Consider the following 112,595-nt stretch of genomic DNA (forward strand, 5'->3'; position numbering starts at 1 on the left):
GCCACTCTACCATAGGACCGCCTGGGGCTCATCTGCCGGAGGTCAGGGAATCGCCTATCGCATGGCAACGTGGGGGCGGGCTTGCCCCCGCGATAGCGTCATTCGCCTTCGCGCCAGAACCTGCGCTCTGCGCGCGCCCCTACCACTGCACCCTGACTCCCCAGGCGTAAACCCAGCGCCCCCGCCAGCGCCGTGTCATGCACCCGCGCCCCATACCGCCGATAACGCTCGATCACCTGCGCATGCGGATGCCCGAAGCCGTTGCTCCTCCCCCGCGAAATCATCACCCCGCGTGGCGCCAGCGCCTTGATGAACGGTTCGGTGGACGACGTGCGGCTGCCGTGGTGCGGCGCCTGCAACCAATCGACACGCGGATCCTCGCTGGCCGCCAGCCAAGCCCGCTCCGCCGCGGCCTCCATGTCGCCGGCCAGCAGCAGGCGCTCGCCATTGGCCACCACCCGCAGCACGCAGGAACGGTCGTTGCTAGACGTGCCTTGTGGCCAATGCCACAGCTCGAAATCGACCCCATCCCAGCGCCAGCGCTCACCACTTTCGCACAGCGCGGCAGGCGCAAGCCCGGCAACCTCCCCGGCCAGCACCCGCGTCACCGGCAGCCCCCGACGCACCGCCGCCGCCCCGCCGGCATGATCGGCGTGACCGTGGCTGACCAGCATCAGATCCAGGCGCTTTACCCCCAACCTGCGCAAGGTCGGCAGCACCACGCTCTCGCCCAGGTCGCTGTCCCCGTGCGCAGGCCCGGCGTCGTACAACAGCGCGTGATGACGGGTACGCAGCAGCACCGCCAGGCCCTGGCCGACATCCAGCTGCCACACCTGCACCTGCCCAAGGGGCACCTGCTCGCGCGGCGCCCACAAGGCCAGCAGCATCACCGCGCCCGGCAAGCGCAACGGCACGCCCCGAGGCAGCAGCAGCAACAGCGCGCCCAGCGCGACCAACAGCCAGGCCCACAGCGGCAACGGTTCGGGCAGCCATGCAGGCCACTGCCCCGCAAGCTGCGCCAGCAGGCGAAACAGCCCATCCAGCGAAAGCCCCGCCAGCCACAGCAGCCCCTCCCCCACCCCGGGCACCGGCAACGTCGCCGTGCCGAGCAAGGCCAGCGGCAACACCGCGAAACTGATCCAGGGCACCGCCAGCAGGTTGGCCAGCGGCGCCGTCAGGCTGACCGGCAGCCCCAGCGCCAGCAGCACCGGCAACAGGCCCACGGCGATTACCCACTGGGCGCGGCTCCAGGCCTGCCAGGGCCGCCAGGCGCCGAGCCGGGCAGAGAAGCACAGCATCAGCACGCCAACCGCGGCAAACGACAGCCAGAAACCCGGCAGCAGGCTGGCCAATGGATTGATCAGCAACACCCCCGACAACGCCAGCAGCAACGGCAAGGCCGCCCCCAGATGCCTGAAACGCAGGCGCCAAAGCAGCACCACCGCCAGCATCAGGCAGGCCCGTTGCACCGGTACGCCGAAGCCGGCCAGCCAGCCGTAGCCCAATGCCGCGGCCATGGCCAGGCCACAAGCCCAGGGCAGCCATGGCCAGCGCGATGGCCAGGCGCCCAGCCGCGCCAGGCCCGCGACCAGGCCGTACACCAGCCCGGCCAACAGCCCGATATGTTGGCCGGAGATCACCAGCAGGTGCACCGTGCCGGTGGCCTGCAGGGTCTGCCAGTCCTCGCGGGCCAGCCCGGCGCCATCGCCCAGCACCAAGGCCGCTAGTGCCGCCTCGCGACCGTGGGCATCCACATTCATCAGCCGCTGGCGCACGGCATCGCGCCAGCCCACCGCTACCTGGCCGACCAGCTCGCCGGCCTTGACCGAGCCGGTGGCGCCGATACCCCGGGCCAATAACAGTGCTTCGCGGTCCGGGCCGTGGGGGTTGAGCAGTCCGTGGGGCTGACGCAGGTTCACCGCCAGGCGCCAGCGCTCACCGGCGCGCAATTCGGGCCCGGCGAACCAGCTCAGTTGCAGGCGCCTGGGCAATTGCACCCGGCGCGACTCAGGATGCTCCAGTTCGAAACGCACGCCGCGCTCCGTGCGGGTCGGCAGCCCCACCACCCGCCCCTCCAACCACAGCGTGCGGCCATCCAGCGCCGGGGCCAGGCGATCATCCAGCGCCTGCTGCGCCCACCAGCACGCCCAGCAACCACCCAGCACGAACCAGCCCAGCGGCCAGGCCCGCGTGCGCAGACAGGCCAAGGCCAGCAACAGCAACGGAATCAGCCACCCGACCGGCGGCAAAACGGGCAAAAAGCGCAGGCTCAACAGCCCGAGCACCAGCGCCAGCATCCCTGTGCGCATGAGATAGAGCTCCAGAAGCGATCACGACCCCTGAGGCTTAGCCGATTGGCGGGGAAACCCTGCTAATCAATTGTCACAAACTCTGAACGAGGCTGCGTTTCAATCAGGGCATACTGACGCCCTTCAACCCTGCCGGGAGCCCACATGCCGCGCCGTCTGTTCAAACGCTACATGCCGGACCCGACCAGCATCCGCGAACATAAATCCTTACGCTTCTTCGGCAAGCTGCTGCACGACCCCAACCTCTGGCACCTGAATCGCCATTCGGTGGCACGGGCCATGGGCGTCGGCCTGTTCGCCGCGCTCATTCCCATCCCCATGCAGATGCTGCTGGCCGCCGCGCTGGCCATTCCCGTGCGCGGCAACCTGCCGATCGCGGTGAGCCTGGTGTGGCTGACCAACCCGCTGACCATGCCGCCAGTGTTCTTCGTCACCTACATGACCGGTGCCTGGCTGCTGCAGGTGCCGCCACGCACGCTGCCCGAGTCGATCACCGTCGACTGGGTCACCGAGCAGTTGGCGACGATCTGGCAACCGTTCCTGCTCGGCTCGGTGGTGTGCGGGGTGGTGCTGGGCGTGCTCGCCTACTTCACCACCATGGGCTACTGGCGCTGGTGGGTGGGCCGGCAGTGGCGCCGGCGCCAGTGTCGCTGCGCCGCCACCCCCACCCAGAGTTCAGGGGGCTCAGGCGCGCATGCCGCGGCCGCTGACCAGCAGGCGCACGCACAGCAGGTAGAGCACCGCGGTGGCCACCAGCATGAAGCTGATCGCCGTGCCAATACTGATATCCGACACCCCTAGGATGCCGTAGCGGAACGAGTTGACCATGTGCAGCACCGGGTTTGCCAGCGACACGGTCTGCCAGAACGGCGGCAGCAGGTTGATCGAGTAGAACACCCCGCCCAGGTAGGTCAGCGGTGTCAGCACGAAGGTCGGGATGATCGAGATATCGTCGAAGTTGCGGGCGAACACCGCGTTGACGAAGCCCAGCAGCGAGAAGATGGTCGCGGTCAGCAGCACCACGATGACCGTCACCCCCAGGTGGTGCACTTGCAGATGGGTGAAGAACAGCGACAGGAAGGTCACGATCACCCCCACCGCCAAGCCGCGCAACACGCCACCCAGCACATAGCCGACAAGGATGGTATGCGGCGACACCGGCGACACCATCAGCTCCTCGATGGAGCGCTGGAACTTGCTGCCGAAGAAGCTCGATACCACGTTGCCATAGGAGTTGGTGATCACCGACATCATGATCAGCCCCGGCACGATGTACTCCATGTAGGTGAAGCCACCCATGTCGCCGATCTGCCGGCCGATCAGGTTACCGAAGATCACGAAGTACAGGACCATGGTGATCGCCGGCGGCAGCAGGGTCTGCGGCCAGATGCGCAGGAAGCGCCGCACTTCGCGGTAGACGATGGTGTTCAGGGCGACCCAGTTGGTGCGCAGTTCCACACTCATACGGCCACCTTCGACAGGTTCTTTTCCACCAGGGACACGAACAGCTCCTCGAGTCGGTTGGTCTTGTTGCGCAGGCTCTGCACCTCGATGTTCTTCAGCGCCAGCTGGCCGAACAGCGCGGTGATGCCGATGTCCTTGTCCACCTGCACCTCCAGCGTGTGCGGGGTGATCAGACGGCACGGGTAACCCTGCAGCTCGGGCGCGGCGGGCAGGTCGTGGCGCAGGTCAAGGACGAAGGTCTCGACATGCAGCTTGCCCAGCAGCTGGCGCATGCTGGTGTTCTCGACGATTGTGCCGTGGTCGATGATGCCGATGTTGCGGCACAGCTGCTCGGCCTCTTCGAGGTAGTGGGTGGTGAGGATGATGGTGATGCCTTTCTGGTTGAGCTCGGTGAGGAAGCTCCACATCGAACGGCGCAGCTCGATGTCCACCCCCGCAGTCGGCTCGTCGAGGATCAGCAGGCGCGGCTCGTGGATCAGCGCCCGGGCGATCATCAGCCGGCGCTTCATGCCGCCGGACAGCGAGCGCGAAGGCACGTCGCGCTTGTCCCACAGGCCCAACTGCGTGAGGTACTGCTCGGCGCGCTCCTTGGCCACCTTGGGCGGGATACCGTAGTAGCCGGCCTGGGTGACGACGATGTCGAAGGTCTTCTCGAACTGGTTGAAGTTGAACTCCTGGGGCACCACGCCCAGGCAGCGCTTGAGCGCCGCGGGCGACCGGTCCAGGTCGTTGCCGAACACGTTGACCGTGCCGCTGGTCTTGTTCACCAGGGTCGAGAGAATGCCGATGGTGGTGGACTTGCCGGCGCCGTTGGGGCCGAGCAAGGCGAAGAAGTCGCCTTCGGCAACATCCAGGTCGATGCCCTTGAGGGCCTGGAAGCCGTTGCCGTAGGTCTTGGTCAGCTGTCGAATGGACAGGGCGGAACTCATGGCGGGTCAGGTACCGATGAAAAAGGTTCGGGACACGCCAGGTAAAGACACTGGCGCAGTGAGTGCGGCCATGGTGCAAGGCCCGGCCGCACAAGTACAGTCACATGTATCGATAGTGACTATCGAAGTGGCGTCACGTCAGGGCGGTCATCACCGCCGCCTGGTAGGCCGGGCGGTGCTTGAGGCGCGCATACCAGGCTTCGAGGTGGCGCATGGCCGGGCGTTCAATCGGCATTTCGAACCAGGCGTAGATGAAGCTGCCCAGGGGGATGTCGCCCATGCCAATCTGCTCGCCCGAGAGGTACGGCTGCTTGGCCAGGGTCTCGTCGGCGATGGCCAGCAACTGGGCGCATTGCTTGTGCGCGGCGTTGATCGCCACCCAGTCGCGCTGGTCCTCGGGGGTGCGCAGCAGGCCCCAGAACAGCGGGCGGAAGGGGCCGGCAAAGGACGAGGTGGTCCAGTCCATCCACTTGTCCGCCAGGGCGCGCTGGCGCGGGTCGTCCAGGTACCAGCCCTGCTCTGCACCGTACTCGGCGCACAGGTAGCGCACGATGGTGTTGGACTCCCACAGCACCAGGTCGCCGTCTTCGAGCATGGGCACCAGGCCGTTGGGGTTCAGGGCCCGGTAGTGCGGTTCGTTGACCACGCCGAAGGCGCCGCCGGCATCGATGGACTCGAAGTCCAGGCCCAGCTCGTGGGCGATCCACAACGCCTTGCGCACATTGCTCGAATTCTTGCGGCCCCAGATCTTCAGCATGGCAACGTCCTTATGAATGCGGGAGGTGGGACAGTCTACTCCAAGCGTTGGGCGGTGCCAGTGAAACCGGGGGCCGCTGCGCGCCCCCACGATCTGTCAGATATTTCCGAACCTGAAACCAAATGCTTCAGCCAGCAAAGCTTGGGAACTATCCTACGCGCTTGCCGGAAGCCGCCGCGTTGTCGGGGAAATACCCCGGGGATACCTTCACCGGGTCGCCACATTTGGTGACCGGGTGTGAGAAACCCGATTCCCACAACGGTAACGCGCCTCCGTCATGGTGGCCGTGTACGGGCAGACCTCGGTCTGGCCGGGTTTACCTTGTGGCCCGGATTTCTCACCCCGTACATGGCTGCCACCTTGATCTCGTGAGAAAGGATGCGGGTGGTGGTGTACTCGTAACCACAAGGAAGCTCTACCATGAAAAAAATCGTCCCAGACCCACCCCGCCTCGCTCCCTTCATCAGCATCCGCCCCACCCTCACCCGCGAAGAAGCCATGTCCGCCGCCGTCGAAGTGGCCACCGCCATTTCCGACGTCCTCGATATCTACTTCAAGACCGAGCCCGGCGAAACCCAGGACCGCCTGTTCACCGCCAGCGACTACCTCGGCCAGCTCGCCTGCGCCCTGCTCGAGCACAAGCCACAGGTGCAGCCATGAGCCGCGGCCATACCGCAGGCCGCACCACCTGCCTGGACCTGTTCAAGATCGAGCCGGGCGTTACCTTCGAGGATGCCTTCAGCGAGCTGTCGGTGCTGCTCGGCTGCATTCGCCACCTGACCTGCGAGGCGGAAATGGAGGGCGACCTGCTGGCCGGCAGCTCGGCGCGCATCCTCAGCGCCATGGCCAAGGCGCTGATCGATGACATGGAGCTGGGGTTGAATAGAAGCAAATGATCCCCGGGGCTGCTTTGCGGCCCCGGGATCCATCAACACCACCGAACTCCCGCTACAGAACCCGGTCAGTCTTCTAAGCAGGCCATCCACCCCGGCGCGTCTAAGCTCTGTGGGTTGGCCTAACGCCCGCTTCCAAGGAGGAAGAATCATGTTGCTGTTGTGGTTGCTGGTCCTGGTGCTTGGCGACGCGTATCTCCTGCATCGGCGCCTGGCGCCCCTGCAGATCCTCGCGGCCATCGCCGCCTATACCCTGCTGATGGGCATCTTCAGCACCGCGCCAGGCTGGCTGCTGACGCTGATCTGGGTGGTGATCGCCGCCAAGGCGGCCTTCTTCGCCCTGCCGGAGCTGCGCCGTAAACTGTTCACCGCGCCGATGTTCAGCTGGTTCCAGCGCACCCTGCCGCCGATGTCGCCCACCGAACGCGAAGCCATCGATGCCGGCACCGTGTGGTGGGACGGCCACCTGTTCAGCGGCCGCCCCGACTGGGACACCCTGCTCGACTACCCCGCGCCCAAGCTCAGCGAGGAAGAACAGGCCTTCATCGACGGCCCCACCGAGCAACTGTGCGCCATGGTCAGCGACTGGCAGATCGGCCAAGACCTCGACCTGCCGCCGCAGGCCTGGGATTTCATCAAGCAGCACGGCTTCTTCGCCCTGATCATCCCCAAGGAATACGGCGGCAAGGGCTTCTCGGCCTACGCCCACTCGCAGGTGGCGATGAAACTGGCCACCCGCAGCGGCGACCTAGCCTCCACCGTGATGGTGCCCAACTCCCTGGGCCCGGCCGAGCTGCTGCTGCACTACGGCACCGAGGCGCAACGCAACCACTACCTGCCGCGCCTGGCCTGCGGCGACGACATCCCCTGCTTCGCCCTCACCGGCCCCCTGGCCGGCTCCGACGCCGGCGCCATGCCCGATACCGGCGTCATCTGCAAAGGCCAGTGGCAAGGCGAGGAAGTCATCGGCCTGCGCCTGAACTGGGAGAAGCGCTACATCACCCTCGGCCCGGTAGCCACCCTGCTGGGCCTGGCCTTCAAGGCCTACGACCCCGAGCACCTGCTGGGTGAGCAGGCCGAGTTGGGCATCAGCCTGGCGTTGATCCCCACCGACCTGCCGGGCGTGGAGATCGGCCAACGCCACCTGCCCCTGGGCGCGGCGTTCATGAACGGGCCCAACAGCGGCAAGGATGTGTTCGTGCCGCTGGACTGCCTGATCGGCGGCCAGGAAATGCTCGGCAAGGGCTGGATGATGCTGATGAACTGCCTGTCGGTGGGCCGCTCCATCTCCCTGCCCGCAGTCGGCACCGGCGCGGCCAAGTACACCAGCCTGGTCACCGGCCAGTACGCCCGCGTGCGCGAACAGTTCAACGTGCCACTGGCCGCCTTCGAGGGCATCCAGGAGTCGCTGGCGCGCATCGGCGGCAACGCCTGGCTGATGGACAGCGCCCGCCTGCTCACCGCCCAGGCCGTGGACCTGGGCGAAAAACCCTCGGTGTTGTCGGCGATCCTCAAGTACCACCTCACCGAGCGCGGCCGCGAATGCATCCAGCACGCCATGGACGTGCACGGCGGCAAGGGCATCATCATGGGCCCGAACAACTACCTGGGCCGCAACTGGCAAGGCGCGCCGATCTTCATCACCGTCGAGGGCGCCAACATTCTCTCGCGCAACCTGATGATCTTTGGCCAGGGCGCCATCCGCTGCCACCCGTTCGTGCTCAGGGAAATGGCCCTGGCCGGGCGCGAGGACCATGACCAGGCGCTGAAAGAGTTCGACGACCTGCTGATGCAGCACATCCTGTTCGCCGCCGGCAACGCCGCCAGCACCCTGGTGCTGGGTTTGGGCCTGGGGCATTTCGAGAAGGTCCCGGGCGACGCCCTGAGCCAGGGCTACTTCCGCGCCCTCAACCGTCAGGCGGCAGCCTTCGCCCTGCTGGCCGACCTGTCGATGATGCTGCTGGGCGGCGCGCTCAAGCGCCGCGAACGCCTGAGCGCCCGGCTGGGCGATGTGCTCAGCTACCTGTACCTGTCCAGCGCCGCGCTCAAGCGCTACCACGACCTGGGCTCGCCCGAGCACCTGCGCCCGTTGTTGCGCTGGGCGCTGGAGGAAAACCTGGGCCAGGCGGAAAAGGCGCTCGCCGCGCTGCTCGACAACTTCCCCAACCGCTTCATCGGCTGCGCCCTGCGCGTGCTGGTGTTCCCATTTGGCCGCAGGCATACCGGGCCAAGCGATGAGCTGGATGCCGAGGTGGCGGCGCTGATCGGCCGGGGCAAAGGCGACCCGGCGCTGGAAGCAGTGCTGGAGGGCTGCTTCAGGCCTCAGGCCGAAGGCGACCCGGTAGCCGCGCTACAGACGGCCTGTGACCTGCTGGACGATGTGGCCCCCTTGCACAAGGCGCTGCATCAGGCGGTCAAGGAAGGCAAGGTGCAGGCGGCAGCCGGGCAATCGGTGATCGACGCCGCCATCGAAGCGGGTGTGCTGCAGGCGGAGGAAGGCCAGCGCCTGCATCGAGCCGAGCAGGCACGCCGGGTGGTGATCGATGTGGATGCGTTCGACAAGGAAGTGCTGTTGCCCGAGGCAGGCAGAGTGCGCTGAGCATTCGCCGAACGCATCGCGAAGTAAGCCCGCTGCCCCCAATACGTGGGAGCGGCGGTGCGCCGATGCGACTTGCCCCGCGATGAGGCCAGCACAGACGGCTACGCTGCCAGCCTATGCAAAACCAGCGTATACTCCGCCCCCCGTTTCAACCACCGAGGAGCGCCGCCATGGCCAACCCCCACCTGGAATACCACCTGCAACTGCTCCACCACCTGCGCACCATCCTGGCCGCGCTGGGTGAAGCCGAACAGGTCCCGGAGGAAAGCCACGCCCTGTTCCTCGAGCGCTTCGACGAACTGCTCACCCTGCTGCCGCAGGACCCGCTGCAAAGCCAGTACCTGGGCCAGGACCTGATCTGCCAGGTGATCCAGCGCTATCCGCAGATCGCCCACCTGGTGCCGCGTGATTTGTTGTGGTTCTTTGGTGGCGATTGCCTGCACTTCATGCCGGATGAAGAGCTGGCCTTGTACCAGGAACTGGAAGAACGTCGTTACCTTGCCGAGCAAAAAGGTGAAACCTTCGAATGGCACCTGGAAAAGCAACGAGCCCAGAGTGCAAACGGAGATACGTCTCACTGACAGGAAAATGCCCATGGCGCCACGTCGCGCGCCATGGGCATCTGGCTTGTTACTGGTTATGTTCTGTTTTTTCTCCTGAGCAGCTGAACGATAATCGCATCGTCAGTACTCTATTCTTACGCAGGACAGCTTGCCATCGACTTGCCCACTCCCTTCCGTCGACTCCAATCTTAGCCCGGCGGCAAGCATACTCCCAGTTGGCCTACCGTGTGCAGAACTGAGGCGTATTGTGTCAGTAGTTGTTGGGCTTTGCGTTGTACGCACCGTGAAGACGAAATTACCTGTACCGGAACAGTAGGGTTCATCGTAAAAAGTGATGAGTACCCCGGACGGCACACCGTCAATTCTAAAATAATAGGCGTCATCATTTTTTAATGATGTACAGGGACTCCCGGCTTTAAGCCCGTAAGTCCAGGAAAATCCTTCGATAGGACTCATCGAGCATTCCTTATCTTTATTTTTATCGGAAATTACGACAACCCCTGAGTCTGAACCCTGACCACTGACGGATTCTTTGTGCGAAAGCTGAGTACATGAGGCAGCTGCCAGCGACAGACTCAATAGTATTGCTAAATTGCGTACGCTATTTTTCATCGCCATCACTCCTGCCCCTGCGACACTGTAGTCTCAGCCAACGGCCCTGCCGGCGAAGTACTGATACGCGTTCCTCCATCGTCGGTCTTCAGCGCGGTCAATTCATCGCCCAGGTAGAAGCGCTGTTCTTCATCCGTGCCCATCAGGATGTTCTGCGGGTTATAGAAGTACGAGACAATCTTTTTGTCATCCTCGCTTACGGACAACAGCTGATTAAGCGCATTGTACTCGAGCGCACGGCCCTGCTCATCGACTACCAGGTTGCCGTTGTTGTCATACTCCAGAACAATTTCTTCCGGGTAGCCGTTCAACGTGCGCACCGCCGGGTCCGTGGGTTTGTTGGTGATGCTGCTCAACTGCGCCGGGTCCTCGTAATCGAAGTGGTAGGTCGCGGTATTCGAGCCACCGACAAAAGTAGTTACTACCTCAGTGATGTTATCCAAGGCATCGAATTCGAACCGTTGCCCGGTAATATAGTTGCCATAAGGGTCTTGTGGCTGGTAGGGATCACTATCAACCCCACGACCGGTGAAGGTGTACTTCTTCAGGCGTTGACGCTCGTCGTACTCATACTTTTCAACCCGCAGGGCTTCCCGCCCCTCGGACAACGTACGCATCTGCAAGGCGTCCACGTCGTCGTAGGTCTGTGCAAGCGTCTGTACCAGCGGCCCTGCCGTAAACTTGCGCTCGGTCTCGCGATCGAACTCGTCGTATTTCAACTCGGTGGCCAGTGACTGGCCAGTCTCTCGGTCATATGTAGTATGCGACTTGAGTTGCCCAAGCTCGTAATAAGTAAAGTCGGTTTCCAGCAACACCTTGCCGGTCTTGTCCTTCAGCGTGGTCTTTTGCAACTGCCCAGTAGGGTAGAACTCGTTAGACTGGATTTGGCCCAGGACATCGGTGTAGCTGAGCAAGCGTCCTCGATGACTATAAACATAGTGCTGGGTTTGTGACTCACCGATTGGTGGCGCATCTTCTTCGCCACTTTCGTGCTGTGTCCAGGTCTCACTTTTGATCTGGCCGGTCTGGTAATACTCACGTTTCAGCTTCTGCCACGGACGCCCATTTTCGCCAGGCATGGTCCAGCCGTTCAGACGTGCATTCTTCTTGTCGTAGTCGTAGACCACTGCAAGCTCGCCAGCAGTGGTACCAGTATGCCTATTGCCAAGGCAACCCCATCACCTTCAGCGATCCGACGGGGCGGGCTTCCCGAGGCATCTCGGAGAAAGGGGAACGTGGCCTAGCTCAGCGGGGAAAAAGGGGCATTGAGCTTACACCCGAACAACAGTGGGCCCTAGCTAACCAACCCAGCCTCGATTGGTTTGGCATTATGATGGAGTCCATAAACCTGGTGTTGTCGTACGTGGTGGCGGCCGCCATGGTCGTTTCGGCAGTCGTCACGTTAGGAGCTACCGCTCCCGTGGCTGCTATGACCGTCGCCAACGCGGCCCTGCAAACGGTTTCGTTTGTCGGCTCAATGGTTTACCAGGCCTCGGGCTATACCAATGAAACGGCGATGCAGGTTACGAAGTGGGCGAACTATGTCGGGACCCCGTTCTCGATCCTCGATATAGCATTGAGCGGCAGAGCGCCCAAAGCGCCCAAAGCCAGGACCTGGGCGGACAATGTACTAGACCGCGATTATATACACCCGATACCTAGAGCAAAGGCGTCAAGCAATTTTAACGACGGATCGAGATCCCCCAACCACATTCGGAAAGGCAGCGCTGGAGACAATTAACGCAAAAAAAAACGCCACTTCAAACGAAGTGGCGTTTTCAATTTGGAGCGGGAAACGAGACTCGAACTCGCGACCCCGACCTTGGCAAGGTCGTGCTCTACCAACTGAGCTATTCCCGCAGGGTGAAGCTTTACCGCATGTGGCGTGAAGCGCCTTGAAGACCTTCACCACCGGCACCGCCGAAACGATGCGTTGAAACTGGAGCGGGAAACGAGACTCGAACTCGCGACCCCGACCTTGGCAAGGTCGTGCTCTACCAACTGAGCTATTCCCGCAATATGGCGTCCCCTAGGGGACTCGAACCCCTGTTACCGCCGTGAAAGGGCGGTGTCCTAGGCCACTAGACGAAGGGGACTAAGCCGACGCTTTTCAGCGTACCAGAACATGAACCTCACGATTCAGCCTGGATTTTCTTTTCCTGCCCTGCCGAAGCAGTGCCGGAGAAACTGGAGCGGGAAACGAGACTCGAACTCGCGACCCCGACCTTGGCAAGGTCGTGCTCTACCAACTGAGCTATTCCCGCAATGTGGCGTCCCCTAGGGGACTCGAACCCCTGTTACCGCCGTGAAAGGGCGGTGTCCTAGGCCACTAGACGAAGGGGACACGCTGCTCGCAATACCTATAAAAGCACTGCTTGCTTTCACTCCCTGCCGCGTTTCGCTGTGTGCTTTACGCTGCAAGTGGCGCGCATTCTATGGATGCCTCGCAAGGCCGTCAACCCCTTTGTAGAAATTTATTTAAATCAATGACTTCCCGTCGTCATAGGCAGTGATGCAGGATGTGTCCGGGGATTGGCGTTGCTTTTCTGACGCCGGCTCGGCAAGCTCGTAGCGATGTGCCAGCATCTGTAGGTTTTGGATTACGGGCCGATACATATAGGCAAGGCTTGAGGGCCTGATCGCGGGGCAAGCCGGCTCCCATGAATCCACCACAGATTCAATGGAGCGCAGGCTGTTCCGCCGGGCTGCACTGTTCGCTTTCGGGCGGACTCACTACACTCTCGATAGATGCAAAACTTCTTCATGAGGCGTTAACGGTGACACCACTTCTGATCACCCTGCTTATCGTTGCAGGTATCGCGCTGCTGATCGTGATCGGCTACCTGAACAATGTGGTCGAAAACGGCAAGCTCGAGCGTGCACGGCTCAAGGTCGAACTGGCCGACCGCCTGCGCCGCTGCGGCGAGATCACCGAGACCTTCCCCGGGCAGTTCATGACGCCCGCGCTGAAGCTGCTGCTGACCCGCCTCGAACTGAACCTCAACCAGCGCCAGCTGGCCCTGGACAAGCACAGTGGCGACCTCAAGGCGCGCATCGCCGAGCTGGAGGGGTTGATCGGCCTGGGTGAGCGCATCCCGGTAAGCAACCCGCCCGCGCCGATCCATACCGAGGTCAAGGCCAAGGACGTGCGCTTTCTGCTCGAGCTGCTGCACAACCAGATCGTGCGCGCCACCCAGGAAGGCTTCCTGGCGACCAACGAAGGCAAGTACTGGGTCAAGGAGATCCGCCATATCCTGGTGCTGCTGCATATCGAGTTCTTCAACAACCTCGGCCAGCAGGCCCTGCAGCAGAACCAGCCGGGCCAGGCGCGCCTGGCCTTCGAGCGTGGCGTGCAGTACCTGCGCAAGCAGCCGGAGCCCAAGCAGTACGAAGAGCAGCTGACCTACATGGAGAAACTGCTGAACCGGGCCAACGCCCAGGTGCTGGACCAGATGGAGCCGGCGGAGAACGACCAGAACGCGCTGACCCAGGGGCTCAAGACCGATGAGGACGAGACCTGGAAGAAGAAGGTGATCTACGACTGACAGTGCTGGCCTTGTCGCGGGGCAAGCCCGCTTTCACGCTGTAACATCCAAGAACAAGGGGCCTTCGCAGGCCCCTTGTTCATTTCAGCAGTCGGTCAACTCGAGGAACACCTCGACCAGGCGCTCCAGCCCCGCCTGGTCGGCCGCGCTGAAGCGCGCCAGCTTCGGGCTGTCCAGGTCGAGCACGCCGATCAGCCTGCCCGCCTTGACCAACGGAATCACCAACTCGCTGTTCGACGCACTGTCGCAGGCGATATGCCCGGGGAAGGCATGCACGTCCTCCACTCGCTGGGTGCTACGGGTGGCCGCCGCGGCGCCGCACACGCCACGGCTGAACGGAATGCGCACGCAGGCCACCTGGCCCTGGAACGGGCCGAGCACCAGCTCTTCGTTGCGGTTGATATAGAAGCCCGCCCAGTTCAAGTCCTCCACCTGGTTGTAGAGAAACGCCGAGAACTGTGCGGCATTGGCGATGAAATCACGCTCGTCGGCGAACAGCGCCTGCACTTGCGCGGCCAGCAGGTCGTAGCCATCGAGGCCTTGGCCACTGGCGTTGAGGTCGATCATTTATTTCTGCTCCAGCAATTGCAGCCCGACCCAGTAGCGGGCGAACTGATAGGCACAACGGCCATTACGGTTGCCGCGGCCAGTGGCCCAGCGCACGGCGAGGATGTCCAGGGCTTCGTCACGCTGCCAGTGCAGCCCGGCCGGGCGCGCCAGCTGGCCGATCCAGTGTTCGACCACGTTGAGGAAATGCTCCTGGCTGAACGGGTAGAACGACAGCCACAGGCCGAAGCGGTCGGACAGGGCGATCTTGTCCTCCACCGCTTCGTTGGGGTGCAGCTCGCCGTCGACCATCTTCCAGTTTTCGTTGTCGCTCTGCTTCTCCGGCACCAGGTGGCGGCGGTTGGAGGTGGCGTACAGCAGCACGTTGTCCGGGGCCTGCTCCAGCGAGCCGTCGAGCACGCTCTTGAGCACCCGGTAGTCGCCCTCCCCGGCCTCGAACGAGAGGTCGTCGCAGAACAGGATGAAGCGCTGCTCGAGCTTGTGCAGTTGCTCGACCACCCGCGGCAGGTCGGCCAGGTGGTCGCGCTCGATCTCGATCAGGCGCAGGCCCTGGCCTGCGTGCTCGGCCAACAGCGCGCGCACCAGCGACGACTTGCCGGTGCCGCGCGAGCCCCACAGCAGGGCGTGGTTGGCGGGCAGGCCGTTGATGAACTGGTGGGTGTTGCGGCCCAGCTGCTCGCGCTGCTGGTCGACGCCGATCAGGTCGGACAGGCGGATATCGAGGCTGACCTCCAGCGGCATCAGGTAGCCGCTGCGGCCATCGCGCTGCCAGCGGGCGGCGAGGGTGCGGGTCCAGTCGATGTCCGGGCGCGGGGCAGGCAGCAGGGGTTCGAGGCGGGCGAGGACTGATTCGGCGCGGTCGATAAAAGCGGTAAGGCGGGCGTCCATGGCGACTCCTATTGATTTCAGTTTTTTGGGGCCGCTGCGCGCGCCATCGCCGGCAAGCCGGCTCCCACAGTGAAGAGTGATCACCTGTGGGAGCCGGCTTGCCGGCGATGGGGCGCGCAGCGGCCCTTAATCGACGACCAACTGAAATGAACAGACAGACCCGCCAGCAGCCAGGGCTGATCGGCTATGCTTGCGCAGCGCACGGAGCAAGTAACCGGCTTGGGACCCATGGATATCAAGTTCACCAATCGCCTGTCATACAAGCAAGCCCGGTTGACAGTCCTGGTCGGCTTCATCCTGGGAACATTGCTCAGTCTCATCCAGATCGGCATCGATTATGCCAGCGAAGACGCGTCCATCAACCGTGAAATTCAGGCGCTGCTGAAGATCAGCCACGACACGGCATCGCGCATCGCCTACAACATCGACACCGAGCTGGCCCAGGAGCTGACCGGCGGGCTATTGAAATCCCCGGCGCTGATCCGGGCGCGATTGATCGACAACAACGACACGGTGCTGGCCGACGTGCAGCGGCCGCGCATGGAAAGCCGCTACCGGCCATTGTCGGACTTCCTGTTCGGCGAGCAGCGGGTGTTCCAGGACCGGCTGTTCCTCGCCCATATGCCCGAGGAATACCTCGGCACCCTGTACCTGGACGTCGACACCTACGCCTTCGGCGGGCGCTTCCTCGACCGCGCCGGGGTCACCCTGGTCAACGGTTTCGCCCGCAGCCTGGTGCTCACCGGCATTCTCCTGGCGCTGTTCTACCTGATGCTGACCAAGCCGCTGGTGACGGTGATCGGCGCGCTCAGCGGCAATGATGCGCGCACACCCCGGCAGAACCGCGTGGACTGCCCCAAGGGCCACGAGAACGACGAGATCGGCGTGCTGGTACGGGTCGCCAACCAGCAGTTCGTCAGCATGGCCACCGAGATCCAGCAGCGGCGCACCGCCGAAAACCGACTGACCCAGTACCTCAACGAGCTGGAAGACATCGTCTCGGCTCGCACCAACGAGCTCAAGGCCAGCAACAGCCGCCTGAGCCTGTCCAACCAGGAGCTGGACGAGGCGCGCCAGCGGGCCCTGGACATGGCCCAGGCCCGCGCCGCCTTCCTGGCCAACATGAGCCACGAGATCCGCACGCCGCTCAACGGCATGCTGGGCATGATCGCCCTGGCACTGGACAGCGGCCTGGCCGCCGAACAGCGCCAGCAGCTGTCGATCGCCCACGACTCGGGCAAGGTGCTGGTGGAGCTGCTCAACGATATCCTCGACCTGTCGAAGTTCGACGCCGGCCAGCTGGAGCTCGAGCGCATCCCGTTCGACCTCGGGGCGATGGTCGAGGACACCGCCAACCTGCTGTCGCAGAATGCCGCGCCCAGTGTCGAGCTGACCTGCCTGATCGCCCCGGACTTTCCCAGCACGGTACTGGGTGACCCGACGCGAGTACGGCAGATCGTCAGCAACCTGCTGTCCAACGCGCTCAAGTTCACCCGCTTCGGGCGTGTCGATGTACGCCTGAGCAGCATCGTCGGCGGCGTGCGCCTGGAAGTCAGCGACACCGGCATCGGCATTCCCGAGGAGGCCCAGGCACGGATCTTCCAGCCGTTTACCCAGGCCGGCGCCGGTATCACCCGCCAATACGGCGGCACCGGGCTGGGCCTGGCCCTGACCCGCAACCTGTGCAAGGCCATGCAGGGACATCTGCATATTCATTCCGAAACCGGCTTCGGCAGCCGTTTCAGCGCCGACCTGCCACTACCGGCGCATACCGAGGCGATCCCGCCAGCGGCAATAAGCGGACGCGTGGTGGCCCTGGGCAACCCCGGCAGCGGCCTGGCCGAGCTGCTGCAAGGGCTGCTGCCGCGTTGGGGGCTGGAATACGTGCGCCATGAAGACGCCAGCGCACTGGCTGGCCTGCCGGTCGACCTGCTGATCACCGACGACCTGGAACACGTGCTCGACCTGCGCCCGGCCATCGCGGCGCCGATCCTGCTGGTGACCGCCTACGGCAACTTCCTGCCTGCCGAGCAGGCCGAGCAACTGCAACCCTTGCAGCAGCTGGCCCGGCCCCTGGCGCGCAATGCCCTGTACCAGACGCTGCGCCGCACCCTGCAAGGGGAGCCCAACGCGCCGCTGCCCCACGAGGTGCCGGCCTCTCGCGAGTTGCGGGCGCGCATCCTGCTGGTGGAGGACAACCCGGTGAACCAACTGGTGGCCAAGGGCATGCTCGGCAAGCTCGGCTGCCAGGTGCAGGTGGCCGCCCACGGCCAGGAGGCCCTCGACTACCTGGAACGGGACAGCTTCGACCTGGTGCTGATGGACTGCAACATGCCAGTGATGGACGGCTACGAGGCCAGCCGGCGCATCCGCCAGAGCAGCCGCTGGCCGGAGCTGCCGATCGTCGCGCTGACCGCCAACGCCATGCCCGAGGAGCGCGAACGCTGCCGCGCCGCGGGCATGAACGACTACCTGGCCAAGCCGTTCCGGCGCGAGGAACTGCTGGCGCTGATCGAGCACTGGGTGCCGGTCAGCGGTTGAGCAGCGGCTCTATCGCCGCTTTCAGCGCCTCGGGCTTGGTGGTCGGGGCAAAGCGGGTGACCTTGCCGCTGCGCGGGTCGACCAGGAACTTGGTGAAGTTCCACTTGATCTTCTGCGTGCCCAGCAGCCCCGGCGCGCGGCGCTTGAGCTCGGCGAACAGCGGGTGGGCGCCGGGGCCGTTGACTTCGATCTTGCGAAACAGCGGGAAGCTCACGCCGAAGTTGAGCTCGCAGAACTGCGCGATCTCCCGGGCGTCGCCCGGCTCCTGCTTGCCGAACTGGTTGCAGGGGAAGCCCAGCACCACCAGGCCCTGGCGCTGATAGTCCTGCCACAGGCGCTCGAGCCCTTTGTACTGCGGGGTGAAACCGCACTGGCTGGCGGTGTTGACCACCAGCAGCGCCTTGCCGGCGAAGTCGCCCAGCACTTTCTGCTCACCGCCAAGGGTGACGCAGGGGATGTCCAGCAGCGCATCGGCCATGTTCGCTCTCCGTCAATCGCGTGGCTTGAAGTCCAGGCATACCGAGTTGATGCAGTAGCGTAGCCCGGTCGGCGGCGGGCCGTCGGGAAATACATGGCCCAGGTGGGCGTCGCACTGGGCGCAGGTGACTTCGGTGCGGATCATGCCGTGGGAGGTGTCGCGGATCTCGATCATCGCGGCCTCTTCGATCGGCTCGTAGAAGCTCGGCCAGCCGCAGCCGGAATCGAACTTGGCGTTGGAGGCGAACAGCGGCAGGTCGCAGCAGATGCAGTGGTAGACGCCGTCGCGGCGCTCGCTGTTGTACTTGCCGCTGAACGGCCGCTCGGTGCCTTTCAGGCGGCACACCTGGTACTGGGCCGGATCGAGCATGGCGCGCCATTCGTCCAGGGTTTTGTCGATCTTTTGCATGGTGGGACCTCGGCAGGCTGAATTTCACCTCGCACCGGCTTTTCCCTGGCGCGGGTGGCACGTATATTAGTTGGCTTCGTGTGCAAGGCAGCCAGTCTGGCACCCGGTTCCCGCCCTTTCAAACCTTTCGAAAGAAGGCGGCGCGTATTCTCACTCGGGATCTCATCATGCAGTTCAGCAAATCGAACAAGCTCGCCAATGTCTGCTACGACATTCGCGGCCCAGTGCTCAAGCACGCCAAACGCCTGGAAGAGGAAGGCCATCGCATCCTCAAGCTGAACATCGGCAACCCGGCGCCGTTTGGTTTCGAGGCGCCGGACGAGATCCTCCAGGACGTCATCCGCAACCTGCCCACCGCCCAAGGCTACAGCGACTCCAAGGGCCTGTTCAGCGCGCGCAAGGCGGTGATGCAGTACTGCCAGCAGAAGGAAATCGAAGGCGTCACCATCGAGGACATCTACCTCGGCAACGGCGTGTCCGAGCTGATCGTCATGTCCATGCAGGCGCTGCTCAACAACGGCGACGAAGTGCTGATCCCGGCGCCCGACTATCCGCTGTGGACCGCCGCGGTGAGCCTGGCCGGCGGCAAGCCGGTACACTACCTGTGCGACGAGCAGGCCGACTGGTTCCCGGACCTTGACGACATCAAGGCCAAGATCACCCCGAACACCAAGGCCTTGGTGATCATCAACCCGAACAACCCGACCGGCGCGGTGTACTCCAAGGAGCTGCTGCTGGGCATGCTGGAGCTGGCGCGCCAGCACAACCTGGTGGTGTTCTCCGACGAGATCTACGACAAGATCCTCTACGACGAGGCCGTGCACATCAGCACCGCGTCGCTGGCACCGGACCTGCTGTGCCTGACCTTCAACGGCCTGTCCAAGTCGTACCGGGTGGCGGGCTTCCGCTCCGGCTGGCTGATCATCTCCGGGCCCAAGCACCACGCCACGAGCTACATCGAAGGCATCGACATGCTGGCCAACATGCGCCTGTGCGCCAACGTGCCGGCCCAGCACGCCATCCAGACCGCCCTGGGCGGCTACCAGAGCATCAACGACCTGGTGTTGCCGCCGGGCCGCCTGCTGGAGCAACGCAACCGCACCTACGAGCTGCTCAACGAAATCCCCGGGGTCAGTTGCGTCAAGCCGATGGGCGCGCTGTACGCCTTCCCACGCATCGATCCGAAGGTCTGCCCGATCCTCAACGACGAGAAATTCGCGCTCGACCTGCTGCTGTCGGAGAAGCTGCTGATCGTCCAGGGCACGGCGTTCAACTGGCCGTGGCCGGACCACTTCCGCGTGGTGACCTTGCCGCGGGTGGATGACCTGGAACAGGCGATCGGGCGGATCGGCAACTTCCTGCGTACCTATTCGCAGTAAGCGATATCGCCATCGCGAGGCAAGTCGCATCGGTACGCCGATGCGATTTGCCTCGCGATGCTTTTGCCTTACATCCTGCAACGCTCTACCCCACAGCCCTCACGGCATCCTCTGCCATACTCCTCGCGTACACAGTTTGAAATAGTCGCCCGGTTGAATAGCAGCGCCCTCCCCCTTATATACCCCGCAGTACGCAACAAACTCATCCGTCAGGAGAACGTAACAACCATGATGCGCATTCTGTTGTTTGTAGCCACCAACCTCGCGGTGGTGCTGGTTGCAAGCATTACCCTGAGCCTGTTCGGCTTCAACGGGTTCATGGCCGCCAACGGGGTTGACCTCAACCTCGGCCAGCTGCTGGTCTTCTGCGCCGTGTTCGGTTTTGCTGGCTCGCTCGTCTCGCTGTTCATCTCCAAGTGGATGGCGAAGATGACCACCGGCACCCAGATCATCACCCAACCCCGCACCCGTCACGAGCAGTGGCTGCTGCAGACCGTCGAGGAGCTGTCCCGCGAGGCCGGCATCAAGATGCCCGAGGTAGGCATCTTCCCGGCCTACGAGGCCAACGCCTTCGCCACCGGCTGGAACCGCAACGATGCGCTGGTGGCGGTGTCCCAGGGCCTGCTGGAGCGCTTCTCGCCCGATGAAGTGCGCGCGGTGCTGGCCCACGAGATCGGCCACGTGGCCAACGGCGACATGGTCACCATGGCGCTGGTGCAGGGCGTGGTGAACACCTTCGTGATGTTCTTCGCCCGCATCATCGGCAACTTCGTCGACCGGGTGATCTTCAAGAACGAAGAAGGCCACGGTATCGCCTACTTCATCGCGACCATCGTCGCCGAGCTGGTGCTGGGCATCCTCGCCAGCATCATCGTCATGTGGTACTCGCGCCGCCGCGAGTTCCGCGCCGACGAGGCCGGCGCCCACCTGGCCGGCACCGGCGCGATGATCGGCGCGCTGCAGCGCCTGCGCTCCGAGCAGGGCCTGCCGGTGCACATGCCCGACACGATGAAGGCCTTCGGCATCAACGGCGGCCTGAAGCATGGCCTGGCCGGACTGCTGATGAGCCACCCGCCGCTGGAAGACCGCATCGACGCCCTGCGCCGTCGCGGCTGATCCAGGCAGCAACAAGAAAGGGCGACTTCGGTCGCCCTTTTTCATTGCCCCACGATGGCTTCAACGCCGAACGCTGTAGACTCGCTCAACCAAACTTTCGACACCAGCTTTGAGAAACTTCGGACTCTCGTCGAGAATCTCCCGCGCCTCGACCTCATCGACCCGCCACCCGGCAAACCCCGCCCGCACCTCGGCGTCCGGCACCGAGAACGGCGGCCCGTCGATCACGGCCTGGTCGTAGTCGAGGGTCACCAGCAGGCCGCGGCAGGCCGCTGGCAACTGCTCGCCCAACAACGCCATGTAACGCTCGCGCATCGGCTCCGGCAAGGCGATCAACGCCGCCCGGTCGTACACCCCCGCGCAATCAGCCAGATCCTCGGCACGCAGGGCGAACACATCGCCGCACCACAGCTCCACCTCGTCGCTGCGCCACACCTCGAAGCCCCCGTGCCGCGTCACCCGCGCCAACAGCCCGTGCTCGGCGAAGAAATCCTCCACCGCCCGCCGCGACAGCTCCACACCCAGCACCCGATACCCTTGCGCGGCCAGCCAGAGCATGTCCAGGCTCTTGCCACACAGCGGTACCAGCACCCGTGCGCCCGGGGCCAGCCCCAACGCCGGCCAGTGCGCCTGCAGGTACGGGTTCACCTGAGCCTGGTGAAAGCCGATCTGGTTGTCCGCCCACCGCTTGTGCCAGAACTCTGGCTCCATGATCCCTCCCGGTTTTTCGATAAAAGACTGTGAAAACTTATATTGGATCTCGATCGAAGGCTGATCGAAGATGGCAGCATCTTACCTGCCAGGACCCCACCATGCTGCCCAGCCTGTTCATTTCCCATGGCTCACCCATGCTCGCCCTGCAACCCGGCGCCAGCGGCCCGGCCCTGGCCGCGCAGGCCCGCGCCCTGCCCCGCCCGAAGGCGATCGTGGTGGTGTCGGCGCACTGGGAAAGCCGCGAACTGCTGGTGATGAGCAACCCACATCCGCAGACCTGGCATGACTTCCATGGTTTTCCACCGGCCCTGTACGCGGTGCACTACCCGGCTCCCGGCGAACCGGCACTGGCGCAGCGGCTGGCCGGGCTGCTCGGCGCCCGCCTGGATGAGCAGCGGCCTTTCGACCACGGAGCCTGGGTACCGCTGTCGCTGATGTATCCGCAGGCGGAGATTCCGGTAGTCCAGGTGTCGCTGCCCAGCCAGGCCGGCCCCGCCCTGCAACTGAAGGTCGGGCAGGCGCTGGCGCAGCTGCGTGAGGAAGGCATCCTGCTGATCGGCTCGGGCAGCATCACCCATAACCTGGGCGAGCTGGACTGGCACGCCGGGCCGGACGCGGTCGAGCCCTGGGCGCTAGCGTTTCGCGACTGGGTGGTGGAGCAGCTGAAGGCGGGAGACGAGGCGGCGCTTGTGGACTATCGGCGCCAGGCGCCGTTTGCAGTGCGCAATCATCCCAGTGACGAGCACCTGCTGCCGCTGTTCTTCGCCATGGGCGCTGGCGAGCGGTTTGGCATCGTTCACCAGGGATTCACGCTGGGGGCGCTGGGGATGGATATCTATCGGTTCGACTGACGCTCCCACGCACATGGTTACATATGCTGGACACAGGCAAAAAAAATCCCCGACCTAGGCCGGGGATTTTTTATTGCAGCGCCAGGATCAGTCCTCGCGGTAGCGGCGCAGCTTCAGCTGCTTGCCGGCTACGCGGGTGTCCTTGAGCTTGGTCAGCAGACGCTCGAGGCCGTCTTCCGGCAGCTCGATCAGGCTGAAGCTGTCACGCACCTGGATACGACCGATGGCATCACGCGCCAGGCCACCCTCGTTGAGGATAGCGCCCAGCAGGTTCTTGGCGGCGATGCCGTCACGGGCACCCAGGGCGGTACGGCAACGCACGCGGCCTTCAGCCAGTGGCATCGGCGCGCGACGCTCGCGGTCACCACGGTCGCTGCGCTCACCACGTTCGGTACGCTCGCCAGTGCTGCGCTCACGCGGAGTGTGGGTCGGCACCAACGGCTGCTCGCGCTCTACCGAAGCCAGGTCCAGCGCCTGGCCATTGGTGGCCTTGCGCAGCAGGGCCGAAGCCAGGGCACGGGCACTGCAACCCAGGTCGGCGGTCAGGCGGTCGAACAGCTCGCCATGGCTGGCCTCGGACTCGGCCACCAGTGGCGCCAGGCTCTTGGTCAGCTTCTTGATGCGTGCGTCCAGCACGGCCTGCGGGTTAGGCAGGCGGGCTTCGGCAACCTTCTGCCCGGTGACACGCTCGATCACCTGCAGCATGCGGCGCTCACGCGGAGTGACCAGCAGCAGCGCACGGCCATCGCGACCGGCACGGCCGGTACGGCCGATACGGTGCACGTAGGACTCCGGATCGTACGGCATGTCGACGTTGAACACGTGGGTGATACGCGGTACGTCCAGACCACGGGCAGCGACGTCGGTGGCGACGACGATGTCCAGGCGGCCATCCTTGAGCGAGTCGATCACGCGTTCACGCTGGTTCTGGGCGATGTCGCCGTTCAGCGCGGCAGCCTTGTAGCCTTTGGCTTCCAGGGCGGCGGCCAGGTCCAGGGTGGCTTGCTTGGTACGCACGAAGGCGATCAGCGCGTCGAACTCTTCCACTTCCAGCAGGCGCAGCACGGCCGGGATCTTCTGGTCGGCGTGGACCATCAGGTGGGCCTGCTCGATCGCGGTCACGGTCTGGGTCTTGCTCTGGATCTTGACGTGCTTCGGCTCGCGCAGGTGGCGCTCGGCGATGGCACGGATCGAGGCCGGCAGGGTGGCGGAGAACAGCACGGTCTGGCGGGTTGCAGGGATGGCGTCGAAGATCACTTCGAGGTCGTCCATGAAGCCCAGCTTGAGCATTTCGTCCGCTTCGTCGAGTACCAGGTACTGAACGGTGGACAGGACTTTCTCGTCGCGGCGCAGGTGGTCGCACAGGCGGCCAGGGGTGGCCACGACGATTTGCGCGCCGTTACGAATGGCACGCAGTTGTGGGCCCATCGGGGCACCACCGTAGACAGCCACCACGTTAACGCCCGGCATCTGCTTGGCGTAGGTTTCGAAAGCGGTGGCTACTTGCAGCGCCAACTCACGGGTTGGCGCCAGGATCAGGGCTTGCGGTTCGCGCTTGCTCACGTCGATCTTGTTGAGGATCGGCAGGGCGAAGGCAGCGGTCTTGCCGGTGCCAGTCTGCGCCTGGCCGATCATGTCGTGACCGGCGAGGATGATCGGGATCGACTGATGCTGAATAGCCGAAGGCTCTTCGTAGCCGGTGGCCAGAACAGCAGCAACGATATTCGGATTGAGATCGAGAGCGGCGAATCCGCCGGTTTCCTGGGTCATGGGTCTGCCTCTAGGTGCATCCGCAAAGACCCATGCTCCAAAACTGCACATGCCTTGAAAGACCAAGCGGTCACCCAGGCAGTTTTGGCGGCGGGGATTTGCGAAAACGATTGAAAAAGGAACATCTTGGGAAGGTCCGACTAGCGGACGCGCAGCCGAAGCTGGGTTCGGAGGATTTGCACCACCTGATTCGAGGTCCGCTAAAAGACCGGCGCGTACTATACCCGAATCCGCCATGAACTGTGAGAAATATTTCTAAGTTCAAGGCTTGGATTGGATCCAGGCTGAATCGTTTCCTCGCAGGCTCGGCGCTGCCCTCATCGATTCAGGTCGCCGGGCGGATGGCCTTGATCAGGTACTCCAGCGAGTACCCCAGCTGCGGCGCCAGGGTTGCGGCCCGCGCCCGCACGGCATCGATATCCAGCGTCTGCTCCAGGTCCGCCGGCACCAGCAGGATGACGTTACCCTCCTTCACCGGCAGTTCCCAGTAATGGCGATGGTACAGCCCGCGCAACAAGGCCGCGCCCAGTGGCTTGCCATCGTCCCCGGCCCACTGGTTGATCACCAGCCACCCCCCTGGGTTGAGCTGCTTCTGGCAGTTTTCCAGGAACCCCCAGGCCAGGTGCCCGACGCCGGGGCCATAGTCGGTATACAGGTCGACGAACAGCAGGTCGGCCTTTTCGGCGCTGGGCAGCAGCTCAAGGGCATCGCCTACCCGCACATACAGCCGAGGATCGTCGTCCAGGCCCATGAACTCCATGGCCAGGCGCGGCACGTCCGGGCGCAGTTCGATGGCCTCGACGTCCTCCAGCGGCAGGAACTTCAGGCAGGCCTGGGTCAGGGTGCCGGCGCCAAGGCCGAGGAACAGCGCGCTTTCCGGCTGTTCGTGGCACAGCGCGCCAACCAGCATGGCGCGGGTGTAGTCGTACTCCAGCCAGCTGGGGTCGGCGGTGAAGGTGCAGCTCTGCTCGATGGCGTCGCCGAACTCGAGGAAGCGATAGTCATCCACCTCGTACACGCTGATGACGCCAAAGGCATCCTCGACCCGTGCCAGCAGCCGCTCTTCCCGCTCCGTCGCCATCCCTACCACCTGCCCGCGCAAAACCGCCATTGTCCGCCAATGCCGGTGGTGCAACAAGCACGCGCGGGCGTACCATGGCTGGCAGGCCTTAACGACACTTATGGATAGAGCTTGCAATGACCCGACAATGGACCCCTGACAGCTGGCGCACCCTGCCGATCCAGCAGCAACCGATCTACCCCGACGCCGCGCACCTGCTGAAGGTGGAGCAGACCCTGGCCAGCTACCCGCCGCTGGTGTTTGCCGGCGAAGCCCGCGAGCTGCGCCGGCAGTTCGCCGAGGTGACCCAGGGCCGGGCGTTCCTGCTGCAGGGTGGCGACTGCGCCGAGAGCTTCGCCGAGTTCTCCGCGGCGAAGATCCGCGACACCTTCAAGGTGCTGCTGCAGATGGCCATTGTCATGACCTTCGCCGCCGGCTGCCCGGTGGTCAAGGTCGGGCGCATGGCCGGGCAGTTCGCCAAGCCACGCTCGGCCAACGACGAAACCATCGGCGACGTCACCCTGCCCGCCTACCGTGGCGACATCGTCAACGGCATCGGCTTCGACGCGAAAAGCCGCATTCCCGACCCCGAGCGCCTGTTGCAGGCCTACCACCAGGCCACCGCCAGCCTCAACCTGCTGCGCGCCTTCGCCCAGGGTGGCTTTGCCGACCTGCACCAGGTGCACAAGTGGAACCTCGATTTCATCGCCAACTCGGCGCTGGCCGACAAGTATCACCAGCTGGCCAACCGCATCGACGAAACCCTGGCCTTCATGCGCGCCTGCGGCCTGGACACGGCGCCGCAACTGCGCGAAACCAGCTTCTTCACCGCCCACGAAGCGCTGCTGCTCAACTATGAGGAAGCCTTCGTGCGCAGCGACAGCCTGACCGGCGACTACTACGACTGCTCGGCGCACATGCTGTGGATCGGCGACCGCACCCGCCAGCTCGACGGCGCCCACGTCGAGTTCCTGCGCGGCGTGCACAACCCGATCGGGGTCAAGGTCGGCCCGAGCATGAACCCCGAGGAGCTGATCCGCCTGATCGACGTGCTCAACCCGGACAACGACCCGGGCCGCCTGAACCTGATCGTGCGCATGGGCGCCGGCAAGGTCGGCGACCACCTGCCGGGGCTGATCCGCACCGTGCAGCGCGAGGGCCGCCAGGTGCTGTGGAGTTCGGACCCGATGCATGGCAACACCATCAAGGCCAGCAGCGGCTACAAGACCCGCGACTTCGCGCAGATCCTCGATGAGGTCAAGCAGTTCTTCCAGGTGCACCAGGCCGAGGGCAGCCACGCCGGTGGCATCCATATCGAGATGACCGGGCAGAACGTCACCGAGTGCATTGGCGGCGCCCGGCCGATCACCGAGGACGCGCTCTCCGACCGCTACCACACCCACTGCGACCCGCGCATGAACGCCGACCAGTCGCTGGAACTGGCCTTCCTGATCGCCGAAACCCTCAAGCAGGTACGCCGCTGAGCAACGCCTGACGCAGCCGGCTGCCCTCGGCGCGGGGGCAGTTGAGCTGCACCTGCGCCAGGCCCAGCCAGTTGGTCAGCTTCTGCAGGCTTAGCGCCAACGCCTGGTAGCCCGCCTCGTCCAGCCCCATCGCCTCTTCGTGCACCGCATTCACTGCCAGGCGTCCGTGGGCGCGTTCGGCACGCAGGTCCAGGCGCGCGGCGATGCGCCCGTCGTGCAGGAACGGCAGCACGTAGTAGCCGTACACCCGCTTGTGCGCGGGGGTGTAGATCTCCAGGCGGTAGCGGAAATCAAACAGGCGCTCGGTGCGATCCCGCGCCCAGACCAACGAATCGAACGGCGAGAGCAAGGCGCTGGCTTCGATACGCCGGGGAATCCGTGGCACGTCCGCGACATAGGCCGGCTGTTTCCAGCCCTGCACAGCGCAGGCCTGCAGGCGCCCGTCCTCGACCAGCACAGCCAGGGCGGCCTTGCTCTGCTGCGGCGAGAGGCGAAAGTAATCACGCAGATCCTGTTCGGTGGCCACGCCCAGGGCGCCGGCCGCGTGCAGCAGCAGGCCCTGGTGCGCTTCAGCCTCGCAGGGCTGGGCATGATCTAGGATTTCCGCCGGTAGCACCCGCTCGGGCAGGTCGTACAGGCGCTCGAAACCGCGACGCCCGGCCACGGTGACCTCGCCAGCGGCGAACAGCCATTCCAGCGCGTGCTTTTCTTCGCTCCAGTCCCACCAGGGGCCGGCGCGTTCCTCGCGGGTCGACAGGCTGCCTGCACCCAACGCGCCGCGCTCGCGCACGGCAGCCAGTACCCGGTCGATGACCTCGCGCCGCTCACGGCCAAAGGTCGCCAGTTGCCGGTAGATGCCCTTGCCGTCGGCGGCGTGGGCCATGCGCCAGCGCATCAGCGGGTAGAGCTCCAGCGGCAGCAGTGATGCCTCATGCCCCCAGTATTCGAATAGCCGCCGCTGGCGGCGCTTGCCCCAGGCGAGCTGGTCCAGCAGGTCGGCTGGATAATCGCCAAGGCGCGAGAACAACGGCAGGTAATGGGAGCGCACCAGGGCGTTGACCGAGTCGATCTGCACCACGCCCAGGCGCTGGAGCATGCGCTTGAGATTGGCGAGGGTCGGCGGCTGCGCGAGCGACTTGCCAAAGCCCTGGGCGGACAAGGCCAGGCGGCGGGCCTGGGCGAGGGACAACTGGAAGGACATGAGGTGGCTCCGTCTGGTGTCCAGACAGTAAAGACGCAATCGCGGGGCAAGCCCCGCGATTGTAACCACCTTCATTTACGCAACGGGTCCTCCCAGAAATGCCGGTCGGCCTCCTGCTGGATATCCGCCCGCGACAACCCCAGGTCATGCAGCGTGGCATCGCTCAGGCGCGCCAGCTCGTCGCGCTGGCGGTGCAGTTCGAACCAGCGTAGCACCAGCCCGCTGGCGTCGTGCCACAGATGGCCCAGGGATGCGGCCGGTTGGTGAGCTACGTTGAAATGACCTTTCATCATGACGCCCTCCTTGTGGATGGCTCCAGTCTCGTCCCAGGCCTAAGATCAATCCAACGAATGTTTCTGATGCCATGCATCTCGGAGATTGATGCCATGTCCCAGTATCAGAGTCTCGACGCCGAGGTGCTGCGCACCTTCGTCGCCATTGCCGAGCAAGGCGGCTTCACCCGCGCCGGCGAAGTGGTCAACCGCACCCAGTCGGCGGTGAGCATGCAGATGAAGCGCCTGGAAGAGGACATCCTGCAGCGCCAGCTGTTCGAGCGCGATGGCCGCCAGGTGCGCCTGACCGCCGAGGGCCAGGTGCTGCTGGGCTATGCCCGACGCATCCTCAAGTTGCATGGCGAGGTGTTCAACACCCTGCGCATGCCGCACATGGTCGGGGTGGTGCGCATCGGCACCCCGGACGACTACGCCATGCGCTACCTGCCGGGCATCCTCACCCGCTTCGCCCAGGCCTACCCGCTGATCCATGTCGAGGTGCATTGCGATTCGTCCAAGCAGCTGATGCTGCGCCAGGACCTGGACCTGACCATCGTCACCCGCGAGCCCGGCAACGAGATCGGCCAGTTGCTGCGCCAGGAGCGCCTGGTGTGGGCCGCGGCCAAGGGCTTCTGCCCGCAGGAGCAGCGGCCCATGCCGCTGGCGCTGTTCAACACCGATTGTTTTTGCCGCGCCTGGACCTGCAATGCCCTGGAGCGCCACGGCATCGAGTACCGCATCGCCTACACCAGCCCGAGCCTGGCGGCGATCTTCGCCATCGTGCAAGCGGGGCTGGCGGTAACCGCGCAGTTGCACAGCCTGGTTGGCGGCGAACTGCGCATCCTCGGCGAGGACGACGGCCTGCCGCAGTTGCACATGGCCAATGTGATGCTGCTGCGCAATGACCAGCAGCATTCGCCAATTACCGACTGCATGGCCGAGTACATCGTCGAGGGGTTCAAGTAAGCCGAGGGCGCTTCGCGCCCTTTTCACCGGCAAGCCGGCTCCCACAGAGGGCAATGGGCTCTGCAGCCCCTTGCGCTCAGAGCTCGAACCCGAGCATCACCGCGCACACCACCAGAAACACACAGAACATCGAGCGCAATACCTTTTCCGGCAACGCATGGGCCAGCTTCACCCCCCAGCTGATGCTCAGCAACCCACCTACCGCCAACGGCACCCCGATGCTCCAGTCCACGCTCTGGTGCAGGCCGTAGGTCAGCAGGGTCACCGCGGTGCTCGGCGCCGCCAATGCCAGCGACAACCCCTGGGCCACCACCTGGGTGGTGCCGAACACGGAGGTCAGTATCGGCGTGGCCACCACCGCGCCGCCCACGCCGAACAGCCCGCCCATGGTCCCGGCAAAGCTGCCCAGCACGCCCAGCCATGGCCAGGGATAGCGCAGCTGGTTGCTCGGCGGTTTCACCGGCAGGAACATGCGCGCCACGTTCCACAACGCCAGGGCCACCAGGAAACCGACGAAATACAGGCGCATCGACTGGGCATCGATGCCCACTGCCCAGATCGACCCCAGCCAGGCGAACAAAAAGCTGCACAACGACAGCGGCACGGCATGGCGCAACTCGATGCGGTTGCGCTGGTGATAGCGCCACAACGCAAGCAGCACGTTGGGCACCACCATCACCAGGGCGGTGCCCTGAGCCAGTTGCTGGTCAAGGCCGAACAGCACCCCCAGCGCCGGGATCGCGATCAGCCCGCCACCAATCCCGAACAAGCCACCCAAAGTGCCCAGGGCTGCGCCCAAAACGATGTACATCAACCACTCGATCATTCGCGTCTCATCCGCCTGCTCTCAGAGAATGCCGGCATGCTACCCAGTCCCGGCTGGCGGGGAAACGCACAGCAGCGCACAATGGCTTTGCGCAATCCGCACAAGCAGAGCCGTCATGAGCCCCGATATCCTCACCGAACAACTGAGTCTTTTTCTCGATGTGCTGGAGACCGGGAGTTTTTCCGCCGCCGCCCGTCGCCATCCGCTCACGCCTTCGGCCGTGGCCAGGCGCATCGACAGCCTGGAAAACGCGGTAGGCAGCCGCCTGTTCTCACGCAGCACCCACGCGGTGCGCGCCACGCCGGCCGGTAATGCGTTCGCCGAACGGGCCCGGCGCATCATCGAGGAACTGCGCCTGGCCCGGGCCGAGGCGGTATCCCTGAGCAACGCCCCCGAAGGGCTGATCCGCATCGACGCCCCGGCCGCGTTCGGCCGGCGCCACCTCGCTCCGGCCATCGCCGACTTCCTGGTGGCCTACCCCGGGCTCGACGTGCAACTGCGCCTGATCGACAGTTTCGTCGACCTGCACGGCAGCCACCTGGGCGAAGTCGACCTGGTGCTGCGCGCGGGCCCCCTGGCCGACACCCGCCTGGTGGCCACGCCACTGGCGTACATGGTGCGAATCGCCTGCGCCAGCCCGGCGTACCTGGCCAATCGCGGCGTACCGGCCTGCCCGAGCGAGTTGCCTGGGCATGACGGCCTCGACTGGGACGGCCTGGCGCCACCGTTCGCCTGGCGCTTCGAGGTCGGCGGCCAGACCCGCCTGTACCGCCCGACGCGCATGCGCATGGCCGCCAACAATGCCGAGACGCTGCTGTTCGGTGCCTTGGCCGGGCTGGGCATCGCCCACCTGCCGACCTGGCTGGTCAGCGACTACCTGCTGCGCGGCGAACTGCTCCCCCTGTTCTGCGACAACGGCCTGCCGGCCCCCGAAACCAGCGGGATTTATGCACTGCGCCTTGAACATGAAACGAACTCTCGCAGCCGCTTGCTGCTCGAATTCCTCAAGAGCCGTTTCAGCCCGGTGCCGCCCTGGGACCTGGCGCTGAGAAGCGAGCTGCGCTGGCAATGAGCGCACCAAGCTTTGGCGTGCTAGATTTTATTACTCACCGATTCCAAGGACCTGCATGAACGCCGACACCCAAGCCCCCTGCGACGCGCTGCTGCTGGACAACCAGGTCTGCTTCGCCCTGCACTCGACCTCGTTGCTGATGACCAAGGTCTACAAGCCCCTGCTGCAGGCTCTGGGCCTGACCTACCCGCAGTACCTGGCCATGCTCGTGCTGTGGGAGCAGGACGGCTTGACCGTGGGCGAGATCAGCCAGCGCCTGCTCACCGACCCCGGCTCCCTGACCCCGCTGCTCAAGCGCCTGGAAAGCGAAGGCCTGCTCAAGCGCAGCCGCAGCCGCGAGGACGAACGGGTGGTACTGGTGCAACTGACCGACAAGGGCCACGCCCTGCAGGCCGAAGCCCAGCGCGTGCCGCAATGCATCCTGCAGGCAAGCGGCCACAGCGCCGAGCAACTGCGCAAACTGCAGGCCGACCTGCTCGCCCTGCGCGCGCAGCTGCAAGAAAACCTCTGACGTCTAAGCTGTGAGATGGCTGTTCGGATGAATGGTCGAATATTTAACTTGCGCACTAAATAATTGCGCACTAAGTTAAGCCCATACCCACTCGGCGCCGACGGCGCACAGCACCCAAGCGAGGCTCAAGATGCAAAAGGTCACTCCGCTGTACATCGCAGAAGCCACTTCCACCGGTGGTCGTGATGGCAAATCCCGCTCCAGCGACGGCAAGCTGGAAGTCAAGCTGAGCACCCCGAAAGAGCTGGGCGGCACCGGGGGTGAAGGCACCAACCCCGAGCAGATGTTCGCCGCGGGTTACTCGGCCTGTTTCATCGGCGCGCTGAAGTTCGTCGCCGGCCAGGAGAAAAAAGCCCTGCCAGCTGACGCCTCGATCACCGCCAAGGTCGGCATCGGCCAGATCCCCGGTGGTTTCGGCCTGGACATCGACCTGCACATCAACCTGCCTGGCCTAGCCCAGGCCGACGCCGAAGGGCTGGTGGAGAAGGCGCACAAGGTCTGCCCGTACTCCAACGCCACCCGCGGCAATGTGGATGTGCGCCTGCATGTGACGGTGTGAATGCCTTCGCGGGGCGAGCCGACTTGCCCCGCGATGAAGGCGCCACGGTTTCACGAGCACAAAAAAACCCGGCCAAGGCCGGGTTTTTTTGTGCTCATCGCAAGAAGGATTACTTCTTGGAACGGCCCTTGAAGCTGTTGTCGCGAGTGTCGATGTCGATCCACTCGTCGATCTGGATGAAGTCGGCAACCTGGATCTCGGTACCGTTCTTCAGCTTGGCAGGCTTCATGACCTTGCCCGAGGTGTCGCCACGTGCGGCGTTCTCGGTGTAGGTAACCTGGCGGCTGATGGTGGTCGGCAGTTCTACCGATACCAGGCGGCCTTCGAAGAAGACGGCTTCGCAGATGTCTTCCATGCCTTCTTCGATGTACGGCAGAACGGCGTCGATATCTTCGGCGTTCAGCTCGTACATGGTGTAGTCGGTGGTGTCCATGAAGGTGTACGAGTCACCGCTGATGAACGACAGGGTCGCTTCTTTGCGATCCAGGATCACGTCGTCCAGCTTGTCGTCCGCACCGTATACGGTTTCGGTCTTGTAGCCGGTCAGCAGGTTCTTCAGCTTGGTCTTCATGATCGCGCTGTTACGGCCCGACTTGGTGAACTCAGCTTTCTGAACCAGCCACGGGTCGTTGTCGATCCGCAGTACGGTACCGGGTTTCAGTTCTTTACCAGTTTTCATTACGAAGTATCCGAATCTGGATGGATTTATAAAAATCGAGGCCGCGTATCATAGCGAATTTCGGTAAAACTGTACCAGCTTCGTGGCAAGGTCCGGCCGAGCGGCCTGCGTGGCCTGCCACTGGCGGGCATGTTCGCGCACTTCCTCCCAGTGTGGCTGCAGCGCCTGCCAGGCCTGCCCCATCGGGCGATCCATGTTCCAGGCCCGCCACAGTTCGCTCAACGCCTGCCCGGCGGCGGCCGACAGCCCATGGCGATAAAGGGCGAGAAATGCTTCGAGCTTTTCCCAGTGGGCGTTCTCTTCCTGGATGTAGATGTGCCACAGCATCGGCACGCCAGCCCATTGCGCCCGCACGAACGAGTCCTCGCCACGCACGGCGTTGAAGTCGCAGCTCCACAGCAACCGATCGTAGTCGTCCTGGCTGACGAAAGGCAGCACCTGGACCGTCAAGGCGCCGCGCCGATGCAGCGCCCCCACGGCCAAGTCCGCCTCGCCCAGCCAGTGGCCGAGGTCGCCCAGAATGCGCCCCTGCGGTACCAGCAGGTGGCTGGGCTGCGTGCCTTCGGCCAGTACGTCGAGCCAGTTGCCCAACTGTGGATTCTCATAGGCGAACAGCGAGATCAGCCGCGCCCCGGCCTCGGGGTGGACGCCCAGCCCTGCCAGGAACCTCGCCCGCTCGTCCGGCGCCTGGCGGAACGCCTGGCAACGGGGCAGCAAGGCAGCTTCGCGCAGCAGGCCACCGGTCTTCTCGGTGAAACCCGGGAAGAAAAAGAACTTGCGCAACCCATTGGCCTGGGGCGACGGCAAGCCATGGCAGCCATCCACCCAGTCTTCGGCACTGAGGTAGTCCAGGTTCAGCCACAAGGGCGGCGTGGCCTGCCTGCCCATGGCCTCGACATAGGCCTGCGGCAGCTGGCAGGCGAAGGCGCCCACTACCACCTGCGCCGGCTCCGCGCCTTGCCACGTGGCCGGCCAGTGGCGCACCTCGACCCCCTGCCGCCACTGCTGCTCGGCTTGGCTGTCGGCCTCTGGGCACAGGGGCACGAAGGCTTGCAGGTCATCCACCCACAGGCGCACGGCCAGGTCATGCTCGCTCGCCAGCTGGCGCGCCAGGCGCCAGGTGACGCCGATGTCGCCATAGTTGTCGACGACCGTGCAGAAGATGTCCCAGGTGGTTTTCATCGCCACGTTCCGTTACCTGCGGAAAAAAGACCGCGGATTTTGCTGAAAAATGCCGGCCAACAAAAGCGCGGCGCTGAAAATACCTGGCGCGGCATGCGAGAATGGCGCCCTCGCCCCGCCTGCCAGGAGGCCATCATGCCCCGCCCCCGCGAATTGAAGATAACCTTGAAACCGGTGCAACTGGTGCTGTGCGTCGCCCTCGGCCTGTGGCTCGGCGCATTGGCGATCGCCGTGAGCCTGTGGCTGGCCCTGCACTTGTGGCCACAGCAGGTGCAACCGCTGGTCGAGGCCACCGCCCCCGCGCAGGTCCTGTCTGCACCAACCGCTCCTCCAGCGCCACCGGCCGATGCCCAGGCGCAGATGTTCGAACATTACAAGGACATCCTGCACAAGCAGGAATTGCAGCAGGCCGCCGAGGCGGCCCAGGGCAACCCGCGCAACCTGAACAGCCCCAAGTGCCAGTTCTGGCTGCAGCAGAACCGTACCGCGCCGACCGACAAGAGCCAGGCCAACGTACTGGAGTTCTGCTACTAACCATGGACAAGGCCACCCTGCTGCAGCGCATCGTCACCACCCTCGAGCACGACATGGAGGTGCTGCGCCGCGCCGCCCAGACCGCCTACGAGGCCGCCACCGCCGAAGAGAATATCGCCGAGAACAAGTACGACACCCTGGGGCTCGAGGCTTCGTACCTGGCCACCGGGCAAGCTCGGCGCACCGCTGAGATCCGCCAGGCGCTGCAGACCTACCAGCAACTGGTGCCGCGCAACTATGACCCGGCGCGGGGGATCCAGGTCGGCTGCCTGGTGACCCTGGAGGATGAACAGGGCCTGCGGCGCAGGCTGTTCCTCGGTCCCGAGGGCGCCGGCTTGAAGATTGGCGAGGGAGAGGCGCTGGTGACGGTGATCACGCCTCGCGCACCGCTAGGCCAGCAACTGCTTGGCAAGCGCGTGGATGACGAAGTACGCCTGGTGCTGGCTGGGGTGGCGCAGGTGCAGTTCATCATCGATATCGTCTGATCGGGCGTTATCGCTGCAAGGCGTCGAAACGCTGTGCCAGCCCCTGCTCGGCAAACTGCTCCACCACGAAATCAATGAAGGCGCGGGTCTTGCCCGGCAACAGCTTGCGCTCGGCGTAGTACAGGCTGATATGCCCATCGTCGACGTACCAGTCCGGCAGCACCCGACACAGGCGGCCTGAGGTCAGGTAAGGCAAGGCGAACGGCAGGCTGACCAGGGCGATGCCCAGGCCCTGCTCGGCCACCGCGCAGGCAGCATCCGAATCGCTCATGGTCATGTGTTGCGGCAGCCGCAAGGGTTGTTGCTCCTGCCAGCGGCTGGTCAGCGGCCAGCTGCGCACCCTGCCGGTCTGCGGCGAGCGGATGAGGATGCCGGTGCAAGCCTGCAACTGTTCCGGCCGATCGATCGGCCCATGCTGCCGCACATAGCCCGGCGAGGCCACCAGCACCCGGTGCGCGGGCGTCAGCTTGCGTGCCACCACCCCGGGCGGTAGCTCGAAACCACCGCCGAGGGCGGCGTCGAAACCCTGGCCGATCAGGTCGACCTGGCGGTTGTCGAAATGCCAGTCCGGCGAGATCGCCGGGTAGCGGCGCAGAAACTCGCCCAACAACGGCACAACGTACAAGCGCCCGAACACCGTGCCCATGCTCACCCGCAGCAGCCCCGCCGGTTGCCCCTCGGCGCTGGCCAGGTTGGCCATGGCATATTGGATGGTACGCAGGCTGTCGCCGACCTCGCCCAGGAAGCGCTGCCCGGCCTCGGTCAAAGTGAGCTTGCGCGTGCTGCGCTGGAACAACCGCACCCCCAGGCGCGCCTCCAGTTGGGCGACGTTCTTGCCCACCGCCGCAGGGGTCAATGACAAACGCCGCGCCGCCTCGGCGAAACTGCCGACCTCGGCACTGCGCACGAAGCATTCCAGGCTACTGAACGATTCCATACTCATCATTGCCAACCAAAAGTTTACTCTGTAGATCGCAATTACCACCTTATCAGCATGCAATCCACGTTCGATACTGTGTCCATCCAAGGCATCCGGCCTTGCTTGAACGCAGGAGATCAGCATGTCCCAAGTACTTCCCCTCACCGGCAAGGTGGCCCTGGTCCAGGGCGGTTCCCGTGGTATCGGCGCGGCCATCGTCCGCCGCCTGGCCCGCGACGGCGCCAAGGTCGCCTTCACCTATGTCAGCTCGAGCGCCAGCGCCGAGGCCTTGGCAGGCGAGATCAACAGCGGCGGCGGCCAAGCCCTGGCCCTGCGCGCAGACAGCGCCGACACCCAGGCCGTGCAGCAAGCCGTGGCCGATACCGCGAAGGCGTTCGGCGGCCTGGACATTCTGGTCAACAACGCCGGTGTGCTGGCGGTGGCGCCGGTCGCCGAGTTCGACCTGGCCGACTTCGACCGGCTGCTGGCGGTCAATGTGCGCAGCGTGTTCGTGGCCACCCAGGCGGCAGTGAAGTACATGGGCCAGGGTGGACGGGTCATCAACATCGGCAGCACCAACGCCGAGCGCATGCCGTTCGCCGGTGGCGCGCCCTATGCCATGAGCAAGTCGGCGCTGGTCGGCCTGACCAAGGGCCTGGCCCGTGACCTGGGGCCGCAGGGGATCACCGTCAACAATGTGCAGCCTGGGCCGGTGGACACCGACATGAACCCGGCCAGTAGCGAGTTCGCCGAGAGCCTGATCCCGCTGATGGCCATCGGGCGCTATGGCCAGGCGGACGAGATCGCCAGCTTCGTGGCCTACCTGGCGGGGCCTGAGGCCGGCTACATCACCGGGGCGAGCCTGCTGGCCGATGGTGGTTTCGCGGCCTGATTTGTAATTGCCTGCGCCGGCCTCATCGCCGGCAAGCCGGCTCCCACAGGTACAGTGCCGCGTTCAAGATCCGCGCCGCACCTGTAGGAGTCGGCGGCGAAGGGTTATTCACCGGCCGCCAGCAGTTTTTCTTCAAGTACGTCCAGAAACGCCCGCGCCGCCGGCGTGGGGCTGGGCGACCACACCGCGTACAGATGCCGCACCGGCGCATCCACCAGCGGCACCATGGCGGCGTTCTTGAAGCCCCGAGCGATACGCTCGGGGACCAGACCCACGGCCATGCTTCGCTGCACGAACTTTTCCACCAGGCGGATATGGCCGATCTCGAACTGCACCCGATGCCGCAACCCTGCCGCCTGGAACGCCTCGTCGGTCTGTCGACGCGCCCCGGTGCCCTCGGGAAAGTCCACCAGCACCTCGTCGGCCAGCTCGGCCAGGGCCAGCTGAGCCCTGCCCGCCAACCGATGGCCAGGTGGCAGCACTGCCACCAACTCCTCCCGCGCCAGCAAGCGATGCTGCACGCCATGCAGTGCCTCGCCCTGCCACAGGCCGATGAAGCCCACGTCCAGGCGCCGCTCGCAGACGTCCGTTACCAGCAACTCGCTCTTGGCGGTCAACCAGCGCACGTCCACATCAGGGTAGCGCTCATGAAACACCGCCAGCAGATCGACCAGGTCCAGCGCGGTGAGCGAGCTGATCTCGCCGATCGACAAACGTCCACGCACCTGCCCGCAGGCGGCGGCAACATCCTCGGCCACCCGCCGCGCCGCCGCCACCGCCGGCCGGGCACTGATGACGAAGGCCTCGCCGGCCGGGGTCAGGCGCACCCGCCGCGAACTGCGCTCGAACAGGCTTACCCCCAACTGTGCCTCCAACCGTGCCACCTGATGGCTGAGGGCCGACTGCACGACGTGGCAGCGCTCGGCGGCGCGGGTGAAACTGCCGGTGTCGGCAACGGCCAAGGCGTATTCGAGCTGTTTGAGGTTCATCGATCTATCTGTTTTCAAGATGGATAAGTTGATAACTATACATTGGCGTCATGAATGACACTTCCTGATACTTGTCGCTACACAACCTTGCCTGCACCGAGACTGCCCATGAATTCCCCGACTCTGAGTCGCGTCCTGATCCTGCTGATGGCCACCGCCACCGGCCTGGCCGTGGCCAGCAACTACTACGCCCAGCCCCTGCTGCACAGCATCGCCGAGCAGTTCGGCCTGAGCACCGCCAGCGCCGGTACCATCGTCATCGCCGCCCAGCTCAGCTACGGCGCCGGGCTGCTGTTGCTCGCGCCACTGGGCGATCTGTTCGAGCAGCGGCGGCTGATCGTCACCATGGTGCTGATCGCCACCGCTGGGCTGGTGATCAGCGCCTGCGCGCCAAGCCTGCCGTGGCTGTTGTTCGGCACGGCGCTGACCGGACTGTTCTCGGTGGTGGCCCAGGTGCTGGTACCCATGGCCGCCGCGCTCAGTGCTCCAGATCAACGCGGCCGCGCCGTGGGCACGCTGATGAGCGGCCTGTTGCTGGGCATCCTGCTGGCGCGCACCGCCGCAGGCTTCATGGCTGAGCTGGGCGGCTGGCGCAGCATCTACGTGCTGGCCGCCGTGCTGATGGCCATCAGTGCCCTCGCCCTGTACCGCAGCCTGCCGCAACACCACAGCCACGCCGGCTTGAAATACCCGGCGCTGATCGGCTCGGTGTTCCGCCTGTTCGTCGAGGAACCGGTGCTGCGCCTGCGCTCGCTGCTGGGCTTGCTGGCGTTCAGCCTGTTCGCGCTGTTCTGGACACCGCTGGCGTTCCTGTTGAGCGAGGCGCCCTACCATTACTCCGACGCGGTGATCGGCCTGTTCGGCCTGGCCGGGGCGATCGGCGCACTGGCGGCGAACTGGGCCGGGCGCCTGGCCGACCGCGGCAAAGGCTCGCTGGGCACCACCGTGGGGCTGGTGGCGCTATTGCTGTCGTGGGTGCCGCTGGGGTTTGCGCAAAGCTCGCTGGTGGCGTTGCTGGTGGGCGTGCTGTTGCTCGACCTGGCGGTGCAACTGGTGCACGTGAGCAACCAGAACGCGGTGATCGTGCTGCGCCCCGAGGCGCGTACGCGGCTCAATGCCGGCTATATCACCTGCTACTTCATCGGCGGAGCGCTGGGGTCGCTGCTGGGCACGCAGCTGTTCGAGGTGCATGGCTGGGATGGGATCGTGGTGGCCGGGCTGGTGATCGGTGCGCTGGCGCTGCTGGTGTGGGGGCTGGCTGAGCGCCGGCGGGGGAAGCTAGTGGTGCCAGCCTGAAAGTATTTTACTGACCACACCAGCCTCATCGCCGGCAAGCCGGCTCCCACAGGGTATCGCGCAACATCTGTGGGAGCCGGCTTGCCGGCGATGAGGCCCGCGCAGGAGTCAAGGCTTGCCTTCGATGAACGCTTCATCCACCCGCGCCAATTGGGTCTCGCTCAACACCCCGGCCTGGTAATGCAGCTTGATCCACGCCAGCAGGTAGTCGTAGCGCGCCTGGGCCAGGTCGCGGCGGGTGGTGGCCAACTGCTGTTCGGCGTTGAGCACGTCCAGGTTGACCCGCTCGCCGCCTTGCACGCTCTTGCGCGTGGACACCACCAGTGCCTCGGCCGCCACCAGCGCCCGCTGGTAGGCACGCAGCTGGCTGGCACCGGACTGGCAGGCGTTGTACTGCTTGCGCAGCTCGATCAAGGCACTGCGCGTGTTGCCATCGAGCTCGTACTCGGCCTGCTCCAGGTGCCGGCTGGCCTGGCGGGTCGAGGCCAGCACCCCGCCCCCGGCGAAGATCGGCACGCTCACTTCGATGCCCACGGTATTGGTGTCGTAGCGCTGGTTGTAGGTGTTGCCGCTGTCCGACTCCTGGCGCCGCGAAGTAGCGAACGCGGTGACCTTGGGCAGGTGCCCGGCACGATTGCGCTCGACCTCGTAGCGCGCCACTTCCAGGGCCTGGCGCGATGACGCCAGTTGCGGGTTGTTGGCCAGGGCCCGCTCCTGCCAGGCCTCGTAGCCGCTGGGGTCGACCACCGGCAGGGCAAAGCCCAGGCGCAGCGGCGCCAGGTCCTCGACCCGCACCGCCGGCTCGCCGATCAGCGCGCCCAGTTCGCGCAGCGCGGCATCCTGTTCGTTGCGCGCCTTGATCTCCTCGGCATCGGCCAGCTCGTAGCGGGCCTGGGCCTCGAGAATATCGGTGCGCGTGCCCTCGCCGGCGTCGAACAGACGCTGGTTCTGCTGGAACTGCTGGCGGTAGGCCTGCTTGCTGGCGACGCTGATGGCGATCTGGTCCTGGGCGAACAGCGCCTGGGTGTAGCTGGTCATCACCCGCACCAGCAGTTGCTGGCTCTGGTCGCGGAAGCTCTCATCGGCGAACAACGCCTGGGCCACGCCCTTGCGATAGCTCGAATAGGCTTCATAGTCGAACAGCGGCTGCTGGAGGATGAAGGTCGAGCCCATGCTGTTGTAGGTGCGGTCTTCCTTTTGCCGGCGCGAATCGCCGAGGTAGCGCACCTCGGAATCGTTGCGGCCCTTGTTGTAGCTGTACGACAGGCTGGGCAGCAGCCCGGCGCGGCCGATGGCGCGGTATTCCTGGCCGGCTTCGCGGGCCTTGAACGCCGCAAGGTAGGTCGGATCGCGGCGCAGGGCCTGCTCGTATACCTGGAACGGCCCCATGGCGGCCTGGGCGGCGGTCGGCAGCCAGGCGCAGGCCAGCAGCAGCCCGATCAGTGGGAACTTCTTCACTGGCGGTCCTTATTGTTCGGTCAAGGCGGTGCCTGCACGGTCGAGCAGGGGTTTGAACAGGTAGTTGAGCAGCGAGCGCTCGCCGGTACGCACGAACAGCTCGGCGGGCATGCCCGGGCGTATGGCCAGGCCCTGCAGACGCGCCAGCGCTTCTTCGCTGACGGTGCTGCGCAGCACGTAGTACGGCTGGCCGCTGCGCTCGTCGATCAGCTGGTCGGCCGACACCAGCGCCACTTCCCCGGTAACCCGTGGCGTGCGGTTCTGGTTGAAGGCAGTGAACAGGATGTCCACCGGCAACTGGGGAGCCACCTTGTCCACCAGGTTCACCGGCAGGCGCCCTTCCACTTCCAGCGCGGTGCCCTGGGGCACGATCTCCAGCAGGGTATCGCCGGCCCGCACCACGGCGCCTTCAGTGTGCACGCCAAGGTTCACCGCGATGCCGTCGGCCGGAGCGATGATCTCGCTGTGCTGTAGCTCGAAGTGCGCGGAGTTGAGCTGCTGCTCCAGGGTCGCGGCCTTGACCTGGGCTTCGGCCAGCTGGCTGCGCACCTCTTTCTGGTACTCCTCGCGGCGTTGCTGCAAGTTGAGGCGGGCTTCGACGATCACCTGCTCCAGGCGCGCGCTTTCGCCGGCGTTCTGCGCCAGGTCGCGCTGCACCTGCGACAGCTGGCGCTGGTATTCCAGCACGCGGTTGCGCGGGATATAGCCCTCGCCGGCCAGCGGGCGCAGGCTGTCGAGCTGCTCGCGCAACGAGTCGGCCTGGGCCTGCAGGTCGCCGCGCGCCCGGCGCATGCCGGTCAGCTGCGCCAGGGAGCCGTCGATGCTGGCGGCCAGGGCGCCCTGCTCGCGGGCCTGGGCCTGGCGACGGCTGTCGAACAGCTGGCGCTGACCTTCGAGGATCAGCGCCAGGCGGGCGTCGGCGTCTTCGAGCAGCTCTGCGGGAAACTGCACCTGGCCGAGGTTGTCACGCTCGCTCTGCCAGCGTGCCAGGGCGGCGCGGGTCATGCGGTACTGGGCCTGCAGCGCATCGACGTCGGCCTGCACCTGGGTGCGGTCGAGGCGGAACAGCGGCTCGCCCTGGCGCACCAGCTGGCCTTCGCTGACCAGGATGCGGCTGACCACGCCCGCGCCCATGGACTGCACCGCCTTGCGCTTGCCCGACACCACCACGGTGCCTTGCACCGGCACGCCCTGGTCGAGCGGGGCGAAGCTGGCCCAGGCCATGAAGCCGCCGAAACCGACCAGGGTCAGCCACCACCCCAGACGAACATGAAAACGTGCATCACGGGTGTGCTGGCTCATGCGCCACCTCCGGCTTGCAGGGGTCGTTGCGCCGGGGCCTGGCCCATGGCGTGGAGGATATCGCGGGCCGGGCCGAAGCCCTGCATGCGCCCTTCGTTCATCACCAGCAGCTTGTCGGCCTGGGCCAGCGCCGCGCTGCGGTGGGTCACCAGCACCACGGTGCGGCCCTGGGCCTTGAGCTGGACGATGGCGTTGGCCAGGGCGGCTTCGCCGTGGCTGTCGAGGTTGGAGTTGGGTTCGTCGAGCACGATCAGCCGGGCATCGCCGTACAGGGCGCGGGCCAGGGCGATGCGCTGCTTCTGGCCGCCGGAGAGGTCCACCCCCTCCTCGCCCAGGCGCGTGTCGTAGCCCTGGGGCAGGCGCAGGATCAGGTCATGCACGCCCGCCAGGCGCGCCGCCTCGACCACCTTGATGCCGTCCAGCTCGCCAAAGCGGGCGATGTTCTCGGCGATGCTGCCGCGCAGCAACTCGATGTTCTGCGGCAGATAGCCGATGTGCGGGCCCAACGCGTCGCGGTCCCATTGGCTGAGCTCGGCGCCATCGAGGCGCACATGGCCGCCGAGGGTCGGCCAGACACCGACCAGCACCTTGGCCAGGGTCGACTTACCCGACCCCGAAGCCCCTAGCACGCCGAGCAGTTCACCCGGCGCCAGGGCGAAGTTCACCTGTTGCAGGGTGGCCAGGTTGCGCCCGGGCGGGCCGGCGCTGACCTGCTCCACCGCCAGTTGCCCGGTGGGCACCGGCAGGGGCATCGGCGTCGGCGGCTCGGGGTGTTCGCGCAGCAGCCCGTCCAGGCGCTGGTAGGCCAGCTGCGCGCCGCTCCATTGCTTCCACACCGCGATCAACTGGTCGATCGGCGCCAGCACCCGGCCCATGAGGATGGAACCGGCGATCATCATACCCGGGGTCATCTGCCCCTCGATCACCAGCAGCGCGCCCAGCCCCAGCACCAGCGATTGCAGGCACAGGCGCAGGCCCTTGCTGGTGGCGGTGATCACCGCCGAGGTGTCGCTGGCCTTGTTCTGCAGGTCGAGGAAACGTCCGTGCAGGCTGAACCAGCGCTGGCGCAGCGCGCCAAGCATGCCCATGGCCTGGATGCTCTCGGCGCTCTGCAACTGGCTGCCGGCCAGTTGCGTCGACTGCTGCTGGAAGCCACTGGCCTCGGCCAGGGTGGCATGGGTGAGGCGCTCGTTGAGGATCGCCAGGGCGATCAGCAACAGCGCGCCGACCGTGGCCATCACGCCCAGCCAGACGTTGAAGGCGAAGATCACCGCCAGGTAGATGGGGAACCAGGGGGCATCGAAGAAAGCGAACAGCGCGGGGCCGGTGATGAACTGGCGCAGCTGGGTCAGGTCGCCCAGAGCCTGGCCGGCGGCGCCGTCGCGCTGGCGCAGGTTGCGTTCGAAGGCGGCGCGATAGACCTTCAGGTTGAACGTCTTTTCCAACTGGTTACCGACCCGAATGACAATGAAACTGCGTACGGCCTCGAGCCCGCCGATATAAACGAAGAAGCCGACAACCATAAGCGTCAGCACCCACAAAGTTGTCGTGCTCTGTGAACTCAGTACACGATCGTACACTTGAAGCATATATATCGACGGCACCAGCATGAGCAAGTTGATCAATGCCGTGAAACAGCCAACGCTGATCAAGGTCGACTTATGTTCGCCGAGTGCCGCCCACAAAGGCGCCCCGGGCTTTTTGCTCGGTAGTTTCATGTTTCGCCCTTGCTTGCCTGAAACTTTTAAGTTTCAGGCCGGGTTTATTTGTCCAGGTGCTGGAGCACCAGTTGGGTACCGTCCGGCCGGGTCCAGGCGTAACGCTTGGCCCCCTCACGGCTGAAGTGCACCACGCTGCTGCCGTCGCCGCCCACCAGGGCCAAGGTGTCAGGGGTCACCAGCCAGCTGCCGGGGCGCAGGCCCAGCAGGTCCCTGGCGCAATCCAGGTCGCCTTCGATTTCGCCTTCCGTGGCACCCAGGTGCAGGTTGCAGGCTTGCGCCTGCTGCTGTTCGGGGTAAAGCGTCCAATCACCAGCCATTTGCGCGGCGTTGGGGAGTAACAGGCTGCTCGCCATACCTACCTCGGTCATCGACATCAGGGTAATCGCGGCCAGCGCGATCGTTCGCAAGGTTGCTTTCATTCGTCTGCCTCGCCGACAAAAGGGCGACGCGCGAGCGCCGCCCCCTGTTACATCAGACCACGATGTCGGTGACAGCGGCCTGGCCAACGGTGGTCACCAGGAAATCAGCCGAGGCGTTTCCGGTGAAGTCGATGGACAGGCTGCCCAGGTTGGTGGCCTGGTCGTAGGTCAGCAGCGCCTCGCCGGCATGGCCGGTGAAGGCATTGACGAACTGCAGCGGCAGCTTGTTCACGGCGAACGCGGAGATGGCCGACAGGTCGATCTTGTCCACGCCCGAAGTGAAGTCCATGATGCGATCCGGCGCCGCCTTGGTGGAGTCGCTGACAGCCGCGAACACGAAGGTGTCCGAGCCGCTGCCGCCCCACAGCTGGTCGGCGCCGCCGCCGCCGTAGATGATGTCGTTGCCGGCACCACCCTTGAGCACGTTGGCCAGCGCATTGCCGATCAGCAGGTCGTTGCCCGAGCCGCCGAAGGCGTTTTCGATGGTCACGCCCTTGGCGATGGACACGTTGCCGACCATGCCACCGACGTCGGAGAACGATGCTTCGTTGAGGTTGATCTTCTGGTTCTGGGTGAAGCCCGAGAAGTCGAAGGTGTCGTTGCCGCCACCGTCCCACACCGAGAACACCAGCTTCGACGAGGCCGAGGTGGCCGAGTAGAAGTCGCGATCAGCGGTGGAGTTGAAGCCGTAGGTGGTGTCGCTGGCACGGGTGGCGTAGTTGGCGCCGTAGAGCTTCTGGATCGCCAGGATGTCGTCCATCAGCGGGGCCGAGGCGTAGTACTGCCCGCCGCCCTTGATGAAGTTCTGCCCGTTGTTGCTTTCGCTCCAGTAGCTCATGACGCTGTAGCCACGGGTGTCCTGGGCGTAGTCGGCGTCACGGTAGGTCGGGTTGCCCTGGCCGGCGTTGTAGTCGCCGGGGTGAGACAGGCCCAGCACGTGGCCGATCTCGTGGGTCAGGGTCTGGCGCCCGTAGTTGCCGGTGCCCGGGGTAATGTTGACCTGGTAGCCGCTGTTGATCAGGTACCAGGACTCGCCCTTGTGCGAACCCGGGCCGTCGAACGGCAGGTAGGCGAACGCCGCGCCGCCGTTGCTGGCGCTGAAGTTGCCATAGGTCATGTGGCCATCGCCACCCGATGCCGCCTCGGTAAAGGTGACCTTGGCCACGTCCGACCAGGACTGCATGGCAAGCTTGGCCTGGTCTTTCTGCAGGTCGCTGAACTGGCTGAAGGTGCCCAGCTTGCGCGTGTAGAAATCGGCCGGTGCCTTGGTCAGGAAGGTGTAGGTGAGGCTGATCGTGCCGTCCTTGTTCAGGTCCTTCCAGGCTGCGCCATCACGCAGGAGGTGATCGGCGGCCTGGTCGACCGTGAAGGACTTCTTGCCATTGATGTTCGCGCCGCCGCGATCGTACTGGTGGGCAAAGCTATCGATCAAGCCGAAGGACGAACTTGGCCCCTTCGGCTGCAGTGCAGAAACGGCCGATGCAATAGCGTTTTCTTTGACTTTCGACATGCAGGTTACTTCCTTGTTTACAAAAAAGCAGTTGATGTCAGACAGGATTTCCCACCTGGCGAGAACTTCCTGTCACTCGCCTTTATTAGGCGCAAAAAAACTGACACACAATGAAACTTGATGTCCAGCGTTTTTTGACGTCATTTTTTCGTTTTCGAAAACTCAACTGCGTCGCACTTATTTGCGCAAACTGCGATGGATCAATGGCGCCAGCTGCAAGCATTAGTTCCAATCATGACCCCAGGACTTTATAGACGACAATTCGAAGTTTACTTTCGAAAATGCGACTTGTGCCTGTGGTTTGCCATCAACGCTTCGTTTAGGCGCTTTACTACGCGACAACCTGCCGCACGACCCTCCGTCGCCTCGGCGTTGACTTGCCAGCGTACGGAGCGCTCAGTAGGCGTTGGTCAAAGGCCCCCTTCCTGACAGGACGACACAATGACAAGACTCACGGTGCAATCCGGCGATTTCTTGCAAGGTGAAGGCGAGTATCGCAATGGAGCGCTCACACTCAAGACCCCGCGCAGCCCTTCGCCCGGCGAGCGCATTTCGCTGGCGCGGATCAAGGATCTGAAGCTGGCCAACCTCGAGTCGACCCGCAGCCTGGGCACCGCCCTGGGTTGGGGGGTGGCCGGTGCCCTGGTGGCCGGCCCGGTCGGCCTGCTCGCCGGCCTGCTGCTGGGCGGCAAGGAAGAGGAAGTCACCTTCCTCGCCACCTTCAAGGATGGCCGCAAGCTGCTGGCCATCACCGACGGCAAGACCTGGTCGAAGATCGACGACAGCTGGCGCCGGCACCAGCGCCCGGCGGCGGCCTGAATCGCGCCCCGCTTCGTTCGTATTGACTGTACTGGCGTCATCGCCGGCAAGCCGGCTCCCGCAGGAAACGCGCATGCCCAAGCATTGTGCGGTATCGGTGGGAGCAGCGGCGCGCCGGATCCCACGTCTGCATCCCTGAAAGCCTCGGCAGCCTGCTACCATGGCGCCCTTTTGCCTGCCCGACAGCTGCCGAGCGATAACGGCGCGTCCGCTTTTCAAGGAGCCTTGCATGACCCCGCTTCGCCCCCGCCTGCCCTTGGGCCTGCTCGGCCTGGGCCTTGCCCTGCACAGTAGCCATGGCCTTGCCGACGACAGTGTGGCCCTGGCCCCCGTGCGCATCTCGGATGTTCAGGACAGCGGCTACCAGGCACGCGAAGCCCAGGTCGGCGGCCTGCACAGCGCGCCGCTGCTCGACACCCCGGCAGCGGTCAGCGTGTTCAGCCGCCAGCTGCTGGACGACCGCCAGGTGCGCAAGCTGAGCGAAGTGCTGCAGAGCGATGCCTCAGTGGGCGAAAGCTATGCGCCGATCGGCTACTACGAGAACTTCAACGTACGCGGCTTCGAGCTCAACGCCGCCAGCAGCTACCGGGTCAACGGTCAGACCATCGCCGGCGAGCAGAACGTGGCGCTGGAGAACAAGCAGCAGGTAGAACTGCTCAAGGGACTTTCCGGGTTGCAGAGCGGCGTGTCGGAGCCCGGCGGGCTGGTCAACTACGTGACCAAGCGCGCGGAGGATGTGCGCAGCATAAGCGTGTCGAGCAACGAACAGGGCGAGCGCTACCTGGCCACCGACCTGGGCGGCTGGTTCGGCGCCGAACGCCAGCTGGGCCTGCGGGTCAACCTCGCCCACGAGGACATTCGTTCCTATGTCGATCATGCCGACGGCAAGCGCGACTTCGCCTCCGTGGCGCTCGACTGGCAGATCAACCCGAATGCTGTCCTGGAGCTGGACGCCGAATACCAGCACCGCGAGCAGTATTCGGTACCCGGCTATCAACTGCTTGGCGGCAACCAGCTGCCGCATGGCGTCGACCCCAAGGATCACCTGGCCTGGCAATCCTGGGCCAAGCCCGTGCAGAACGACTCGCTGAACCTGGGCGGGCGCTTCAAGTACCAGTTCAACGACAACTGGAACGGTACCTTGAGCGCCTCGCGCAGCAAGGTGGTGATCGATGACTACAGCGCATTCGCCTGGGGTTCGAGTGAAGGATCCTACTTCGGCAGCAATGGCGACTACGACATCTACGATTTCCGCAGCCCTGACGATACCCGTCGCATCGACGAAGCCCAGGCCATGCTCGACGGGCGCTTCGATGCCTTGGGCGTGAGCCATGAGCTGACCGTCGGCACCAGTGCGCAACGCCGCACGCTCGACCAGCGACCGGGCTACAACGAGTGGCGAGGCACGGGCAACATCCATACCGGTGCGCCGGCCGTGGAGCCGTCGGACAAGCCCATTGGCAGCAGTGAGCGCCGCCTGGACAGCCGCCAGTACGGCCTGTTCTTCAGCGACCGCATCACCTTCAACGACAATTGGCAGACCGTGATCGGCGCCCGGGAAGTGCGCCTGGACGAAAAGACCTGGGACCAGAATGGCGTTGCCGGGCGCCACACCCGACAGTACCAACTGCTGCCCAACGCAGCTTTGATCTACAAGCCGCAGCCGGACACCACCTTGTACGCCAGCTATGCGAAAGGCTTGTCCTCGGGTGGCACCGCCCCCTGGTATGCCAGCAACGCGTTCGAAATCCTCGCCCCGACCCTGTCGCGCCAGCTCGAAGTCGGCATCAAGCGTGACTGGCAGGGCATGAGTTTCAGCGCGGCCCTGTTCCAGATCCGCCAGGCGTACCAGTACGCCCGCCCCGACGGAACCCCGGCGCCGACCTACGTGCAGTCGGGCCAGCAGAAGAACACCGGCCTGGAGCTCGGCGCCAGCGGCTGGGTGACCTCCAACCTGCAGGTCCAGGCCAGCGCCGCAGTGATCCGCGCCCGGGTGCAGAACAGCGACACCGCCGCCTACGAAGGCCACCAGGCGATCAACGTGCCGCGCCTGCGCGCCGTGCTGCAGGCCGACTACGCCCTGCCCGTCCCCGGCCTGGCCCTGCTCGGCGGTGCACGCTACAGCGCCAGCAAGTACGCAAGCTCAGCAGGCAATGTCGAAGTCGGCGGCTACACCGTGTTCGACATCGGCAGCCGTTACCGTACGAACATCGGTGGCTACGACACCGTGCTGCGCCTGACCGTGGACAACGTCTTCGACAAGCGCTACTGGCGCGATGTGGGTGACTACCTGGGCGACAACTATTTGTTCCAGGGAGCACCGCGAACCGCCCGCCTGTCGGCCAGTGTTAGTTTTTGAGAACCGCGCCGGACTACCAGGCAAACACGGCCCCCACTTCGCGGTCGAACGACGCGGGGGCCTTCTTCCCTGACCGACGCAGCACCCGGCAGCGCAAAGGTCGCCATACCTGCTGAAAGCCGTTTGGAGGCTTTCACACGCATATGGCATTATGCCACCCACTAGGCGCGGAGCCGGATAGGGATATTGGAATTCAGTTTTTATGCAGTCGAATCATCTGTTGTACCTCCTGTACGGAAAGAAAACCGCTTATCTGCACGAGGCAAAGTTCAGCATTCTCTCCGCCCTGCGCCACCAAGCTGATCGCGAGAGTTTCAGCATTACCGTGTTCACCGACCATCCCGAAGCCTTCGAAGACTGGCCGGTTCGCACGGTATTTCTGGACGAGGCGACACTGGCGCAGTGGATGGGGCCGGCCGGCTATGTTCATCGACGTAAGGCCATGGCGATTCGTCAGGGCATGGAACTGGCCGAAAAGACGATCTTCGTCGATACCGACACCATTTTCGTGAAAGATCCGGCAATTCTCTTCGAGCGCGTCAGCGATGAGCACTTCCTGATGGATCAGTTCGAGTTCTGCTGGCAGCACGCGTCGCAGCGCGACGACTACACCGGGCTGGTCGCAGAACTGGCGGCAAACCAGCGGTCCCCCAGTCCTTCGCTGCGTCTCTACAACAGCGGTATCTGCGGAATGACGCGCCATCACACCGGGCTGCTGGACGAGGCGATCGCCCTGATCGACCAATGGGCACACTTGCATACGCAGCTGCACACCTTGGAGCAGATCGCCGTTTCCTTCATGCTGGGCGACAAGCAGGTGGTCGAGGCCCGCGACTGCGTGCATCACTACTACTCACAGAAGTCCTATTACCACGCCATGGTGGGGCTGTTCTTCCAGCGTTTCGATGAACAGTTCAGCCGCGCACTGGTCGAGGTGTCGCGCGGAGTGCCCAGCCACATACCTCCCCCCAACCTGACGCACAGGGTCGGCAACAGGTTCAGGCTCATGGGCCTGAGCAGCGAGCTGCGCAAGGTCGGCCGGTACTACCTGCTCGGTCGCAAGCCAAGCACCTGCGTCTACCTGGACGCGACCCGCTATGTGTTTTGGGACAAGGCACTTGAAGCCCTGAAACAAATGCCCACGCCGGAGAAACGTGACGAAGCGAACAAACTCTGGGCCCAGGACCGGGATTTCCACGCCTTTGCAGAGCGTCGATCCAGAGCGGTCAATTAACGCCCATTCGCATGGCCCGACCCGCAACGCGTCGGGCCTACATTCAATCAGGCCTGTCTCACCGGGCAAAACCCGCTAACCCCCACTTCGTCACGCCCCGTATAATCGCCAGCCGCCCGCCCCTGGCAACACCTGGACCCCTGACGAATACCGGCCCATGCAGACGACCGCCCCCGTAATAAGAAACGACATCCAAGGCTTGCGTGCGCTCGCAGTGCTCGCCGTCATCCTGTTCCACATGAACAGCAGTTGGCTGCCAGGGGGCTTCCTCGGCGTCGACATCTTCTTCGTCATTTCCGGCTTCATCATTACTCGGCTGCTGCGCGATCAGCATGCTTCCGGTCGCTTCAGTTACCGGCAGTTCTACCTGTCCCGCGCCCGGAGAATCATACCGGCCTACCTGGCCCTGATCGTCATCAGCTCATTGGGCTTCGCTGTACTGCTGACCAAGGGCGACTTCCGTGCCTTCTTCGACAGCGCCAAAGCGGCACTCATCTTCAACAGCAACCACTATTTCGCCAGCTACTACGACTACTTCGGCCCCAAAGCCTTCGAATTGCCGCTGCTGCACACCTGGTCGCTGGCGATCGAGATGCAGTACTACCTGCTGATGCCGGTGCTGTTCCTGCTGCTGCCCGATAAATGGCGGCGACCGGTCCTGGTCGCGCTGTTCGTCCTGCTCACCGCCTATGCGACGTTTCGGGGCGGACACCAGGATTCCACCGGGCTCTATTACTCGCTGCTCGCCCGAGTACCGGAATTTCTGATCGGCAGCGTGACCGCCCTGATCCGCCCTCCAACCCAGGCGACGTGGCAGCGCCTGGCCTGCGCAGCGGGGGCTGTCCTGATGCTGGCCAGCCTTGTCCTGATACAGGAAGACACCTTCAAACCTGGGCTGCCGATGCTGCCAGCGTGCTTCGGCGCAGCCCTGGTGATCTGGGGCGCCATCAACCAGCGCGGCAACCCGTTGTGCCACCCGCTGGCCGTTGCCGTCGGCAACCTGTCCTATTCGCTGTATCTCTGGCACTGGCCGATCCTGGCGGCGCTGCGCTACATCCATGGCAGCTACGAGCTTCCCCCGGCCGCCCTGGCAAGCGCGGCCGTACTGACCCTGGCGATCAGCTGGCTCTCCTACCGCTTCATCGAAAACACCATCCGCTTCAAACGCAACCTGTCGCCATCGCTTGGCCTGACAGCCTTGATCATGATCGTTGCACTGGGGACGATCTGGTCGACACGCAAAGTCAACAAGGTCGTGTACCCACGCCCACCCATCGAGTTCACCCGCTACGCCGACCCGGCGCTCATTTGTCATGGCCAGATAACAGGCGACTGCATACGGGGCGCCCGGGATGGCAGCCAGGAGATCCTGGTGATCGGTGACAGTCATGCCGCACAGCTCAATCTGTTTTCCGATGTGGTCGGACGCCATATCAACGCACGCCTGAAAGTCGTCAGCGCGAGCAGTTGCCTGCCGATCCACGGCTTCAACCTTCAGTCTGTTCCGGAAAACGCACGCGCCGCGTGCGAAGCACAGACACAGCAGGTGGAAAAGGCGCTGTCCACGACCAGCACGGTGATGCTTGCCGGCCGCTGGGATCTGCACGCCAACGACCCGGTGTCCATCGACGCGATCGACAAGCTGTTCAGCGATGCCGCTGGTCGGCATCAGGCCGTGTATGTGTTCATGCAGATTCCCAACCTCACGGCCGACCTGCAGCGCGCCATGCGACTCAAGGCGCTCGGCCTCACCCCCGTCGTGCAGGTCGATGATAAGTGGCGACTGGCAAATACCAGGATCGGCGAAATGGCCAGGCAACATCCGAACGTCAGGGTCCTGGACTTCACTGATCTGGATCTCTGGCGCGACGCACCCTTCCACGGGGTAACACCGCTGTACTCGGACAGCGACCATCTGAACGAGGTCGGCTCAAGACTCTATGGTGAGGCCGCCAAGGAAAGGATACGCGAAGCTCTCGAGCGGCCAGCATTGCCACAGTCCTCCACGGCGGCAGCCTCCTCCGCCCATACGCTGCGGTAGCTGCGCAAAGGTGGCGGCGCCAACAGCGCACGCCACCCCTGCCAAAGCCGATAGAAATTACACACGCAAACAAAAAGCCCCCGAACCTTTCGATTCGGGGGCTTCTCGTAGAATGTGGCGGTGAAGAAGGGATTTGAACCCTTGATACGATTTCTCGTATACACACTTTCCAGGCGTGCTCCTTCGACCACTCGGACACTTCACCGTTTTCTCTTCAAGCTATTCAGCCTGTCGAGGCGCGCTAATTTAGTAGAAGAGCTTTTACTTGGCAAGCATTTTTTTCAGAATTTTCATGCGCTTAAGGCAATCGGCCGAAAACTCTGGCCAATCAGGGCAATGCTGCCATTGTACCCAGCGCTTTTTCCCACCCGCCTAGTGCCGCCCAGATGGCGCAAGGCACGGCGGCGCGGCGCTGACCGACCAGTCAGCCTTGGTGCTTTACCTGGCCGGCGCCGCTGGGTAACGTCGTCGCCACGCCATCCAAAGGACTCTGCCATGAGCGAGCTGATTACCTACCACGCCGAAGACGGCATCGCCACCCTGACCCTGAACAACGGCAAGGTCAATGCCATCTCCCCGGATGTGATCAAAGCCTTCAACGCCGCGCTCGATCGCGCCGTCGAGGAACGTGCGGTGGTGATCATCACCGGCCAGCCGGGCATCCTCTCCGGCGGCTACGACCTCAAGGTGATGACCGCCGGCCCCAAGGAGGCCGTTGGCCTGGTCACCGCCGGCTCCACCCTGGCCCGGCGCCTGCTGTCGCACCCCTTCCCGGTGATCGTCGCCTGCCCCGGCAATGCCGTGGCCAAGGGCGCCTTCCTGCTGCTGTCGGGCGACTACCGCATCGGTGTCGAAGGCCCCTACAAGATCTGCCTGAACGAAGTGCAGATCGGCATGACCATGCACCACGCCGGTATCGAGCTGGCCCGTGACCGCCTCGGCCGTGCGGCATTCCAGCGCTCGGTGAACAATGCCGAAGTGTTCGACCCGCAGGGCGCCCGGGAGGCCGGCTTCCTCGACAAGGTGGTACCAGCTGAACAGCTGCACGAAACCGCCCTGGCCGCCGCCCGCGAAATGAAGAAGCTGAACATGCTGGCGCACAAGAACACCAAGCTGAAGGTACGCAAGGGCCTGCTGGAGGCGCTGGACGAGGCGATTCTCGCGGACCAGAACCACCTGGGCTGAGTCCGTCCAGGGATTTTCCTCACAGGACTTTGTGGGAGATTCTATGGTTTGCAGCAAGCCAGTTTTCCGCCTTTAGTGACATATTCGTCCTGGTTTTTCATCAGGGCGAATGCCACTCGTGCAAGCTTTCTAGCCAGGATTACCAGCGCCTGTGTCGTTGCTTTACCCGCTTTCCGATATTGTTCGTAGACGTCTTTCCAAGCAGCCGATCGGCTCGCCGCCATGGCGGCGTTATGCAATAGACGCCTGATCTCCGAGCAGCCTCTTTTCGTCAGGCGGCGGCGTCCATTTTTCTGTCCTGAATCACTGACTCGTAGATCCATTCCCAGGAATGCAATGTACGAGTCACTGCTTTTGAACTCGCCCCGCATAAAGGCCATCACCAATGCCGTAGCGGTGAGAAAACCAATGCCCTCTATCGCTTGGCAGCGGGCAACTTGTTCGTGCAGGCCAGCTTCTCGCAGCACTTCCTTAATCTTTTTTTGGATCAGTAGATCCAGCCTGTCTATGGATTTTACAAAGGTTTTGAAGGCGACTTTCAACAAGGCTTCATTAGCCCAGCTCTGCATCATTGCAGTGCGAGCAGTCACCAAGGCCGATCTGCGTCGAAGAAGGCTCTGTAGCTTGCCGTAGACGGCGGGAGGAGGAGTCCAAGGGCGAAGGTCTTCCCCCTCGTTTTTCAAAAACCGGGACAGCAGCCGAGCATCAGAAGGATCCGTTTTCACTCGTCCACCCACGCTTTTCCGGTAGTTGCTCAGCTGGAACCCATCAATGACATACACCTCGAAGCCTAGGCTGTGAGCCAGTTCAACCAGATCGAGGTGATAAACATTAGTCGCCTCAACAGCAATAGCCGTGTTGAGAGGCTGCTGTTTCAGCCATCTTTTGATTTCGAGTTTGGCGTTTTTCAGCCTGATGACCTCATCGCGATCATCGTGATGAATCACCAGTTCAGCTTTCGCGACATCCGCACCCACGATCAGCTTGCCAACCTGCATTGCCATGGGCGCTTCCTCACGTTATGGTTTTTTGGCTTGAAGGGGTTTCACCAAGAGGCGCTGGCTTGCTTCTATCGTCGCTTGCAAACGATGCATTCTTTATCGGCGCTTTGGTGGAAGGGGTGGGGCGATGTCTCCCACGGTCTGTACTGATGCGAACAGTCAGAATCGGGCATTTAGTCCCACCACCCCTTCAAGTCTAACCATACAAGCGGGCTTGCCTCGCGATGCGATCACCCAGGGTGACGCCATCGTCGGGCAAGCCCGCTCCCACTTGACCTCCCACGCTACAGCAACGTTTGCCCCCACCAGTGCACACCCGTACACTGCGCCGCGACTGTCCGGTGTGAGTCGTACCATGCTTTATATGCTCCGCATGCTCCTGTTGGCGCTGCACTTTCTGCTCGTGGGTGTCGTCGGCCTGGTGATTGGCCTGCTGCGCCCGTTCAACCCCGACAACAGCCGCCTGTTCGCCCGCCTGTACAGCGTGCCGGCCGCCTGGTTGCTGCGCATCAAGGTCAAGGCCGAGGTCGGCCCGCTGTGGGACCAGCCCCCCGGCTGCGTGATCATCGCCAACCATCAGTCCAACTATGACCTGTTCATCCTCGGCCAGGTGGTGCCCCGGCGTACCGTGGCCATCGGCAAGAAGAGCCTGGGCTGGATCCCGCTGTTCGGCCAGTTGTTCTGGCTGGGCGGCAATGTGCTGATCGACCGCCAGAACGCCTATCAGGCACGCAAGGCCATGCAGACCACCACCCGGACCCTGCGCGACGATACTTCGATCTGGATCTTCCCCGAGGGCACGCGCAACCCCGGCGAACAGTTGCTGGCGTTCAAGAAAGGCGCTTTCCACATGGCGATCGAGGCCGGCGTGCCGATCGTGCCGGTATGCGTCAGCCGCTACACCAGGCGCCTGAGCCTGAACAGCTGGCGCCAGCGCACGGTGGTCATCCGCTCGCTGGCCCCCATCGCCACCGCGGGCCTGACCCAACAGGACCTGCCGGCGCTGATCGAACAGTGCCGCAGCCAGATGCAGCATTGCATCGACCATATGGAAAGCGAAGTCAGCGCGTCCTGACCTGCCTGCGGACTTGCCCCGTGCCGCTACACAGCCCAAGCTGTGTAGCGTGTTCAATCGAATAAGCGGACAACCATGGGTCGAGTCGTCGCGGCGGCGGTCTACAGCGCCGGCAGGAAGGTCACCAATATCAGCCTCGACGAAGGCGCCGAATGGGCGCGCAAGCCCGGGCACTTCGTGTGGATCGGCCTGGAAGAGCCCAACGCCGAGGAACTGGCCAACCTGCAGCGCCAGTTCGGCCTGCACGAGCTGGCCATCGAGGACGCCCTGGAGAAACACAGCCGGCCAAAGCTGGAAACCTTCGGTGACGCGCTGTTCATCGTCACCTATTCGCCGGTGCGACACGAAGGCCGGCTCGAGTTCATCGAAACCCACATCTTCGCCGGCAACGGCTACATCATCACCTGCCGCAACGGCCACTCCAAGTCCTACGCCCTGGTGCGCCAGCGCTGCGAGGCGCGCCCGTTGCTGCTCGAGCACGGCGAGGACTTCGTGCTCTACGCCCTGCTGGATTTCGTCACCGAGAACTACCAGCCGGTCAGCGAGGCCATCCACGGCGAGATCGAGGAGCTGGAGCAAAGCGTGCTCAGCAACTCGCTCAAGGAAGAGGACATCCAGCGCCTGCACAGCCTGCGCCGCGATATCCTGCGCCTGCGCCGCTACGTGGCGCCGATGGTGGAGGTCAGCGAAGAGCTGCAGCGCCTGAGCTTCCCGTTCATCGACAAGAACATGCGTCCGTACTTTCGCGACGTGCAGATCCACGTGACCCGGCAGATGGAAGATTTGGCCGGCATCCGCGACATCGCCAGCCAGACCATCGAGATCGGCATGCTGCTGGAGTCGTCACGGCAAAGCATCACCCAGCGCAAGTTCGCGGCCTGGGCGGCGATCCTGGCGTTTCCCACGGCGATTGCCGGGATCTATGGGATGAACTTCCAGAACATGCCGGAGCTGGGCTGGCACTACGGCTACTTTGCCGTGCTGGGGGTGATCGGCCTTGGGTGTTCGGGGCTGTACTTCAGTTTCAAGCGCTCGGGGTGGCTTTAGGATCGCCGGGAGCGCTTCCAACCCTGTGGGAGCCGGCTTGCCGGCGAAAAGGCCGCAAAGCGGCCTCGCTTGATCAGGCAATGCTATCCCCGGCCTTCACCGGCTGCTGGACGAAGCGCAGCATCCACTCGCCCACCAGATCCCCCTGGTGCTCGGTGGCAAGGCTGGCCACCGCCTTGGCGTAGACTTCATCGCCCAACGAGGCCTGGCGCGCGTCGAGCAGCGCCCGGGAATAGTCGTGGACGAACTCCGGGTGGCCCTGGAAGCACAGCACCTGGTCACGGATATGGTAGGCGGCGTTAGGGCAGAAATCGCTCGAGGCGATCACCGTGGCCCCTTCGGGCAGCTTGGTGACCTGGTCCTGGTGGCTGATCAGCAGGGTCAGCTCGGATACCTGCGGGTCCATCCACGGCGCATGGGCCGCCAGGCTGTAGCGGTGGATGCCCACACCCCAGCCCTTGTCGGCACGCTCGGCCTTGCCGCCGAGAGTCAACGCCAACAATTGGTGACCGAAACACACCCCCAGCAGCTTCTCGCCCCGCTCATACAGCTTGAGCAGGTAGGCCTTGAGCGTCTGGATCCACGGATCGTCGCCGAACGAGTCGGCCTTGCTGCCGGTCACCAGGTAGGCATCGAAGGTCCGCTCGGCCGGCGGATAATCGCCGTTCATCACGTTGTACACATCAAACTCGGCGGCGATCGGCTGGCGTGAAAACAGCTGCTCGAACATCCTTCCGTAGCCCTGGTACTGCGCGATCAACTCCGGCCGCAGGACATCGGTTTCAAGGATGCAGATGCGTAACGACATAGCGGTAGTCCTGAACGACATGTGGGTGGGATTTGCTGTAAAGACTGACGCGAAAGGGGCGTACAAGCAAGTAGGATGTCCAGACGAACGGTAGGCCCTGTAACCCTTGGTAACCCTTGCCGCGCACTCGTCTAGCGTCAGCGTGCCAGCGGGGTGGCCAGTGGCCTTAAAGCCATGAGGAATCGACATGCTTTTTTTTAGAGCAAAGGGTTCTGAAACAGGGATGACGCGGGCCCTAGTGTTGGTTGTATATCCAGAAACACGCGGCAAGCAGTAAAGGCGTTCGATCACGCCACTGCGATCGACCCGAAGCCAGACAAGGAAGCCAAGGGTTATTCAGGAATAACAACAAGAAGGCGGTCCGCCATGTTCAGACAATCCAAAGTACGCCAAGCCGGGCTCATACTCTTCGCCACGACCCTGCTGCTGATCCTGCCCAACCTTACCCGGTTGTTCGGTTGATCGCGGCAGTGGCCTTTTCCAAGCGTGCGTGGGTAACCTGCCGACCTTGATGGTTGGAGATTCCCCATGCGCCTGTGCCTTACCCTGCTCTGCTTGCTGATTCCCCTGCCAGCGCTGGCCGCGCAACTGACCCTCGAACTGGGTAACGGCAGCCGGCACTGGCAGAGCGAGCAACTGCTCACCCATCTCCAGGCACGGGACGTCACTATTGAACAGGACGTTGCCTACAAGCGCACCATGCATTACCGCGCCGTACCGCTGGCAGCATTGCTCGAGGGCGTGAAACCGAGCGACCACCTGCAGGCGGTGGCCCTCGACGGTTTCGCTGCAGAAATGCCCGCCGGCCCGCTGTTGCAGGCAGGCCCGGCACAAGCCTGGCTGGCCATCGAGGACAACGCCCAGCCTTGGCCGCCACTGGGCCAGGGCAAGGCGGGAGCCGGGCCTTTCTATCTGGTATGGACCCAGCCCCAGGCGAGCGGCATACGCCCGGAGCAATGGCCGTTCCAGATCGCCAGCATTCGCAGCCTGGCAGCGGTCGAGGTGCGCTTCCCCGCCCTGTTGCCAGACCCAGCGCTGCCCGACGCGGATCCGGTGCGCCAGGGCTTTGCCCTGTTCCAGCAGAATTGCCTGGCCTGCCACCGCCTCAATGGCGCTGGCGATGCGCACCTGGGCCCTGACCTGAACCTGCCGCACAACCCTACCGAATACTTTCAGCCGGCATTCCTGCGCCAATACATTCGCGATCCGCAGAGCCTGCGGCACTGGCCGCAGGCCAAGATGCCCGGGTTCTCCAACCAGGTGCTGAGCGACCAGGAACTCGATGCATTGCTGGCATACCTGAAACATATGGCAGGGCGCAAACCACGGTAGGACGCACGGGGCCGCGTTGCCTAGGCAATCGGCCGCTCCTGCTTGACGCCCCAACCCTCGACCTCGCCGCCATGGGGCGACACGAGCCGTTCGAAGGCCTGTTCGAAGGCACCGATGCCGCCATGGGTGGCGTACATCACCTTGCTCAGTTCCAGATGCCAGGCACCGTCGTCGCGCTCGCTCACCTGGGCGCTGAGCGACTCGCCACGGAACTGCACGGCCGCCCGGCGTGCGGCGGCCTCGTCGGGAAACACGGCATAGAACTCGATGGGATGAATACGGGTGAAATCGAAACCGCCAGCTTTCATCTGGCGCAGGACACTGCTGCTGATGTCGTCGTATTGGCTGCTCATGAAACGTCCTCCTGCAAAGCAATGGATAGACTTTCAGTGCACAAAGCACCTGCCTGGCAAGCGTGCCATGCCTGGCAATTCGAGCTGATGCAAGACGCGAGTGGAATCGACGCGGACCCGCAGATTTGGCCGGCGCCTGTCTCCAGCGTAGTGCCTGTGCAGGCACTGCGCCAGAGCGTGGCGGCTCAGGGTAGCTGGCGAATGGTGGTGATGGTCACGCCGCTCTGCTCCTTGAGCCAGCGTGCCGTGGGGGAAAAGCTGCGATCCTGGAAGTCATTGAGGTCAAGTTCATCCATGAGCGGGAACAAACGCGAACGGATGGCGCGTGCGGCGTCCTCCTCGCTGGGGCATTGCTCGGCATCGAGCAGCAGCGTCTGCGGCTCGCCCTTCTGGTCGGCAAAGCTGACTTCCCATGCTTTCATCGATCAGCCCTCGCTGGCACAACAGTGAATGGAACTGCGTACTAGCTTGACCATGACACAGCGGCAAATGTTCAGCCGCGCGCATGAAACCGCATGAAAAAAGCCCGCCGGTCAACGGCGGGCTTCCTTGGGCCACTCGGCGCGGTTACTTCGGCGTGCCGTGGACGACACCGGCGGTATTGTCCAGCAGGCTCTTGGTGGCCGTCTGGATGTAGGCCTCGAGCTTCTTGAGCATCTCCGGCTGGTCGGGGCTGTCGATCAGCTCGGCCTTGAACTCACGGCCCAACTGGTAGCGGTACATGCGCGGGGTCATGTCCTTGGACTCGATGAGGATACGGTCGCCCTGCACCAGGCCGACGATCTGCTCGCTGCCCGACGGCTTGATCATGCCCACGCCCTGGTCGCCCTCAGGCAGGTTGAGCAGGTCGCGCCCCCAGCACTGATGGCGAGCCTGGCCACCGAGACGGCCCATGATGGTCGGCACGATGTCGACCTGGGTGCCCACGGTGTGGTTGACCGCGCCGAACTTCTCCTGGATGCCTGGGGCGATCAGCAGCAGCGGCACGTTGAAGCGGCCCAGGTCCAGCTCGGTGACCTGCTGGTGGTTGCCGAAGCCGTGGTCGCCGACGATGACGAACAGGGTGTCCTTGAAGTACGGCTCCTTGCGCGCCTTCTCGAAGAACTGGCCCAGCGCCCAGTCGGAGTAGCGCATGGCGGTCAGGTGCTCGTCCAGGCGGCCCTGCCCGGTGACCTTCTCCACCGGCAGGTCCTTGGGCAAGGCGTACGGGGTGTGGTTGGAGAGGGTCTGCAGCAGCGCGTAGATCGGCTTCTTGCCGTCATGCTTGGCCAGCTCTTCGTTGCCACGGTCGAACATGTCCTGGTCGGACACGCCCCAGGTCGGGTCGGAGAACACCGGGTCGACGAAGTCGTTGCGGCCGATGAAGGTGGTCATGCCCTGGTTGCCGAAGAATCCGGACTGGTTGTCCCAGGCGAAGTCACCGTTGTAGACGTAGACGTCGTCATAGTCGCGGGCACTGAGCAGCGCCGGCAGGCCGGACAGCTTGTGGCCGCCTTCCGGGGTCTGCATCAGGTATTCGAAGCCCGGCAGGTTGGGGAAGCAGGCCATGGTGGCGAACATGCCCTGGTGGGTATGGGTGCCGTTGGAGAAGAAGCGGTCGAACAGCAGACCCTCCTTGGCCAGCTTGTCGAAGTACGGGGTGATGTTGTTCGGGCTGCCCAGGGCGCCGACCGAGTGACCGGCGAAGCTTTCCATGAGGATCACCACGACGTTCTTGACCCCCAGCGTGTTCGCCGCTGGCGGCACGAAATCACGGCGGATCGCGGCCTCGTCGGCATCGACCAAGGTGTCGTTGGCGGTCAGCAGCTGCTCGCGCACGGTCTGGGTGGCCAGCGGCTGGTCGAGTACGGGCTTCCAGATGTTGGCGCGATCTTCGCCGAAGCGGCTCTTGGCGGCATCGATCAGGGTCAGGGTGCCGTTCAGGCCCAGCTGGTTGACGAAGTTGGAGTCGGTGGTGAAGGCATCACCCCAGCGCATCGGCGGGCCCTGGCGCAGGGTGCCGCGGGCGGCGACCACGGCCACCAGCAGGACCACCATGAACACCGCCAGGCGACCGTACCAGGGCGCCAGCTTGCGGCTGCCCGACAGCTGGGCGCTGCCGTTGCCGCGGGTCAGGCGGTCGATGCCCTTGAACAGCAGGCTCAGCAGCCAGGTACCGACCAGCCAGGCCAACAGGTAGCGGACCACCGGGAAGCCGTACCAGAGCATGCTCATGACGGTCTTGGGGTCTTCCTTGATGTACTGGAACACCAGGCCGTTCAGGCGCTGGTGGAACTCGCGGTAGAAGTCCATCTCCATCAGGCCGAGGAACATCACCACACTCGAAGCGATGGTCAGCCAGAAGCGGAACAGGCCACGGCGGGCCATCAGCCAGGGGCTGAGCAGCGCCAGCAGCAACGGGATGCTGATGTACACCACCACGCGCAGGTCGAAGCGCAGGCCGTTGAGGAAGCCCTCGGCAACGGTCGAGTACGGCGTGTCGCCGATCATGTCGCTGTTGTAGACCAGCAGCGCCAGGCGCACCAGGCTGAGCATCAGCATGATCACCAGGCCACTGAGCAACGTGTAGGCCAGGTGGGATTTCAGGGTCGGCGAGAACGAGCCTCGCACACCCTGTTGCTTCAAGGCGTCCGTGTTAGCCATGAATGGAGAGGTCCTAGGATTGCGGTTTGCGGGAAGGCGAAAGCGCCAATAGCCTGGTGGTCTGGCCCTTGTGGGCAAGGTGAGACCAAGGCCGCATTGTGCGGCGCGGATTTTCAAAAATCGAGTGTGAAAATTTTGTCGAGAGCAGCCTGCCCTTACAAAGTTACACAGTTGGGGGCGGGGTCTCAGATCCGCACATTGCCCCGTGGCCCGGCGATCGCCCAGATGATCAGCCCCAGCACCGGCAGCAGCAGGATCAGCAAGATCCAGAGCACCTTGATCCCGACCTCGGCGCCGCTCTTGAGCACATTGAGAATGGCCCAGATGTCCAGGGCCAGGATGATCAGGCCGACCAGGCTGTTGAAGGTGGACCCCATGGTGCCGCTCCCGCACGGTGTGTGTGCCCCAGAGCATAGCTGGCTATGGCCTCGATAGAAGGGAATCCTTGGCCGCGAATGCCGGTCAGTGAATAAACTGCTGTCATCCACTGCCCAGAGGTCCGCATGCCCCCCGCCCACACCCAAAGCGCCGCCCCCGACTCACTGTTCAGCGCCTGGCGGCAACAGGCGCTGCAAACCCCTTGGCTCAGCGCCGGCCTGGTGCTGAGCCTGCTGGCCATCGGCGCATTGCTGCTGGCGAGCATCTGGAACGCGGTCAACGGCGATCATGCCGACCACCTGCACCTGGCACTGCTCGGCGGCCTGTCCGGCTTCGGCGCCACCGCCCTGGGCGCGGTGCTGGCGGTGATCCTGCGCGACGTCAACGCGCGCACCCAGGACGTCATGCTCGGTTTTGCCGCCGGCATGATGCTCGCCGCCAGTTCGTTCTCGCTGATCCTGCCGGGTCTGGATGCTGCCCGCGAGATCACCGACAACGGCCCGGCGGCGGCCTTCACCGTGGTGCTGGGCATGGGCCTTGGCGTGCTGCTGATGCTGGGCCTGGACCGCTTCACCCCGCACGAGCATGAAAGCACCGGCCCCTGCGGCCCTCAGGCCGAGCGGGTGAGCCGGGTGTGGCTGTTCGTACTGGCGATCACCCTGCACAACCTGCCCGAGGGCATGGCCATCGGCGTGAGTTTCGCCAACGGCGACATGGCCATCGGCCTGCCACTGACCAGCGCCATCGCCATCCAGGACATCCCCGAAGGCCTGGCCGTCGCCCTGGCCCTGCGCGCCACGGGGCTGTCGAACTTCAAGGCGGCGCTGGTGGCGATCGGCTCGGGGCTGATGGAACCGCTGGGCGCGGTGATCGGCCTGGGCATCTCCACCGGCTTTGCCCTGGCCTACCCGATCAGCATGGGCCTGGCGGCGGGGGCGATGATCTTCGTGGTGTCCCACGAGGTGATCCCGGAAACCCACCGCAACGGGCACCAGACCGCGGCGACGCTGGGGTTGATGGGCGGTTTCGCGGTGATGATGTTCCTCGATACCGCGCTGGGTTGACAGGCCGGGGGGGGGGGGGGGGGCCCCCCCCCCCCCCGCCCCCCCCCCCCCCCCCGGGCTGCGCGACGGCTACGGCTCAGATGTGCACTGCCACCTTCAGCGCTTCCAGCGCCGGCTCCACCTTGATACCAACGGCTTCGCCCAGCTCCAGCACACGGGCCAGGTCGTGCTGCCCGACCATGATCATCTGCAGCTCATCGTCGAGCAATTGGCTGAAGTTCAGCAGAACGTAGCCACCGGCTTCCTTGTTCAGCGCGCCCATCTGCACCTGGATGCGGTTGAGCGCGGTGAGCGCCTCGGTGCGCGCCAGCTGCTTGGGCTTGAGGGTGAAGGGCACGCTCTTGTCGAACGAGTCGCTGATCTGCTGGAACAGGTCCTGGTAGCTGTCGGCCTGGAACAGCACGGTATCGGGCAGGCTGCCGACCACCACCCATTCACCCAGCGGGAACGGGAAGCTGTCGTCGTAGTTGATGTCCGGATTGGCGGCGAGGAAGGCGGCGGGGTCGGCGTAGGCCTCGGCGGCCTCGGCGGCGATGCGCTCGATGTCCTCATCGCGCATGCAACCGGCGCCGATGAGGCTGATGAATTCGAGCAACTGGTCTTTCATGGGGGGGCCTGCGGTTGACGTGAAAGGCGCCAAGGATAGCCGCAAAAGCCCCCGGGCAGTTAGCCGGCCAATGCTTCCAGACGTGCCGCGCTATCCACCGCACCCATGGTGCGGGCTGCCATCAGCGCAGTGGCGCCGGCGGCATCGCGGTGCGCGGGGTCGGCACCCTGGGCCAACAGATAGTCGATGATCTCCAGGCGGTTGAACATCGCCGCCAGTATCAATGCGCTACGGCCGTCAGCAGCGGCGGCATCCACCGGCACGCCGTGTTCCAGCAGCAGGCGGATCATCGCCAGGTCGCCCTTGAAGGCGGCGCCGGCTATGGGCAACTGGCCGTTGTCATTGGCGATCAGCGGATCGGCACCATGGGCCAGCAGCACCTGCACGGCGTCATGGTGACCGTGGTAGCTGGCCAGCATCAGCAAGGTGTCGCCCTTGTGGTTGCGCAGGTTGGCGGGCAGGCCGTTATCGAGCAGGCGACCGAGCATTGTCGCGTCGCCGCGGCGGGCGCGCTCGAAGACCTCCTCGGCGAAGGCCGCGGCTTCATCCGTGGTCATGGTGGCGGGCTGGTGATCGGACATCGGGAACCTCCTGGCATCTGGCAATGGGCCAAGTGTCCATCAGGCAGCAGCGACAGGTCCAAGGTTCAGATTCTATCGGCGGCAGAGAGCCAGGCTATGACCGTGCAAAATGCACTGTGCAAAATGCACGGGCGTGCAGAATGCAATACAGGCACCTGCAAAAACAAATATAACTTATTGATTTATAGGGATTTTATTTTAATCCCAGGCTGGCACGGTCACTGCAATCATCAAATCAAGTCTGCCAGTACAACAGTCAGGAGTTGATATGGACCTCATCCAGCAAAAATTCGCCTCGCTCTTCGCCGCCTACCAGGTTGCCACTCAGCCGCGCCCCGACGGCGGCGTGCTGCTGACCCTGCGCGCCAGCGACGGCGTGGTGACCCGCCGGGTGCTGTCCTATGCGCAACTGCACAGTGCCGAGCAACTGTCGTGGGCCATCAGCGCCATCCGCCGCGACCTTGCCGAACAAGCCAGCGAGCTGCCGGTGATTTCCATGCTGCAGAGCCAGCAACGCTTCGCCCTGCCGACCTACCGCTAAGCGCGTAACCTGTTCGCGGGGCAGCTTCTGCTCACCCTTGGAGGGTGTGAGCAGAAGCTGCCCCGCGAGTTCATTCAGAGTTCATCGAAACCGGCAAATTGCCGCGCCATGGCATCCCCGGTGAAGCGTGGCTGCACACCCTGCTCGCTGCCGAAAAGGCGCAGGGCCAGGCAGAATGGGCTGGCCCCCAGATCCAACCAGCGATGCGTGCCGGCCGGCACCAGCAGCACGTCATCCTTCTCGCACAGCACGGCATACACCGCGCCGCCCAGGCGCAGGCTGACCTGTGCACGCCCGCTGATCATCGCGAACACTTCATCGCTGTCATGCACATGCTCATCACGCAGGTCGGCCTGGCTCAAGTCGGCGCCATCGCGGCTGAGCACGCCAAATACCACACTGCCGTGCTCGGTCATCAGTTGGTCGAGCGGCCCACGGCACGCCGCGACCACTTCATCCTGGCTGCTGCCCGGGCGCAGGCGCGCGCCGGACTGCCAGCGGCCGAAGCGCACGCCCTGCTCGGCCAGGGTCGCGGCGATGTCGTCGTGGTGGGTCAGCACCTTGTGCGGCAGGTCCGGGCTGGACAGGTCGAATACGCTGAGGATGCTCATCAGGGGTGGTTCCTGCTTTCTTTGAGTCGGAAGGCAATGATAACGGCTGCCGCGAGCGCCGCGACGCTGGCCATACCAAAGGTGAAGTGTGGGCCCAGCAGTTTCCAGCTGTAGCCCGAGTACAGTGCGCCCAGGGCACCGCCAGTGCCTGACAGCGCCGCATACAGCGCCTGGCCCTGGCCCTGCTGGCGAGCGCCGAAGCTGGCCTGGACAAAAGCGATGGCCGCGGCATGGAAACAGCCGAACGTGGCCGCGTGCAATACCTGGGCGAATACCAGCACCGCCGGGATATCCGCCAGGTTGCCAAGCAACAACCAGCGCAGCGCGGCCAGCAGGAAGCTGGCCAGCAGCACCTTGCGCACCGAGCAACGGGCGAAGATCCGGCTCATGACCATGAACACCAGCACTTCGGCCACCACGCCAAGCGCCCATAGCAAGCCGATGGCGCCGCGGCTGTAGCCGAGGTGCTCCAGGTGCAGGGTGAGGAAGGTGTAGTACGGCCCGTGGCTGAGCTGCATGAGGGCCACGCAGACATAGAAGGCCATTACCCCAGGCGCCCGCACCTGCCTGAAAAAGCCCCCTGCCCCACGCTGCTCGGCCTGCTCGACGGGTTGCGCATTGGGCACCCAGAGGCTGGCAACGACGATACCGGCCATGATCGCCACCAGCGCCAGCGGGTAGATGTCCAGGCTCAGCCATTCGAACAGGCGCCCGAGGCCTACCACGGCGAGGATGAAGCCGATCGAGCCCCATAGCCGTACCTGGCTGTAACGCGAGGTCTGGCCGTGCAGGTGGGCCAGGGTGATCACTTCGAACTGCGGCAGCACCGCGTGCCAGAAGAAGGCGTGCAACGCCATGACCAGCGCCAGCCAGGCGTAGCTCTTGCCGAAGAAGATCAGCGAGAAGGTCGCCAGGGTCGACAGTGCGCCCAGGCGCACGATCAGCAGGCGCTGGCCGCTGCGGTCACCGAGCCAGCCCCACAGATTGGGGGCCACGCAGCGCATGAGCATGGGGATGGCCACCAGCTCGCCGATGCGCGCCGGGGAGAAGCCCAGGTGGTCGAAGTACAGGGCCAAGAACGGCGCGGTGGAGCCGAGCAGGGCGAAGTAGAAGAGGTAGAAGCTGGAGAGGCGCCAGTAGGGGATCGGAGGCATTGGGAAGTCCGTTCAGAGGCTTCCGGCCCTATCGCGGGGCAAGCCCGCTCCCACGCTGGAATTCGTGGGAGCGGGCTTCCCCCGCGATAGGGCCGGGACTGTCAGAGCTGGCCCAGCACCGGGGTGTTGACCCTCACGTCGGCATTCTGCGCGCGGTGGCGCAGCAGGTGGTCCATCAGCGCAATGGCCATCATTGCCTCGGCGATCGGCGTGGCGCGGATGCCGACGCAAGGGTCGTGGCGGCCCTTGGTGATCACCTCCACCGGGTTGCCATCGACATCGATGGAACGGCCCGGGGTGGTGATGCTCGAGGTCGGCTTGAGCGCCAGGTGGGCGACGATCGGCTGGCCCGAGGAAATGCCACCGAGGATGCCGCCGGCGTTGTTGCTGAGGAAGCCCTCGGGCGTCATCTCGTCACGGTGCTCGGTGCCGCGCTGGGCGACACTGGCGAAACCGGCGCCGATCTCCACACCCTTGACCGCGTTGATGCTCATCAAGGCATGGGCCAACTCGGCGTCGAGGCGGTCGAAGATCGGCTCGCCCAGGCCCGGCATCACGCCTTCGGCAACCACGGTGATCTTCGCCCCCACCGAATCCTGGTCGCGGCGCAGCTGGTCCATGTAGGCCTCGAGCTCAGGCACCTTGTCCGGGTCGGGGCTGAAGAAGGCGTTTTGCTCCACCGACTCCCAGGTCTTGAACGGGATCTCGATCGGCCCGAGCTGGCTCATGTAGCCGCGCACGCGGATGCCCTGGGTGGCCAGGTACTTCTTGGCGATGGCGCCGGCCGCCACGCGCATGGCGGTTTCGCGCGCCGAGCTGCGGCCACCGCCACGGTAGTCGCGGATGCCGTACTTGTGGTGGTAGGTGTAGTCGGCATGGGCCGGGCGGAACAGATCCTTGATCGCCGAATAGTCCTTGGACTTCTGGTCGGTGTTGCGAATCAGCAGGCCGATCGAGCAGCCGGTGGTACGGCCTTCGAACACACCGGAGAGGATCTCCACTTCGTCCGGTTCCTGGCGCTGGGTGGTGTGCCGGCTGGTGCCGGGCTTGCGCCGGTCGAGGTCGTGCTGCAGGTCGGCAAGGGAGATTTCCAGGCCAGGCGGGCAGCCGTCGACAATGGCGACCAACGCCGGGCCATGGCTTTCGCCAGCGGTGGTGACAGTGAACAGCTTGCCGTAGGTATTGCCGGACATGGACGCTCCGCGAATCAGCCTGAAGTGAACGAAAGCGGCAGTATACGGAAAACCGCGTGGCTGTGGTTGCCCTGCGATGGGGCCCGCGAACCTTCAGGATGACCCACGGTCGAATCAGCAACGTCCCACGTAGTACCCCGCCCATGAAGTCGCGCCTCGCCGCCCTGCTCCTGCTGTTCTGCACCTGCCTCGCCCAGGCCGCCCCCACCGTGCTGCAACGCCCCATCGATCTGGACACCGGCCAGGGCGTGCTGCATGGCAGCCTGCTGTTGCCGCAGCAGGCCACGCCGCCCCCGGTGGTGCTGATCATCGCCGGCTCCGGCCCTACCGACCGCGATGGCAACAACCCTGCCGCCGGGCGCATCGACAACCTCAAGCGCCTGGCCCTGCTGCTGGCCGGCGAACACATTGCCAGCGTGCGCTTCGACAAGCGCGGCGTGGCCGCCAGCCAGCCGGCCACCCCCGACGAACGTGACCTCAGCGTCGAGCGCTATGTCGCCGACGTGGTGGCCTGGGGCCGCGCACTCAGGCAGGACCCACGCTTCGGCCCGCTGATCCTGGTCGGCCACAGTGAAGGCGCGCTGATCGCCAGCCTCGCCGCGGAGCAGGCCGGCGCCAGCGCGGTGATCACCCTGGCCGGCAGCGGTCGGCCGGTGGCCGACGTGCTGCGCGAGCAGCTGGCCCAGCGCCTGCCGCCGGCGCAATTGCCCGCTGGCGTGGCGCTGATCGACCGGTTGCAGGCCGGGCAGACCAGCCTCGACGTGCCCGCGCCGCTGCGCCAGGTGTTCCGCCCCAGCGTGCAGCCGTACCTGATCACCTTGCTGCACCAGGACCCGGCGGCGGCCTTCGCCCGCCTCAAGGTGCCCGCGCTGATCGTCCAGGGGCGTAACGACATCCAGGTGGAGGTAGCTGATGCCGAGCGCCTCAAGGCAGCCAAACCCGACGCGCAACTGGCGCTGATCGACGGCATGAACCATGTGCTGCGCATCAGCCCCCGGGACATGAGCCAGCAGCGTGACAGCTACCGCAACCCCGAGCTGCCGCTGGCGCGCGAGCTGGGCGAGCGCATCGTCCTGTTCATCCAAGGGTTGCCGCAGGCCTGAGACCTGTCCTCAGGTATTGCCCGGGCCTGCCGATAACGCGGCTGAGAAGGCAGTGATCGCGGCCCACGCGCCCGGCCGCCGTGCACCTGAGGACCCCCTGATGACCGATGCCCCCGCCGCCGAGGCGACCGAAGAACAAGCGCCGGAAAGCGCCCCGCAGCCCTGGGCGGATCTTGCCGCCGAGCACTTCCAGCTGCTGCGCCTGGCGCCGCTGCCGACCGACCGCAACAGCGGCGCCCGCCCGCTGCGCTTTGTCCAGTTCGGCTACGCCGAGCGCCACGACAAGGCCCACAGCCTGTTGCGCATGGAAATCCGCCTGCCTGGGCAGAAGGTGCGCAAGGAACAGAACCAGCTGGACATCCGCGTCGACCACGAAACGCGCACGGTGCGCATCGGCGACCCGGCCGGGCTGCAGCTCGAGCCCCTCAACCGTGGTGTTGGCCGCTACCTGCTGGCGCAGGCGGTGCAATGGCTGCAGCACCGCTGCTCGCACTACCAGATCGAGGGCATGAGCCTGCCGAACAAGGACGCCCTCAACGAAGACACCCGCCTGCGCCGCGACCACGTGCTGCGCAGCGTCGGCCTGGAGGTGGAATACACCGATGGGCAACTGCTCAAGGGGCGCCTGGTGGAAACACCGGTGGGCCAGCTCAAGGGCGGCTGGAACACCGAGAAGGTGCAGCGCGTGGACAACCTCGAGGCCGCCGGCATGCTGCAACAAGCCGAGCAGAACCTGATTGAAAAGGAAGCCCAGCTGCGCGAGCGTGACGAACGCGTGGCCAAGTACCGCCGCGAAGACAGCGGCTTGCGCTTTACCATCACCTGCCTGGTGGCGTTCGCGGTGTTCCAGGCCGGGCTGCTGATCTGGATCGCCACCCGCTGATATCGCCATCGCGGGGCAAGCCCGCTCCCACGGAGATTGCATTCATCCTGTGGGAACGGGCGCGCAGTCAGACCCGCGCCTTGAACAGCTCCTGATGCTGCCGGCACTGCTCGGCCGTCAGCATGAACACCCCGTGCCCACCGCGCTCGAATTCCAGCCAGGCGAAGTCCACCTCGGGATAGAGCGACTCGACGTGCACCTGGCTGTTGCCTACCTCGACGATCATCAGGCCCTTGTCGGTCAGATGGTCGGCCGCCTCGGCCAGCATGCGCCGCACCAGGTCCAGGCCATCGTTGCCGCAGGCCAGGCCCAGTTCGGGCTCGTGGTGATACTCGGCCGGCATGTCACCGAAGTCCTCGGCATCGACATACGGCGGGTTGGAGAGGATCAGGTCGAAACGCTGCCCCGGCAGCCCGGCGAAGCCATCGCCCTGCACGGTGTACACACGCTCTTCCAGGCCATGACGCTCGATGTTCTGGTTGGCCACCGCCAGCGCGTCGAACGAGAGGTCGGCCAGTACCACTTCGGCGTCCTGGAACACATCGGCGGCGACGATGCCGATGCAACCGGAACCGGTGCACAGGTCGAGGATGCGCGCAGGCTCGGCGGCCAGCCAGGGCTCGAAGCGCTTCTCGATCAGCTCGCCGATAGGCGAGCGCGGCACCAGCACGCGTTCGTCGACGATGAACGACATGCCGCAGAACCAGGCCTCACCCAGCAGGTAGGCAGTCGGCACACGTTCTTCGATGCGGCGCTTGAGCAGGTGCTGCAGGCGTACCCGCTCATCATCCTCGAGTGCGCAGTCCAGATAGCTGTCGGCCACCTCCCAGGGCAGGTGCACCGCGCCGAGCACCAGCAGGCGGGCCTCGTCCCAGGCATTGTCGGCGCCGTGGCCGAAGAACAGTTCATGCTCATGGAAGCGGCTGACCGCCCAGCGGATGTGGTCGCGCAGGGTGCGCAGGCGGGATGTGATCACGGGGTACTCCTTTTCAGACAGGCCAAAAGTCTAACAGCCCACACCGCACAAATGTTCGCCCCGATGCCCGAATGGATAGCCACAAGCCAGTAACCACGCCGCCTGCGCTGTCAACCATTCACATTGGCGTCAAGGCAAGGGAGAATAGGTACACAAAAGCCCTACCCAAGGAGCCCTTGATGTCCGTTCCAACCACGATGTTCCGCCTCACTGGCCGCGACTACCCGCCGGCCAAGCTGAGCCAAGCCAGCCTGATCGTCATCGATGCGCAGAAGGAGTACCTGAGCGGTCCGCTGGCGCTGTCGGGCATGGACGAGGCCGTGGCGAACATTGCCAGGTTGCTCGACGCCGCCCGCAAGGCCGGCCGCCCGATCATCCATGTCCGCCACCTCGGCACCGTTGGCGGTCGCTTCGACCCGCAGGGCCCGGCCGGCGAGTTCATTCCCGGGCTGGAGCCGCGCGAAGGCGAGGTGGTGATCGAGAAACGCATGCCCAACGCCTTCAAGAACACCAAGCTGCACGAGACCTTGCAGGCATTCGGCCCGCTGGACCTGATCGTCTGCGGTTTCATGAGCCACTCCAGCGTCAGCACCACCGTGCGCCGCGCCAAGGACTATGGTTATCGCTGCACCCTGGTCGAAGATGCTTCGGCGACCCGTGACCTGGCCCTGAAGGACACCGTGATCCCCGCCGCGCAGATCCACCAGTGCGAGATGGCCGTGATGGCCGATAACTTCGCCTGCGTCGCCCCCACCGCCAGCCTGGTCTGAACCACGACCGCCCGGCGGACGGGCGGAACCCCAAGGTGACCCGCAGGTCGAAATCCGGATCAGCACCACCCGATCCTGAGGAATTCGAATGAAGCTCAAAGGCAGTTTCGATGCCAAGCGCCTGCGCCAGCGCGAGCCGAGCAACTGGGGCGCGCGCATCGCCGCGGCACTCTCGGTACTGCTGGCCACCCTGGGCATCCTGCTGGCCATGGCCGGCTTCGCCGGTTTGCTGGGCAACTACGCCGCCCTGGCCGAACTCAATGCCAACCGTCCATTGGCGGCGACACTGACCGTCGTCGGGCTGGCCCTGCTGTACTTCGGCGTGCGCCTGTGGCGGCGCAGCCGTATCCGCCTGCGCCGCGGGCGCGAGCTGAACCTGTCGCCGCACCTGATGAAGAAGCACGACTGACGCGCCGAGCGCGGGGCCAGGCTTGCCCCGCGATGACAGTCGCGTAAACTACGCCGCCCACGTGGAGGCACCATGCAAGACGACGAATTTTCCCTCTTCCGCAGCCAAGTGCAGGGCGTCAAGCCGATCAAGCACGATCGCGCCGAAGTCGGCAAACCCAAGGCCGACCGCAAGCAACTGGCAGGCCTGCGCCAGGCGGCGACCATCCGCAGCGACCAGACGCTGGTGATCGACGGCCTGTCCGACCAGTTCGTCATCGACGTCGGCGCCGAGGATGAGCTGATGTGGCGGCGTGACGGCGTGCAGGAAACCCAGCTGCGCAAGCTCAAGCTCGGCCAGATCGCCTTCGAGGGCAGCCTCGACCTGCACGGCATGAGCGTCGAGAAGGCCCGCGAGACGCTGTGGGCCTTCATCGCCGAAGCGACCAAGCTGGAAGTGCGCTGCGTGCGGGTCACCCACGGCAAGGCCGCGCGCCTGGACGGCAAGCGTCCGATGATCAAGAGCCACGTCAACACCTGGCTGCGCCAGCACCCGCAGGTGCTCGGTTTCACCTCGTGTCAGGCCCGCCACGGCGGCACCGGCGCGGTCTACGTGATGCTCAAGCGAACCATGCTCGAAGGGCGCGACGAGTGACATCGCGCTTGCAGCGCCGCCGTCGCCGCCGTACCCTTCGCCTTTGCGAAATTTTCCACAGGTAGATCCATGTCCCTGGAACAGAACTACACCGCGATCCTCAGCCAGATCGGCGAGGATGTCTCCCGCGAAGGCCTGCTCGACACGCCCAAGCGGGCAGCGAAGGCCATGAAGTACCTTTGCCGCGGTTATGAGCAAACCCTGGAAGAAGTGACCAACGGCGCGTTGTTCACCTCCGACAACAGCGAAATGGTGCTGGTCCGGGATATCGAGCTGTATTCGATGTGCGAACACCACATGCTGCCGTTCATCGGCAAGGCCCACGTGGCCTACCTGCCCAAGGGCAAGGTACTGGGCCTGTCGAAGGTGGCGCGGATCGTCGACATGTACGCCCGCCGCCTGCAGATCCAGGAAAACCTCAGCCGCCAGATCGCCGAGGCCGTGCAGCAGGTGACCGGCGCCGCAGGCGTGGCGGTGGTGATCGAGGCCAAGCACATGTGCATGATGATGCGCGGTGTCGAAAAGCAGAACTCGACCATGCTCACCTCGGTGATGCTCGGCGAGTTCCGCGAGAACGCCGCCACCCGCAGCGAGTTCCTCAGCCTGATCAAGTGATCGGCGTGTGTTCCGAGCCGACCCCCTGGGGTCGGCTTTTTCATTTCAGGAGTTGCCCATGATCGTCAAAGCCCTGCGGGTCGGCCTCGGCCAGCTTATCGTGTTCGGCGACTGGATCAGCCGCCCGGCGAAAAAGAAGCGCGATGCCGCGGCCCAGGCCCAGGTCGAACAGCAGGCCAAGGGCCTGGCGCTGTACCAGTTCCATGCCTGCCCCTTCTGCGTGAAGACCCGCCGCGCCCTGCACCGCCTCAATGTGCCGGTGGCGCTGCGCGATGCGAAGAACGATGCGCAGCACCGCCAGGCGCTGCTCGAAGGCGGTGGCCGGGTGAAAGTGCCGTGCCTGCGGATCGAGGAACAAGGCGAGGTGACCTGGATGTACGAGTCCAAGGACATCATTGCCTATCTGGACAAACGCTTCGCGGCGGTCTGACAGATCACCATCGCGGGGCCAGCCCGCTCCTACCGGTGCTGGCTGGCGTGGGAGCGGGCTTGCCCCGCGATGAGGCCGGTCAATCCACCATCGGCACATGCCGAGGATGACTGGCCACCCGCGCCAGCCAGGCCTGCACCGCCGGGTAAGGCGCCAGGTCGAAGCCGCCCTGATGCGCCACATGGGTATAGGCGTACAACGCCACGTCGGCGATCGAGTACTGCTCGCCGACCAGGTAGGGCGTCATTTCCAGCTGCTTGTTCATCACCTTGAGCGCCTTGTAGCCGCCCTTGTGCAGCCCCCTGTACTCCTCCAGCCGCTCTTGCGGCAGCCCCAGGTAGAACTGGATGAACCGCGCCACGGCGATGTAGGGCTCATGGCTGTACTGCTCGAAGAACTGCCATTGCAGCACCTGGGTGCGCAGCCGCGGCTCGCTGGGCAGGAACTCGCTGCCATCGGCCAGGTAGTTGAGAATCGCGTTGGATTCCCACAGGCAGGTGCCGTCCTCAAGCTTGAGCACGGGCACTTTGCCGTTGGGGTTCATGGCCAGGAACTCGGGCGTTTCCGTCTCACCCTTGAGAATGTCCACCGGGTGCCACTCATACGGGCGGTCGAGCAGGCTCAGCATCAGCTTGACCTTGTAGCAGTTGCCCGACTGGTAATCCCCATACACCTTGTACATCGCCCCTCCCCTTTCACGCAGTTGCGTAGTAATGCCCCATAGTTGGCGACTGTACGGCTAAATGCAATGCCTGCTGTATGGCAAGGATCACGCCATGGCACGGTAGCCTGAAAAAACTGCTTACACCTGCACAAGGAATTCCCTATGACCGATGCCACCTCAGCGCGCCTGCGGCCGCTGGCGGACAGCTCGCCGTCGGCGATCGTCGCCGGCTTTATCGCCATGCTCACCGGCTACACCAGCTCGCTGGTGCTGATGTTCCAGGCTGGCCAGGCGGCCGGTCTTACCAGCGCGCAGATTTCCTCATGGATCTGGGCCCTGTCGATCGGCATGGCAGTGTGCAGCATCGGCCTGTCGCTGCGCTACCGCACGCCGATCACCGTGGCCTGGTCGACACCCGGCGCGGCACTACTGATCACCAGCCTTGGCGGGGTGAGCTACGGCGAAGCGATCGGCGCCTACATCACCTGCGCCGTGCTGGTGTTGATCTGCGGCCTGACCGGCAGTTTCGAGCGCCTGGTGCGGCGCATTCCCGCCTCCCTGGCCTCGGCCCTGCTGGCCGGCATCCTGTTCAAGATCGGCAGCGAGATCTTCGTTGCCGCTCAACATCGCACGCTACTGGTGCTGGGCATGTTCTTCAGCTACCTGCTGGTCAAGCGCCTGTCGCCGCGTTACTGCGTGCTGGCCGCGCTACTGGTCGGCACCGCGCTGTCCGGCGCCCTGGGGCTGCTGGACTTCAGCGACTTCCAGCTGGAAGTCGCAACCCCGGTGTGGACCACGCCGAGCTTCTCGCTGGCGGCGACCATCAGCATCGGCATCCCGCTGTTCGTGGTGGCCATGACCTCGCAGAACATGCCCGGCGTCGCCGTGCTGCGCGCCGACGGCTACCAGGTGCCGGCTTCGCCGCTGATCTCGGCCACCGGCTTCGCCTCGCTGCTGCTGGCGCCGTTCGGCTCCCACGGGGTCAACCTGGCGGCGATCAGCGCGGCGATCTGCACCGGGCCGCATGCCCATGAGGATCCGGCCAAGCGCTACACGGCGGCGGTCTGGTGCGGGATCTTCTACGGCATAGCCGGCATCTTTGGCGCCACCCTGGCGGCGCTGTTCGGCGCCCTGCCCAAGGAGCTGGTGCTGTCGATCGCGGCGCTGGCGCTGTTCGGTTCGATCATGAACGGTTTGAGCGTGGCCATGGGCGAGGTGCGCGAGCGCGAGGCGGCCCTGATCACCTTCATGGTCACGGCCTCGGGCTTCACCCTGTTCTCGATCGGCTCGGCGTTCTGGGGGATCGTGGCGGGGGTGCTGACCTTGCTGATCCTCAGTCCGCGCAAGGGCTGACAATGTAATCGTGGGGCAATCACAAGCGAAAATGCCCCACCATCCCCTTCAAATCATTGCCCAACTGCGCCAGCTCGACGCTTGAGCGGGCATTGTCCTCCATCGCCAGTGCCGCCTGGTCGGCACTACCGCGTATCTGCGTGACGCTGCGGCTGATCTCCTCGGCCACCGAGCTCTGCTGCTCGGCCGCCGCGGCGATCTGCTGGTTCATCTGCTGGATCAACGACACCGCCGCTGCGATGCTGCCCAGGGCGCTCTCGGTCTGCAGCGTGTCGGCCACCGCCAGGCGCACCAGCTCGGTGCTGCCGCGGATCTGCATCACCGACTGCTGGGCATTGCCGCGCAGGCTGGCGACCAGGCGCTCGATCTCCTCGGTGGACTGCCGGGTACGCCGCGCCAGGGCGCGCACTTCGTCGGCCACCACCGCGAACCCGCGCCCCTGCTCCCCGGCCCGCGCCGCCTCGATCGCGGCATTGAGCGCCAACAGGTTGGTCTGCTCGGCCACGCTCTTGATCACCTCAAGCACGTCACCGATGGTATGGATCTCGGCGCTGAGGCTGTCGATGCCGCTGCTGGCGGTTTCGGCGGCCAGCGCCAGTTGCTCGATGCGCTGCATGCTCTGACGCACCACCTGCTGCCCCGAGCCGACCTTGTCGTCGGCTGCCTGGGCGGCCTGAGCGGCCTGCTCGGCGTTGCGCGCCACATCGTGGACGGTCGCAGTCATCTGCTGCATGGCAGTGGCCACCTGCTCGGTCTCGTCCTTCTGGCTACCGACTTCGCGATTGGTCTGCTCGGTGACCGCCGACAAGGCCTGGGCACTGCCGGCCAACTGGTCGATACCCTGCTGCAAGCCACTGACGATACCGGACAAGCCCTCGGCCATCTGCTGCATGGCCTGCAACAACTGGCCGACCTCGTCGGCCCGCGGCGGCTCGGCCTCGATACCCAGCTCGCCTGCGGCAATGCGCCGGGCCCGGCTGATCACCCGCTTGAGCGGCGCGACCACGGCGCGGGTTATGAGCCAGGCCGCCAGCACGCCTACCAGCAGCGCCAGCGCCGTGGCCGCAGTAATGGCGACGGCGTTGCGTGCCAGTTCCGCCTGCATGGCCTGCTCCTGATCGGCATACACCTGGTCGACACGCGCGGTAACCTGCTCGGCACGCGCCTGCAACTGGTCCTTGATACCCCGCTCCTGGCCCAGCAGGTCGGTGTACTCGTTGAGTTTTTCGGAGAAACTGCCGATATGCCCGGCCACTTCGCCCAGCACGCTCTGGTAGCCGGCATCAGCGACCGAAGCCTTGAGCTGGTCCACCAGGGTCGCAGCTTCCACAGTCTGGGCGATGCGCCCCTCGGCGCTGGCTTCGCCGCCCTTGCGGCTCTGGTCCAGGCGCACCCGGGCCTCGTCCATGGCCTGCAGCATCAGCCGCGACACCTGCGCCACCTGCCCGGCCTGTTCCAGGAACTCACCGCCCTGCTGCCCCTGGGACTGCTTGAGGGTATAGGTGCCATCGTCGGCCAGGCCGGCCTGCAGCACATCGAGGTTGTTGGCCACGCTCGACACCGACCAACTGGCCATGTCCAGCGCCAGCTCCTTGGCCTGCACCGCCTGGACGAACTGGTCGAACGCTTGCCCATAGGCATTCAGATCGGCCTCGGTCGAGGCCAGTGCCGGCACGGCCCGGGCCCGCTCCACCAGCCCCTGCAGCCCCGTGCGCAGGGCGTCGGCCGCCTTGATGTCCGAGCGCAGGGCGAAGGCCTGTTCGTGCTGGCGCAGCTTCAACAGGTCGGTATTGAACTGAGCCATCTGCCGCAGCCCATCGAAGCGCTGACCGACATTGGTCAGGGCGTACACGCCGATGGCAGCCACCACCAGGGTGAGCAGCAACACCAGGGCAAAGCCCAGGCCGAGCTTTCGCGCCATGCCCAGATTGGCCAGTACACCGTGCTTGGTCGCCGCCATCACCAATCCCCTCGCCTTGTCGGACTTTACCGACAGCAAGAGTGACAATGGCGCCGACTCCGTCACAAGAGCCAGACGCGCCAATGGTGTCATTTAGCTATGAGCGTGTCGCTTTCAGACCGCCAGAGGTCGCCCCGCATGCCGGAAGAACGCCTCGGCCCGCGAATCCTGCCCATAGGCGACATTGATACGCAGCCACTCACTGGCCCGGCCCTGCGGATCGAAGGCACTGCCCGGGGTAAGCAGCACCGCATGCTCCAGCGCCAGCCGCTCCAGCTCGACGAAGTCGCGCCCCGGTACCCGGGCCCAGACGAACATGCCGCCGACGGGTTCGCAGAACACCTCCCAGCCGCAGGCCTCCAGCAGCCCGAGCGTCCTCGCCCGGTGCTGGCCCAGGCGCAGCCGCAGGCGCTGCATGCTCTTGCGGTAGCTGCCGTTGGCGAGCATCTGCCCGACCACCTGCTCGGCGAAGCGCGAGGTGCCGATGCCCGCGACCATCTTCAGTTCGGCCAGACGCGCCACCAAGGGCGGATCGGCCACCACATAGCCGACCCGCAGCGAACTGCTGAGGCTCTTGGAGAAACTGCCCAGGTAGATCACCCGTTGCTCGCTGTCGAGGGTAGCCAGCCGCGTCGCCGGCCCGTCCTGGAAGCCGGCATAGAGGTCATCCTCGACAATCCGCAGGTCATGCCCGCGGGCCAGCTCCAGCAGGCGATAGGCGACCTTGGGTGTCAGGCTGGTGCCAGTCGGGTTCTGGTACAGGCTGTTGATGAACAGGCAGCGCGGCCGGTATTCGGCGAGCAATTGCTCAAGTACGTCCAGATCTGGACCACTGGCAGTGCGCGGCACCTCGAGCATGCGCACGCCGTGCAGGCGCAGCAGGTTGTAGAGGTTGTAGTAACCGGGCCGTTCCACCAGCACCGTGTCGCCCGGCGCCAGCAAGGTCCGCACCAGCAGGTCGAGGGCATGGCTGGCACCCTGGGTGGTGACGATACGCTCAGGTTCCGCGACGATATCCAGCAGCGCCAGCCCTTTGTGCAGTTGCAAGCGCAGGCTCGCCAGCCCCTGGGGCGGGCAGTAGTCAAACAGTGCCTCGGGCGCGCCACGGCTGACCTGGCGGATGGCCTGGGCCAGCTCAGCCTCGGCTCGCCAGGCCACGGGCAGCCAGCCACAGCCGAGCTTGAGCAGTTGCTCATGCCCTTCGCGAAACTGTCGCCAACTGCCGTCGATCGCCTCGCCCCACGGCTCGCCAGGATCGGGCCGCAGGCCCGGCTTGCGCTCGGCAACGAAGAACCCGGCACCGTGCCGTGCCTCCAGCCAGCCGCTGGCCACCAGCCGGTCGTAGGCTTCGATCACGCACGAAGCACTGACCGCCTGGGCCTTGGCCAAGGTGCGGATCGATGGCAGGCGTGCACCCGGGCGCAAGCGCTGCCGAGTGATCCAGGCCTGCAACTGCTCGGTCAACTGCTGAACCAAGGGTGTGGGGAGACCGCGATCAAGATTGAAGTGCATGGCAAGTGTTCGCTTATTTCAGGCAAACAGTTAAACACAAATCCGTACTGGGTGTACCTTGGCGAACAGCCACCCAGGGCCGATGCTGACGCAATCGATCCTGCGGAAACCATCCATGCCTACTCGCCACGCCCCGGCCCTGCTGGCCTTCGCCCTGTGCCTGATCACCCTTGCGGTGAACCTCCAGGCCCCGCTGTACATCACCTACGCCGACCTCTCCGGGCAAGGCGCCGCGGCGACCGCCGTGGCTTTCTCCGGCTACGTGCTCGGCGTATTGCCAGTGCTGCTGGCCCTCGGCGGCCTGGCCGACCGGGTCGGGCGACGCCCGTTGATCCTGGTCGCACTCGCCCTGTCGATGATCGCCACCTTGATCATGCTGCTGTCTCCCAGCCTGGCCTCCCTGGGCGTAGCGCGCTTGTTTCTGGGCCTGGGCACCGGCCTGGCCTCGGCCACGGCCACCGCCTACATGAGCGAACTGATGACACCCGCTGAAAGTGACCGCGCCGCGACCTGGGTCACCGCCAGCACCTCCCTGGGTTTTGGCCTGGGCGCGGCGCTGACCAGCCTGTTCCTGCTGCGCGGGCCGACACTCACTCCGGGCAGTTTCCATTTGCAGCTGATACTGGCCGCCGCGGCCCTTGCGCTGGTCTGGCGCCTGCCGGACCCTCGCCCGACGCAACGCAGCGCCATGCTGCGCCTGCCGTGCTATCCCAGCGGCAGCCTGGCATATGGCCTGGCGATCCTGCTGGCCTGGGCCTGTGTCGGGCTGGTCATCGCCCTGCTGCCGGGGATCCTGCGCCAGCACGGCCTGAGCGCCTGGTCGGGATTCTCGACCTTCTGCGTGATCAGTTGCGGCCTGCTGTTCCAGCCGCTGGCCCGGCGCATGGCCAGTGCCCGGGCGACCTTGCTCGGGCTGCTGATCCTGCCGTGCAGCTACGCGCTGCTGGCCTGGGGCGCCGACAGTGGCAACCTGCCGGGCGTTTTGCTGGGCGCCGTGGCCGCCAGCAGCGCCTGTTATGGCTTTATCTACCTGGGCGGGCTGGCGGCGGTGAATCAGTTGGCCGGCCAAGAAAAAACCCGGGCCAGTGCCGGGTTCTTTCTGCTTGCCTACATGGGGTTCAGCCTGCCGGTGATCTTCACCGGGCTGCTCAGTGACCGGCTGGGGTCGCGGCTGGCCTTGATCGTGTTTGGGGGGGTGTTGCTGCTGGGCTGCGCGGCGGTGGCACTGACCCTATGGCTGGCCTCGCTCAGATCGCCAGCGCGCCACCGTCGACCGTCAGGCTGTGCCCCGTCGTGAAGGCCGCGCCATCGCTGCACAGGTACAGTACCGCGCTGGCAATCTCCTCCACTTTGCCGATGCGCCCGACCGGGTGCATCGCCGCCGCGAACTCGGCCTTGCGCGGGTCGGCTTCGTAGGCGCGGCGGAACATGTCGGTATCGATCACCGCCGGGCACACGGCGTTGACCCGGATCCCCTTCTTGGCATACTCGATGGCCGCCGATTTGGTCAGGCCGATCACCGCGTGTTTGGACGCGGCATAGATGCTCATTTTCGGCGCCGCCGACAGGCCGGCCACCGAGGCCGTGTTGACAATGGCGCCACCACCCTGGGCCAGCAGCAAGGGCAGTTGGTACTTCATGCACAGCCAGACGCCCTTGACGTTGACGCCCATGATCGCGTCGAACTCCGCCTCGCTGCCCTCGGCCAATCGCCCCTTCTCGATTTCAATGCCGGCATTGTTGAAGGCGTAGTCCAGGCGCCCGTATGCCTCGACCACCCGCTCGTGCAACTGCCGCACATCTTCGTCGCGGGTAACGTCGCAGGCGATGAACAATGCTTCGCCACCATTCTGGCGAATAAGCGCCACGGTGCCTTCGCCACCGTGCGCATCACGGTCGGCCACCACCACCTTGAGCCCCTCGGCGGCAAACGCCTGGGCCGTCGCCCGGCCGATACCCGCCGCGCCACCGGTGACCAGGGCAACCTGGCCGGAGAAAGTCATGCTCATCACTGGCTCCTGCAAAAGGATGGGAAGTCGTGGCTGAGTCTAGTCAGGGCACCGCTGGGCTGGGCAGCATCATCAAGGGCACGGTTGGACTACTATCGTTCGCAGTGATCTTGCGTGACGCGGCCCATTCAACCCGCCGATCATCCCCCCTCACACTCGTTCAGGAGAACTCGCCATGCCCCACACCAACCGCCGTTTCCTGCTGACCAAGCGCCCGGTCGGCGCCGTGCGCCGTGACGACTTCACCTATGAGCAGGCCCCTGCCGCCGAGCCCGGCGAAGGTCAGGTGCTGGTGAAAAACCTCTACCTGTCCTTGGACCCTGCCATGCGCGGCTGGATGAACGAAGGCAAGTCGTATATTCCCCCGGTGGGCCTGGGCCAGGTGATGCGTGCCCTTGGCGTCGGCGAGGTGGTCAGCTCCAATCATCCGGACTACAAGCCCGGCGACCATGTCAGTGGCGCCCTCGGCGTGCAGGACTACTTCACCGGTGAACCCCAGGGCCTGCACAAGATCGACCCGCGCCTGGCCCCCCTGCCCCGCTACCTGTCCGCCCTGGGCATGACCGGCATGACCGCCTACTTCGCCCTGCTCGATGTCGGCCAGCCCAAAGCCGGCGAAACCGTGGTGATCTCCGGCGCCGCAGGCGCGGTCGGCAGCATTGCCGGGCAGATCGCCAAGCTCAAGGGTTGCCGCGTGGTCGGCATTGCCGGTGGCGCGCAGAAGTGCCAGTACCTGCTGGATGAACTGGGCTTCGACGGGGTCATCGACTACAAGGCCGAAGACGTGCTCGCCGGGCTCAAGCGCGAATGCCCCAAGGGCGTGGATGTGTACTTCGACAACGTCGGCGGCGACATCCTCGACGCGGTGCTGTCGCGCCTGAACTTCAAGGCCCGGGTGGTGATCTGCGGCGCCATCAGCCAATACAACAACAAGGAAGCGGTCAAGGGCCCGGCCAACTACCTGGCGCTGCTGGTCAACCGCGCGCGCATGGAGGGCTTCGTGGTGATGGACTACGTCAAGGAGTACGGCAAGGCCGCGCAGGAAATGGCCGGCTGGCTGGCCAGCGGCAAGGTCAAGAGCAAGGAGGATGTGGTGGAAGGCTTGGAAACCTTCCCCGAGACGCTGCTCAAGCTGTTCAGCGGGGAAAATTTCGGCAAGTTGGTGCTGAAAGTCTGATCATTGCGGGCTGCGCTCACGCGCAGCCCGCACCCGTAGTCTTTCGGATCAACCGCGAATTTCAGCCACCACAGCAGCCAACGCCTTGGCCGGATCCGCCGCCTGGCTGATCGGACGCCCGATCACCAGGTAATCGGAACCGGCGTCCAGAGCCTGGCGCGGGGTCAGGATCCGGCGCTGGTCATCCTGGGCGCTGCCCGCCGGGCGAATACCCGGGGTCACCAGTTGCAGCGACGGGTGCGCCGCCTTTAGTGCCGGCGCTTCCAGCGCCGAGCACACCAGGCCGTCCATACCGGCCTTCTGCGCCAGCGCCGCCAGGCGCAGCACCTGCTCCTGCGGGTCGACATCCAGGCCGATACCGGCCAGATCCTCACGCTCCATGCTGGTCAGTACGGTCACGCCGATCAGCAGCGGCTGCGGACCGCTGCGCTTGGCCAGCTCTTCGCGGCACGCCGACATCATGCGCAGGCCACCGGAGCAGTGCACATTGACCATCCACACGCCCATCTCGGCCGCGGCCTTGACCGCCATGGCGGTGGTGTTGGGGATATCGTGGAACTTGAGGTCAAGGAACACTTCGAAGCCCTTGCTGCACAGGGTCTCGACGATTCCCGCAGCGCTGCTGGTGAACAGTTCCTTGCCCACCTTGACCCGGCACAGGGCGGGGTCGAGCTGGTCGGCCAGCTTCAGGGCGGCGTCACGGGTGGGGAAATCCAGGGCGACGATCAGGGGCGTCTGGCAGGCGGACATGGGCAGGGTCTCTTGGCAAGTCGTAAACGGCGCGCATTGTAAACGAAGTGAGGTGGGGTTTGGGGGCCGCGGGTCATGAGAATTGGCCTGGGTGGGGCCGGCTCCTATAATGGAACCAACGGCTGCGGCAATGGCTCGAATGCCATGTAAGCGGTGCCCTGTACGCTTTCTGGAGAATCTCGATGCCTTGGTATGCCTGGTTGATACTGCTTGTTGCGCTTGGGTCGATTGTCGGTGGCTTGATGATGCTGCGTGATACGGCGAAGAAGCTGCCGTTGACAGAGGAGCAGCTGAAGAAAATTCATGAGCGCAATGCGCAAATGGATGCCAAGGAAGCCGAAGATCGCTGAGTTTTTCTCAATGCGTGGGGACAGTCGACCGTGCTAAGCACGATCGACTGTCGATCCTTCACTCGATCATCAGCTTTTCCCGATTACGATCCAGCAACGCCTTGCCGATGCCTTTGATTTCCAACAGTTCCTCCACCGAGCTGAAAGGACCGTGGTTTTCGCGATACTCTACGATAGCCTCCGCCTTGGACCTGCCAATCCCATTGAGCTCCTTCTGCAAAGTAAAGGCGTCAGCCTTGTTCAGGTCCAAGCGAGCAGGTTGGTTGTTGGTGCCTACAGCCAAAGTCGACAGTTCAGAGACCGTATTTTCTGGGGCTGCGGATGTAGAGAACGACAATCCTGCAAGTAGTGGGTACAACAAGTAGCAAATAATAGTGTTCCGCATAATTCTCACTCCTGTGAGTTGATGAAGGGGCAGCTTTTCCGTGGCTGCCTCTATAAGCTAACGCCTTCAGCAGGACGTTGGCGCGAAAAGCCATTTCAAAATCTGACCATATTCAGTGATGCGATGCAGATGCATACTGCTCCGAACACCCGGAAAATCAGTACTCTCAGGACAGCAGTAAAAAAGTCCTACCGCTAATTTTATCAACGACGACCTAAATACCGCATCTTTCCTACACCAACTCGCGAACACCGAAATAAGCGGAAATGGTAAGCCGGCTGCATTAAGCACTGTACGAAAAGTAATGTCGTAAACACCGCCGCCAGCAAGCCAGCGTGACCATCACAGCGAAGCTTTCCGCTAGCTTGCAATAGCGTGTATCCAGGCGGCGGTGCTCCTTCAACCAACCAAACAGTCGTTCAATAGCGTTCAGCTGCCGATACTTGGGCTTGTCAAACAGGCGCGGTAAGCCCGGCTTCGGCTTGCGCTTCATGTCGCGCAGCGGAATCACTGGCGTTACCACCTGATAGCGTGAAGTGGAGTGGGATGCCACGGGCGTCACTGACCATATTAATTTTCGTCGTCAACCCGCCCCGGCTTCGTCCAAGTGCGTGGTCCGTTGGTTCGTCAGCCCCCCTTTTTTGCCTGCTCCGGCAGAGGCACGGGTGGCCCTCACGGCGGTTGAGTCGATGCACCAGGTGTTCAAGTCAATCTGGCCCTGTGCATTGAGTTTGAGGTGTAACAGCTTGAGCATCTTGTTGAAGGTTCCTTGTTTCGCCAGTCTGGAAATCGTTGATAGACCGTCGACCAAGGCCCGAATCGTTCAGGCATGTCCCGCCAGGTTGCACCGGAGCACAGCACCTACAACACGCCGTTGAGCATCAAACGATCGTCAACTCTTGGGCGTCCTTTACGTCGATGTGCGGTGAAGAGGTGCGCTACTATTTCCCATTTTGCATCGGAAAGTTCGTATCGCTAGGACATGGCAAAATCCTTCGTCCAAAAGCGAGAACTCTACGGAAAATCAGGCTTTCAGAGACTCCGGTGAGGTTTCAAAGGTTTTCATACAGAACCTAGCTGCCGGCATAGCACCGAGTCGAGAGAAACAACCGTTCCGATCACCCGGTAACGGTTAGAATCGTTGTCAGAGCCCGCGCAGTGACTACTGATACTGCTCCGCTAGCCAGCAACCCAGCGCTTGCGCATGCATCCGAAGCTCTGGCACCGCGATAGCCTCCCAGTAATTGGCCTTGAGCATGGGGCCAATGTAGTGTAGCCCTTCCAGGGCCTGTCCACGCGTACCGATCAAGCGATAGTGTTCATCAACTTCCAGGCCGATTTTCTGAGAGTCCTGCTTGATAAGGCCGTCTCGCACAAGATTCCGGATGATCAAGTGGTCTACAGAGGTCACATCGTAGTTGGGTCCACTGCCATTTATAAGGCCCCCCACATCCAACCAGCATGTGCCCTCCTGCCCCTTTGGCGCCAGCTCCAGCCTTAGCCCCTTGTCCGTCGCCTCCACGTTGACAACACGTCCCGCAGTAGTAACAACTTGCCCCGACTCAATCAAACGCCTCAACCGCCGTTCCGACGCCGGAGACAGGCGATGGCGATGAACATCCCAGTACGGAAGAACCCTTAGCAAGAACTTACGACGCTCACTGGGTTCGAAACGCCTCCAAAGGCTCGCTGTATAAGGCCGCAACTCGTTCAATACGTCACGCCAATTACCTCCTTCAGCTTCCCTGGTGCGCACCTCCTTGCGCAAGGCACTCATGCAGGCGCGTACAGTCGGCGGTACCGCCGCCAACCAGACGGGGAATCCACCAGCCCGCGGAGGACGAGGCTCGAAACGATGCCCATGAGGCAGCAATCCACGACGGGAAATCATGTAGATCTGCCGCTGCTGGTTACAGCTGGTCAGCCTGAAAACAGCATCAATTGCGGTGTGCCCCATTCCCAAGATGGCGACTGGCCGGGCCTTGCCCAACGCATCGATGGCCGCGAAATCGAAGGCATCAATTACGTGCTCGGCCGCCCCCTCTGACAGGGGTGAAGGCAGTTTAGCGGCAAAGTGTCCCACTGCCAGTACAACGCGCTCGGCAATGACCTCCGTCGCCCCATCCAGAATCAACTGGTAACGGCCCCCGTGCATGCAGACAAGGCTACGGGCTTGCGCATTGATGATCGAGATCGCGCCCGGAGACCGCTCCATGGTTTGTTTGAGCAGATGCTCCAGATACTCACCGTACAAACGTCGAGAAACAAAAGACTTGGCATTGAGAGACGGATCTACACCCTGACAGAAAGCTACGAAATCATCCGGCTCCTCGACCAGAGCACTCATATTGCCGGCAGGCACGTTCAGCACGAAGTTATCATCGTCATGACGATAAGCGAGGCCCCGACAGACGCGCCTGCTCCCGTCAATCACAACAATCCGGATGCGCCCAGAGCAATCAGCCCGGACAGTATTGATCGCGGTGAGCGTACCGCTGAAACCGCCACCGACGATGGCGATCGTGCATTCAATTGCAGGTGAAGTCATCATGCTGGAATATCCGGTTATTGGGTGAGAACGCCATCGCGACAGGGAGAGCAATCGTATCTCAAAGCGACGGCGCATGGCTGGGCAGACACAGGGCATCAGCGCTGCGAGGCACAGTTATGTGACAGATTGCCTGCGCGCAAGACCGGGGAGCAAGCTGAGCGCTACAAATAACAACAGTTCTACTATGTCACAACAGAAAGTACTCCTATCTCTCGCTGGCAGCGGGCAGGCTAAACACGTACACTTAAACCTATCAATTCATTCCTATCCACCTACCAGAAGTTTACTTCACGGAGCCAACCTTTGAAGTCGCAAGAAAAAAAAATACTGGTCACCGGAAGCTCAGGCTTCATAGGTAGCGCTCTCATCGCACGCCTGGCTGATAAAGAAGAAGTGAGGACCATTGCTGCGTTACGAGAAACTTGCGCCAACAACTCCTCCTTAGCCGATGAAACTGTAATTTTCACCGCCGCAAGTCAAAGCAAAAACTTTATTCCTTTCGGCGTTAGCACTGTCATCCATCTAGCAGGGCGAGCACATATACTGAACTCTCCAGAGAACAGCACCCTGGATATTTTCCGAAAGGACAATGTCGAACTTACCTTGAATTTGGCCAAGCAGGCATTACAAGCCGGCGTCAGACATTTCATCTTCATCAGCTCCATCGGGGTGAATGGAACCACCACCCTGGACAAAGCCTTCGACGAGTCCTCAACACCGGCCCCCTGCACCCCCTACGCGCATTCGAAATGGGAAGCCGAACAAGCTCTTCACGCCTTGTTGCGAGGGAGCAGCATGGCTTTGACCATCATCCGCCCTCCTCTTACCTACGCCGGTCACGCCCCTGGGAATTTTCGACGGTTACAAAAACTGGTAGCAAGCAGACTGCCACTACCATTGGCCATGATCAGAAACACCCGTAGCATGATCGCCTTGGATAACCTGGTCGACTTCATACTGTTGTGTTCCGAACACCCCGCCGCAGCCAATGAAACATTTGTTATTGCCGACGGCCAGGACTTCTCTACCCCACAGATCATCAAGCACCTCGCCCAAGGCCAAGGCAAACATGGATTCATGATCCCATTCCCAGTGGGCATGATGAACTGGGCAGCACGATATGTTGGGATGGAGGCAGCATTTCAGCAGCTCTGCGGCTCATTGCAAATCAACCCGAGCAAAGCGAGCAGCCTATTGGGCTGGCAGCCTCCGTACGAAGCTGAGGCCGCACTCATAAAGGCTGGATACGATTTTGCGAACAATCAACAACATTGAAGGATTATATGCGCGAATATATCACCATAACTTTTCTCGCCAACTGCCGGTATTGATAATTTTCCAGTACAGCCTTACGCCCTCGTTTACCCATATCGTCCAATTCGCTCTCAGGTAAACGAGAAAGCTTTAGCACTCCCTCAACTATCTCCTCAGAACACTCAGGGTCCGCAGAAACCCCACATCCATACTCTGCAATCGGGTTATTAGCCGCACGACATACATAGATGACCGGCCGCGCCGCGAGCATGTAATCCCATAATTTGTTAGGACTCACGCCGAATCGAAATAGCGGCCCTGGCTTCAGTGACAGGTACCCCGCGTGACTCAAGCACATCGCCTGCAATACGATGCTCTTGTCAACCTGATCAAAAAAATCGATATTGCAAAGCCCTTGCTCCAGGGCTCGAGCCATAAGAGAAGCCTTTCGCTCACCTTGGCCTACCAGCACGAATTGGATATTCAAATTTCCCTGCGCCAACAGTGCTTGCGCCGCATCGAGCAACGTGTGCAGCGCATTCGGCTCACCGTGGGCGCCAGCATAAATGACAATAAACTTTTTCTCCCTGCGCAGCGATGCCAATCGTGCCAGAAGCGGTGCATGTGCTTGATGATCAGTGCCTGTAGGAATTTCGTCCACTCCATTTGGCACCCAGGTAAAATGGCCTGCTGGTAATCCCATCTTGTTCATATGGGGTTCCGCCTGCGGCAATAAACTGATCACATGATCCGAGTGACGATATGCGAATCGCTCAAGCAAGCCGGTTAGATACACAAGTGGATGCCGTGGTGGAACACCACCCAACTCAACCAGACTTAGCGGCCAAAGGTCCCTGACTTCAAGAAATATCTTGGCCCCGAACAAGCGCGCCAACAACCAGGCTGAAAGAAAACCGTAAGGATGTGGAGATGAGTAAATAATAAGCTTCGGTCGCCCGGAACGCCAAGCCCTATGAAGCGCCCAAGGAAACAACGCCAAGGAGAATATCCCCATCGAAAGCAAGCGAAACAGGCCGTTTCCCTTATAACTTACTGTCGGCACAAAATCGTAAGGAACACCATCAACCTGGGTTTCAGGTCGAAAAGTTTTTCCCGACTCCATGAGGTGGTGAAATTGAGCAGTTACAACTCTCGCACGATACCCCTCTTTCCTCCAGGTCTGTACAAATTTGTAAGGGCGCCAATAACGCCCGACGCCCGGGCCGCCTGCATAAGGATGGATATACCAGATATTCAAGCGTTCATGCTCTCGGCTAAGTCATCATACAATCTCAGGAGACTGCCCTGCTCTGCCTCCCAGTTATAGACCTGCTCAACCGCATCACGCCCATTGCGCCCCATTCGCTCAAGCCTTTGGCGGTCCCCCAGTAGCTCACCAATGGCCTGCGCAATTGCATCGGCTGAAAGCGGATCGACACAAAGTCCACAGTCTGAGCGCAGCACGATATCTCGCCACAATGGGAAGTCCGAAGCCAACACGGGCAATCCCGCAGACATATATTCGAACAACTTGTTGGGTTGGGCATTGAGGTGATTAGGCAACGGATGAAATAGCACTAACCCTATGGAGGCCTCAGAGAGGATGTGACCCACCTCCTCTCGAGTGACTGCGCCCTTATAGCTAACACACTGCCAAGCGGGAGACTGCCGCATTCTGTCAAACAGGGATTCACTGGAGAAGCGTCCGGCCAGTGTCAGCGGAACAGCTGCTAGGCCAGCAGACTCGACCATTTGTGATACCCCGCGAATTTCATCTATACCACCGACGTAGCAGATTTGCTGCATCCATCGGCGCTCAGAGCGGTTAGCAAACTCTGTTTTGAATGGGTAATTGTTGACTGTGCGTACGTCGATACCTTGGCTGCTGTAACGCAACGCGATATGAGGTGTCGCCGCGACAACCGCAGCAAGCCGTTTGCATACCAAAGTTTCAATCCACTTGTACGCAGTGGCAACCGCACGGCGCAACCTGCGTGGGATCCACTCTTTCGACAAAATATCAGCGGGCACATCTTCATGGACATCGTAGATCACGGTCTTGCCTGCCTGGGCAAGCAGATAACCGAAGCCCAACAGTTCAGGATCATGAAAATGATAAATATCAGCATCCAATTGCCTGGCTTTTTTGTATGCACGCCATGCGCCCACTGTCATCCGCGCCAAACGAGGGAGAGGTGATAATGCATGCACCTGTACACCGTTCGCCCCACGATAATCGCGCTCTGCCGAGATAACCAGATGAACCTCATACCCCCTCGCGGCAAGTGAACCACATTCCTTATGGTAGATTCGAATATCTCCGTCACGGTGCACAGAGCTGAAATGACATACCCGCATCTATTCGGATACTCCAAAAGAACGCGCCCACAAGGCAACACTATAGAGTCGCCAACGCGAGCGCTTGTCTAAGCGGTGATAGCGCCTGGCGAGCTTGCCCATATCGCACACTGTCTTCAGCAAGTCGCATGAAAGAACCACCTTCTGCATGTCGTCCTGATGCCTGGCCAACCACATATCTTCTGGCGCCTCGAACCCCAACTTATTCTTCCGCCAGGTAATTGCATCGGGCATAAGCCCGTCCATAGCACGACGTACCAGCCATTTAGTCCAGCCATCACGAATTTTCAGAGCACCAGGCATTGAAAGTACCGTTTCAGCGAATCGATAATCGAGAAAGGGTAAACGCGCCTCTACACCATGATGCATCGAGTTCTTATCTTCATAGCGAAGCAACAGAGGCAAATTGGTCGAGGTTACTTCGAGCTTTTGAACTTTAAACTCATCAGCACAAGCCTTGGAAAAATTGGTTAGATGCTCAGGGACCGATGAACGTGCTTTCATATAGGCGTGACGATGGCGGTAAAAACGATAACGCAATCCGCTGAAGAGCCCACCAACCAGATACATGGCCATCCGGTGGGGGCCCATATTGCTGTTGTTCTTCCATGCATTAAACATGGCCCGGAGTGTTGCCTGCAGGCCATGTCGCTTGTAGGTAGTCAGGAAGTGCGAGGCGTAATACTTCTCATAACCGAGACACAGTTCATCCTGCGCTTGGCCATCCAGTAGTACAGGGATCCCGTTGCGCCTGGCAGCCTGCATGACAAAATACTGCATCGTCAGCGATGGGCTGGTGAAGGGTTCCTCTTGCGCGACTACTACATCCTCAAGGGTAGCTACGAAATCCTCATAACTCGGTTTGACCTTGACCCAAGCCAAACTTGAATTCTCCACCACCTTCTGTGCGTAACTCGACTCGTCATTGGAGCTTTGCTCACTGATCGCGGTGATGGCGCGAAACGAGCCAGAACCTTGGGCCGCATACATCTGGGACGCGACGGTAGCAATTGCCGAACTGTCCAGCCCCCCACTCAGACAGGTGGCTACCGGTACATCGGACCGTAGCCGGATGGCAACAGCGTCCACCAGCCGCTGTCGATACAGGGATACCGCTTCCATGTCATCTAAGGCTGTGTACTCATCACGCTGACGGAGCTCGTAATAGCGCTCGATCGCGAAACCACCAGACGCCAGGTCGAGCACGAGATTGTGCCCAGCGGGTAACTTGTTGACATCCTGAAAAAAAGTGCCATCGGTATGGTCGGCGGCACTGGTGATGATGAAATCCTGCAGCAATGCTTCATTGGCCTTGACATGCGTCAGCAGCGGCAAAAGCTGTCGAATCTCCGAGCCAAATGCAAACCGGCCAACATCGTCAACATAATAAAAAGGCTTGACACCAAACCGATCTCGCGAACAAAAAACACGCTGCCGGGCACGATCATAAATGGCAAAGGCCCACATCCCATTAAAACGAGTCACACAAGCATCGCCCCATTCAACATAGGCCGATAGGATCACCTCTGTGTCGGTATGACTGGTGAACTCGTAGCCCAGAGCCGTCAGTTCTACACGCAACTCTACGTAGTTGTAGACTTCGCCATTGTAAACAATCACATAATCCTGGCCGCCATTGAAATGCATCGGCTGATGACCATCGGCTGACAAATCTATGATTGATAGGCGCCGGTGCCCCAATGCAACCCGACCGCACTGAAAAAGGCCCTCATCATCCGGGCCGCGATGTGACACCGCATCGGTCATGGACTTGATCAAGGAAAGTCCATCGATATCCATTTTCTTACTTATGAAACCCGAGATACCGCACATCACTACTTCCTCATTTGCACCCGCACAAGCGCTTAGCTCACGGACACGTCGATGTGTTTTACATCAGCAACTGATCGACAACTTTACGAGCAGCACTTCCTCCACCGTAAAGCGCCGGCAAGCCCTGCATATTAATATGACGTACTTTATCCAAGCACTCTGAGAGGGAGTGAAAATCATCACCTAGAAGAACATTCACCCCGGCCTCGACCAGCTCGACCCACTCAGTGGTACCCCTCAAGGTCACACAAGGCTTTGCAAAAAAGTAAGCTTCTTTCTGCAGACCACCACTGTCGGTCAACACAACAGAACAATGCTGCAGTAACCACAGCATTTCGAAATAGCCGACAGGCTCAAGCACATGAACATTTAACTGCAGGCCATTAATGGCCAGTGCCCGACGAGTGCGTGGGTGCAGCGGTACAATCACTGGCGTTTCCTGATGAAGCGCATTAAGTGCCTCTACCAGAGATCTGAGTCTGGCCAGATCATCAGTATTCTCGGCACGATGCAAGGTCACCAAGGCAAAGCCATCCTTCACGTTGTTCATGTCGAGCAGCGAAGGACGCGTGGCGCGTGGTGTGTAATAAAGGGCTGCATCGTGCATCACATCACCCACCTGAACAATTCTTGCGCCACTGCTTGCAAACCCCTCTTTAGCCAGGTTTTCAACCGCCACCTGTGTTGGACATAGCAACACCTGGCTAACTCTGTCAGTGAGAATACGATTGACCTCTTCAGGCATGCGCATGTCAAAACTTCTCAAGCCGGCTTCGACATGTACCAATGGAATATGCAGTTTACTGGCCGCCAGGGCGCCCGCAAGCGTCGAATTGGTGTCGCCATATACCATGACTTTATCTGGCGCGACATCAAGCATCACTTGCTCCAAGCGCTCCAACATTCGCCCAGTCATAGCACCGTGACTTAAGCTGGATATACCCAAGCTGTAGTGTGGTTTGGGGATTGCCATCTGTTCGAAAAAGATATCGCTCATACCGTTATCAAAATGCTGCCCGGTATGTACAAGCAACTCTTCAATAGCATCATGCTTTGCAAGCTCGCGAGACACCACTGCTGCTTTTACAAACTGTGGCCTGGCACCAATAACGGTCAAAATCCTCATCTAGATTCAGCCTATCACACGAATAAGTTTGCTTATGCACGACTCAACAGACATCGTGCTAGTGTCCAAACTAACATCAGGACACGAGGGCGCCTCGTAAGGTGAACTGACACCGGTGAATCCTGTAATCTCCCCTGCTCGGGCCCTCGAATAAAGTCCTTTGGGGTCTCGTATCTCGCAAACCTCAAGAGGGGTACTAATGTAAACCTCACGGAAGTATTCAGACCCAATGATATGGCGAGCCATGCTGCGGTCTTCCGCAAATGGCGATATCAGCGAAACGATGACTATCAGCCCCGCCTGGTTCATCAATTTTGCGACCTCAGCAACCCGGCGAATGTTCTCCGATCGATCAATGCTACTGAACCCTAGATCCCGATTCAGTCCATGTCGCACATTGTCTCCGTCAAGGACAAATGCAAGCTTGCCTGTCTCGAGCAGGGCTTTTTCCAACTGAAAACCAAGAGTAGTTTTCCCTGCCCCACTCAGGCCCGTAAACCACAATGTCAACGGCTTTTGCGCCAAGTGGTCACGGCGCTGCGACTCGGCGACGTGGCTTTCTGTCCATACTACATTCGAGCTTTTTCTGATCTCTTTCGACATCACCGTATCTCCTGGGCGCCGGCAGCCGCTGCCAGTTTCTCGACATAAGCAGCGAAAGTCATTTGAGGCTGCCAACCCGCCCGCTTGAGCTTAGCATTACTTGCAATAATTCCAGGTACGAACGTGTCATTGTTCACCACTACGGCGTGCTTACGCAGCGCAATCACGAAATGCTGGTAAATCTCTTCGACACTCAGTATCTCATCTCCACACAGATTATACGTCCCGACCGGAAAGCGTGAATCAGCCGAAACCTCGATGGCGGAAACTACATCCTGCAGCGCCGTTATAGACATAGCGGGTGACCCCTGAACATTCACACGAACAGTGCCACCGGTCTGAACCGCGTTGTACAGAAACCCGAAAAGCCCTGTCTGCTGACCGACATCATAGGGGAAGTACAAGCGATGAATGACTGTCGGTAACGAAAACAACTCAGCGTAGCTCCTGCACAATTGCTCTGCCAAATGTTTGCTCTGTGCATAGTTGCCAGACGGGCCTACCTCGTCAGTTTCACACGCCAGTTTGCCACTGGAGCCGTAAACCGCACCCGAGGAAATGAAAATGACACGCCTAGCTTTGTGCCGGACAGCCCAGTCCAGGACATTCTTGGTAGCTTGGACATTCCCTCGCCAGTGATCGTCCCAGCTTGCCGAGCGGATTTCAGCAGCGCAATGGACGACCGTCGCCCCCACAGCGTCAGGCAGATCGGGTATGGCATCACGAATATCACACTGAAGCACTGTATAGCCGGCGGCCATGACAGACCGTCTGGATACACCAATTACCTCATCGCGAGCACGAAATGCGTCTGCTACAGCAGCGCCTACCAGCCCTGTCACACCTGTAACTAAGTACACGTCAGCACTCCACCGCGATAGGAAACTCACCAGGAGCTTTGCGTGCTCCCAAATAAATGGGGTGTAACGTGAAAATGACACGCTCTTTTTCAGTGAGCGTCGCTAAAAATTCGCGAACTCTTTCCCAGGTCACGTTAAACTCGTATACTTCAGCTCCATCCAGCGTATTGCCGGCTATCACCCACATATTTTTCCCAAGCAGCCAGATCTTGTAGCCTTCTCCCCAATCATTATAGCCATTGCTCATAATGTAGCTTTTAAACCATTGCGCATCGCGAAGAAAATCCCCCTCCGCCAGCTTGACCAAGTAGTCATTAGCCGCTGGATTGACAAAATGCTTGGCACGCGCGCCCTGCGAACCTTCGTATTCCAACCCGAGCTCGGCACAATCCAACACTTCCAAGGGAACAAATTTATCCCCGCGCAGGTAGTATCCCTCCTCCCGCACCGAATGCCCCTTGAATATTTCGAAGTTCTCAGCACCATACACGGGTGCGCAATTATGCGCCGTGGTGCCATAGATATGAATCTGCTGCTGACGAAGCCAAGCAAGCTCTTCAACCACCGCCTGCGCCCCATCGACTTCATGATCAATGTAGAGACCAAGCGCATCGATATGTAAACCTATCTCACAGCCATTGGCCTGCATCGCTCGATACACTTCGGCACTACATTCATGCCGGTAAAAGATCCCGGAGTAAAAGTACCCATAGTAGGGCGCTGTATGTAAAATATAAAAAGTTAGAGGCAGCCCGGCCGCCGCCGCCACACGGGACATCTCCAATCCTGCAACCAAATCCATGTCAACATCAACGCGTATGGCTGTATTGAATGTCGACTCAGGACGCAGGAGATCGCGCATACTGCCGATATACCGCTGTGGCAGCCCCCTCAAATCGGCGAGCATGGTCTTGAAGTAGGACAATGGGTTTGCCAGCCCTAACCCACCATCAGAGAAGTACGCACATCCAGTGTTAACCAGGCCGACAATGTCATCCATACTAGAAAAAGCACGCGTTACTTGGTACGGTGCATACGATAAACACAACTCATGCCCCGTCAACAAACGCTCCGGCACCATACTATTGCGACAGGAAATAATTACCGTCTCCGTAGAAAGCTCATCAGCCCCTGCGAGAACAGGAGCGGCCACAATAGTTTCAAATCCTTCTTCGCGCAATATCTCGCATACCCGAGAAACCGATACATCATTATCATGCGCCAAGAGAGACGGATGCCATATATGGCGATGGTCTTTCATCTTCCTGAAATGGCCACGCATACCACCAATATAGACAAATTGACCCGACAAACTGGCTAATCCGCGAACAAACGCATCGATATCATAAGCATGGGAAATACCACTGCGACTGACAACAAGGTCCCCAACAATGGGCAATTTATCACGGATGATATCAGCACTTACCTGCGCTCCTTGCCCTGCTCCACGCCCTCTCACGAGGACATGGGACTTACCAGAAAATCCTGCTGCACCTCTGGCAATGGACTCAGCATCCACCTCAACGACTGATGAAAGCCCGGATTCAAAGGCCTCATACCAGCTGTTGAACATCCTCGCTGTTGCAGAGCTAGGTGCCCGCCCAGCGTATTGTCCATAACCGACGGGCATCGGCCGAATCTGTTCTTCGGCGAACCCTAGGCGAATCATGGTCTTGCCTGCAATATCCCAGAATCTCTGTAGCAGTGTCGGGTCCCATGACTGCCATTTCGGAAACAGCCCATTCTCCCCAACACGGTCGTTCAGCGAATTGACATGACGATTCAAGAGCTCGGAAACCGCCTGTTCATCATAGTCCGGCAGCTCCATGAACGTGTAAGCTTCCTTGATGACGTCAGCTGTGACATTGGAGTAATCAACTAACATGAACCTATCAGGCGGTAGTTTTTTCAGCTCGTCGAACAGATACTCATTCACATAGGACCAGTACCAAGCCACCATCTCGAAGCGAGTAAACCTGGGCCAGGCTTCATACCAGGGATCATCCTCAGAAGGCCGTGGCAGACTGTAGTCAAATGTATCCATACCCACTTGGTTAGCCAGGATCTGTTTCGCTCGATCACTGAGTTCCGGCGTGTCTGTGCATTCCTGATAGATGATAGGAAACATCTGGTTATGCCAACTCACCATCGACGTAACAACATCACGCCCATCACGAATAGGAATGATAAACTTGCAATCAAGCATCTCATGCAAATAGGGCACGAAAGGAATCAACGATAAATGTTTTTCTACATAAATCTGGCCCTGATCAAGCACCTTGGCAAGGCGTGGCACGACCGACTCGGCAAGGGCAGAGTATGGAGACTTCAAACGGCCATCGAAGAGATCCCGGGACTCAATATTCAAGGTAGGCTCAGGCTCTAGCCCCACTACGACCTTGCTACTCAAGCCAAGGGCACGTAGCAGTGAAGTTGTACCTGAGCGGCCAGATCCAGTAATGAAAAAACAGGTCACCGTTTAGTCCTCCACCCAAATTTCACAGCCGGGATCAACCAAGGCGTTGATTCGGCGCCCTTCGACCGCGATGATCATTGCACCACGTTTCAAATAGCAAAGATCAAAGCTCCCGTCAGGATGAAGGCTAGTCAGCCCGACACCAAGCAGATAGGAACCCGATGAAACTCGGCACTCGAACTTGAATATCACTCGCATGGTCTGTCCCGTAGCACCAGTTATGACGATACCATTTTCAAATGTAGTATCACCAATCACTGCCACACCGGTGTCTTTCTGAAGTTTGAAGCCGACATTGAGCGAAGGAATATCACTGAACAGCTGAACAGTCATCGCCAAACGATACGTTTGTCCAAAACTCAGCGTTTCCACGCTTACATCATTTTCATTTAAAAATTCGATGTGAGTCACTTCGGCTGGACTGGTTTCATCCACCTCATTAGCTACAATCTCGACAACTTGAGCGACAGCAACCGCTGGAGCGCTTGCAGCGTCAGCAACCGATGGCCCACCTGCTGCGACTGCGTGCAGCGTTTCGCCCCCCGCTGCCAGCTCTGGTAGCACGGGCGCGGATACCGGTCTGGGCTGCGCCTTCTTCACTGGAGGGGGCAGCTTTGACTTTGAGCGCTCGGCCGCCATCAATCGCTCATACATTTCACCAACAACACGTGGTTCGCCATCGGCAATCAAGCGAGAATTATTCAATAGCAAACAACGACTACAGAGCTCATAGATATACTGCAAGCTATGGGTCACAAAAAGTACTGTCGTGCCACGCTCACAAATTTCCCGCATCTTGCGCATGCTTTTTTCTTGAAAGAGCATATCACCCACGGCCAATGCTTCGTCGACGATGAAAACATCGGGTTCGACGCTCAGCGCAGTGCTGAATGTCAAACGCGCCTGCATGCCACTGGAGAAGGTCTTGAAAGGCTGATCAATAAATGCTGCGAGCTCGCTGAATTCAATGATAGAATCTACCTTTGCCTCGATTTCCTCCTTAGTCATACCCAGGCAAAGCCCGCCCATGATGATGTTTTCACGCCCACTGTACTCTGGGTGGAATCCAGTACCCAGTTCGAGAATAGAGGCAATCCGGCCATTGACCCTTACCTCTCCGTGAGTACGCTCCAGGGTTCCCGCGAGCATCTTGAGCAGTGTGCTCTTGCCTGCTCCATTACGCCCTAGAATCCCCACTACCTCCCCCCTGGATATATTGAAGGTAATATCCTTCAACACCCAGAATTCCCGGTGCTTCGGCTTCCGACTGATCATTTCTTTAAGCATGTCAGACGGCCGTGAATAAATTCGGTGCATTTTGGAGAGGTTGGAAACCTCAATCATGAGATCATCATTTGAAGCAACCATCACATCTCCTTAAAGTACATTACCGAACATGGGCTTAAGTGCTCGGAAAGCCCGATAGCCTAGAATCAGACTAACCAGGGAAAAGGCGGGAAATACAACCCATGAGGTCGGATGGGTTATCTCGCCGAAAACAATAACATCCTGATAACACCAAACCATATGACTAAACGGATTGAGGGACAAGATAGGCTTGAACATCTCCGGAGCCCAATTCGGCATGTAAAAAACCGGCACCAGATAAAGCCCAGCGACAGTAAAGAGCTGAACAATATCCTTCGTATCCTTGACAAAAACACTTACAGCAGCCAGAAAATAACTAAACCCGAGCATGCCTAGTAATTGAAGAACAAAAAGCACAGGTAGCAGCAGAAGAAATGGCCCGACAGCCTGCTGAGTTACTATCAAATAAACCAGCATCAAGGCAGTGGCCACCAACTGATTTAGTAACGCTGTCACAATGCTCTTGAGTGGCAATACTTCAATCGGAAAAACCACCTGTTTGACAAGAGAAGCATTACTGGATATTGCATGACAAGCCTTGCCCATGGCTTCTTGAAATGCCATCCAGGGAATCAACCCAGCCAACAAATAAGCAGTATAGTTCACCCCTCCGCTGTCGACACCAGCGGTTTTCGCCCGCAGTACCACGGCAAAGACGAAGACATACAGAGCGATCAGGAACAGAGGATGAGCAAAAACCCAGAACGTTCCGAGAAACTGCCCGGAATAACGCTCGGTAATTTCCCGACGAGATACCTCAAGGGTCAGTTCTCGATACCGGGTTAGCAGCAGTCTCAACTGCAAGAAGGGGCTAATCAAATCTTGGAACGATAGAATTGACATACAAAATTCTAACCCATAGTAGTCATCCTGACCAACCAAGCCAGTTCGACGAAATCAAAGTAGTCCATTTTTTAAGAGGGCATCGACTGACGATCAATGCCCAATTACTATTTAATTATTTGGTAAAAATACTCGGCATTACTGGCATGCTGTCAATGTTTTTCTCAATCCAGGAAGCCGTGCGCTTGAGCCCCTCTTCCAGATCGATTTTTGCCTGGAACCCGAGTTTTTCCTGGGCTTTGATCACACTCGGAATTCGCAACTCGATGTCCGCAGACAATGCTTCCTTGAACACGATCTTCGACTTCGAACCAAGGACCCTGCAGATAGTTTCAGCCAAGCCAAAGATGGTGGTAACCGCACGGGCGTTACCAATGTTGAAAGACTCCCCTACAGCCTCAGGACGTTCTAACGCGAGCATGAGACCATCAACCATGTCATCCACGTAGCACCAAGCGCGAATCTGGGTTCCATCGCCGAAGATATAAATATCTTCGCCTTTCAATGCCTTGCGAATCATGATGCCAATCGCGCCCTCACCAGTCTGGCCCGGTCCATAGATATTGAATGGGCGGACGGTGACGGTAGGCATGCCTTTTTCGCGATGGTAGGCGTGAGTCAGGTGCTCACCAGCCAGCTTGCTGACGGCATAGGTCCAACGAGCCTCGCCAACAGCACCCGTGACGCTTTGATCCTGCTCATGTACCATGTAGGCACGGCTACCAAAAATTTCGGAGGTCGAAAACTCAAGAACTCGCTCAAGCGACGGCAGTGCGGATGCAGCCTCCAGAACATTCGCCGTTCCCAACATATTGACCGTCATGGTTCGCACAGGACTACGGACAGTATTGTCAATGCCCGCGATCGCGGCGGCATGCACGACAATATTCGAACCGACCATGGCTGCTTGCAACTCATTCTGATTGAGAATGTTGCCCTTGACCAAGGACACGTTCGGGTGGCCAAGGATACCGGTCTGACTTACGGTATCTCGATCCATATTATCGAACAGAATAATCTCGTTGTTCTCACACAGCTTCCCAGCTAACGTACTACCAATAAAACCCGCACCACCTGTAATGAAAATCTTTTTATTGGTCAACATTTTTATCACCTCTATTTCTAAAATAAAACTCGGCTTTCTGCCCAATACGTGAAATACGCCCTTCAGAATCAGCCCGATCCAAGCAGGCTCCTAGTCTATAGCTATTATCCCTAACTGCCCACCACTCCTTGCTCAGATCATCTTTAAACAGCGCCATATAACGCGCCGCTACCTGGGCCGGCTGCCAATTAGCGTGCACAAAATTAAAACATGTTTCCGCATAAGTGATGCGTGTCGTTTTCGACTCGACCATTAATTTCAACGCTTCCTTCAACGTCTCAGGCTCACCATAGGCCGTAGGCGGAATAGCCTCAGCGGGAAGCCACTTCGCCCAATGCTCGCCTGCGTAGCCGAAAATCAACAGCGGCACGTGCAGCCAGGCACACTCAGTGGCCAAGCTGGGCATCGGGTAGTCGGAGTACAATTGATCAATGACAATATCGGCACCCAACAACAACTCAATAAGACTATCATTCGCGACCCCTGTCACCTCCTGATAATCGATTGGCCACCCCTCGGCAACCAGCGCCTCAATGACAGATCTTATCCTGGCGGTCCCTTTGGCATGTGGTAAAGAGGGAGAATGGATGACTTTCAACACTGTAGCTGACGGTTTATCGCACAGCTCCCTGAAACGCAACCATCCCCGCTCGATATAGTGCTGCTCGGGCTTGGCAGCAACACCAATCTGCATCCATTGAATATATGGCTGTCGCAGCAAATTCGACTGCGGCTGGATATTGACAATGTAATTTGCATATCGCTCCACCAGCTCGACATTTCGCTGCAGGCTAAGCGTATCTTGCCAAGCCTGTTCTGCGGAGAACATCTCTGGACTGTAACGAGCACCATCAATAAAAGGCAATCGCGAATCACTACCGTGATACTGGAAAATTATCCGCTTGCCGAATAGCCTGAGCACCGGCAGGTCCAACAACCGACAAAAGCTGGCGCCCGCAGAAAAGATAAAGTACCGACAACGCACCAGATAGAAGACAAAAACATATACGTGCGCAGCCGATTGCAGGACTGAATAAAAGCCGCGCCGCCACCCTACCGAGCCAACGCGCTTGCGCTTCAAGCTGCGCAGCAACATGGCACCGTGAGCCTCGTCGCCGCCCTTGAAAGCAAATGCATTCTCCTCGATGTTCAGGTAATCGTACCGGACCCCTATGCTGGCAAACCCTTCACACAATCCCTTGTAGTGCCCGGAGACCTCCCTGAGCCCCATGAACACCCGCCCCGGCCGCCGTAGACTCATTCAGCCACACCTAGAACCTTGTAGAGATTACGTTCAGAGAAATCAACCACATATGATGTAGCCAAAGGCTGTAGCCCTTGCTCAACAACTTCTCGCACATCTTCCCCACCGCACGCAAGGAGTGCACGCTTGAGATTCTCAACCGTAAATAGCTTAGGCGAAGCGACATACCAAACATGAAGGTCGTCCTGGTACTGGGACAGCACATATGTATGGGACAGCAACGCCAACTCTTCAGGGCCTGCAACACCCGAAACTCTGAATTTAACTGGGAACTTCATGACGATGAGGGAGTAATCCCGATACATACTAATTGCCCGAGCAAGATCCCCCACCAAGGCGGCGGATGAATCGACGAGGACCAGGCCGCTGTCGAAGAGACGACGCCCCTCATAATCCTTGACATTCCAGTCAAATATCGAACGCCCAAATAGATTAGAGACACGCTGGAAGCAAGGAGCTTTAGCATCGACCAGCAAGCCATGCTGATCCACGCGGACAATGCCGCAAAAACCAAATTTCTTAATATCTTTCTCTAATCGCTGGGGGTCACCGGCCAACTCGAAGACCTGTGAAACATAACGCTCCTCTGTCGGCAGAACCTTCAAGGCAAGTTCGATAATCGCCTCAATATGCTCTCCCGGCACAGGGGCCACAGTGGAGTACCTTTCAATATCTTGGGTCACACAGGGCGCCACCTCTCCTGCATGATCACCGGCTCGACAGGCGACCAACACATTTAGACCGGGAGCGGCTTCCAGCTGGGCTTCCAACGTCTCGAGATTTTCTGCCACCCGCCCATCGAAAAGCATGTCATAGAAGTAGGAAACACGCTGACCAAACTCAATATCTATAACCGAAAAATCCTGAGCCAATGTTTCAACAAAACTACCATAGTCGAAATCTATATGAAACTCATGTTCTTCCGGCTCTATGATCGCCTGTTTACGCCCCGAGACATGAATAAGATGCTTGAGAACCAAGTGGGCGAAGCTGAACTGCGGATAGCGGACGGCAAAATTATCTTCGTTCGGCTCACGCGCAAAAATTAGGCCACCGGGCTTCAACACCCGACGCACTTCGACAAATACTTGATGAAGATCGGGGATATGGTGAAGCATGCCACTACACAGAACAACATCAAACATGTCGCTCGGATACGGAAGCACTTCTGCATCACCCACCCTAAAGTCAACGCCCTGGTAGCGCTCCTTTGCCATTTCAATGAAGGCGGGAGAGATGTCGACCCCATAGATCTTCGCGCGCTTAAATTGGCGAAGATATGGAATCATCGAACCTGGACCACAACCAAGATCAAGAATCTTCAGCTGCGCATTAACGTCCAGATGACGCTTCATCCAATCGACAAGGCGCTGATCCATTTGCTGATAAGCGATCGCCGCGTGATACTTGGCATCGTAGATACCTGAGTAATTCTTTTCGTAGACGATCTCGTTTTTCTTTTGATTCAAGGAGTAATAGACGCGACATGCATCATCGCTGAGCAACTTGCTTTCTGCATCGAAAAATTTCTCCGCGATGACCTTCTTTGAATGGTGACTGTCGATCCACTGCCGCTGCGAGCGCACAACCTCCTGCCGATGCCCGGCAACACACGCCAATTGACGAAGATGACGACTGATGTCTTCGGCATTATTAATTGCCAGCAAAGGCGGCATCTCGGAGTAACACCATCGGTGCATGGCTGGGTCAAACTTGGTCAACACCGGAATTCCGGCAGACATTGCTTTTGGCGTTGTCAACCCAAATGTTCTCGCCTCACCAACCTGATCAATCAATGCATCTGCTGCACTGTAAAAATCACGCAACTGCGACTCCGATTGCATGCCTATCCACGCGAATATAGAGTCCGCGCCGAGCGATGCAATCAATTTTTTGGATTGTTCGACACCTTCCCCCCACTCAATAAATATGCATTTAACTTTGTCATCAACAGAGCGCGCAAACTGAGTGACGCCGCGAATGATTTCATCGGTGCCTTTTACCGCCCAATCATGGCGAGCGGGGGCAAGAATAACAAAGTCCGCATCCTGCGCATCCCTCAACGCATGCTTACGTTGCTCGGCATTGCTAGCAGGCACCCAAAGCGCCTCATCAATCGGATGCGGTACAAAGGTATAGCGATCAAGCCCCAGCGCCTTGCAGTCGTCGATGACATCTGGGTTGGTCACAATAATGTGCGGCGCCGCCTTCAAGCTACAGCTGAGCATCCGGGAGAATGAATCTGTACGAGACGCCAGCCCTCGGAGCCCACCCAGGTCGACAGGGATGTATTTACGCTCTGCGTAAAGCAGTGGAGGAATCGCGCCATACGCGTATCCGTAAATCACGTCGTAATTTTGAAAGTAATCCGACTGAAAAGCGTCAACGTATCCCTTGTAAGCATTGACTTCATCGATACTGACTTCCGTCAGCCTTGTAGAGTAGCGCTGCAATGCCTCAAGCCAATCCTGCGAGAGAACAGCCTGCTCGGGCTTTAACTTCTGCAGATAATCAAGCGTTTTGACTTTATGGTACCAAGCCGGATAAGAATGAAAATCAATGTTACTCGAGGGATCACTCAACCAGTGCTCAAGATCATAACACAAGACATCTGATTCGCAATTGAATTGACGAAGTATATCCGAGTAGTTATACGCCATATTGGCAATGTTAGCCAAATGTAGTCTTTTCATTCTTAGCCTCAAAATTCTTGATTGCTTGCGCGGCAGCAAAATCCAACTGTCGCCTAACGACCTGCTTCGAATGATTACGCATGAACCACTCTCTGGATGCATGCCGAAGCGCCTCAGTAGCCCTCCCTGAGGTCAGGAACAAAATTTGCTCACAAACAGATTCAGCCGAATCTGCAGGAAATAGCGGTGGGGGCTCTGAGAAACACCACTCATGAACCTCTGGAGAATATGACGTAATTACCATCCCACCACAGGAAAGTGCCTTGGGCGTAATAAGACCAAACACACCCAATTCGAACTGATCCAAAACGAAGTCCAAGCTACCGAACATAGAAATCAGTGTCGTCTCACTGACTGGCGGTATCCATTTTATATATCTATCTACACCAAGCTTTTGTGCGTACCGTCTACTATTCTCGACATCCTGCCCCCAGGCAGGTATAACCAACGACACCTTCCGCCCATGAACTTCCCGCAACTCCTTTAGAGCCTCGAGATATTTTTGATTACCTTTAATTTCCCAATTCTGCCGGGCTGGCGCTATGCCAACCCACTCCGTATCGGGGATAGCGTCGCACCACGTGTTGCGCACCGCACTATCCTTTGCCGGTTTATAACGATCCTCATCCACCGGATGCGGGCAAAACGAAAAACTTTTAACACCAAGTTTCTCAGCCTGCACCCTGACATCGGGGTTGGTGATAACAACATGATCAACCGTCTTATAAGCCGCGCTCAACAGACGACCGTTTGACGATTTTTCGAAAGGTAGTTCGCGCATGGTCCCAATTTCCACCGCAACGACAGGACGGTCATGTGCAAACATGGTATAGATGGGACTTATCACATACGCAAAAATCACATCCTCATCAGCGACCAAGCCCTTTATCCAGTTTATATTTGGAACAAATTTGGCCACATCATCAGCATGAACACCATCAACAACCGACGCTAAACACGCCTTTTCAGAAACGGACGATAAAGAAAACTCTTGCCGATGAAATAGCCGATAATAATAGGGGCGCAACAGCTCTTTCAATACCCTAGGCGCGAATCTGGACAGCAGCTTGATCCGGCGATCCTGATAGTGCCGAATGTCTACTCGGAAATACCAGTCCGGTCTTGTCAGCGCTACCGGAGTAAGCGATTCGAAAAAATTATTCTCATTAGGAAAATTTCTGAAATCAAGGTCTTGGTCATCCCATTCGGGCTGACTCATTAAATGGTCGATATCATGGCATATCAACCTTACATCTTGGCCGGCGGCCTTCAGTATCTTGCAATATCCATAGGCGACATTGGCAAGGTTACATACATGAAGTGTTTTCAATTATCCCCCAACTCGTACAAAAAGCCTGAACATCCCTGCCTGTTTTTATACACGGCTTGGAACGCCGCTCTCAACCACTCATCACCCTTCTCGCAAGGCCAGCATGATCAATAGCCTGGGGGCAGGACATCAGCAGGAGCAAGACCTCCTCGGCAAGTTTGTCATCGCCGCGCAATGCCATATTGCCATCCTGTAACGTCCGTTTTTTGCCAAGCAAACCGGGATAGTAATGCACAGCCGTTAGAATACCAACCGCACAGGGCGTTTTCTCATCGCTGAGGCGACCGGAAACAGCGTCACTCGATCGGAGCCGTAGCCCCCCCCCACCCCCGGAGCCTTGGTAATCAGCCTGCCGCACGCCGACGCAGCCCAGATACTGACAGGACGCAGCGCCTGCTCGATTCGAGCCAGCACGGTGAAGGCTCTATTCATTCAGCCCCCTGCGTGTAGAAGGCCTCTTCGAACGCGGGCGCAGCGTGAACAGTCGCACCTGTGGGACGCCGTGGCAACTGGAAAAACTCTGGATGATCGAGTAGCTTGGCAGCTGGAGGAGCCGCTCCGCGATGGTTATCTACGACCAGTTAGGCACTCCACGTTCACTGACCTGCATTTTCACACAAGCAACCACAAGAACAACGCCCAAACATTGAAGGAATTTTCCGATAGCACTCTCGTTTGCTCACTACTGTCACCGGCCAATGGCACAATCCTTCAGACGAACACGCTTCAGGACACCTCTCAGCGGCATCCTGGGGAACCACTGCGACCCCATTGAATAGCGAGACCTGTTGGGAGCTGGCGCATTTCCCCAAACCCGCGCGGCCCGGCATAAGCGGGTAGAAGATCGAGGAGAAAAATTCATCGAAGGTTGGCACGAAACACTAAACGGCACGAAACAAGCGAAGAACGGCCTGATTACTGCCGATTTTCAGGATGTCAATGAGCATAGCGGTCGGTTCGGCGCAACGGACTGCTTTCAACGCTGCATGATCGTCGGGCAGAATCTTTTCCTACGAACGCCTAGACTAGCCAACCAAAGATAAAACTGCGAAATCCTATTCTGAGAGGGCCAAATTGCGGTACCGCACGGATTTCTGGCTGGTGCACAGACGATCTTTAACACGCGAAGCCATTGGCATGTCGCGCTGATAACCACTATCAGGAACAGAAGAACTAATGACTCAATGGTGGCTGGCACCTATAGTGGTGCTGATTTCTCTTCTTATGACCGCAGCCCTACGGCGCTATGCGTTGGCCAAAAACGTCATCGACGTCCCTAACGCAAGAAGCTCGCATGTTACTCCCACACCGCGCGGTGGCGGAGTGGCAATCGTCAGTTCATTCTTGCTGGCCCTGGGAACACTTGGGGCTTCCGACCTGCTGGAAGCGGATACATTGCTTGCCCTTGCAGGCGCTGGAGGATTAGTCGCCATCATTGGCTTCATAGATGACCATAGGCACGTCGATGTCCGCTGGAGGCTTATGGGGCACTTCGCTGCTGCCGCATGGAGCCTTTTCTGGATGGGCGGTTTGCCTCCACTGGAAATTCTGGGTGTCACGATTAATCTGGGATGGACTGGCGCAGTACTCTTTACCCTCTATCTCGTGTGGCTGCTCAATCTTTACAATTTCATGGATGGCATAGACGGCATCGCCAGTATTGAAGCCATATGCACAAGCCTCGGCGCCTGTATTCTGTACTGGTTGCACGGCACTGAGCACATGATGCTACTACCCGCAATTCTGAGCATGGCAGTCATGGGGTTCCTCTATTGGAATTTTCCCCCCGCGAAAATCTTCATGGGCGACGCAGGGAGTGGATTCCTCGGAATAACACTGGGAATCTTGTCACTTCAGGCAGCCTGGATCTCTCCCCAGTTGTTCTGGTGCTGGCTGATCCTGCTGGGCGTATTCGTGGTTGACGCGACCTTTACCTTGATGCGTCGCCTGGTCCGCGGTGAAAGAATCTACGAAGGGCATCGCTGCCATGCCTATCAATTCGCATCGCGACGAATGGGTGGACACTTACCCGTAGCCATCGCAGTGATGCTAATCAATCTTTGCTGGCTTTTACCGGTTGCAGTTAGCGTTGTATTGCTTCAGCTCGACGGATTCGTCGCACTACTGATTGCCTACACGCCCCTAGTGGCGTTGGCGGTAGCCTGCAATGCAGGAGGCGTCGAGTAGTCTCAGGGACTGAGAGCAAGGCACACGTCGACAGCCTCCGCCGGGAACAAGTGTAAAGGCCCGCTACTTTGGCGGGCCTTTACACTTTGAAGCCTTCTCCTCAGGGATCCAGGCGGCGCTGCAGGTGAATCCAATCGACAATCTCTCCATCAGGGCAATAACCACTTACCGTCTCACGCAGAAGCTGCCTTACGCGCCCATAGTCATCTGCCGAAACCGCAGCGACTAACTGATCAAGGCGCTCCTTAAGAACACTCCAGGCCAGATAGTCCTCACGGGCACTCATTATCATGGGGTGCTGTGTGGCTTCTACGTTGTCACCTATTAGCAGCTCTTCATACAACTTTTCACCCGGCCGCAACCCGGTAAATTCAACCGAGATATCCCCCGCAGGATTTCGATCAGAACGAACACTAAGCCCGGAAAGGTGGACCATCTTTTCCGCCAGCTCGACAATTCTGACCGGTTCCCCCATATCCAACACGAATACATCCCCTCCCGCCCCCATCGACCCAGCCTGAATCACCAATTGCGCGGCTTCAGGGATAGTCATGAAATAACGAGTGATCTTGGGATGTGTAACGGTCAGCGGACCGCCAGACTTAATCTGCTGACGGAACAGTGGAATCACAGATCCGGAGGAACCAAGGACATTGCCGAAACGTACCATGGTGAAGCGCGTGGTGTTGATATGGGGAATGCTCTGCCTATCTCCCCAAAGGGTTGCAGAACTCTCACGACTCAACCCTTGTAAAACCATCTCAGCCAGACGCTTGCTACTACCCATGACATTCGTTGGGCGAACAGCTTTGTCGGTAGAGATGAGAACAAAGTTGGAAACCCCCGCCTGCAATGCAGACTGGGCTGCGTTCAAAGTTCCAATCACATTATTCAACACACCCTCGGCGATATTGTGCTCGACCATCGGCACATGCTTGTAGGCTGCTGCATGATAGACCGTATCAACACGCCAGCTTCGCATCACGTGCAGCAGCTTGTCTGGGTCCCGAACCGTCCCGAGAATAGGCCGGATCTGAACGCGCAATGACTCACGCTGACACCGCTGCTCCAACTCGGCCAGTATGCTGTAAAGGTTGAATTCACTGTGCTCGAAGAGCAAGAGCGTCGTAGGTTCAAGTACCAGAATCTGGCGACAGAGTTCTGATCCGATCGAGCCACCGGCTCCCGTTACCAATACAACCTTCTCTGAAATGCAACGCTCGAGTAACCCACCCTGCGGAGGCACCGCATCACGCCCCAACAGATCGGCAATATCCACCTCTTGGATGTCGTCGACCTTGACCCTTCCGCTGGCAAGATCCATCAAGCCCGGCACGCTACGCACATGAAGGGGAAAGCCTTCCAGATAGGTCAGAATCTCTCGACGCCTCACACGGCTTGCTGAAGGAATAGCCAAGAGCACTTCCTGAGCACCTGTATCACTGATAAGCCGCTGTATATTGCGCGACTTGTAGACATGAAGGCCGGAAATGACCCGTTCTGCAATATCTGGATCATCATCGATAAATGCTACAGGGCGCATGGTACGCCCCATGCGCAATGCGGCAACGAGCTGGTTCCCCGCAGACCCAGCCCCATAGATAACCACACGTGGCAAACCATCGTCTTGAGTAGCAAAAGGCATGTGACGCGCGGCGGTAGACCAGTCACCGAGAAAATACTGGCGCATCATGAGACGCAGCCCACCGAGCATGACCAGACTCAGCCACCAGTAATTGAAAATGATCGAACGCGGCACCAGCGTGGTATGGTTGCTATACCAGTAAACCACCAAAGCGAGGGCAAGTGACGACAGCCCCACGGCCTTGAAAATAACAATCAGAGCATCATTACCGAAGTAACGCATCACAGCACGATACATGCCAAAACGCATAAAGGTCGGAATGGCGATCAAGGGTGCTGCAACGAACAACCAGGGATGATTTACCACTGGGTTGCCCGCATCATCAAAACCCAGACGCACGATGAACGACATCCATAGCGCACACCATACCAGCAACAGGTCTACCATTACCTGCAACGCGCGCTTATTTCGACGTGATAAGCCCAATAAGCCTGCTCTCAACTTTTCCATCATCAGCATCCGTCTCGCTAGCGCTTCCCGCAGATGTTTTCTGTGCTGGCTGTCATTGACCAGCATCCCATGGCCTGATTGACATGGGGCCCTGCAATGCCAGGACCGCATCCAGACCCGGTCTGATACCCGGATCACCTATAGACTGGCTTGCAGCATGACATCCTGCAGAACAGCGCACGTCTTGCTTATTTCTGCCTCCGTTAGCGTCGGGTGCACCAAGAACATCAAACTGTTCTCACCCAATTCCCTGGCAATTGGCAGACCAGGTTCTGGTCGCCAGTTTGTCCCATCAAAGGCCCTTTCCAGATAGACCTCCGAACATGAGCCTGAATACACCGGCACGCCTCGGGCAACGATCTCATCAAGAATACGGTCCCTGCTCCAACCTTCCTTCAAAGCCCCTGGCTCGACAAATAGGTAACATTTGTAAGCTGCATGGGTCACATCATCCGGCACAGTCGGCACACGTAATGCAGGCAAACTCGCAGCAGTAGCCCAGATTCGACGGGCATTTGCCAGCCGACAGGCATGCCAGTCCGTCATGCGGCGCAACTGGATGCTGCCGATTACGGCCTGTACTTCGATCATCCGCCAATTGCTACCGAAGCTTTCATGCAACCAACGATAACCCGGTGCATGCTGGCGCTCGTACACGGCTTCCCAACTCTTGCCATGATCTTTGAAGGACCACATCCGCGACCACAGTTCCCGGTCATTGGTAGTCACCATGCCACCTTCTCCACCGGTGGTCATGATCTTGTCCTGACAGAAGGACCAGGCGCCGACGTGCCCAATGGATCCGACCGAACGCCCCTTGTATCGAGCACCATGGGCTTGCGCGCAATCTTCGACTACCTTGAGCTCATGCTTGTCCGCAAGCGCCATGATAGGATCCATATCACAAGGCCAACCAGCCAGATGCACACAAATCACAGCTTTGGTCCGCTGGGTAAGCACTGCCTCGATGGTAGCCGCAGTGATATTTTGCGAGTCGCGATCCACCTCTGCAAAGACCGGCGTGGCGCCAGCATTGACGATTGAGGAGACAGAAGCGAGGAACGTCCTGGGGGTCACAATCACTTCATCACCAGCCCCCACCTGCAACGCCTTCAATGCTAAATCCAGCGCCACCGTGCCATTAGCCAGCGCCACAGCGTGCGAGGTGCCAACCCATGCAGCAAATTCCTTTTCGAACTCACGACACGCTTGCCCTGTCCAATAATTGACTTTGTTGGACAGGATGACATCACGTACCGCATCCGCCTCTTCCTCGCTAAAGGAAGGCCATGGGGAAAAGGGAGTATTCAGCACAATAGAGGCTCTTCAATATCAAGTAAAAAGTAACAGGGCTTCGGACAAATACCATCGCCAGGGCCACATCCGGTCTTTGCACACGCCAGCAGCACTTGACTGTGACGAGGTTTACCAACATAGCCCTCGAGGCATTTGGGTGTCACCTGAGCAGCTTTGGCCACCACCTGCAATACCCTTCGCCGGCATCGCACTTCAAAAAGAGGATGGCTCACCTTGGCCGAGAATCGATACAGACTCACTGACCCGCTTTTCTGCGTATCAGAGGTCGGGCGGGGACTCCGACCACAGTCAAAGCCTCTGCAACGTCTGCCGTGACAGCCGCACCCGCACCCACCACTACAGACTCACCCAGCGTGACAAGTTGGCGAACACTAGCACCGATACCGACCCAGCTCAAATCACCGACCTTGACGCCGCCCGCCAGATGCGCGCCCGGACTGATATGTACTCCAGCTCCCAATACACAGTCGTGATCGACACCGCACCCGGTGTTCAGAATACTGCCCATCCCGACTCGAGCCCCTGCATTCACCACAGCGCCAGCGAAAACCACGGTGCCACGCTCAACCCAGGCATATCGGCTGACTATTGCCGCGGGGTGCACAAGGGTACAAAGACGAGCCCCTGCCGCTTCCAGTTCCAGCAGCTTTTGGTGGCGAATCCGATTATTACCGATGGCCACCAGTACCCCTGCGTATTCCTGCAAACGCCCACACAGTGACGCAGTGTCCCCCGCGAGGGTCCAACATCCATTGCTGCGAAACTCAGGCCAGGCGTCATCATAAAAGTCTATGCTCTGCCATCCACAGCACTCGGCGGTGTCTGCCACCACCTTGCCGTGGCCGCTCGCGCCAAGAATGGCTAGATTGCTCACGAGCGCTTACCGGTAAACTTTGACATAGTGGCTTCTCCCTCGGCACTGATGCCTTCGCGGACCACCACCTTCTTCACGGTAAGGGCGATGATCTTGATATCGAGCCAGATCGAGCGGTTGTCCACATACCAGACATCCAGATCGAACTTTTCCTCCCAACTGAGCGCATTGCGCCCATTGACCTGTGCCCAGCCGCTGATGCCAGGTCGTACATCATGACGCCGGTACTGCTCGGGACTGTAAAGCGGTAAATACTCCATCAGCAAAGGCCGCGGCCCAACCAGGCTCATATCACCCTTGAGGACATTCAAAAGCTCCGGCAGTTCATCGAGGCTGCTGGAACGCAAAAAAACCCCTAAAGGTGTCATGCGCTGCGAGTCCGGAAGCAGGTTGCCATCTGCATCGAATGCATTACGCATAGTCCGAAACTTTACCATTCTGAAAGGCTTGCCGTGCAACCCGGGACGAACTTGGGAAAAAGCGACCGGAGAGCCGAGTTGCCTGCGAATCGCAATCGCCACAAGCAACATGACGGGCGCGAGCAGAACCAAACCAATCGAGGCCAGCACGATGTCGATAAGGCGCTTCACCTTACATCACCTTGAAACAGAATTGACAGGTAATCCTTGGCCAAAGTCGAATAGTTTCGATTCTGTAACAACCAGTCTCGACCCCGCGCACCTATCTGCGCTCGCTGTTCTGCACTTTTCGACTTCATCTCATGGATGGCGCG

103 protein-coding genes, 6 tRNA genes and 2 pseudogenes (1 of these 111 cut by a window edge) are annotated in these 112,595 nt (G+C 61.4%); 42 read left to right on the forward strand and 69 right to left on the reverse strand.

Going from position 1 to position 112,595, the window contains the following annotated elements; translation table 11 throughout:
- Positions 1-98 precede the first annotated feature (98 nt).
- The gene (locus AAHK21_RS05885) at positions 99-2,309 is read right to left on the reverse strand and encodes a DNA internalization-related competence protein ComEC/Rec2 (protein WP_367856705.1); all 2,211 of its coding nucleotides are present in this window, start codon (positions 2,307-2,309) and stop codon (positions 99-101) included.
- 144 nt (positions 2,310-2,453) lie between these two features.
- On the opposite strand from AAHK21_RS05885, the gene AAHK21_RS05890 reads away from it, so the two are divergent.
- The gene (locus tag AAHK21_RS05890) at positions 2,454-3,110 is read left to right on the forward strand and encodes a DUF2062 domain-containing protein (protein ID WP_367856706.1); all 657 of its coding nucleotides are present in this window, start codon (positions 2,454-2,456) and stop codon (positions 3,108-3,110) included.
- On the opposite strand, the gene AAHK21_RS05895 is transcribed toward AAHK21_RS05890, so the two are convergent.
- From AAHK21_RS05895 to AAHK21_RS05905, 3 genes are all read right to left on the reverse strand, one after another.
- Positions 2,994-3,773, reverse strand: coding sequence for an ABC transporter permease (locus AAHK21_RS05895; RefSeq protein ID WP_046856545.1), 780 nt, complete (start codon positions 3,771-3,773; stop codon positions 2,994-2,996). The genes AAHK21_RS05890 and AAHK21_RS05895 overlap by 117 nt on opposite strands.
- Complete coding sequence (locus tag AAHK21_RS05900) at positions 3,770-4,702, reverse strand: ABC transporter ATP-binding protein (protein WP_046856546.1); 933 nt, start codon at positions 4,700-4,702, stop codon at positions 3,770-3,772. The genes AAHK21_RS05895 and AAHK21_RS05900 overlap by 4 nt, the downstream gene beginning before the upstream one ends.
- 133 nt (positions 4,703-4,835) lie before the next feature.
- The gene (locus AAHK21_RS05905; protein ID WP_367856707.1) at positions 4,836-5,459 is read right to left on the reverse strand and encodes a glutathione S-transferase; all 624 of its coding nucleotides are present in this window, start codon (positions 5,457-5,459) and stop codon (positions 4,836-4,838) included.
- A 420-nt stretch (positions 5,460-5,879) separates the two neighbouring features.
- Between AAHK21_RS05905 and AAHK21_RS05910 the strand changes: the two genes are divergently transcribed.
- From AAHK21_RS05910 to AAHK21_RS05925, 4 genes are all read left to right on the forward strand, one after another.
- A complete protein-coding gene (locus tag AAHK21_RS05910) occupies positions 5,880-6,119 on the forward strand; it encodes a hypothetical protein (protein WP_046856548.1) in 240 nt (79 codons plus the stop codon).
- On the forward strand, positions 6,116-6,355 hold the full coding sequence (locus AAHK21_RS05915) for a DUF3077 domain-containing protein (protein WP_046856549.1): 240 nt from the start codon (positions 6,116-6,118) through the stop codon (positions 6,353-6,355). Before AAHK21_RS05910 ends, AAHK21_RS05915 begins: the two co-directional genes overlap by 4 nt.
- Positions 6,356-6,503: 148 nt before the next feature.
- Positions 6,504-8,951, forward strand: coding sequence for an acyl-CoA dehydrogenase (locus AAHK21_RS05920; protein WP_367856708.1), 2,448 nt, complete (start codon positions 6,504-6,506; stop codon positions 8,949-8,951).
- A 170-nt stretch (positions 8,952-9,121) separates the two neighbouring features.
- Positions 9,122-9,532 carry a PA2817 family protein gene (locus AAHK21_RS05925; protein WP_367856709.1) on the forward strand — a complete coding sequence of 137 codons (411 nt, stop codon included), beginning with the start codon at positions 9,122-9,124 and terminating at the stop codon, positions 9,530-9,532.
- A gap of 102 nt (positions 9,533-9,634) precedes the next feature.
- Here the strand turns inward: AAHK21_RS05925 and AAHK21_RS05930 are convergent, their stop codons facing one another.
- The 7 genes from AAHK21_RS05930 to AAHK21_RS05960 form a co-directional block, all read right to left on the reverse strand.
- The gene (locus tag AAHK21_RS05930) at positions 9,635-10,126 is read right to left on the reverse strand and encodes a hypothetical protein (protein WP_367856710.1); all 492 of its coding nucleotides are present in this window, start codon (positions 10,124-10,126) and stop codon (positions 9,635-9,637) included.
- Positions 10,127-10,131: 5 nt separating this feature from the next.
- Entirely contained in the window at positions 10,132-11,253 is a 1,122-nt protein-coding gene (locus tag AAHK21_RS05935) for a hypothetical protein (RefSeq protein WP_367856711.1), read from the reverse strand.
- Positions 11,254-11,910: 657 nt separating this feature from the next.
- Positions 11,911-11,986: transfer RNA gene (locus AAHK21_RS05940), tRNA-Gly, on the reverse strand.
- An 80-nt stretch (positions 11,987-12,066) separates the two neighbouring features.
- Positions 12,067-12,142 (reverse strand) — tRNA-Gly (locus AAHK21_RS05945).
- A gap of 4 nt (positions 12,143-12,146) precedes the next feature.
- A tRNA-Glu gene (locus tag AAHK21_RS05950) sits at positions 12,147-12,222 on the reverse strand.
- Between the two features lie 92 nt (positions 12,223-12,314).
- Positions 12,315-12,390 (reverse strand) — tRNA-Gly (locus tag AAHK21_RS05955).
- A 4-nt stretch (positions 12,391-12,394) separates the two neighbouring features.
- A tRNA-Glu gene (locus tag AAHK21_RS05960) sits at positions 12,395-12,470 on the reverse strand.
- Positions 12,471-12,903: 433 nt separating this feature from the next.
- Here AAHK21_RS05960 and AAHK21_RS05965 point away from each other — a divergent pair.
- Positions 12,904-13,671 (forward strand): hypothetical protein, encoded by a 768-nt coding sequence (locus AAHK21_RS05965; protein WP_046856553.1) that lies wholly within the window; start codon positions 12,904-12,906, stop codon positions 13,669-13,671.
- 84 nt (positions 13,672-13,755) lie between these two features.
- Here AAHK21_RS05965 and AAHK21_RS05970 read toward each other — a convergent pair whose 3' ends face one another.
- Both AAHK21_RS05970 and AAHK21_RS05975 read right to left on the reverse strand, forming a co-directional pair.
- A complete protein-coding gene (locus tag AAHK21_RS05970) occupies positions 13,756-14,238 on the reverse strand; it encodes a GAF domain-containing protein (protein WP_046856554.1) in 483 nt (160 codons plus the stop codon).
- On the reverse strand, positions 14,239-15,126 hold the full coding sequence (locus AAHK21_RS05975; RefSeq protein WP_367856712.1) for an ATP-binding protein: 888 nt from the start codon (positions 15,124-15,126) through the stop codon (positions 14,239-14,241). It lies immediately after the preceding gene.
- 186 nt (positions 15,127-15,312) lie between these two features.
- On the opposite strand from AAHK21_RS05975, the gene AAHK21_RS05980 reads away from it, so the two are divergent.
- Positions 15,313-17,667: a response regulator gene (locus AAHK21_RS05980; protein WP_367856713.1), complete on the forward strand. Its 2,355-nt coding sequence runs from the start codon at positions 15,313-15,315 to the stop codon at positions 17,665-17,667.
- Here the strand turns inward: AAHK21_RS05980 and AAHK21_RS05985 are convergent.
- On the reverse strand, positions 17,657-18,145 hold the full coding sequence (locus AAHK21_RS05985; protein ID WP_046856557.1) for a glutathione peroxidase: 489 nt from the start codon (positions 18,143-18,145) through the stop codon (positions 17,657-17,659). The genes AAHK21_RS05980 and AAHK21_RS05985 overlap by 11 nt on opposite strands.
- 12 nt (positions 18,146-18,157) lie before the next feature.
- Positions 18,158-18,553: a peptide-methionine (R)-S-oxide reductase MsrB gene (gene msrB / locus AAHK21_RS05990; protein WP_367856714.1), complete on the reverse strand. Its 396-nt coding sequence runs from the start codon at positions 18,551-18,553 to the stop codon at positions 18,158-18,160.
- Positions 18,554-18,720: 167 nt separating this feature from the next.
- Between msrB and AAHK21_RS05995 the strand changes: the two genes are divergently transcribed.
- Positions 18,721-19,932, forward strand: coding sequence for a pyridoxal phosphate-dependent aminotransferase (locus tag AAHK21_RS05995; RefSeq protein WP_046856559.1), 1,212 nt, complete (start codon positions 18,721-18,723; stop codon positions 19,930-19,932).
- A gap of 228 nt (positions 19,933-20,160) precedes the next feature.
- Entirely contained in the window at positions 20,161-21,048 is an 888-nt protein-coding gene (gene htpX / locus AAHK21_RS06000) for a protease HtpX (RefSeq protein WP_038705666.1), read from the forward strand.
- A gap of 60 nt (positions 21,049-21,108) precedes the next feature.
- Here the strand turns inward: htpX and AAHK21_RS06005 are convergent, their stop codons facing one another.
- Positions 21,109-21,759 (reverse strand): thiopurine S-methyltransferase, encoded by a 651-nt coding sequence (locus AAHK21_RS06005; protein WP_367856715.1) that lies wholly within the window; start codon positions 21,757-21,759, stop codon positions 21,109-21,111.
- Positions 21,760-21,860: 101 nt separating this feature from the next.
- Here AAHK21_RS06005 and AAHK21_RS06010 point away from each other — a divergent pair, with 101 nt between their 5' ends.
- Complete coding sequence (locus AAHK21_RS06010; RefSeq protein WP_367856716.1) at positions 21,861-22,613, forward strand: class III extradiol ring-cleavage dioxygenase; 753 nt, start codon at positions 21,861-21,863, stop codon at positions 22,611-22,613.
- 87 nt (positions 22,614-22,700) lie between these two features.
- Here the strand turns inward: AAHK21_RS06010 and AAHK21_RS06015 are convergent.
- Positions 22,701-24,417: pseudogene (locus tag AAHK21_RS06015) on the reverse strand (DEAD/DEAH box helicase).
- 291 nt (positions 24,418-24,708) lie between these two features.
- Complete coding sequence (locus tag AAHK21_RS06020) at positions 24,709-25,464, reverse strand: spermidine synthase (RefSeq protein ID WP_023630401.1); 756 nt, start codon at positions 25,462-25,464, stop codon at positions 24,709-24,711.
- Positions 25,465-25,580: 116 nt separating this feature from the next.
- On the opposite strand from AAHK21_RS06020, the gene AAHK21_RS06025 reads away from it, so the two are divergent.
- Entirely contained in the window at positions 25,581-26,927 is a 1,347-nt protein-coding gene (locus AAHK21_RS06025) for a class II 3-deoxy-7-phosphoheptulonate synthase (protein WP_038705662.1), read from the forward strand.
- Here AAHK21_RS06025 and AAHK21_RS06030 read toward each other — a convergent pair.
- Positions 26,908-28,128, reverse strand: a complete 1,221-nt coding sequence (locus tag AAHK21_RS06030) for a winged helix-turn-helix domain-containing protein (RefSeq protein ID WP_367856717.1) — start codon at positions 28,126-28,128, stop codon at positions 26,908-26,910. The two genes, AAHK21_RS06025 and AAHK21_RS06030, sit on opposite strands and share 20 nt — an antisense overlap.
- A gap of 71 nt (positions 28,129-28,199) precedes the next feature.
- Positions 28,200-28,418, reverse strand: a complete 219-nt coding sequence (locus AAHK21_RS06035) for a DUF1127 domain-containing protein (protein WP_031316004.1) — start codon at positions 28,416-28,418, stop codon at positions 28,200-28,202.
- 96 nt (positions 28,419-28,514) lie between these two features.
- Between AAHK21_RS06035 and AAHK21_RS06040 the strand changes: the two genes are divergently transcribed.
- Entirely contained in the window at positions 28,515-29,366 is an 852-nt protein-coding gene (locus AAHK21_RS06040; RefSeq protein WP_367856718.1) for a LysR substrate-binding domain-containing protein, read from the forward strand.
- A 76-nt stretch (positions 29,367-29,442) separates the two neighbouring features.
- Here AAHK21_RS06040 and AAHK21_RS06045 read toward each other — a convergent pair whose 3' ends face one another.
- On the reverse strand, positions 29,443-30,192 hold the full coding sequence (locus AAHK21_RS06045) for a sulfite exporter TauE/SafE family protein (RefSeq protein WP_046856563.1): 750 nt from the start codon (positions 30,190-30,192) through the stop codon (positions 29,443-29,445).
- Positions 30,193-30,307: 115 nt separating this feature from the next.
- Between AAHK21_RS06045 and AAHK21_RS06050 the strand changes: the two genes are divergently transcribed.
- The 3 genes from AAHK21_RS06050 (at position 30,308) to AAHK21_RS06060 (ending at position 32,334) form a co-directional block, all read left to right on the forward strand.
- Positions 30,308-31,264 carry a LysR family transcriptional regulator gene (locus tag AAHK21_RS06050; RefSeq protein ID WP_046856564.1) on the forward strand — a complete coding sequence of 319 codons (957 nt, stop codon included), beginning with the start codon at positions 30,308-30,310 and terminating at the stop codon, positions 31,262-31,264.
- Between the two features lie 55 nt (positions 31,265-31,319).
- Complete coding sequence (locus AAHK21_RS06055) at positions 31,320-31,775, forward strand: MarR family winged helix-turn-helix transcriptional regulator (protein WP_367856719.1); 456 nt, start codon at positions 31,320-31,322, stop codon at positions 31,773-31,775.
- 130 nt (positions 31,776-31,905) lie between these two features.
- Positions 31,906-32,334, forward strand: coding sequence for an organic hydroperoxide resistance protein (locus tag AAHK21_RS06060; RefSeq protein WP_367856720.1), 429 nt, complete (start codon positions 31,906-31,908; stop codon positions 32,332-32,334).
- 109 nt (positions 32,335-32,443) lie between these two features.
- Here AAHK21_RS06060 and efp read toward each other — a convergent pair whose 3' ends face one another.
- Positions 32,444-33,013 carry an elongation factor P gene (gene efp, locus AAHK21_RS06065; RefSeq protein WP_011532839.1) on the reverse strand — a complete coding sequence of 190 codons (570 nt, stop codon included), beginning with the start codon at positions 33,011-33,013 and terminating at the stop codon, positions 32,444-32,446.
- A 48-nt stretch (positions 33,014-33,061) separates the two neighbouring features.
- Positions 33,062-34,195 carry an elongation factor P maturation arginine rhamnosyltransferase EarP gene (gene earP, locus AAHK21_RS06070; RefSeq protein WP_367856721.1) on the reverse strand — a complete coding sequence of 378 codons (1,134 nt, stop codon included), beginning with the start codon at positions 34,193-34,195 and terminating at the stop codon, positions 33,062-33,064.
- A 135-nt stretch (positions 34,196-34,330) separates the two neighbouring features.
- Here earP and AAHK21_RS06075 point away from each other — a divergent pair, with 135 nt between their 5' ends.
- Both AAHK21_RS06075 and AAHK21_RS06080 read left to right on the forward strand, forming a co-directional pair.
- A complete protein-coding gene (locus AAHK21_RS06075) occupies positions 34,331-34,729 on the forward strand; it encodes a hypothetical protein (RefSeq protein WP_367856722.1) in 399 nt (132 codons plus the stop codon).
- 2 nt (positions 34,730-34,731) lie between these two features.
- The gene (locus AAHK21_RS06080; protein ID WP_367856723.1) at positions 34,732-35,214 is read left to right on the forward strand and encodes a transcription elongation factor GreAB; all 483 of its coding nucleotides are present in this window, start codon (positions 34,732-34,734) and stop codon (positions 35,212-35,214) included.
- A 7-nt stretch (positions 35,215-35,221) separates the two neighbouring features.
- Here AAHK21_RS06080 and AAHK21_RS06085 read toward each other — a convergent pair whose 3' ends face one another.
- A complete protein-coding gene (locus AAHK21_RS06085; RefSeq protein WP_046857868.1) occupies positions 35,222-36,157 on the reverse strand; it encodes a LysR family transcriptional regulator in 936 nt (311 codons plus the stop codon).
- A gap of 118 nt (positions 36,158-36,275) precedes the next feature.
- Here AAHK21_RS06085 and AAHK21_RS06090 point away from each other — a divergent pair, with 118 nt between their 5' ends.
- A complete protein-coding gene (locus tag AAHK21_RS06090) occupies positions 36,276-37,025 on the forward strand; it encodes a 3-oxoacyl-ACP reductase family protein (protein WP_367856724.1) in 750 nt (249 codons plus the stop codon).
- Between the two features lie 104 nt (positions 37,026-37,129).
- On the opposite strand, the gene AAHK21_RS06095 is transcribed toward AAHK21_RS06090, so the two are convergent.
- The gene (locus tag AAHK21_RS06095; RefSeq protein ID WP_367856725.1) at positions 37,130-38,014 is read right to left on the reverse strand and encodes a LysR family transcriptional regulator; all 885 of its coding nucleotides are present in this window, start codon (positions 38,012-38,014) and stop codon (positions 37,130-37,132) included.
- 108 nt (positions 38,015-38,122) lie between these two features.
- Here AAHK21_RS06095 and AAHK21_RS06100 point away from each other — a divergent pair, with 108 nt between their 5' ends.
- Positions 38,123-39,310 carry an MFS transporter gene (locus AAHK21_RS06100; RefSeq protein WP_367856726.1) on the forward strand — a complete coding sequence of 396 codons (1,188 nt, stop codon included), beginning with the start codon at positions 38,123-38,125 and terminating at the stop codon, positions 39,308-39,310.
- A gap of 108 nt (positions 39,311-39,418) precedes the next feature.
- Here the strand turns inward: AAHK21_RS06100 and AAHK21_RS06105 are convergent, their stop codons facing one another.
- The 5 genes from AAHK21_RS06105 to AAHK21_RS06125 form a co-directional block, all read right to left on the reverse strand.
- The gene (locus tag AAHK21_RS06105; RefSeq protein WP_367858962.1) at positions 39,419-40,699 is read right to left on the reverse strand and encodes a TolC family outer membrane protein; all 1,281 of its coding nucleotides are present in this window, start codon (positions 40,697-40,699) and stop codon (positions 39,419-39,421) included.
- A gap of 78 nt (positions 40,700-40,777) precedes the next feature.
- On the reverse strand, positions 40,778-42,070 hold the full coding sequence (locus tag AAHK21_RS06110) for an HlyD family type I secretion periplasmic adaptor subunit (protein WP_367856727.1): 1,293 nt from the start codon (positions 42,068-42,070) through the stop codon (positions 40,778-40,780).
- Complete coding sequence (locus AAHK21_RS06115) at positions 42,067-43,788, reverse strand: type I secretion system permease/ATPase (protein WP_367856728.1); 1,722 nt, start codon at positions 43,786-43,788, stop codon at positions 42,067-42,069. Before AAHK21_RS06115 ends, AAHK21_RS06110 begins: the two co-directional genes overlap by 4 nt.
- 44 nt (positions 43,789-43,832) lie before the next feature.
- The gene (locus tag AAHK21_RS06120) at positions 43,833-44,198 is read right to left on the reverse strand and encodes an AprI/Inh family metalloprotease inhibitor (protein WP_367856729.1); all 366 of its coding nucleotides are present in this window, start codon (positions 44,196-44,198) and stop codon (positions 43,833-43,835) included.
- Between the two features lie 64 nt (positions 44,199-44,262).
- Entirely contained in the window at positions 44,263-45,720 is a 1,458-nt protein-coding gene (locus tag AAHK21_RS06125) for a serralysin family metalloprotease (protein WP_046856575.1), read from the reverse strand.
- 441 nt (positions 45,721-46,161) lie between these two features.
- On the opposite strand from AAHK21_RS06125, the gene AAHK21_RS06130 reads away from it, so the two are divergent.
- The 4 genes from AAHK21_RS06130 (at position 46,162) to AAHK21_RS06145 (ending at position 52,173) form a co-directional block, all read left to right on the forward strand.
- Positions 46,162-46,539: a hypothetical protein gene (locus AAHK21_RS06130; RefSeq protein WP_046856576.1), complete on the forward strand. Its 378-nt coding sequence runs from the start codon at positions 46,162-46,164 to the stop codon at positions 46,537-46,539.
- Positions 46,540-46,768: 229 nt separating this feature from the next.
- The gene (locus tag AAHK21_RS06135; RefSeq protein WP_367856730.1) at positions 46,769-48,898 is read left to right on the forward strand and encodes a TonB-dependent siderophore receptor; all 2,130 of its coding nucleotides are present in this window, start codon (positions 46,769-46,771) and stop codon (positions 48,896-48,898) included.
- Between the two features lie 202 nt (positions 48,899-49,100).
- Positions 49,101-50,132 (forward strand): hypothetical protein, encoded by a 1,032-nt coding sequence (locus AAHK21_RS06140; RefSeq protein ID WP_367856731.1) that lies wholly within the window; start codon positions 49,101-49,103, stop codon positions 50,130-50,132.
- 157 nt (positions 50,133-50,289) lie between these two features.
- On the forward strand, positions 50,290-52,173 hold the full coding sequence (locus AAHK21_RS06145) for an acyltransferase family protein (protein ID WP_367856732.1): 1,884 nt from the start codon (positions 50,290-50,292) through the stop codon (positions 52,171-52,173).
- 115 nt (positions 52,174-52,288) lie between these two features.
- Here the strand turns inward: AAHK21_RS06145 and AAHK21_RS06150 are convergent.
- Positions 52,289-52,378: transfer RNA gene (locus tag AAHK21_RS06150), tRNA-Ser, on the reverse strand.
- Between the two features lie 290 nt (positions 52,379-52,668).
- Here AAHK21_RS06150 and AAHK21_RS06155 point away from each other — a divergent pair.
- Positions 52,669-53,358 (forward strand): crotonase/enoyl-CoA hydratase family protein, encoded by a 690-nt coding sequence (locus AAHK21_RS06155; protein ID WP_046856578.1) that lies wholly within the window; start codon positions 52,669-52,671, stop codon positions 53,356-53,358.
- 41 nt (positions 53,359-53,399) lie between these two features.
- Here AAHK21_RS06155 and AAHK21_RS06160 read toward each other — a convergent pair whose 3' ends face one another.
- Entirely contained in the window at positions 53,400-54,362 is a 963-nt protein-coding gene (locus AAHK21_RS06160; protein WP_367856008.1) for an IS110 family transposase, read from the reverse strand.
- A gap of 352 nt (positions 54,363-54,714) precedes the next feature.
- Here AAHK21_RS06160 and AAHK21_RS06165 point away from each other — a divergent pair, with 352 nt between their 5' ends.
- A complete protein-coding gene (locus AAHK21_RS06165; protein ID WP_367856733.1) occupies positions 54,715-55,434 on the forward strand; it encodes a lysophospholipid acyltransferase family protein in 720 nt (239 codons plus the stop codon).
- 75 nt (positions 55,435-55,509) lie between these two features.
- The gene (locus AAHK21_RS06170) at positions 55,510-56,481 is read left to right on the forward strand and encodes a magnesium and cobalt transport protein CorA (protein ID WP_046856580.1); all 972 of its coding nucleotides are present in this window, start codon (positions 55,510-55,512) and stop codon (positions 56,479-56,481) included.
- A 73-nt stretch (positions 56,482-56,554) separates the two neighbouring features.
- On the opposite strand, the gene AAHK21_RS06175 is transcribed toward AAHK21_RS06170, so the two are convergent.
- The gene (locus AAHK21_RS06175; protein ID WP_046856581.1) at positions 56,555-57,289 is read right to left on the reverse strand and encodes an amidotransferase; all 735 of its coding nucleotides are present in this window, start codon (positions 57,287-57,289) and stop codon (positions 56,555-56,557) included.
- Positions 57,290-57,817: 528 nt separating this feature from the next.
- Between AAHK21_RS06175 and AAHK21_RS06180 the strand changes: the two genes are divergently transcribed.
- Positions 57,818-58,621: a cytochrome c gene (locus tag AAHK21_RS06180; protein WP_367856734.1), complete on the forward strand. Its 804-nt coding sequence runs from the start codon at positions 57,818-57,820 to the stop codon at positions 58,619-58,621.
- 20 nt (positions 58,622-58,641) lie between these two features.
- Here the strand turns inward: AAHK21_RS06180 and AAHK21_RS06185 are convergent, their stop codons facing one another.
- The 4 genes from AAHK21_RS06185 to AAHK21_RS06200 form a co-directional block, all read right to left on the reverse strand.
- Positions 58,642-58,974: a ribonuclease E inhibitor RraB gene (locus tag AAHK21_RS06185; RefSeq protein ID WP_038705647.1), complete on the reverse strand. Its 333-nt coding sequence runs from the start codon at positions 58,972-58,974 to the stop codon at positions 58,642-58,644.
- A 185-nt stretch (positions 58,975-59,159) separates the two neighbouring features.
- Positions 59,160-59,396, reverse strand: a complete 237-nt coding sequence (locus AAHK21_RS06190; protein WP_367856735.1) for a hypothetical protein — start codon at positions 59,394-59,396, stop codon at positions 59,160-59,162.
- A 145-nt stretch (positions 59,397-59,541) separates the two neighbouring features.
- A complete protein-coding gene (locus AAHK21_RS06195; RefSeq protein WP_367856736.1) occupies positions 59,542-61,617 on the reverse strand; it encodes an LTA synthase family protein in 2,076 nt (691 codons plus the stop codon).
- Positions 61,618-61,802: 185 nt separating this feature from the next.
- Positions 61,803-61,994 (reverse strand): PLDc N-terminal domain-containing protein, encoded by a 192-nt coding sequence (locus AAHK21_RS06200; protein ID WP_023629733.1) that lies wholly within the window; start codon positions 61,992-61,994, stop codon positions 61,803-61,805.
- 126 nt (positions 61,995-62,120) lie between these two features.
- On the opposite strand from AAHK21_RS06200, the gene AAHK21_RS06205 reads away from it, so the two are divergent.
- On the forward strand, positions 62,121-63,059 hold the full coding sequence (locus tag AAHK21_RS06205; protein ID WP_367856737.1) for a ZIP family metal transporter: 939 nt from the start codon (positions 62,121-62,123) through the stop codon (positions 63,057-63,059).
- 76 nt (positions 63,060-63,135) lie between these two features.
- Here AAHK21_RS06205 and AAHK21_RS06210 read toward each other — a convergent pair whose 3' ends face one another.
- Both AAHK21_RS06210 and AAHK21_RS06215 read right to left on the reverse strand, forming a co-directional pair.
- On the reverse strand, positions 63,136-63,666 hold the full coding sequence (locus AAHK21_RS06210; RefSeq protein ID WP_102684198.1) for a hypothetical protein: 531 nt from the start codon (positions 63,664-63,666) through the stop codon (positions 63,136-63,138).
- A gap of 59 nt (positions 63,667-63,725) precedes the next feature.
- Positions 63,726-64,247, reverse strand: coding sequence for an ankyrin repeat domain-containing protein (locus AAHK21_RS06215; RefSeq protein ID WP_367856738.1), 522 nt, complete (start codon positions 64,245-64,247; stop codon positions 63,726-63,728).
- Positions 64,248-64,515: 268 nt separating this feature from the next.
- Here AAHK21_RS06215 and AAHK21_RS06220 point away from each other — a divergent pair, with 268 nt between their 5' ends.
- Positions 64,516-64,788: a DUF3509 domain-containing protein gene (locus AAHK21_RS06220; RefSeq protein WP_046856587.1), complete on the forward strand. Its 273-nt coding sequence runs from the start codon at positions 64,516-64,518 to the stop codon at positions 64,786-64,788.
- A gap of 74 nt (positions 64,789-64,862) precedes the next feature.
- Here the strand turns inward: AAHK21_RS06220 and AAHK21_RS06225 are convergent, their stop codons facing one another.
- From AAHK21_RS06225 to aroC, 3 genes are all read right to left on the reverse strand, one after another.
- Positions 64,863-65,399 carry an oxidase gene (locus tag AAHK21_RS06225; RefSeq protein ID WP_367856739.1) on the reverse strand — a complete coding sequence of 179 codons (537 nt, stop codon included), beginning with the start codon at positions 65,397-65,399 and terminating at the stop codon, positions 64,863-64,865.
- On the reverse strand, positions 65,399-66,553 hold the full coding sequence (locus AAHK21_RS06230) for an MFS transporter (protein ID WP_367856740.1): 1,155 nt from the start codon (positions 66,551-66,553) through the stop codon (positions 65,399-65,401). Before AAHK21_RS06230 ends, AAHK21_RS06225 begins: the two co-directional genes overlap by 1 nt.
- A gap of 101 nt (positions 66,554-66,654) precedes the next feature.
- Positions 66,655-67,746 (reverse strand): chorismate synthase, encoded by a 1,092-nt coding sequence (gene aroC, locus AAHK21_RS06235; protein ID WP_367856741.1) that lies wholly within the window; start codon positions 67,744-67,746, stop codon positions 66,655-66,657.
- A gap of 143 nt (positions 67,747-67,889) precedes the next feature.
- Here aroC and AAHK21_RS06240 point away from each other — a divergent pair, with 143 nt between their 5' ends.
- Positions 67,890-68,849, forward strand: a complete 960-nt coding sequence (locus AAHK21_RS06240; protein WP_046856591.1) for an alpha/beta hydrolase — start codon at positions 67,890-67,892, stop codon at positions 68,847-68,849.
- Positions 68,850-68,949: 100 nt separating this feature from the next.
- Positions 68,950-69,732: a hypothetical protein gene (locus AAHK21_RS06245; RefSeq protein ID WP_367856742.1), complete on the forward strand. Its 783-nt coding sequence runs from the start codon at positions 68,950-68,952 to the stop codon at positions 69,730-69,732.
- A gap of 67 nt (positions 69,733-69,799) precedes the next feature.
- On the opposite strand, the gene prmB is transcribed toward AAHK21_RS06245, so the two are convergent.
- The gene (gene prmB / locus AAHK21_RS06250) at positions 69,800-70,708 is read right to left on the reverse strand and encodes a 50S ribosomal protein L3 N(5)-glutamine methyltransferase (RefSeq protein ID WP_046856593.1); all 909 of its coding nucleotides are present in this window, start codon (positions 70,706-70,708) and stop codon (positions 69,800-69,802) included.
- 179 nt (positions 70,709-70,887) lie between these two features.
- Here prmB and AAHK21_RS06255 point away from each other — a divergent pair, with 179 nt between their 5' ends.
- From AAHK21_RS06255 to AAHK21_RS06275, 5 genes are all read left to right on the forward strand, one after another.
- On the forward strand, positions 70,888-71,478 hold the full coding sequence (locus AAHK21_RS06255) for a cysteine hydrolase family protein (protein WP_046856594.1): 591 nt from the start codon (positions 70,888-70,890) through the stop codon (positions 71,476-71,478).
- Between the two features lie 88 nt (positions 71,479-71,566).
- Positions 71,567-71,887, forward strand: coding sequence for a hypothetical protein (locus AAHK21_RS06260; RefSeq protein ID WP_046856595.1), 321 nt, complete (start codon positions 71,567-71,569; stop codon positions 71,885-71,887).
- 72 nt (positions 71,888-71,959) lie between these two features.
- Complete coding sequence (locus AAHK21_RS06265) at positions 71,960-72,520, forward strand: Smr/MutS family protein (protein WP_367856743.1); 561 nt, start codon at positions 71,960-71,962, stop codon at positions 72,518-72,520.
- A 69-nt stretch (positions 72,521-72,589) separates the two neighbouring features.
- Positions 72,590-73,135, forward strand: coding sequence for a GTP cyclohydrolase I FolE (gene folE, locus AAHK21_RS06270; RefSeq protein WP_023631546.1), 546 nt, complete (start codon positions 72,590-72,592; stop codon positions 73,133-73,135).
- A 58-nt stretch (positions 73,136-73,193) separates the two neighbouring features.
- Positions 73,194-73,565, forward strand: a complete 372-nt coding sequence (locus AAHK21_RS06275; protein WP_046856597.1) for a glutathione S-transferase N-terminal domain-containing protein — start codon at positions 73,194-73,196, stop codon at positions 73,563-73,565.
- 79 nt (positions 73,566-73,644) lie between these two features.
- Here AAHK21_RS06275 and AAHK21_RS06280 read toward each other — a convergent pair whose 3' ends face one another.
- Positions 73,645-74,247, reverse strand: a complete 603-nt coding sequence (locus AAHK21_RS06280) for a glutathione S-transferase family protein (RefSeq protein ID WP_023631544.1) — start codon at positions 74,245-74,247, stop codon at positions 73,645-73,647.
- A gap of 144 nt (positions 74,248-74,391) precedes the next feature.
- On the opposite strand from AAHK21_RS06280, the gene AAHK21_RS06285 reads away from it, so the two are divergent.
- On the forward strand, positions 74,392-75,582 hold the full coding sequence (locus AAHK21_RS06285; RefSeq protein WP_367856744.1) for a benzoate/H(+) symporter BenE family transporter: 1,191 nt from the start codon (positions 74,392-74,394) through the stop codon (positions 75,580-75,582).
- A 19-nt stretch (positions 75,583-75,601) separates the two neighbouring features.
- On the opposite strand, the gene AAHK21_RS06290 is transcribed toward AAHK21_RS06285, so the two are convergent.
- Positions 75,602-77,542, reverse strand: coding sequence for a methyl-accepting chemotaxis protein (locus tag AAHK21_RS06290; RefSeq protein ID WP_367856745.1), 1,941 nt, complete (start codon positions 77,540-77,542; stop codon positions 75,602-75,604).
- Between the two features lie 114 nt (positions 77,543-77,656).
- Entirely contained in the window at positions 77,657-79,054 is a 1,398-nt protein-coding gene (locus AAHK21_RS06295; RefSeq protein WP_367856746.1) for a PLP-dependent aminotransferase family protein, read from the reverse strand.
- 115 nt (positions 79,055-79,169) lie between these two features.
- Between AAHK21_RS06295 and AAHK21_RS06300 the strand changes: the two genes are divergently transcribed.
- Positions 79,170-80,351 (forward strand): MFS transporter, encoded by a 1,182-nt coding sequence (locus AAHK21_RS06300; protein WP_367856747.1) that lies wholly within the window; start codon positions 79,170-79,172, stop codon positions 80,349-80,351.
- On the opposite strand, the gene AAHK21_RS06305 is transcribed toward AAHK21_RS06300, so the two are convergent.
- A complete protein-coding gene (locus AAHK21_RS06305) occupies positions 80,302-81,063 on the reverse strand; it encodes an SDR family oxidoreductase (RefSeq protein WP_367856748.1) in 762 nt (253 codons plus the stop codon). The genes AAHK21_RS06300 and AAHK21_RS06305 overlap by 50 nt on opposite strands.
- A gap of 175 nt (positions 81,064-81,238) precedes the next feature.
- Here AAHK21_RS06305 and AAHK21_RS06310 point away from each other — a divergent pair, with 175 nt between their 5' ends.
- Entirely contained in the window at positions 81,239-82,240 is a 1,002-nt protein-coding gene (locus AAHK21_RS06310; RefSeq protein ID WP_367856749.1) for an NADP-dependent oxidoreductase, read from the forward strand.
- A 48-nt stretch (positions 82,241-82,288) separates the two neighbouring features.
- Here AAHK21_RS06310 and pyrF read toward each other — a convergent pair whose 3' ends face one another.
- Entirely contained in the window at positions 82,289-82,990 is a 702-nt protein-coding gene (gene pyrF / locus AAHK21_RS06315; RefSeq protein ID WP_102684183.1) for an orotidine-5'-phosphate decarboxylase, read from the reverse strand.
- Between the two features lie 182 nt (positions 82,991-83,172).
- Between pyrF and AAHK21_RS06320 the strand changes: the two genes are divergently transcribed.
- Positions 83,173-83,340, forward strand: a complete 168-nt coding sequence (locus tag AAHK21_RS06320) for a DUF2897 family protein (protein WP_367856750.1) — start codon at positions 83,173-83,175, stop codon at positions 83,338-83,340.
- Positions 83,341-83,398: 58 nt separating this feature from the next.
- Here AAHK21_RS06320 and AAHK21_RS06325 read toward each other — a convergent pair whose 3' ends face one another.
- The 3 genes and pseudogenes from AAHK21_RS06325 to AAHK21_RS06335 all read right to left on the reverse strand — a co-directional run bounded on the left by AAHK21_RS06325 (position 83,399) and on the right by AAHK21_RS06335 (position 86,276).
- Positions 83,399-83,725, reverse strand: coding sequence for a ComEA family DNA-binding protein (locus AAHK21_RS06325; RefSeq protein ID WP_367856751.1), 327 nt, complete (start codon positions 83,723-83,725; stop codon positions 83,399-83,401).
- A 283-nt stretch (positions 83,726-84,008) separates the two neighbouring features.
- A pseudogene (locus tag AAHK21_RS06330) lies at positions 84,009-84,670 on the reverse strand (IS5 family transposase).
- 217 nt (positions 84,671-84,887) lie between these two features.
- Positions 84,888-86,276: an FAD/NAD(P)-binding protein gene (locus AAHK21_RS06335; RefSeq protein WP_367856752.1), complete on the reverse strand. Its 1,389-nt coding sequence runs from the start codon at positions 86,274-86,276 to the stop codon at positions 84,888-84,890.
- Positions 86,277-86,579: 303 nt separating this feature from the next.
- On the opposite strand from AAHK21_RS06335, the gene AAHK21_RS06340 reads away from it, so the two are divergent.
- Positions 86,580-87,551 carry an NAD-dependent epimerase/dehydratase family protein gene (locus AAHK21_RS06340; protein WP_367856753.1) on the forward strand — a complete coding sequence of 324 codons (972 nt, stop codon included), beginning with the start codon at positions 86,580-86,582 and terminating at the stop codon, positions 87,549-87,551.
- Between the two features lie 4 nt (positions 87,552-87,555).
- Here AAHK21_RS06340 and AAHK21_RS06345 read toward each other — a convergent pair whose 3' ends face one another.
- The 13 genes from AAHK21_RS06345 to AAHK21_RS06405 form a co-directional block, all read right to left on the reverse strand.
- On the reverse strand, positions 87,556-88,788 hold the full coding sequence (locus AAHK21_RS06345; protein ID WP_367856754.1) for a glycosyltransferase family 4 protein: 1,233 nt from the start codon (positions 88,786-88,788) through the stop codon (positions 87,556-87,558).
- Positions 88,785-89,888 carry a glycosyltransferase family 4 protein gene (locus AAHK21_RS06350; protein ID WP_367856755.1) on the reverse strand — a complete coding sequence of 368 codons (1,104 nt, stop codon included), beginning with the start codon at positions 89,886-89,888 and terminating at the stop codon, positions 88,785-88,787. Before AAHK21_RS06350 ends, AAHK21_RS06345 begins: the two co-directional genes overlap by 4 nt.
- Complete coding sequence (gene asnB / locus AAHK21_RS06355; protein ID WP_367856756.1) at positions 89,889-91,721, reverse strand: asparagine synthase (glutamine-hydrolyzing); 1,833 nt, start codon at positions 91,719-91,721, stop codon at positions 89,889-89,891.
- Between the two features lie 58 nt (positions 91,722-91,779).
- Positions 91,780-92,847: a non-hydrolyzing UDP-N-acetylglucosamine 2-epimerase gene (gene wecB, locus AAHK21_RS06360; protein ID WP_367856757.1), complete on the reverse strand. Its 1,068-nt coding sequence runs from the start codon at positions 92,845-92,847 to the stop codon at positions 91,780-91,782.
- Between the two features lie 6 nt (positions 92,848-92,853).
- Positions 92,854-93,450 carry an adenylyl-sulfate kinase gene (gene cysC, locus AAHK21_RS06365; protein WP_367856758.1) on the reverse strand — a complete coding sequence of 199 codons (597 nt, stop codon included), beginning with the start codon at positions 93,448-93,450 and terminating at the stop codon, positions 92,854-92,856.
- A complete protein-coding gene (locus AAHK21_RS06370) occupies positions 93,450-94,391 on the reverse strand; it encodes an NAD-dependent epimerase/dehydratase family protein (RefSeq protein ID WP_367856759.1) in 942 nt (313 codons plus the stop codon). The genes cysC and AAHK21_RS06370 overlap by 1 nt, the downstream gene beginning before the upstream one ends.
- On the reverse strand, positions 94,312-96,786 hold the full coding sequence (locus AAHK21_RS06375; RefSeq protein WP_367856760.1) for a sulfotransferase: 2,475 nt from the start codon (positions 96,784-96,786) through the stop codon (positions 94,312-94,314). The genes AAHK21_RS06370 and AAHK21_RS06375 overlap by 80 nt, the downstream gene beginning before the upstream one ends.
- Before the next feature lie 3 nt (positions 96,787-96,789).
- Complete coding sequence (locus AAHK21_RS06380) at positions 96,790-98,154, reverse strand: ABC transporter ATP-binding protein (RefSeq protein ID WP_367856761.1); 1,365 nt, start codon at positions 98,152-98,154, stop codon at positions 96,790-96,792.
- A 9-nt stretch (positions 98,155-98,163) separates the two neighbouring features.
- A complete protein-coding gene (locus tag AAHK21_RS06385) occupies positions 98,164-98,997 on the reverse strand; it encodes an ABC transporter permease (protein ID WP_367856762.1) in 834 nt (277 codons plus the stop codon).
- Positions 98,998-99,112: 115 nt separating this feature from the next.
- Positions 99,113-100,102, reverse strand: coding sequence for an NAD-dependent epimerase/dehydratase family protein (locus AAHK21_RS06390; RefSeq protein WP_367856763.1), 990 nt, complete (start codon positions 100,100-100,102; stop codon positions 99,113-99,115).
- Entirely contained in the window at positions 100,089-101,363 is a 1,275-nt protein-coding gene (locus tag AAHK21_RS06395) for a hypothetical protein (protein ID WP_367856764.1), read from the reverse strand. Before AAHK21_RS06395 ends, AAHK21_RS06390 begins: the two co-directional genes overlap by 14 nt.
- Entirely contained in the window at positions 101,360-104,059 is a 2,700-nt protein-coding gene (locus AAHK21_RS06400; protein ID WP_367856765.1) for a methyltransferase domain-containing protein, read from the reverse strand. The genes AAHK21_RS06395 and AAHK21_RS06400 overlap by 4 nt, the downstream gene beginning before the upstream one ends.
- Positions 104,037-105,278, reverse strand: coding sequence for a glycosyltransferase (locus AAHK21_RS06405; RefSeq protein ID WP_367856766.1), 1,242 nt, complete (start codon positions 105,276-105,278; stop codon positions 104,037-104,039). Before AAHK21_RS06405 ends, AAHK21_RS06400 begins: the two co-directional genes overlap by 23 nt.
- Positions 105,279-106,565: 1,287 nt before the next feature.
- Between AAHK21_RS06405 and AAHK21_RS06410 the strand changes: the two genes are divergently transcribed.
- The gene (locus AAHK21_RS06410; protein WP_367856767.1) at positions 106,566-107,576 is read left to right on the forward strand and encodes a glycosyltransferase family 4 protein; all 1,011 of its coding nucleotides are present in this window, start codon (positions 106,566-106,568) and stop codon (positions 107,574-107,576) included.
- Positions 107,577-107,676: 100 nt separating this feature from the next.
- Here the strand turns inward: AAHK21_RS06410 and AAHK21_RS06415 are convergent, their stop codons facing one another.
- From AAHK21_RS06415 to AAHK21_RS06435, 5 genes are all read right to left on the reverse strand, one after another.
- A complete protein-coding gene (locus AAHK21_RS06415; protein WP_367858963.1) occupies positions 107,677-109,671 on the reverse strand; it encodes a polysaccharide biosynthesis protein in 1,995 nt (664 codons plus the stop codon).
- Positions 109,672-109,809: 138 nt separating this feature from the next.
- A complete protein-coding gene (locus tag AAHK21_RS06420) occupies positions 109,810-110,985 on the reverse strand; it encodes a DegT/DnrJ/EryC1/StrS family aminotransferase (RefSeq protein ID WP_367856768.1) in 1,176 nt (391 codons plus the stop codon).
- A gap of 238 nt (positions 110,986-111,223) precedes the next feature.
- Positions 111,224-111,862 carry an acetyltransferase gene (locus AAHK21_RS06425; RefSeq protein WP_367856769.1) on the reverse strand — a complete coding sequence of 213 codons (639 nt, stop codon included), beginning with the start codon at positions 111,860-111,862 and terminating at the stop codon, positions 111,224-111,226.
- A complete protein-coding gene (locus AAHK21_RS06430; protein ID WP_367858964.1) occupies positions 111,859-112,392 on the reverse strand; it encodes a sugar transferase in 534 nt (177 codons plus the stop codon). Before AAHK21_RS06430 ends, AAHK21_RS06425 begins: the two co-directional genes overlap by 4 nt.
- Positions 112,393-112,448: 56 nt before the next feature.
- A protein-coding gene (locus tag AAHK21_RS06435; protein WP_367856770.1) for a glycosyltransferase family 4 protein crosses the window boundary here: on the reverse strand, positions 112,449-112,595 show its 3' end. It continues 1,083 nt past the right edge of the window; 147 of the gene's 1,230 nt are visible here — the last part of the coding sequence; its start codon lies off the right edge, out of view; the stop codon is at positions 112,449-112,451.

Origin of the sequence: Pseudomonas sp. TE50-2 (genome assembly GCF_040813665.1) — a bacterium.
In the GTDB taxonomy this organism is placed as follows: domain Bacteria; phylum Pseudomonadota; class Gammaproteobacteria; order Pseudomonadales; family Pseudomonadaceae; genus Aquipseudomonas; species Aquipseudomonas soli.

Excerpts from the sequence above, each read along its gene's own strand:
- AAHK21_RS05885 (WP_367856705.1), bottom strand. The coding sequence starts at position 2,309 with ATGCGCACAGGGATGCTGGCGCTGGTGCTCGGGCTGTTGAGCCTGCGC.
- AAHK21_RS05890 (WP_367856706.1), top strand. The coding sequence starts at position 2,454 with ATGCCGCGCCGTCTGTTCAAACGCTACATGCCGGACCCGACCAGCATC.
- AAHK21_RS05895 (WP_046856545.1), bottom strand. The coding sequence starts at position 3,773 with ATGAGTGTGGAACTGCGCACCAACTGGGTCGCCCTGAACACCATCGTC.
- AAHK21_RS05900 (WP_046856546.1), bottom strand. The coding sequence starts at position 4,702 with ATGAGTTCCGCCCTGTCCATTCGACAGCTGACCAAGACCTACGGCAAC.
- AAHK21_RS05905 (WP_367856707.1), bottom strand. The coding sequence starts at position 5,459 with ATGCTGAAGATCTGGGGCCGCAAGAATTCGAGCAATGTGCGCAAGGCG.
- AAHK21_RS05910 (WP_046856548.1), top strand. The coding sequence starts at position 5,880 with ATGAAAAAAATCGTCCCAGACCCACCCCGCCTCGCTCCCTTCATCAGC.
- AAHK21_RS05915 (WP_046856549.1), top strand. The coding sequence starts at position 6,116 with ATGAGCCGCGGCCATACCGCAGGCCGCACCACCTGCCTGGACCTGTTC.
- AAHK21_RS05920 (WP_367856708.1), top strand. The coding sequence starts at position 6,504 with ATGTTGCTGTTGTGGTTGCTGGTCCTGGTGCTTGGCGACGCGTATCTC.
- AAHK21_RS05925 (WP_367856709.1), top strand. The coding sequence starts at position 9,122 with ATGGCCAACCCCCACCTGGAATACCACCTGCAACTGCTCCACCACCTG.
- AAHK21_RS05930 (WP_367856710.1), bottom strand. The coding sequence starts at position 10,126 with ATGAAAAATAGCGTACGCAATTTAGCAATACTATTGAGTCTGTCGCTG.
- AAHK21_RS05970 (WP_046856554.1), bottom strand. The coding sequence starts at position 14,238 with ATGATCGACCTCAACGCCAGTGGCCAAGGCCTCGATGGCTACGACCTG.
- AAHK21_RS05975 (WP_367856712.1), bottom strand. The coding sequence starts at position 15,126 with ATGGACGCCCGCCTTACCGCTTTTATCGACCGCGCCGAATCAGTCCTC.
- AAHK21_RS05980 (WP_367856713.1), top strand. The coding sequence starts at position 15,313 with ATGCTTGCGCAGCGCACGGAGCAAGTAACCGGCTTGGGACCCATGGAT.
- AAHK21_RS05985 (WP_046856557.1), bottom strand. The coding sequence starts at position 18,145 with ATGGCCGATGCGCTGCTGGACATCCCCTGCGTCACCCTTGGCGGTGAG.
- msrB (WP_367856714.1), bottom strand. The coding sequence starts at position 18,553 with ATGCAAAAGATCGACAAAACCCTGGACGAATGGCGCGCCATGCTCGAT.
- AAHK21_RS05995 (WP_046856559.1), top strand. The coding sequence starts at position 18,721 with ATGCAGTTCAGCAAATCGAACAAGCTCGCCAATGTCTGCTACGACATT.
- htpX (WP_038705666.1), top strand. The coding sequence starts at position 20,161 with ATGATGCGCATTCTGTTGTTTGTAGCCACCAACCTCGCGGTGGTGCTG.
- AAHK21_RS06005 (WP_367856715.1), bottom strand. The coding sequence starts at position 21,759 with ATGGAGCCAGAGTTCTGGCACAAGCGGTGGGCGGACAACCAGATCGGC.
- AAHK21_RS06010 (WP_367856716.1), top strand. The coding sequence starts at position 21,861 with ATGCTGCCCAGCCTGTTCATTTCCCATGGCTCACCCATGCTCGCCCTG.
- AAHK21_RS06020 (WP_023630401.1), bottom strand. The coding sequence starts at position 25,464 with ATGGCGACGGAGCGGGAAGAGCGGCTGCTGGCACGGGTCGAGGATGCC.
- AAHK21_RS06025 (WP_038705662.1), top strand. The coding sequence starts at position 25,581 with ATGACCCGACAATGGACCCCTGACAGCTGGCGCACCCTGCCGATCCAG.
- AAHK21_RS06030 (WP_367856717.1), bottom strand. The coding sequence starts at position 28,128 with ATGTCCTTCCAGTTGTCCCTCGCCCAGGCCCGCCGCCTGGCCTTGTCC.
- AAHK21_RS06035 (WP_031316004.1), bottom strand. The coding sequence starts at position 28,418 with ATGAAAGGTCATTTCAACGTAGCTCACCAACCGGCCGCATCCCTGGGC.
- AAHK21_RS06040 (WP_367856718.1), top strand. The coding sequence starts at position 28,515 with ATGTCCCAGTATCAGAGTCTCGACGCCGAGGTGCTGCGCACCTTCGTC.
- AAHK21_RS06045 (WP_046856563.1), bottom strand. The coding sequence starts at position 30,192 with ATGATCGAGTGGTTGATGTACATCGTTTTGGGCGCAGCCCTGGGCACT.
- AAHK21_RS06050 (WP_046856564.1), top strand. The coding sequence starts at position 30,308 with ATGAGCCCCGATATCCTCACCGAACAACTGAGTCTTTTTCTCGATGTG.
- AAHK21_RS06055 (WP_367856719.1), top strand. The coding sequence starts at position 31,320 with ATGAACGCCGACACCCAAGCCCCCTGCGACGCGCTGCTGCTGGACAAC.
- AAHK21_RS06060 (WP_367856720.1), top strand. The coding sequence starts at position 31,906 with ATGCAAAAGGTCACTCCGCTGTACATCGCAGAAGCCACTTCCACCGGT.
- efp (WP_011532839.1), bottom strand. The coding sequence starts at position 33,013 with ATGAAAACTGGTAAAGAACTGAAACCCGGTACCGTACTGCGGATCGAC.
- earP (WP_367856721.1), bottom strand. The coding sequence starts at position 34,195 with ATGAAAACCACCTGGGACATCTTCTGCACGGTCGTCGACAACTATGGC.
- AAHK21_RS06075 (WP_367856722.1), top strand. The coding sequence starts at position 34,331 with ATGCCCCGCCCCCGCGAATTGAAGATAACCTTGAAACCGGTGCAACTG.
- AAHK21_RS06080 (WP_367856723.1), top strand. The coding sequence starts at position 34,732 with ATGGACAAGGCCACCCTGCTGCAGCGCATCGTCACCACCCTCGAGCAC.
- AAHK21_RS06085 (WP_046857868.1), bottom strand. The coding sequence starts at position 36,157 with ATGAGTATGGAATCGTTCAGTAGCCTGGAATGCTTCGTGCGCAGTGCC.
- AAHK21_RS06090 (WP_367856724.1), top strand. The coding sequence starts at position 36,276 with ATGTCCCAAGTACTTCCCCTCACCGGCAAGGTGGCCCTGGTCCAGGGC.
- AAHK21_RS06095 (WP_367856725.1), bottom strand. The coding sequence starts at position 38,014 with ATGAACCTCAAACAGCTCGAATACGCCTTGGCCGTTGCCGACACCGGC.
- AAHK21_RS06100 (WP_367856726.1), top strand. The coding sequence starts at position 38,123 with ATGAATTCCCCGACTCTGAGTCGCGTCCTGATCCTGCTGATGGCCACC.
- AAHK21_RS06105 (WP_367858962.1), bottom strand. The coding sequence starts at position 40,699 with ATGGGGCCGTTCCAGGTATACGAGCAGGCCCTGCGCCGCGATCCGACC.
- AAHK21_RS06110 (WP_367856727.1), bottom strand. The coding sequence starts at position 42,070 with ATGAGCCAGCACACCCGTGATGCACGTTTTCATGTTCGTCTGGGGTGG.
- AAHK21_RS06115 (WP_367856728.1), bottom strand. The coding sequence starts at position 43,788 with ATGAAACTACCGAGCAAAAAGCCCGGGGCGCCTTTGTGGGCGGCACTC.
- AAHK21_RS06125 (WP_046856575.1), bottom strand. The coding sequence starts at position 45,720 with ATGTCGAAAGTCAAAGAAAACGCTATTGCATCGGCCGTTTCTGCACTG.
- AAHK21_RS06130 (WP_046856576.1), top strand. The coding sequence starts at position 46,162 with ATGACAAGACTCACGGTGCAATCCGGCGATTTCTTGCAAGGTGAAGGC.
- AAHK21_RS06135 (WP_367856730.1), top strand. The coding sequence starts at position 46,769 with ATGACCCCGCTTCGCCCCCGCCTGCCCTTGGGCCTGCTCGGCCTGGGC.
- AAHK21_RS06140 (WP_367856731.1), top strand. The coding sequence starts at position 49,101 with ATGCAGTCGAATCATCTGTTGTACCTCCTGTACGGAAAGAAAACCGCT.
- AAHK21_RS06145 (WP_367856732.1), top strand. The coding sequence starts at position 50,290 with ATGCAGACGACCGCCCCCGTAATAAGAAACGACATCCAAGGCTTGCGT.
- AAHK21_RS06155 (WP_046856578.1), top strand. The coding sequence starts at position 52,669 with ATGAGCGAGCTGATTACCTACCACGCCGAAGACGGCATCGCCACCCTG.
- AAHK21_RS06160 (WP_367856008.1), bottom strand. The coding sequence starts at position 54,362 with ATGGCAATGCAGGTTGGCAAGCTGATCGTGGGTGCGGATGTCGCGAAA.
- AAHK21_RS06165 (WP_367856733.1), top strand. The coding sequence starts at position 54,715 with ATGCTTTATATGCTCCGCATGCTCCTGTTGGCGCTGCACTTTCTGCTC.
- AAHK21_RS06170 (WP_046856580.1), top strand. The coding sequence starts at position 55,510 with ATGGGTCGAGTCGTCGCGGCGGCGGTCTACAGCGCCGGCAGGAAGGTC.
- AAHK21_RS06175 (WP_046856581.1), bottom strand. The coding sequence starts at position 57,289 with ATGTCGTTACGCATCTGCATCCTTGAAACCGATGTCCTGCGGCCGGAG.
- AAHK21_RS06180 (WP_367856734.1), top strand. The coding sequence starts at position 57,818 with ATGCGCCTGTGCCTTACCCTGCTCTGCTTGCTGATTCCCCTGCCAGCG.
- AAHK21_RS06185 (WP_038705647.1), bottom strand. The coding sequence starts at position 58,974 with ATGAGCAGCCAATACGACGACATCAGCAGCAGTGTCCTGCGCCAGATG.
- AAHK21_RS06190 (WP_367856735.1), bottom strand. The coding sequence starts at position 59,396 with ATGAAAGCATGGGAAGTCAGCTTTGCCGACCAGAAGGGCGAGCCGCAG.
- AAHK21_RS06195 (WP_367856736.1), bottom strand. The coding sequence starts at position 61,617 with ATGGCTAACACGGACGCCTTGAAGCAACAGGGTGTGCGAGGCTCGTTC.
- AAHK21_RS06200 (WP_023629733.1), bottom strand. The coding sequence starts at position 61,994 with ATGGGGTCCACCTTCAACAGCCTGGTCGGCCTGATCATCCTGGCCCTG.
- AAHK21_RS06205 (WP_367856737.1), top strand. The coding sequence starts at position 62,121 with ATGCCCCCCGCCCACACCCAAAGCGCCGCCCCCGACTCACTGTTCAGC.
- AAHK21_RS06210 (WP_102684198.1), bottom strand. The coding sequence starts at position 63,666 with ATGAAAGACCAGTTGCTCGAATTCATCAGCCTCATCGGCGCCGGTTGC.
- AAHK21_RS06215 (WP_367856738.1), bottom strand. The coding sequence starts at position 64,247 with ATGTCCGATCACCAGCCCGCCACCATGACCACGGATGAAGCCGCGGCC.
- AAHK21_RS06220 (WP_046856587.1), top strand. The coding sequence starts at position 64,516 with ATGGACCTCATCCAGCAAAAATTCGCCTCGCTCTTCGCCGCCTACCAG.
- AAHK21_RS06225 (WP_367856739.1), bottom strand. The coding sequence starts at position 65,399 with ATGAGCATCCTCAGCGTATTCGACCTGTCCAGCCCGGACCTGCCGCAC.
- AAHK21_RS06230 (WP_367856740.1), bottom strand. The coding sequence starts at position 66,553 with ATGCCTCCGATCCCCTACTGGCGCCTCTCCAGCTTCTACCTCTTCTAC.
- aroC (WP_367856741.1), bottom strand. The coding sequence starts at position 67,746 with ATGTCCGGCAATACCTACGGCAAGCTGTTCACTGTCACCACCGCTGGC.
- AAHK21_RS06240 (WP_046856591.1), top strand. The coding sequence starts at position 67,890 with ATGAAGTCGCGCCTCGCCGCCCTGCTCCTGCTGTTCTGCACCTGCCTC.
- AAHK21_RS06245 (WP_367856742.1), top strand. The coding sequence starts at position 68,950 with ATGACCGATGCCCCCGCCGCCGAGGCGACCGAAGAACAAGCGCCGGAA.
- AAHK21_RS06255 (WP_046856594.1), top strand. The coding sequence starts at position 70,888 with ATGTCCGTTCCAACCACGATGTTCCGCCTCACTGGCCGCGACTACCCG.
- AAHK21_RS06260 (WP_046856595.1), top strand. The coding sequence starts at position 71,567 with ATGAAGCTCAAAGGCAGTTTCGATGCCAAGCGCCTGCGCCAGCGCGAG.
- AAHK21_RS06265 (WP_367856743.1), top strand. The coding sequence starts at position 71,960 with ATGCAAGACGACGAATTTTCCCTCTTCCGCAGCCAAGTGCAGGGCGTC.
- folE (WP_023631546.1), top strand. The coding sequence starts at position 72,590 with ATGTCCCTGGAACAGAACTACACCGCGATCCTCAGCCAGATCGGCGAG.
- AAHK21_RS06275 (WP_046856597.1), top strand. The coding sequence starts at position 73,194 with ATGATCGTCAAAGCCCTGCGGGTCGGCCTCGGCCAGCTTATCGTGTTC.
- AAHK21_RS06280 (WP_023631544.1), bottom strand. The coding sequence starts at position 74,247 with ATGTACAAGGTGTATGGGGATTACCAGTCGGGCAACTGCTACAAGGTC.
- AAHK21_RS06285 (WP_367856744.1), top strand. The coding sequence starts at position 74,392 with ATGACCGATGCCACCTCAGCGCGCCTGCGGCCGCTGGCGGACAGCTCG.
- AAHK21_RS06290 (WP_367856745.1), bottom strand. The coding sequence starts at position 77,542 with ATGGCGGCGACCAAGCACGGTGTACTGGCCAATCTGGGCATGGCGCGA.
- AAHK21_RS06295 (WP_367856746.1), bottom strand. The coding sequence starts at position 79,054 with ATGCACTTCAATCTTGATCGCGGTCTCCCCACACCCTTGGTTCAGCAG.
- AAHK21_RS06300 (WP_367856747.1), top strand. The coding sequence starts at position 79,170 with ATGCCTACTCGCCACGCCCCGGCCCTGCTGGCCTTCGCCCTGTGCCTG.
- AAHK21_RS06305 (WP_367856748.1), bottom strand. The coding sequence starts at position 81,063 with ATGAGCATGACTTTCTCCGGCCAGGTTGCCCTGGTCACCGGTGGCGCG.
- AAHK21_RS06310 (WP_367856749.1), top strand. The coding sequence starts at position 81,239 with ATGCCCCACACCAACCGCCGTTTCCTGCTGACCAAGCGCCCGGTCGGC.
- pyrF (WP_102684183.1), bottom strand. The coding sequence starts at position 82,990 with ATGTCCGCCTGCCAGACGCCCCTGATCGTCGCCCTGGATTTCCCCACC.
- AAHK21_RS06320 (WP_367856750.1), top strand. The coding sequence starts at position 83,173 with ATGCCTTGGTATGCCTGGTTGATACTGCTTGTTGCGCTTGGGTCGATT.
- AAHK21_RS06325 (WP_367856751.1), bottom strand. The coding sequence starts at position 83,725 with ATGCGGAACACTATTATTTGCTACTTGTTGTACCCACTACTTGCAGGA.
- AAHK21_RS06335 (WP_367856752.1), bottom strand. The coding sequence starts at position 86,276 with ATGATGACTTCACCTGCAATTGAATGCACGATCGCCATCGTCGGTGGC.
- AAHK21_RS06350 (WP_367856755.1), bottom strand. The coding sequence starts at position 89,888 with ATGCGGGTATGTCATTTCAGCTCTGTGCACCGTGACGGAGATATTCGA.
- asnB (WP_367856756.1), bottom strand. The coding sequence starts at position 91,721 with ATGTGCGGTATCTCGGGTTTCATAAGTAAGAAAATGGATATCGATGGA.
- wecB (WP_367856757.1), bottom strand. The coding sequence starts at position 92,847 with ATGAGGATTTTGACCGTTATTGGTGCCAGGCCACAGTTTGTAAAAGCA.
- cysC (WP_367856758.1), bottom strand. The coding sequence starts at position 93,450 with ATGTCGAAAGAGATCAGAAAAAGCTCGAATGTAGTATGGACAGAAAGC.
- AAHK21_RS06380 (WP_367856761.1), bottom strand. The coding sequence starts at position 98,154 with ATGGTTGCTTCAAATGATGATCTCATGATTGAGGTTTCCAACCTCTCC.
- AAHK21_RS06385 (WP_367856762.1), bottom strand. The coding sequence starts at position 98,997 with ATGTCAATTCTATCGTTCCAAGATTTGATTAGCCCCTTCTTGCAGTTG.
- AAHK21_RS06390 (WP_367856763.1), bottom strand. The coding sequence starts at position 100,102 with ATGTTGACCAATAAAAAGATTTTCATTACAGGTGGTGCGGGTTTTATT.
- AAHK21_RS06395 (WP_367856764.1), bottom strand. The coding sequence starts at position 101,363 with ATGAGTCTACGGCGGCCGGGGCGGGTGTTCATGGGGCTCAGGGAGGTC.
- AAHK21_RS06400 (WP_367856765.1), bottom strand. The coding sequence starts at position 104,059 with ATGAAAAGACTACATTTGGCTAACATTGCCAATATGGCGTATAACTAC.
- AAHK21_RS06405 (WP_367856766.1), bottom strand. The coding sequence starts at position 105,278 with ATGAGTCAGCCCGAATGGGATGACCAAGACCTTGATTTCAGAAATTTT.
- AAHK21_RS06410 (WP_367856767.1), top strand. The coding sequence starts at position 106,566 with ATGACTCAATGGTGGCTGGCACCTATAGTGGTGCTGATTTCTCTTCTT.
- AAHK21_RS06415 (WP_367858963.1), bottom strand. The coding sequence starts at position 109,671 with ATGGAAAAGTTGAGAGCAGGCTTATTGGGCTTATCACGTCGAAATAAG.
- AAHK21_RS06430 (WP_367858964.1), bottom strand. The coding sequence starts at position 112,392 with ATGTTGCTTGTGGCGATTGCGATTCGCAGGCAACTCGGCTCTCCGGTC.